Here is a 115,343-nt window from a genome sequence, read left to right on the forward strand (position 1 = left end):
TTTGCGGCAATTGAAGAGGCTGCGATTCGTACCGGAGCAAATATCGCGATCGGCCACTCGGGAGGAAAACTGCTCACGGAGCGCCACGATATCCCGCTCCTCCGCATAGGGTATCCCATCCACGACCGGATGGGCGGCCAGAGGATCCTGTCCGTGGGCTACCGGGGCACGCTCGCGTTCCTCGACAGTTTCACCAACACGCTTCTTGGCCACAAGTATGCCACGTACCGCCAGAAGATCAAACAACACCTCTGTTCACCGGAGGGGAGGTAAGACCATGCAAAAACCAAAACACCATATCTTTGTCTGTACAAGCTCCCGCGCAAACGGGCAGCAGAAAGGATTCTGTCACTCAAAAGAGGGCGTTGACATTATGTCGCGCTTCCTGGAAGAGATCGAAGAACGGGACTGCGGCGGCGACGTGTTCCTCTCAAACACCGGCTGCTTTGGGATCTGCGACAAGGGCCCCATCGTAGTCGTGTACCCGGACAATGTCTGGTACGGTGCCGTGACGCCGGACGATGTGACCGCGATCATGGACGAGCACATCGAAGGCGGCAAAATCGTCGAACGTCTGGCGATCTGACACCGGAAGCGCAACAATGGCAGAAGAGATCGCAGTCATCCTTGGAGATGACGGGACAACGGGAAGGCTGGGTGATCCGGGAACACTTGCGGTATTCAGCCGCAGCGCCGGCACCTGGTCCAGGGTACGCGGGATGCCCGTTGTTCTTGATCCATCGCAGGGCCTCAAAGGGATGCGCACGGCAGCGGCCGGTATTGCTGCATTCCTTGGCGACTGCCGGGTCCTGGTAACCCGGTCGGCAAGCGGGGCCCTGTACTTCGAACTGGAAAAAGCAGGATGCACGCTCTGGGAGATTCCCGGGAAACCTCAGGAGTTTCTCGATTCCGTCTGGGCCGATGAGGAAAAGGCAAAGGTCCCGGCCGGGAAACCCGCGGCAGCCGACATCCCGAAACCCACGGAAAAAACTCCGGGGAACTTCTTTATCTCGATAAAGGAAGTCCAGGGAAAGCGGCCGGATATGTCGAGCAAGCAGGTCCTCCAGCAGTTCATCCAGAGCGGCGGCTTTCTCGTCCTCGATATCGTATGCAGCCATGTCCCTCCCTGGATCGAGGTAGAGGCAGAACGCCGGGGGTATACGCTCGAAACCGAACAACTTGGAAAAGATTCCATCAAAGTCAGGCTAACCACAAACACCGGCCGGTAACCCGGACCCGGGTCATGCAAAAAGAGGGATAATGCATATGATTCAGGCAGGCAAATAGTATGGCACGCAGGGTATTCCCGGACGATCAGCGGGATTATTAAGAGAACGGGTATACCTGCACGAACGAGGTGATTTATCCAGAATCCTGTTAACCCCGCCCAGGTTATCCGGCCGGGCCACCACCGGCACGAATCGTGCCGGAGCACTCTCATCTCTCCCGGATATGATCGTATACTTTTTTTAGCCCGGGGGAAGTAACCACAAGTGGTTACTTCTCCCGATCAATAAAACATAATTTTTAATTACTTTTCGGTGGAAGTTACATACAATAAAGGAACTGTTTAACGGATTGTGAAAGTTATGCACGGAAAACTGACACCCTCAAAACTTGCGCTTATCAGCATGATCTTCGCGCTTCTGGTGGCTGCGGCACTCTTTGCCGGCTGCACCCAGAGCACAACCAGCACCACACCGGCCACCACGGCCGCAACAACCGCACCGGCCGCAGCATCAGCAACGCCGGTTGCAACCGCAGTTGCAACGGCAGTCCCGACAACGGTCGCGACAACCGCAACCCCGGCCCCGACCTACACTGCATCGGAGACAACCATCATTGCATTCACGGCAGCATCCCTCTCGGGAGCTTCCCCGGCACTCGGCTCGGGCTTCAACAGTGCCTACCCGCCCCACAAGGTTGCCTTTAACCTCGACGGAACCCAGGCCTTAAAGACCCAGGTCGAGAACGGCGCATATTCCGATGTGTTCATCTCGGCGAGCAACTCGTATACCAACACCTTGAAGAGCGAGGGCTACTTCGTCAACAGCTCGGTAAAGACGCTGTGTACGAACTACGTGATTGTGATTCTCCCGGCATCCAACCCGGCAAACATCCAGTCGCTCTCCGACCTTGCAAAGCCCGGCGTGAAGATCGCAATGGCGGCAAACACGGTCCCGGTTGGAACCGCAACGACCGCAGTTGTCAACAACCTTGCCAACTCGACCTACGGGCAGGCATGGAAGAACGCAACCCTTGCTAATGTTGTCACCTACGAAACTTCCGAGCCGGCAGTTGCCACCAAGGTCTCCCTTGGCGAAGTAGATGCAGGCTTTGTGTACCAGTCCACGGCAACCGCCGCTGCACCGGGCACCTACCAGTCGATTACTATCCCCAAGAAAGACAACTATCTCCAGACCTACACCATTGGTGTCTTACAGGAGAGCAAGAACAAGGCAGTTGCCGGAGAGTTCGAGAGTTACATGCTCTCAGCAGCTGGCCAGCAGCTCCTCAAGCAGTACGGGTTCACTCCCGCAGTGTAATTCTACAAACATTACCTTTTTTCCCCGGGCCGGCGGTTAATCCGGTAAAAGAAAGGATACGCCATGATCGCAGAACGGCTCCGTCACGATACAACCCGCCGAAAGCTGGCGTACCTTGCAGCAGGCATACTTATTGCCGCCGTCACGCTGTTTCTTGCCCTTCCGATCCTTGCGCTGTTCCTCCGGATCCCTCCCGCACAGTTCTTTGTCACCCTGGAGAATCCTCTGGTGATAAGTGCCCTCTGGCTCAGCCTGTTTACCACCTGCATCACCCTGGTGATCGTAATAGCGGTCGGGACCCCGTTTGCCTATTTCCATTCGCGCTATTCGTACCCGGGAAAAGTCCTTGTCGATACCTTCATCGACCTTCCGCTGGTCCTGCCCCCGGCTGTTGCCGGTGTCGCACTGCTCATGCTCTACGGCCGGGTCGGCCTCCTCGGCCAGTATTTCAACATGGCCGGGATCCAGATCGCATTTACCACGCTCGCGGTAATCCTGGCGCAGATCTTCGTTGCTTCACCGTTTTACCTGCGGCAGGCAAAATCGCTCTTCGAGCAGCTCGATCCTGCCTACGAACAGACAGCACGGACTCTCGGGGCATCGCCGTTCAGGACGCTCGTGTCCGTCACGTTCCCGATGACCGCAGGCGGCCTGGTCTCGGGCGCGGTCATGACATTCGGGAGGGCGCTTGGGGAATTCGGGGCAACGATCATGTTTGCCGGCAACCTGCCCGGGGTCACGCAGACCATGCCTCTGGCAGTGTACGTGGGAATGGAGAGCAATCTCTACGTGGGGCTTACGATCTCAATCCTGCTTGTGATCATCTCGTTTGCCATCATGCTCGCGGTGCGCCTGGTCCAGAAGAGGGAGGAGCTCCATGCTTGAAGCTCAGGTGACAAAAAAACTCCGGGATTACTCCCTCGACCTTTCGCTTGCCGTACGGCCGGGCGAAATATTTGTCCTGATGGGGACAAACGGCTCGGGAAAATCGACGACATTAAACATTCTCGCGGGACTGCTCGAACCGGATACCGCCGTGATCACCTTGAACGGGGAGCGCATCTGCCACTCAAAAGAGGGCATCAATATCCCGGCCGAGGACCGCCGGATCGGGTATGTCCTCCAGAACTCCGCAGTCTTCCCCCACATGACCGTGAGCGACAATGTTGCATTTGGCCTCCGGGGACGGGGCATTTCCCGTCAGGAGATCCTCGAACAGGCAGTGCTCTGGATGGACCGGATGCACATATCCGATCTTGCCGGGATCCGGGCGGGAAACCTCTCGGGAGGACAGAAACAGCGCGTTGCCCTTGCCCGGGCCCTTGCGATCGGGCCGCGCCTCTTAATGTTGGACGAGCCGTTCACCGCGCTCGATGCGGAGAGCACGCAGACCGTAAAGGACCTGACCCGGCGGTTCGTAAAAGAGATGCAGATCCCCTGCATCGTGGTCACCCACCGGCTCACGGACAGCACCGAGATCGGCGACCGGGCATGTGTGCTCTGCCACGGGAAAAAAGAGTGGGAAGGTCTCCCGGCGGAGATGCCCGACTTCTGTACTGTCTGCCACTGTAAGGACTGATACCGGAACCGCATAACTGTTTTTTTTCAGCGGGATTGAACGGTATTCCCCGTGCAGGAGTACGGGTTGCCAGGGCCCGGGGTTCCTGTTTTTAACAAACAGGCAAATATTCGTCATGCTTAAACCGCACCATCGCCCACATGTCTGTAGTGGACGGTGCCGGGATAAGACGGGGCGCCGGGACCCCTGCCGGGTGTGCACGTTATGAAGAAAACTACGAAAACCCCTAAAACAGGATCCGACTTCCGGCCCCTCGCGATCCTTGCCGGTGCCGTGATCCTTGCCCTCATCTTTGTCGCGGCCATCGTGCTCTCGGTCCCTGCCGGGACACCAACAGGGCAGTCCGATGCCATCCGCATCGGGGCGATCTACAACCTGAACGGATCGCAGTCGTCCCTTGACATTCCCTCTGCACGGGGAGCCCGCCTTGCCGCAGCACAGATCAACGAGCGCGGGGGGATCGGGGGACGGCAGGTCATCCTGACCGAATATGACGGAAAGACCAACACCACCGAGATCGCAGCGGATGCAGACCGCCTCATCGGTACCGACCACGTGCAGGTCATCATCGGTATGAGCGATTCCGACATGGTTCTCCCGGCAGCCCGCGTTGCAGCCGGCGCCCGCACGGTCTTTGTCACGTCCGGCGCAACCTCCCCGCTCCTTCCGGGGCAGGTGCCGGGCTACCTCTACCTTGCCTGCTATGGCGACAACACGCAGGCCGCAGCCGCAGCGGAATTCGCGCAGTCCGATCTTAACGCGACAACAGCCCTGGTGGTCATGGACAATTCCACGGAATACACGCGGCTCCTCCCGAAGTATTTCATGGAGAGGTTTGCCGAGGGCGGCGGAACCATTACCAAGGTCGTGCCTTACGAAGGAAGCCAGGATATCCCGTCAGTAGCCGGGAAGCTTTCCGGAACCGCGGTTCCTGCACCGGGTGTCGTGCTCGTTGCCTGCGGGCCGGAGGACTGCGGCGCTGCGATCCGGGCGGTACGGGCCGCGGGGATCACAGCACCGGTGATCGGAGGGGACTCGATGGATTCCCCGAAGCTTGCCGCAGCTGCCGGGCCGGATGCGGGCCGGATCGTGTACACAACGCATGGCGATATCAGCACGTCGTCCGCTGACCCGGACACGAGTGCGTTTATTAAACGGTATTACATCGAGTACGGCGAAAAGCCCAACGCCTTTGCTGCGCTCGGGTACGATACCGTAAACGTGGCGGCACAGGCCGCAGCGTTATCGCCGTCCGATATCCGGGCCGGCCTTGTCTCCCTCAAAACCTACGACGGGTTGACCGGGACCATCGCCTACCACAACAACGCGCAGATCCCGGAAAAGTCCGTGACCCTCATGGAGCTGAACGGCGGCACGGTGCGCTCCCTCGGAGAACGGGTACCCCGGATCGTGCCGGCACCCTGATGCCCGACACTTTTTTTTTAATTTTTTAGATCGCGCCGGTCTTTCTCAGCCACAGCCCGACTGCCACATATGCGAAGGTTGCAGCGATTATTCCCAGAATTATGCCGGAAGCGAGCGGGAGATCTCCGGAAAAGATCGCACGGGCGAGCCACAGTATCACAAGAAAGATTCCCTAGGCTGCTATCACAACCCCCAGAAAAATGACCGCAAGAGCCGCAATCCCGTACGTTACCGGTTCATCCATCAGGAAAACCCTATTTTAGGTACCCCGCCGGCAGTTCGTCGTACAGCCCCCCGGGCAATCTCCGGATCCTGCACTCATATATCGAGCAGGCGCTCGTTTTTGCGCAGCCATTCCCGGTGTTTCTGATACTCCGGCATTGCCTGCCCGACTTTTTCCCAGAACCGGGGGGAATGGTCCGGCTGGCGCATGTGGACGAGCTCGTGGACGATCACGTAGTCGACCACTTCCGGCGGCGCGAGGATCAGGCGCCAGCAGAACGAGAGCGTGCCGGACGTGCTGCACGAGGCCCAGCGGCGGCGGGTATCGGAGATCCGGATCTTCTTTGGCCGGTAATCGAGGATCGCGGCAAAGCCGGCAACCCGGGCCGGGACAAGCGCTTTTGCCTTCTCCACGTACCATGCCAAGAAGAGGTCGCGGGCCCCGGGCAGGCTGCGCTCCCCGATAAAAAAGGACGTTCCGAGGCTGACCGGGGCATCGCTCCCGGCAATGATTGCGAGCGGGTAATACCTTCCCAGAAAGAGGAACTCTTCGCCCTCGACAAACCGCTTCTTTCCCGCCACCGGCCGGTTCCTGATCTCGGCCATCTTCTTTTCGATCCAGTCCTGTTTCTCTGTTATGAGCCCGGCAAGGTAGGACTCGGGCGTCCGTTGCGGGGCCCGGACAACGAGCGTGGCTTCGGGGGTAATCTCAAGCGAGATCGTGCGGCGCCGGGAGCGGACGATCGTGGCTGAGTACGGGAGCGGCATGGGATATTCCGGAAAAACCATTTGGCGCTTCTGGTATTTTTGCCCGGCTGCTGCCGGTGCCGCCTCACATCACGACCCGGGTCACGACCCCGTGGATCTTCTCCGGCGGCAGCGTATAGAACTGGACAAACGGGGGCGTGACCTTTTTGATGATCGAATAGATCTTCCAGAAGAACCGGTCGCTCACGATGTTCTCGATGCCATAGAAGATCGTCTTCTCTTCAATTCCCTGTGCGCGGAGCAGCTGGATAAGATCGATGATCTCCATGTACCCGCACCGGACGGTAAATACCTGGAGGCCCGGGGCGAGATTGGTATCGAACTCGGTCGTGACCCCGAACGGCTTGTCATGGGTCACAATGGAGACAAAGATATTGTTCTCGTACAGGATCTCGTTCTGGAAAAAGATCTGCGGAACATACGAGGAGACTTTCGAAACCTCGCCGGTAAAGTAGAGGGCGGTGCCGTGGATTTTCGGGAGCGAGTTATAGGCCGCCGTGTATTTCGGGATAAAATCCTCTAAGGGCACGGGCCTGAGCATATCGTGGAGCCGGTCCTGGCCCCGGATATACGCGAGGATGATGACAAACGGGAGCGCGGCGATCAGTACCGACCAGTAGGCCCCGGTCGGGATCTTGACAAACGAGGAGAGCAAAAATAGCACGTCCACCTCGATCAAAAGCCCGCAGACCATGGCCTTGACCGCTTCAGCCCGCAGGATGAAGATCAGCAGCATCAGGATGGCGGAGATAAGCATGGTCCCGGCGACCGCGAGGCCGTACGCGGACGAGAGGCTTTCCGATGAGCCAAATCCGATCATCACCACGAGCACGGCTACCATGAGCAGCCAGTTGATGGTATCGATATAGATCTGGGAGCGCAGCTCGGCCGAAGTATAATCGATCTTCATCCGCGGGAGGAGCTTGGTGTTCATGGCCTGGTATACAATGGAGAACATGCCGCTGATCATTGCCTGCGACGCGATGACCGTTGCTGCGATACTCAGGATAAGGAACGGGACGTAGCCGATCGGGATGATCGCATGTACCATCGAGAAGAGCACGTTCTTTGTCGAGCCGCCGGCAATCACGTACGCGCCCTGCCCGAGATAGCTGAGCACGAGCGCGGGAAAGATGCAGTACCAGCCTTTTATGATCGGTTCGCGGCCCAGGTGGCCCATATCGGCATAGAGCGCTTCGCCCCCGGTCACGCAGAGGATCACGGCGGACATGACAAAGAACGAGGTGATGCCGTTTTCCATTACAAAGGCAAAGGCAAAGGTCGGGCTCAGCGCGAGGAGCACCTGCGGGGCGGCAATGATGGCAATCGCCCCGGTAACGCCGAGCGCGACAAACCAGACGAGCATGACCGGCCCGAACATCCACGCCACGTGCTCGGTGCCTTTTTTCTGGATGATAAAGAGGCCGATTGCAATGAGGGCTGCGATCAAAAGCACGTCGGTCCCGGCAAAACCGGAAAAGCCGGGCACGAGCGCGATACCTTCGACCGCGGAGAGGATACTGATCGCGGGCGTGATGACGCCGTCGCCGATGAAGAGCGCGATACCGGCAACGGTGAGGATGGTAACGGCCGAGAGGGTGATGCCCGGCTTCAAGAGAGTTGCGAGGATCCCGCGGAGCACGATCGTGCCGCCCTCGCCCTTGGTCCCCAGGGACATTGCGAGCCAGACGTACTGGACGGTGATGATCGTAAAGAGCGTCCAGATCACAAGCGAGATAATACCAAGGATATTCCCGGTTGTCGGGAGAAGAAAGAGGAGGATTGCGCCGACCGTGTAGATGGGACTGGTCCCGATATCGCCAAAGACCAGGCCCAGGGATTTGATGACCCGGGAATGGCCGTTTCCCAAAACCGGCATTGTACTAACCTTGAAAGGAAGAAAGTAAAGACTTTGTGTTCCCGGGCGGACGGGGTTACCTGGTACCTGTTTACCTCCCGGGGATTTTTACCGGGAGGGACGATGAGCGCTAAAAAAAATTGTCCCGGGATCACTCGTCGATAACGAACCGGTCGAACTCCTCGAAGTACCGGTACCCGAACGCACAGTTCCGGTTCCAGAGTATGTTGTCGAAGATCTGCCGGACCGTTAAGGGAGACCGGGTCGTGTTCTTTGCAATAACCGCGAGGATCTTCTCTGCGCACGGCAGAATTGTCCCGCCAAAATGCATAGAAAACCTGCGGGTATATTCCTCGACCTTGTCGGCATCGCAGGTCGATTCAAGCAACCGGCGTTTCTGGACATAAAGGCAGCTGTAATACAGGAGATTCCGGGGATCGTTTAATTCCGGGAGGAGCTTCTCTTTGTTTTCTATGAGTTTTGCCAGACCTTTCATGGCAGAGGGATAATTTTCAGCGCATAATTTTTTGAAATATTTTTTCATCTCCGATTCCACCATCGGCTCATAGATTGTTCCTTCAATAACCCGGGCCAGCACCTGGAGCCGCTGGCAGGTTTCGGCATCGACACAATCGCCCGCCATAATGTAGGGGTATTCATGGTTCCAGATCAGCAGGTGTTCGATCTCCCGGGCTACAATCCGTGCATCGTTGGGGGACTTGGGGAATTTTTTTAAGGTGATCGTATTTGTGACGGGCGAGGCTATCCCGTCGTATTTGCTCTTTGAATCGATCAGCCAGGTGATCGTTATTTTTTCGATATCGCCCTTTTTTGCAGCGTAAAAATCAGCAAAATCCGGGTGTTTTTTGCCGAGGGTGGCAAGCATTATCCCGGCCAGGTGCCCCTTGAGCCGGGTACTGGGGGCAGCACCTGATGCGGATTGAACATTATTCATGCTTGCATTTTGGCGGGCGATCTCATAGTGGTTCTGGTAGCCGGGAATAACCGGCCCTCACCCGGTGTCCCGGTCTTTTGGAAAGAAAGCCGGGCTCCGCTGCTCTCGTTCCTAGGACTGCGTGCCCGTTTTTTTGGGAATGAGAAGGTTAATTTCTGCCCGCACCAAAGAAATTTTGCCATGCCAAAGCCAGCTCAATCTGAAAATAAACCCGGATACGAACCCAGTTTCAGGTACAAGCAGTGCCTTGTCCTGCGAAACGATGTCAAGATGAGCTGCGGCAAGAAGTGCGCACAGGCAGCCCACGCGTCCATCGGGGCGTTTGAGAACGCAGACAAGACGCTGCGGAAGGCCTGGCAGGTTGAGGGCCAGAAAAAGGTGGTCTTAAAAGCAGATGGCGAGCGGGCTCTTTTCGAGCTCAAGGTGATAGCGGAACGGGCAGGTATATCCACCTCGCTCATCCAGGACGCCGGCATGACCGAGATCCCGCCGGGAACTATCACGGCGCTCGGTCTTGGCCCTGCAAAGTCCGAGGACCTCGACAAGATCACCGGGGCGCTCTCCCTCTTATGAAAGAAAGCCCGTATGCGCTCGAACGCGAGCTCGGTATGCAGTATTATGCCACCGATACCCCGGGGATCGGCGGCAGGCTCCGCACCACGCCCGAGGATTTTATCGTCAAAGAGATCCCCCGCGAGGGAAAGGGCGGGAACACCGGCCCGTACCTGATCTGCCGGCTCACCAAGAACAACTGGGAGCTCCAGCACGCAGTAAAAGAGATCGCAAAACGCCTGGGTATCAGTCACCGGCGGATCGGCTGGGCGGGGACCAAGGACAAGAATGCAAAGACCACCCAGCTCATCTCGATCTTTAAGGTTACGCCGGAAGAGATCGCGGCGTTCTCTCTTAAGGATATCACGCTCGAAGTTGTCGGGTCGGCTAACGAGCAGCTCTCGCTTGGCGATCTTTTGGGCAACCGGTTCGATCTTGCGATCCGCGAGGCCGAAGGGGAAGACCTTGCCGGCCGGGTTGCGGCCGTGACCGGGGCAGCGGGAGAGGCATTCCCGAACTATTTCGGGCTCCAGCGTTTCGGGGTCATCCGCCCGCTGACCCACCGGATCGGCGAGCTGATCCTCCGGGGCGAGTACGAAGAGGCCGTGGCAACCTATGTGGGCCTGGCGTTTCCCCACGAACAGGAACGGATCCAGGACGTGCGGCGCCACTTTTTTCTTAGCCGCGACCCGCTGCTTGCACTCAAGGAGATGCCCACCCAGATGTCCTTTGAGCGTTCCATGCTCTCGCACCTCCACACAAACCCGGGCGATTACGCCGGTGCGCTTCAGCAGCTGCCGCCAAAACTCCTCTCGATGTTTGTCTCCGCGTTCCAGTCGTACCTCTTCAACTGCGCCCTCTCCGACCGGTTGAAAAACGGCCATGGTCTTTCCGAGCCGGTGCCGGGCGACCGGCTGATCTTCTCGAACGGCCGGACCGACACCGTGACTGCGGCAAACATCCCGACAGTCACCATCCACCTCGCCCGGGGCCGGTGCGGCATAGCGCTCTTCATGCCGGGAAAGGACGAGCCCGCACCCGGGACCGAAAATGCTGCGGTCCGCGATCTGCTTGCCACCCACCGGATCACGCACGACAATTTCCGCACGGCCTCGGTCTTCGTGCATGCAAAGTTCGACGGGGCATGGCGGCCGATCGCCATGAAGACCGCGGTCGAATCCTCGGTCGAAGAGAACACTGTGTGCCTGAAATTTACCCTTCCCCCCGGGCACTACGCTACCACGGTCTGCCGGGAATACATGAAAGCCGACCCGCTCCGGATGGTGTGATGCGGAGAGAGTATCCGTCTTTTTTTCCAGATTTTTACCACAGAACAGATCCCGGCGGACACACAAAACCAGAAACCCTGTTATCCGGATTCATCGGTCATTTGTGCAGAGCATATCGGGAAAATCACTATATGATCAACTCCAAACGAGCTCTCGCCCCCGGCCCCCTCGCGCTCGACGGGTGGCACGGCTTCACCCGTCTCGCTAGGGGGCGGTACTGCCTATCGAAGACGGGGGCGCGAGATATGACCTGCGGGCGACCGTCTCCGGTTACCCGGTTTTGTAAGAGAAAGCCGCGAGCAAAATATTCTCTTCAGACTGCGGGAACCCTACTAAAAAAAGAACAAAAAGAAGAAAAAATTATTTCCGCCGCTGTTCGGCCAGTTCCTTTGCGCCCGCAATCGCATCGTTGAGATTGCCGAGCTTATCGATGAGGTTGATCTTTAAGGCATCATCGCCCGTGATGACCCGGCCGTCGTCGATATCGGAACGGGCGATCATCCGCTGCGTGGTCACGTCCGTGATGAACCGCTCGAAACTCTCGTTTACGATCTGCTGGGCGTACTCCCGTTCACCGGTACTCATCGGCCGGGAAGAGGAGCCCATGTCTTTCTTGTCCCCGGACTTCACGACCGTAACATTGTAGCCTTCCTGTTTCATCCAGGAACTGATATCCGAGAACGTCCAGATAACGCCGACCGCCCCGGTAAAGGTGTCGGGGCTCGCATAGATCCGGTCGGCATGAGCGCTCACGTAGTATGCCGCAGAAGTCGCCATGTCCCCCATCGAAACGACCACCGGCTTTTTCGTCTTTGCATACTCCATATCGCTGATGATCTCTTCAGCCGCCGCCGGGGTTCCGCCCGGGCTGTCGACACGGATGACGATTGCCTCGACCATCGGGTCATCGGCTGCTTCGCGGAGCTGGTCGCCCACGTACTCGCTGCCCACACCGGACGCATCGGAGAAATCGCCGGTTGAGAGCGCGCCTTCCATCCGGATGACCTTGACCCCCGGGTGGGAATTATCGTTTAAGTAAAACGAAGCGATCAGGACCCCGATCACCACAATGAGACCGAACGTGATAACAAGGAACCATTTCAGGCCGGCAGAACGCGGTGCCGGTCCGGGCGCCGCATACGCCGGGGAATTGTCAGGTGTTTGTGCCATAAGGGTGCTCTTAGGTGTACAGCACGTCGAACTCTGAAACGAGATTGGTGCCGCACATATAGTATTTCTTGAGGTTTAACCGGATCATCTCGTCTTCTGTGTTGATATGCATTCCCCCGACAAGGGACGGCGTGTCCGAACCGCCGACAATAAAGGGCAGGTGGATCAGCCGGATCTCATCGACAAGTTTGTCGTGGAGCATGTGCCAGTTCAGGGTCGGCCCGCCTTCGATCATCAGCTTTTTTACCCCGAACTGTTCGGCAAGGATCTGCATGAGGAGCGGCAGTTCCACGTGATCTTTTCCTGCCACCACCACCGACACCCCTTTTGCCCGGATCGCAGCCACCCGGTCCGCCGGCGCTCTCTCCGCTACCGCAATCACGGTGGGAGCATCCGGCCCGAGCACGTTTGCATCGAGCGGGATATCGGCCATGCTTGTCGGGATGACCCGGATCGGGCTCTTGCCGGGCACGAGACGCACGGTTAAAAAAGAGTTATCGATCCTGATGGTATTGGCACCGACCATGATCGCATCGTACGCAGCCCGGGTCTCGTGGAGCAGGATCTCGGTCTCGTGCGCCATGTACTTCATGAGGATCTTGCTGGACGCTCCTTTTTTTAAGGTAAGCTTGCCGTCCGCGGTGATCTCGGACATCATGAGGACGTGGGGGCGGGCCGTGGGTGCTGCCATGACATTCAACTCGTAACAGAATGTTTGGTGCAGGATGTAAAGAATTTGCTGATTTCTGCGGGTTCATATAATCCCCCGGGATTTAAGGTATTTCCCTGCCCGCGGCCGTCCCGTAACTATTAATTGTTCGCGTACCTATCATGGGAACATGAATATTACCGCCCTCCGGCCCCGGTTCAAGCAGTACCTTGAACCGGTTGCCCGGGGCTTTGTCCGGTGCGGTATCACCCCGAACCAGTGTTCGTTTCTGGCCCTTGTTGCCGGGATCGCTGCTGCTGCGCTTTTTGTGGAACGCCAGTTCGTTTTTGGGAGCATTCTTCTCGTGCTCTCCGCACTGTTCGACCTCATTGACGGAAGCATTGCCCGGCAGACCAACTCCCATACGAACTTCGGGGCGGTCTTTGACTGGATCGTGGACAAGTACGTGGACGCCCTTGTCATTCTCGGGATCGGCCTTTCCGGGATAACGATTGTCAGCGGGTTTTTGCCGGTTCCGCCGGTTGCGGATTTTGCCGTGGTCGGTCTTGCGATGACGGGTTCCCTGATGAACACCTTCATCAAGCCGGTCGTGTACGCGGAGATCGGGTACCGTGAGAAGGTGGAAGGAAAGATCGACGACCCGCTCGAAGGCGTCGGGTTCTTTGGCCGGCCGGAGACGTTCCTCTTTTTGATCCTCGGCGGCATCACCGGTTATATCTGGGTCTCGGTCATTATCATCGCGATCTGCACGAACCTCTCGGCCATCCAGCGGATCCTGTACCTGTACCGTGCGCTGAAATAATTCCCGGGCAGCTCCGGCCCGGCTCCTCTTTTTTGTGCCCGTTTCCTTTCGCGAACCTGTCGGCAGGAAGTGTTCGCCGTGAATTCCCGGCGGTCCCCGTACCCGTGCAGCCCTACCCGGGAAGGACTGGATACTCTCCCGCGGCAAATCCCCGCGGGTCGGGAGGCAGGCAGGCGGTCTCTCAGGAACGGTAAACGCGACGGGTCTCTGCAAAAAAAGTAAAAACAGCGACACGATCTTCTCGTGCCGGGCGTTCCCGGTTACGACCCGGATCCGGGATCTTTGCCGGGTTCGCCCGGGACTGCGGGCGCAGGCTCGCCGGTCTCCGGCACCGGGACCGGCCCGGGGCCGCGGCTGCCGCCTTTCCCGAACGCAGTGCAGAGCTCGCTATAGTACAGCTGGAAGAGTTCCTCGGCAAACGTGCCGAGCCGGGGGATGAGGGTAAAGAGCCCGTACGCGATCAGGATTAAGAGCACGAGCGCGAGCATCTCCGCTATCACGTTGTGGGCCCAGAAGAAACTCTCGTACCCGATCTCGCCGTTACCCGCAATATCCGGGTAATAGGGGAACCACTGGCTCGTGTAGGCCATGATCACAAAGACATTCCGGAACAGGTTGAGGATGTAGATGGTCGGGGCAACCAGAAGGAATGCCAGGACTTTTTGCCGGAGCGTGGTCGGGACCGCAGCAGCGACCCCGAGCATGATCGCAATGCTCTGGATGCCGGTGCAGGCAAGGATGATCTCCACCCGGAAGCCGTTTTGTGCAATGATGTTCCATGCTTCGAGGTTCACCGGGTAATTAAAGAGATGGAGCAGCCAGACAACCTGGCCCACGACTTCTCCAATCAGCCAGGTGCCAAGTCCGCTTATCTGGGTATAGTCGTCGATCGCAAACGGGAAATAGATCAGGAAGGCGATCGCCGCGGCCCGGGAGAGGTAATGGACGCGGATGTCCTCTGCCAGGAGGTGCTTTATGGTGATATACAAAAACGGCACCGAGAGGACCGCCATCACGGGGTACAGGAAGTTGTTCTCGGCAAAGTATTCGGGCAGCGTGGCAAAGAGGAAGAGGACGATAAAGACCCAGCCGACGATTGCTGCGTATTTCCGGTGGCGACCGGGTATCAGGAATGCCAGAAATCCAAGGCAGGAGATCAGGACGAGATACTCGATCATCATAGATGTATCTACGCTTAAGTAAAAAAAAGGATTCTTATGCCCAAAACCCGGCCGGGCCCCGGTTGGGTCCGGGCTGCGAAAACAAAAACCGGTGAGGAGAGTCCGGTTTTGCCAGATAATCAGGTTAATCTTGTAGCATGACCAATACTGTTATCCGATGTTTTGCCCGGAATGTAAGACTATGCTGATCTCGTCTGGCGGCCAGCTCAAGTGTCGCAAGTGCGGGTATATCAGGAAGATCGAGTCAAGTGAGCACATGACGCGCGAGAAGAAGCGCACGGAAAACGATATCACCATCGTGGACGATGAAGATACTAATATCAAAACAATGCCCACGATCCAGATCAAGTGCCCCAAGTGCGATAACAACCTCGCGTTCTGGTGGCTCCGCCAGCTCCGGGCTGCCGATGAGAGCGAAGTGCGGTTCTTCCGCTGCACCGAGTGCGGCCACACCTGGCGGCAGTACGATTAAGGGCCGGATATATTTTTCAAATACGATATCTGCTCTTTTTTTTAACTTTTACAACGAATCCAGAGAACTAAAAATCCGGCATGGTAAAAACCAGTTTTACCGGATCCTCTTACTTCCCTTTTCAGCAGGTATCGTTACAAAAAAAATACCGGATTTTGTACAATTAATCTACCCCGATCGTAAACCCAAAGCCACGGTAGCAGGATGGACACTTTTAAGTCCCGAACGAAGGGGACTCTCTCCCCATCACGTTGCGGAACTTGGAATGGAGAAAGTTTATTTTAAAGTGTTGATAAAACAGAAAGGTTAAAAATATGTAAAATAGAACCGGCCGTATCTTTGAATCGTGCTCATGGATCCTGATCAGAGCAGGCTGCCCCCGGATAAACGATCCTGGCTGGAGCGACCTAAAAATAAACCAACGGATACTGGTATAATCGCCTTTCTTGGAGGTGCCGCCCTCCTCATATTTATGATATATCTTGCGATGCATCCCCCGGTGTTGGATCTGGGTTTTGGGGAGCTGAAGGATTTCTCCGGGATTGTAACAACTGCCTCGCCGATAGACCCCACGCAAATACCGGTCGTGACGACAACACCCTGGAGTGTTAAAGAGATAACGATAACCCCGACAAGTACACCCATTAAGCCATCTTTGGTTCAGGAACTCGGCCCGATTGTGCTCCATCCCGGGGCGAGAGTTGTTGCGGTTACGGCAGACAAGCGGAAATACAACCAGGTGTTCTTCTATTACACCCGTAACGATAACCCCAATCTGGAGATCTCCTCATTCAAAGTTGAAATGCTGAACTCCGCAGGGCAGTATTCCTATCAGGTTATTTCACATCCCCAGAAATGGCAGGATACCTTCCTGGATCAGATCAAACCAACCGCGGGAAAAGATCTGGTTGTGGTTACGGCGAACTTCAATGACGGGGTCGTTCAAACGGTCTTGATGAATTATGTTTAAGCTTTTTTTCTTGTTCTCCCGTTTTTAAGGAACCGGGATTTTAAAAAAAGCAGAAAGGCTTCTGCCGGCGTTTGAACCGTATTTCATCCTGTACGTTATCGCATGTACCTCCGACATCAGGGAGCCGATCCCCGGCCATACCAGGATCCGGCCTGCCCTTATCCGGGCCCGTATTGAGCCCGGATTGCCTGTTTCGGGATCCAATCGGAGCCCGTATCGGGCTCCTTTTCAGGATAACCCGTTTAAAGGCGTATTTTGGCAATCGGACAAAATAAAACGTTCACGTAAACGCGATTCCCGGGCCGATCTCTGGGCCGGCAGGCATTCGGACAGATACCGGAAAAAGGGGCTGCCGGAATGCGTTTACGGGCCGATTACGGGCATTATATGGAGCTCGTTTTGGGCGTATTTTTGCAATCCGGGCAATATTTGCAGCCACGGCATATTCCGGGGAATCGGACGGCATTACGGGCGTATTTTCCGGTAGCAGCCCCCTTTGCAGGATCCGTTTTTACGGTCCGGGAGGCCGGTCCGCTGAAATATTTTTTAAAATTGCCGGGCCGCGGGCTGATACTTCCAGGAAAAAAATCCGGACGGGCTGCTGGTGATTTAAAAAAATGTCCGGCTCATGAGATGAGGATTCCGAAAAATCTTCGGATCGGTTGCTGAGGATTACAAAAAATGTCCGAGCCCGTTGGTGAGGATTACAAAAAATGGTTGAGTCGCGAGCTAAGGATTCCGGAAAATCTTCGGATCGGTTGGTGAAGATTACAAAAAATGTCCGATCCTGTTGCTGAGGTTTTAAAAAAAAAAGATCGGTCCCGCCCGGTCCTGCCATAGGCCCGACCCTCCCATAATCGACCGGTTCTCTGACGGAGCCCGGCTGGATCGAAAGCCCGTGCAGCAAAAAAGTTCGGAACGGTTGCTGATGATTATAAAAAATTGCCGGGTCGCGAGCTGAGGATTCCGGAAAATCTTCGGATCGGTTGGTGGAGATTACAAAAAATCTCTGGCTCGCGTGCTGAGGATTCCGGAAAATCTCCGGATCGGTTGGTGAAGATTACAAAAAATTGCCAGGCCGCGAGCTGAGGATTCCGGAAAATCTCCGGATCGGTTGGTGAGGATTACAAAAGATCTCCGGACCGGTTACTTGAGCATTATAAAAAAGATCGAAAAGAGAAAAGAAAATTTTAGAGCAGGCCGGGAGCCTTGACCCGGAACTTCTGCCAGAGCACGCGGCCCATGACACGGTAGGTGAAGTCCAACTCGTCGAAACTCGGGATATCGTGTTCCTTTAACATCTCCCGGCCAATATTGAGCGAATCGCCGCCGAGCATGGTGACGATCACCCGGTTCTGGGTCTTCTCGGAGAACTTGAGAATCTGGCGGGCCAGCTGTTCCGATGTCAGCACGAGGTTCGGGAAGTCCACGATAAAGGCCATGTCCCAGAGATCGCCGTGCCGGGTAAGGACATCGAAGGTTTTCTCAAAGCGCTTCTCGGTTGCATCGCCTAAAAGGTCGATGGGGTTACCCTTGTTCCAGAACTCGGGCAGGAACTCGTTGAGTTCCTCGACAACATCCTTCGGGAGATCGATAAGCTCGATACCGTACCGCTCTGCATAATCGGAGGAGAGCACGGCAAAACCGCCGGCATTCGTGATAACGACCGCACGCTTGCCGCGGGGGTACCTCTTCGGGTGGGCGAGCATCCGTGCCGCAAGGAACGCACCGGTCAGCGTGTGTACCGCAATGACCCCGGACTTCCTGAACGCTTCCATGTATACTTCGTACGAGCCCGAGAGCGAGCCGGTGTGCGAGGATGCTGCGGCCGAACCGCGGCGGGAAGAACCGGACTTGATCGCAATGACCGGCTTTGACTGCGCAACCTCGGATACTACCTCCATGAACTTCTTGCCATCGCTGATCTGCTCGATGTACATGATGATGGCTTTCGTCTTCGGGTCTTTCTCCACGTAGCGCAGGTAATCGATGAAGTCGAGGTCGCACTGGTTGCCTACCGAGATAACGTTCGAGAACCCGATGTTCTGCGCAAGACTCCAGTCAACGACCGTGTTGATGATGGCCCCGCTCTGGGAGAGGAACGCGATGTTGCCCGGCTTTGGCGACTGGTGCACATAGGTGGTATCGATGCCGCGGGGCGGGACGATCAGGCCGAGGCAGTTCGGGCCGATAATCCGGATCCCGTGGCCTCTTGCGATCTGCACCACGCGATCTTCGAGTGCCTTGCCCTCAGGGCCCATCTCCTTAAAGCCGGCCGTGATGATGACGACCATGGAGACGCCCTTTGCCCCGCATTCCTCAACAACGGACGGGACATTGACGGCCGGGACCGTGATGACGGCCATATCGACCGGCGCCGGGATTGCCGAGATGGTGGGGTAGGCCTTGAGCCCCTGGATCTCCGGGCGCTTGTTGTTGACCGGGTAGAGCTGCCCCGGGAAATGGAGCAGGTTGTGCATGACCGCGTACCCCATCTTCGAGGAGTCCTGCGATGCACCGATGACGGCAATCGAGCGGGGGGTGAAAAATTCGAGCGGTACCGGCGGGTGTTCCTTTCTCTCCGCCTTGTGTACATGATCGGCAACGATCACGCGGGCATCGACCGCACAGGCACCGGACTCGTACAGCCGTAACGGGTTGATATCGAACTCGATAACCCTCTCGTTCTCTTCGAAAAACCGGCAGACATTGGCGATAATTTTGACAAGGGCTTCTTCGTCCCGGGGCTTTGATCCGCGGTAGCCTGCGATGAGCGGGTAGGCATTGATCTCGTGGATCATCTGCCGGATCTCCTCGTCGCTGACCGGCAGGATGCGGAGCGTGATATCCTTCATGAGCTCCACCATGGTCCCGCCCATGCCAAAGGTGATGACCTTGCCAAATGCCGGGTCGGTCCTTCCGCCGATGATCAGCTCGAGGCCGGGTTCGGCCTGCTGCTCGACCATGATCCCTTCGATCTGCGCTTCGGCATTGTAGGCTTTGGCGTTATCGATAATTTTCGTGAATGCACCGAGGGCTGCCTTCTTGCTCCCGATACCGACCATCACGCCGCCCGCGTCGCTCTTGTGGACGATCTGGGGCGAGATGATCTTCATGACGACCGGGCATCCCATCTTCTCGGCTGCGGTTGCCGCGTCCTCGCCGTTTTTGACAATCTGGTACTCGGGGACCGGGATCTCGTATTTCCGTAATAAGTCATATCCTTCCGCTTCAGAGAGCATCTTCTGGGTCAAACTGTTCACCTCGTTTCATGGAATACCAAAAGGATTTGTCCGCCTTGTCTGCTCTAGACACAGATCGGGAGCGGGGCATGCAGGAAAAGCCAGCCCGTAAATGGTGTGGGACACTGGTGCATGCCGGGTTCATATGATATAATTAGAAATTTGGCGATGCCTCATTTAAATGTACTGAAATGAAAGCAATGCGCGACAAAGGGTAAACGGGGCTCTAATTGGCCGATTTTGGTTAATCTGACCACAAAGATTAACTTTAATTCATCATTATTGATAATGTAGATTAGGAGCACATTAGGAGCACATTATGGACAAGAGCGCAGATTCCGTGCAGCAGCCAAAATACTACACACCGGATCCCTCCTACCGTACGCACAGCTGGATGGGGGATTACACCTGGACGTACAACGAGTTTACCCGCGACCCGGAAAAATTCTGGGACAACATTGCGAAAAAACTCCACTGGTTTGCCCCCTACGACAAGGTCTGCGAGTGGAATTATCCCTACGCAAAATGGTTCATCAACGGCAAGACCAACATCACCTACAACTGCCTGGACCGGCACGTGCTCGGGGAACGGCGCAACAAGGTGGCGCTGATCTGGAAAGGCGAGCGGCCGGACGAGGAACGGGTCTTTACCTACCGCCAGCTCCTGCGCGAGGTGCAGCGGTTTGCTAACGGTTTGAAAAAACTCGGCGTGGGAAAAGGCGACCGGGTCTGCATCTACATGCCAGTGATCCCGGAACAGATCATTGCCATGCTTGCCTGTACCCGGATCGGCGCCATCCATTCCGTGGTCTTTGGCGGGTACGGGGCGGCTGCGCTCAACCAGCGGATTGTCGGGGCCGGCGCAAAGATCGTGATCACGGCGGATATGGCGATTCGCCGGGGCAAGGCCATTCCCTTAAAGCACGTAATAGAGGAAGCGATCATCAATGCCCCGGCTGTCGAGCACCTGATCATCCTGCGCCGGGAGCAGCGCATCCCGGTCGAGCTCCACAGCGAGATGGAGATCGACTTTTACGATGTAATGGACGATTCGGGCGCCGACTGCCCGGCCGAAGTCATGGATGCGGAAGACCCGCTTTTCATATTATATACAAGCGGTACGACCGGCGCACCCAAGGGAATTGTCCATACCTGCGGGGGCTACATGGTCGGCGCCTATTATACTACCAAGTATATCTTCGATATCAAGGAGCACGATGTGTACTGGTGTACCGCCGACCCCGGCTGGATCACCGGCCACACGTACGTGGTGTACGGCCCGCTCTCGGTCGGTGCCACGGTGTTTATCACGGAGAGCACGCCCGATTACCCTGACCCCGGGATCTGGTGGAAATATGTCGAGGAGTACGGCGTCAATATCCTGTACACCGCCCCGACCGCAATCCGGATGTTCATGAAACTCGGGGAGGAATGGCCCAATAAGTACAACCTCAGTTCGCTGCGGGTACTCGGGTCGGTCGGCGAGCCGCTCAACCCGGAGGCCTTTGAGTGGTTCTACCATGTGATCGGGAAGGACAAGTGCCCGATCGTGGATACCTGGTGGCAGACCGAGACCGGCATGCACATGGTAACAACCGTTCTTGGCGAACCGATGCGCCCGGGCTATGTGGGCAAGTCCGTGCCCGGCGTGATCGCCGATGTCGTGGACAAGGACGGGAAGAGCGTAGAGCCGGGCAAAAGCGGTTTTTTAGCGATCCGCCAGCCCTGGCCCTCCATGATGCGGACGATCTGGGAAAATGACGAGCGGTACCGGAAGTACTGGGAGACGATCCCCGGCTGCTACCAGGTGGGCGACCTTGCCATCAAAAGCGAGGACGGCTACATCATGGTGATCGGGAGATCGGACGACCTTATTATCGTCTCGGGCCATAACATTGGTACGGCCGAAGTCGAGAGCGCCCTGGTCTCGCACAAAGCGGTGGCAGAAGCGGCCGTGATCGGGAAGCCCGATCCCTTAAAAGGGAACACGATCAAGGCGTTTGTCACGCTCCGCGTCGGCCATACCCCGAGCGAGAAACTCAAAAACGAGCTGATCTACCATGTGCGGATCACGCTCGGGCCGATCGCCATGCCCTCCGAGATCGAATTTGCGGACAATCTTCCCAAGACCCGGAGCGGCAAGATCGTGCGCCGGATCCTCAAGGCAAAAGAGATGGGCATGGACCCGGGCGATATTTCCACGCTCGATGAATGAGCGGGCCGAAACTTTCCCGGTGTATCTTTTTTTATTGTCCCGGGTACAGGTCAAATCCCGGGAATTTTTACCGGAACGGCAACAAGCATATACCGGTAGTTTTGCCCGGGCGGACCTGACGGGGTAAAAGAGAGACCTTAACCCGGCCCCCAAAAACCCGATGGGTTTTTATATCGTGCTTCCCTTTCTTTATATGCTTTATATAATGGGATGAAGGGGGAGAGCACTTCCCAAAAAAGGCAATCAAGGTATCCTAACACGGGTGACAGCAACCATGAAAGTCAATCCAGAGGATTCACTCAAGATAGAAAATATCGTGGCTTCCGCGAAGGTAACCGACTACCTGGACCTCCCGGAGCTTGCCTCCAAGATCAAGGATGCGGAGTACAACAAGAAACGGTTCCCCGGCGTTGTGCTGAGAATGCAGAACCCGAAGATTGCGGCGCTTGTCTTTGGCTCGGGAAAAGTGGTACTTACCGGGGCAAAGAGTGTCGACAGCCTGTCTAAGGGCTTAAACATCCTTGGCAACCAGCTTCGGAGCTTTAACATCGATATCCCGAAGAAACTGACCTATAAGATCCAGAACATCGTAACCTCCGCAGACCTTGCGACCGCGATCAACCTCAACAAGATCGCGGTAGGGTTCAATCTCGAACGGATCGAGTACGAACCCGAGCAGTTCCCGGGCCTCGTATACCGCCTGGAGAACCCGAAGGTGGTCGTCCTGCTCTTTGGTTCGGGAAAACTGATCATTACCGGCGGCAAGGAGCCCGAGGATGCGAAAAAGGCAGTTATCAAGATCCTCTCGGATCTCCGCAGCCTCGGCCTGATGTAATCCTTTTTTTTATCGCAAAACGGTATCCGGTACGCCGGGTTTTTCTTTTTTAATTTACAACGATCTACAATGACAATTATATTTTCATGGGGACAATGAATCATAATATATAAAATAACCGGTCATTGCCCGTCAATAATCACCCATAAATATCGTGATAAAGATAATAGATTAAGAAAATCCTCTCAAAAATATTGTGGATGTGTTTGCATGAGAACGGAAAATGTGATGTATTTCACCGAAAAAGAGGAAGAATTTGCCAACCTCTTGATCGAGATCGGTACAAAGAAAAATGTGGCGAAGGTACTCGTTTTTTTGGCGAATATCCCTGAGGCCACCTCACGGGCCATCGAACGCGGCACCGACCTGCGCCAGCCCGAAGTCAGCATTGCAATGCGCTACCTGATGGACCAGGGCTGGATCTCGAGCCGCGAGAGCAAGGCCGAGAGCAAAGGCCGCCCGGTAAAGATCTACGAGCTGGCAAAACCCATCTCCGATATCATGGACAGCATTGAAAAGGAGAAGAAGAAAGAGGCGACCACCCAGCTCGCCATGATCCAGAAATTACGGGACTACATCAGCTGATGTCAGTACCGAACACTTTTTTTCCGCACCTACAATTATCGTAGCGTTTCCCGCGAACCGGGTAAAGAGCCCGCTTTCGATTACGCCGGGGATCTGCGCAATGGCCGTTTCCAGGGCCGCGGGATCGGGGATCTCCTCGAACTGGCAGTCTACGATAAAGTTCCCGTTATCGGTGATGACCGGGCCGTCCTTTTTTACCGCCTCGCGGATAAACGGCCGGCAGCCAAGCCCGCGGAGCTGTGCCATGGCGGTCTTTGTCGCAAACGGAAGGGTCTCGACCGGGACGACCCCGGCAAGGCGGGGGACGATCTTTGCCTCGTCTGTCACTACGATGAACCGGAAGGCTGCGGCGGCAACGCACTTTTCCCGGGTAAGCGCAGCGCCCCGGCCCTTGATCATCCGGTGCTGCGGGTCGATCTGGTCTGCGCCATCGATGGCAAGGTCGAGGACCGGGTTGTCATCGAGCGTTGTCAAGGGGACCCCGTACTCCCGGGCCCTCATCGCGGTCTGGTACGAAGTCGGGACACCGGTAACCGATATCCCGTCACGGATCATTCCCGAAAGCGCTTCAATTGCATAAAACACGGTCGAACCGGTGCCAAGGCCGATCACCATGCCGTCTTCCACCATCTCCGCCGCCCGGTAGCCTGCTGCCCGTTTTGCGGCGGCAACTGCATCGCTTGTGCCTGCCATACTTGATGAAAGGATTTGAGTGCCGGATAATTAAACGTGGTGTGGAACCGGGAACTATCCGGTAATTTTTTTTGGCATAATCTTCAGGTCCTGGCACAAGAAGGAGAACTGCGATGCCTCCGCACCTCATTTGGTTTCTTGCGGGGCACAGCAGCACAGATTACCGGACTCATGATACCTGCAAATGCGATTCTTCCCACCCCCTGCGGGGGTCGCTCGGGCGCCTCGTCGGGCCCTCGCTGGGCTGATTACCCTCATCTCTTTTTAGTAATTGAAGCCGCCGCGGGGCGCCCTTCGGGGCGGCGGCAGGCATCGCATTTTTTTCACAGATGGGATCGACCGCTAGAAAAAGCACGTATTTGATAGTCGGGAGACACGATGAAAAAAGAAAAGTTCCGCTTTATTCCCGGAAAATCTCCCGGGCCTCGTCCTCCGCAGCATATGCGGTACAGTCGAGGGTGATGGGAGTAACCGAGACATTTCCTTTCCGGACCGCATGCACATCGGTCCCGTCCTCTGCATCGTCAAGGAGCGGGCCGTTGATCCAGAAATACGGCCGGCCCCGGGGATCGAGCCGTTTTTCCACACCGGTCTTAAAGAGCTTGCGGGCGAGCTTTGTCACCTCGTACCCGCCCCGGACTTCGGATGGGATATTCACGTTGATCACATCCGCGTGCGGGCAAAAACCCTGCGCGAGCACCCGGCTTACCACGTCCCGCACCACTTTTTTTGCCTCAGTAAAACTCTGCGCAGACTGGCCCGGATCGTCGAACTTGTCCCCCTGGTCCTCCACCTGGAGCGAGAACGCGATGCCTTTTGTTCCCTGGTTGGACGCTTCGAGCGCCGCGCCCATCGTGCCCGAGGTCATGACCGATTCGTACGAGAGGTTCTCGCCGATGTTTATCCCGCTCACGACAAGCGCCGGCGCGAGTTTGAGCGCATAGAGGCCGATGATCACCGCATCGGTGGGTTTCCCCGCCACCGCCCATGCATGGACACCGTTGATTTTTATCCGGTTTGCCCGGATCGGTTCAAAGATCGAGATCGAGCGGCCGACCGCGCTCTGCTGGGTGGCGGGGGCGACAACCGTCACGTCCGCTATCGGGGTGAGGGCCTCGTAGGCCGCCCAGATACCGAGGGAATTTACGCCGTCATCGTTGGTGAGGAGGATCGCGGGCTTCATAGAACAGGTATACGTTTCGTGCAACCGGGCATTATACCTGACCGATCCGGACCGGCGCCAAAAGATAGGGTAATCTTATCGTGCGGAAAAACAGTTCCTGCAATGAAAGTCCTGCTAGCCGAGTACACTGCCTCGCGCGACCCGGCGCTCGCGCCCGAGGGCAAGGCAATGCTCGATGTTCTCAACAAAAGTTTTGCCGCGTGCGGGTACGAAGTCGTGCTCCCGGGGCCCGGTGATTTTTCTGCCGAGATCGCCCGGCTCGCCCCGGCCTGCGACATGGGCCTTGTGATCGCCCCCGACGCCATGCTCGCAAAGTTCTCTCTTCCCATAGAACAGCACAGCCACTCGCTCGGGTGCGGCAGCATGAATGCGGCGGTCTGCGCCAACAAACGGTCCACGGAAAAGATCCTGCGGGCCCACGGCATTCCCGTCCCGGGACCGGCTCCCGCAGAGGGGAAACATATCGTAAAACCGGTCACCGGCTGCGATGCTCTCGGCGTGCGGCTGACAACGGATGCCCCGGGAAAGGACGAGATCGCGCAGGAATATATTACCGGCGAGCTCTACTCGGTCAGCCTTGTGTTGAGCCGGGTAGTGGGCGAGGCCTGCCTGTACTTCTCCGGCAACCCGCCGCTGGTGCTCTCGGTCAACCGGCAGGACGTTGTGGCGAACAGTGACGGCACGTTTACGTACCGCGGCGGCGAGACCCCCGTCCACCCGGCCCGGGAGCAGGAGATCGTGGAAACCGCAAAGAAGGCAGCCACCGTGCTCGGCTGCCAGGGCTACTGCGGTGTCGATGTTATCGTTGCGGACAAAGTGTACGTGCTCGATGTCAATCCGCGGATCACGACAAGCATTGTCGGGATCGCGGCCTGCATGGGCGAGGAGATTGCCGCGCTGCTGGTGAGTGCATCGGAAGGAGCAACGCCGTCCGCGGTCCACTTCCACGGCAGGATCCGGTTCGACCGGTACGGGAAGGTCACACCGGCATGATCGGGATCGATGTCGGCGGTGCGAACCTCAAGGTCGTGGACGAGGCCGGCGTTCACATCCACTACTGCCCGCTCTGGACCGGGGCCCCGATACCGGACCTGCTCCGGCAGTATGCCGGGAAGGGAGACGGGACTGCTGCGGTCGTGATGAGCGGGGAGCTCGCCGACTGTTTTTCGGACAAAATGGAAGGCATCTCCTTTATTGCCGGTGCGGTCAGGGAAGTATTCCCCACGGCCCGGTTCTACGGTACCGATGCCCGGTTCCATGACGGCCCGGTGCCGGCGCTTGCCGCGGCAAACTGGCTTGCGTCCGCAGATTTCCTTCGGGAACAGTACCCGGATGCAGTCCTGCTCGATATCGGGAGCACGACCGCAGATATCATACCGCTCAACCGGTTCCCTGCGCTCTTGGGCCTGACCGATCTTCTCCGTCTCCAGAAAGGGTACCTGGTCTATACCGGCATGCTCCGGACACCGGTTGCAACCCTTGTCTCATCGGTGACCGTAAACGGCGTCCCGACACCGGTCAGCACCGAGTATTTCGCCGCGAGCGCCGATGCCCACCTTGTCCTTGGCCATATCTCTCCCGGCGAATACACCTGCGATGCACCGGATGGGAAAGAGAAGACCCGTGAGGCTTCGCTGCGCCGGCTTGCCCGGGTGGTCTGCGCCGACCTCTCCGAGATCGGGGAGGAGGGAGCGCTCGCGGTCGCCTCCGCGTTCTGGAACCGGCAGCGCACGATGATCCAAACGGCAGTTGCACGCGCACAGGAAGAGAGCGGTGCGTCCCGGGTCATCGTAGCCGGGATCGGGGCCGGGATCTTTGCAAAAGCGTGCAGCGGGACCGATCTGAACGCAGCGCTCGGGCCCTCAGCCGATGCGCTTCCCGCGTATGCAGTCCGCGAGGTGGCGGTACGGAACCCTGGAAACTAAGCATCTGCCTGCTTGCGGGATCCGTTGCCGTTACCGCCGCGCTCTGGCTGCTGCACGTGCCGTTCTTCTTTCTCTTTTTGTGCGTCCCGCTCGTCCCGTTCTTTTCGCGGCGCCCGGTGAAGCGCTGCCCGGTCTGCGGATGGGAAACCACAGGCAGCGAGAATTTCTGCCCCGCTGACGGGAGTGCCCTCGCCGGCCCGGGAAGCAAGGGTGGAGAGTGAGACAATTGACAGGGGCAGCCGGATCCCAAAGAGATCGCTGCTCATGACCGGCCGCGCCTGGTCCCGGACATAAAGCCGGCAGCTGGTCCGGTCCAGGAGAACGCCCATTGCATCGAGGTATGCCGCGGTCCGGTTTGCCGGCATGGTCTCTGCAAGCGTGAGGCAGAGGTCGATCACGGGCGAGCCGATCCTCGTCCCCGGGTAGAACGGCTCGTCCGCATTCACGATCCGGTTGCAGGCCCGGCAGTAAAACCTCCTGACCGTCACCGCGATCGTGCGCCTGCCGCTCTCGTCATGCACCAGAGCAAAGATCTTCTTTTTCGTATCGTAGCCCGAGACCGGGCCCCCGCAGGCCGGGCAGGCCCCAAGCTCGGTAAAGGCAGCGCCGTCAACGGATGCAAGACCGGCCTGGACGATCGATCCGAGCATCGGGAGAATGCGGGGAGATTTCATTACGGTCTAGTGCCCCCTGCAGCCGGACCGGGCCGGACGGTACACCCGCCACGGGCGCCGGCCCTGCCGGTGCGCGCCGGGGCGGGAAACCTCCGTCCTGCCTCTTGCCGGAGAAGGTGAGAACACCGACGGAGAATGCGGAAGCGGCCCGGACCGTCCCGCAATGGTTTTTCAGGCATCAACCCACTAATATTCATCATATTTTCCTTTCATTTGATTAGGGTTAAATATATGCTGGACAGACTTTTTCTGATCGAGGAAAGAACATGGAATTTACCTATGTACCAAGCACCTGTCCCTACTGCGGGACCGGCTGCGGCATCAACCTTGTCGTAAAAGAAGGCAAGGTTGTCGGGATCTCACCCTGGCACCGCAACCCGGTCAACGAGGGGAAGGTCTGTATCCGCGGGAACCGTTCCTATGAATTCGTCAACCACCCGGGCCGGCTCACCACCCCGCTCATCAAGAAAGACGGGAAGTTTGTCGAGGCCAGCTGGGAAGACGCGTATAAGGAGATCGCAGCGAAGTTAAAGGGCGTCAAGCCCGAAGAGATCGGCTGCGTTGCGTCCGCACGGACCTGCAACGAGGACAACTTTGTCTTCAAGAACTTTGCAGCAAACGTGCTCAAGACCGCAAACATCGACTACTGCGGCCGGCGCTGCAATGCCGACGCGGTCAAGGGCCTTGCCGATGCATTCGGCATCGGTGCAATGACCAACTCCATTGCCGACCTCACCCAGGCAAAGGTCGTCCTTGTCGTGGGCGCTAACCCGCTCGAAGAGAACCCGCTTTCCGGGCGCGCAATCATCCAGGCAAAGAAGAACGGTGCGAAGATCATCGTTGTCGATGCAAAGAAGAACGCGACCGCTCGGCTCGCCGACCTCTATGTCCAGGCAACCCCGGGCACCGAAGTCGCCTTCATGATGGGCCTTGCAAACGCAATCATCGCGGCCGGCAAAGAGAACAAGGATTTCATTGCAAAGAAGACCGCCGGCTTTGACAAGTGCAAGGCAGCGGTTGCAGCATGCAGCCCTGCCGCCACCGCAGCAGCCTGCGGTATTGACGAGGCAGTCGTCAAGCAGGCAGCCGAGCTCTACACGGCAGCCGCCCCGGCAGCAGTCGTCACCTCGGCAGGCGCCGTCTCCGGCGACCTGGTGCGTGCATGTGCAAACCTCCAGCTCCTCACCGGCAATGCCGGTGTTGCAGGCTCGGGTGTCGCATTCCTGCGCGGAAAGGCAAACGCCCAGGGAGCAATGGATGTCGGCTGCGTCCCGCAGGCAAACGGCCTTGCCGTCCCCGCCATGATCGAAGCAGCGGCAGCCGGTAAGCTCAAGGCAATGTACATCATGGGCGAGAATCTCGCCGCATACGGTGCATCGGTCTATGATGCCCTCGACAAACTTGACTTCCTTGTGGTCCAGGACCTTTTCATGACCGAGACCGCAGAGAAGGCATCGATCGTCCTCCCCTCGGCAGCATTTGCCGAGCGCGACGGCACCCAGACCAGCAGCGAACGCCGTGTCCAGAAAGTCAGAAAGGCAGTCGAACCGGCCGGGAGCAGCAAGGCAGACTGGCAGATCGTCTGCGACCTTGCAAAGGCCATGGGCCACGAGAAGGACTTCGCGTACAAGGACGCCGAAGCAATCTTTACCGAGATCGCAAAGGCAGTTCCCGCGTATGCAGGCATCACCTACGCAGCCCTCGAAAAGCCCGAGGCCATCCAGTGGCCGGCAGCCGGTGGAAAGTTCGGCACGGCATTCCTCTTTGCCGACAAGTTTGCCACAAAGGACGGCAAGGGTGTCTTTGCCGCAGTAGATTACAAGGCTCCCGAGGCAGCCGGCGGCGAATTCCCGTTCGCAGTCGAGGGCCAGTGGCCGATGGGCACGCTCTCCCTGCACACCGCAGAGATCCTCCGCGAGTTTGCCGAACCGACCGCCGTAATCAACAAGGCTGACGCTAAAGCCCTCGGCATCCTTGACGGCATGAGCGTGAAGGTCACCGCAAAGTCCGGTGCCTCCGTGCAGGTCAGGGCCCGCGTGATCCCCGACATGAAGAAGGGCGTTATCGCCGTTCCGGGCATGCACGGTGCGGCAACTGCCAAGATCGAGAAGATCGTAGGAGGGGTCTAACCATGACAAAGAAAGGCGATATGCTCTACGCGTGGACCAACGATGCAGAGATCCAGAAGAAAGCCGAGCTCGGTGGCGCGGTCACTACGCTCTGGAAATATGCCTTAGAGTCAAAGGCAGTCGACGGCGTCCTTGTCATCGCAAAGGGAAAAGACCTCTACGATGCAAAGCCGACGCTTGTCACCAAGCCCGAAGACCTTGCAAAGACTGCCGGGTCGCTCCACTGCGGTACCGTCCTCCTGCCCAAGCTCATCAAGAAGTATTTCAACGGCGCAAAGGACATGAAGATCGGTGTCACCGTCAAGGGCTGCGATGCCATGGCATTCTACGAACTTGCCAAGCGCAAGCAGATCAACCTCGACAACATCTACATGATCGGTGTCAACTGCGGTGGGTCGGTCAGCCCGGTCCTTGCCCGCAGGATGATTGCCGACAAGTACGGCGTTGACCCGGACAATGTCCACAAGGAAGAGATCGACAAGGGCCAGTTCATTATCGAGTACGAAGGCGGACACAAGGGAATCTCCGTGGACGAACTCGAAGAGCACGGCTACGGCCGCCGGCCCAACTGCCGCCGCTGCAAGATGAAGATCCCGCGCCAGGCAGATCTCGCCTGCGGTAACTGGGGTGTTATCGGCCCCCGCGCCGGAAAGGCAACCTTTGTCGAAGTCTGCTCCGAGAAGGGAGCGGCACTCGTTGACGGTGCAGTGAAAAAAGGCATCCTCGCCACGGAAGCTCCGAACCCGAAGGGTCTTGAGATCCGCGGAAAAGTCGAAGGCGCCATGTTCAAGCTCGGCGACAAGTGCCGGGCTGCGGACTTTGCAAGCCTCGGTGAGGGCAAGGACCGGTTAAAGAAGATCATGGAAGAGACGAGCCGCTGCATCAAGTGCTACTCGTGTATCTCTGCCTGCCCGATCTGCTACTGTGTCGACTGCACCACGAAAAACCCGGTCTATGTAAGATCCGGGGAAGTCCCGCCGGACTTCATGTTCCACCTCATCCGCTTTGCCCACATTGCGGACTCCTGTGTGAACTGCGGCCAGTGCCAGGAACTCTGCCCCGCGGAGATCCCCAACGCCCTCTTCATGCACGCACAGCAGGTCGAGATCGAGAAGATGTTCGGCCATGTGCCGGGCCGGGACATGGAACTGCCGATCCACGCGTTCGTGGAAGAGCGTGCAGAACGCGCCCGTCTCGCAAACACCGGCAGCGACATGATCTACGAGAACGTGTTCAACCCGGTCCCGAAGAAATAATCACAAATCTTTTTTTCTTTTTTCCCGCCCGTGTTTTTTCTCTGCCCGGTAAAAATTAAAAAACAGGTTAGATCTGACACGTTTTGGCGAAACGTTTCGCACCGGTGTTATGCAGGGATCAGGATGGCGCAGCCCCAGCCAAGGCCGCGGTAGGTTTCGTATCCCGGCGTGCACGCGTACGCAATGATTGTCTTTTTGCCGTGGTGGGATTCTATCGTGAAACCTTTTTCCCCGGCAAGCGCCCGTTTTATCCCGCCAATGAGCGAGACATCTTCGGAGAGCACGCCCCTCCCGTCGCTTGCAGCGATCACCCTGCCGCTCCCGTTAAAGAGGATAACCCTTGAGCCGGCCCGTTCGGCCTCGCTCAGCCGGACGTTCTTTACAATGTATTCTGCCTGGCTCCAGTCAAAGATCACCGCGAGCACGCCCGTGACCCGCCCGGTGGTCATGCCGCCTTCCCGGATCGCGGCCGCATAGATCACGGCATTATCCTTTGTCAGGGAGCAGGGGCCGATATCTGCTACAAAATATTCTAAGCCGTTCGCGGTTGCTGCAGCGCCCCGGAACCAGGGTTCGGCAGAGACATCCCGTCCTTGGAGAGGGAACTGTTCGGGCCGGCCGTTTGCAAGGATCCGTCCGTTGAGGTCCACCATCACGAGTTCCTTGTAGATCGTGTAATTCTTAAGGATGATGTCCATGCGTTTTACCGCAAGCCGGGCCTTTTCCTCGTTTTCGCTTTCGGCACAGGCATCGACAAATGCGGACTCGGTAGCCCACCAGCGGACATCGGCAGTGCGTTCGTACAGGTTGCGGTCGAGGATCTCGATCGCATTGAACGCCAGGTCGCTCAACCGGTTGCCCCGGGCGGAGGTTTCCGCTTCATTCATCTCCTGCTCGGTGCTGCTGATCTCGCCGTCCAGTTTTTCTGCGGTCAGCTGGATCCCGTCGCTTAAACGCTTCATCTCCTCGGAGACCACTGCAAAACCCCGGCCGGCATCCCCGGCCCGTGCTGCCTCGATCCGGGCATTTAAGGAGAGAAGTTTGACCGAGGAGTTGATCTCACGGATCGCGGATAACCCGATCCTCATCTTGTTGATGGCTTCGCGGGAAAAATTGTCCCGGGTTGTCTCCGACTGCGACATCTAAGAAGTACATTTCCTCCGCTCATTTATATTTATGATCGTCTCCATAGTTCTTCACGATCGACCATTATAATTGGTATTTTCAGCAATACAAGTGATTAACAGCTTTTTTTGCCCACAGAAATATTAATATACAGAACAATAATAATCGAACAAACAAAATATATCATAAAAAATTAATAAAATATAGAGTTTGTATTTCGGCCCGAACGGTTCCCGGGAGAAAACAGTGCTCCGGGCCCTTTACCCGTCCTGTGCAGTTACCGGAAAAGAGCGAGGGACGACTGCGGGAAGTGAGCGTGGATGTCCGTCACGGCCGGCTCGTCCGGGCCCGGGGGAGATCCTGCCGGGCATATCGCGGATCTGCGATCTCACGTGCAGTCCGGAACGCGGGGGATACCCTCCCAAACTTTCGCGTGTATGGCCTGGTACAGAGCGACCGATTTTTTTCAGACCTCAGCCTTCCGGTAGAGATATGCCATGATCAGGGGAGCAAGGAAATAGACCCCGGGGCTCCAGTTGAGACCAGCGAGTGCAATGGCGATCCCGAGAATGGAGAGCAGCGGGAAGACCCAGCTCCAGACGATCTCGCGTTCGATCCGGTCGGGTTCAAGGCCGGGTACCAGGACCGCACTGCGTTTCCGTAAGTAATACCACTGCACGAGCGTGACAAGACCGATCACGAAAATATCGAGCTCGAAGATGATTGCGCCGAGCACATCGTACGGGTAGTCCCCGGCAATATTGGTGGAGAACGGGAGCAGGCAGACAAAGGAAAGCGAGATCATCGTGGTGACAAGCAGGGTCCGGTTCAGGCCGGCAAGGTGCCGGAACTGCTGGTGATGGAAGTACCAGAGGATGGCAAGGATCGTAAATGCGATAAAATAATGGATAAGATCGGGGAGGATGCTGTTAATGATCGCCTGGACCGGGGCCGCTACCTTGACATGTTCGTACTTGCTTGGGACATCGATGGTGGTCACGAGCAGGGTCATGGAGAATGCGTAGATGGCATCTACGAGAGTGGTGACCCGGTCCTTGGGGATGAGCGAGCCGGTACAGGATGCAGGTTCTGGCATGATGGATTCGGGATCCTCCTTTTGAATAGAAACGGTATTCGCGATACTCGGGCATAAACCCGGCGGAATGCAGGTGCCGTCTGCCCGGATCCTGTACACGGGAAGGAAGGGGGTACGGGCCGATAAAACAAGGAGCGCCGTACTTAACCCTGCTGACGCATCCCGGCATTTAACGGATCTAAACTATTTTATCAATCCCCGGAATAATTATGGTGAAGATAAAAAAACCCGTGGAGCCATCATGAGCACCAGCAACAGAAGATATGTTTTTTCCTGGGATCTTCTTGGCGACCTTATAGAGGGACGGCCGAATCTGGGACCCACCACGCGCCTTGAAGCCTACCGTCTCATGCAGTATACGTTTCGCGACATCCTCGAACAGGAGTACGGTACCGCAAAGGCAGACGAGATATTTTACCGGGCCGGGCTGCTTGCCGGCCGGGAATTCTGCAAGCATGTCATTGGCAGGCAGGACGATTTTAACGGGTTTGTACGGAGACTCCAGGAAGCCCTCCATGAATTGAACATCGGCCTCTTACGGATCGAAAAGGCTGACCTGGAACATGGCTCGTTTGTCATGACCGTATCAGAGGACCTCGACTGCTCGGGCCTGCCGGAGACCGGGTATGGCGTCTGTACATACGACGAGGGATTCATTGCCGGGGTTATGGAGGAATATACCGGCAGGCCGTACGATGTGCACGAGACCGACTGCTGGTGCACCGGCGACCGCACCTGCAGGTTCAGCGTAAACCTGCGGTCCTGCTAGGAATGTGCATATGACCGGATACGAAGAAAATCCCGCCACACCCTCCGACCCCGGGATCCAGGCGGTTATCCGGGCAATAAACGAGACGTTCCGGACCGGCACGGTACCCGCAGACCTGCCGTTGCTGCCCGATGAAGAGACCCGAGAGGAGCTTGCCGTACTTCTTGCCGATCTTGCCGCAACCCAGGAGTTTGGCCAGTCCCTGGCCCGGGGCGACCTTTCCCGGGATCTTGCCGTAAAAGGCCGTACGGCCGGCTGCCTCAAGGCCCTGCAGTCCAACCTCCGGCACCTGACCTGGCAGGTCGGACAGGTAGCGGAAGGAGATCTTACCCAGCATGTCGATTTCATGGGTGAGTTCTCCGCGTCCTTTGCCGCGATGATGGAATCCCTTCAGAAAGCCCGGGCCGGCCGCGACCAGGAGGAAATGGCTCTCAAAGAGAGGGAGAAACGGTACCGCGACATGTTCGAGATCAACAATGCCGTGATGTTCCTGGTCGATCCGGAGACCCGGCAGATCGTTGATGCAAACGCAGCGGCCTGCAGGTATTATGGCTACACGCTCGAAGAGATGCAGCACCTGCTCATCACGCAGATCAATATCCAGGACCCAAAGAAAACATCCGAATCCATGCGCCAGGCAACAAAAAGCCCCGGGGCCGTGTTCCGGTTTCAGCACAGAAAAAAAGATGGTGAGATCCGGGACGTCCGTGTCTTCAGCGGCACCATCTTCTTTGGAGGCCGCAGATTGTTGCACTCTATTGTCCAGGATGTGACCGAAGAGATGCGGGCCGTATCGGCACTCGCCGAGAGCGAGAAGCGGTACCGCGACATGTTCGAGATCAACAATGCCGTGATGTTCCTGGTCGATCCGGAGACCCGGCAGATCGTTGATGCAAACGCAGCGGCCTGCAGGTATTATGGCTACACCCTCGAAGAGATGCAGCACCTGCTCATCACGCAGATCAATATCCAGGACCCGGAGAAAACGTCCGAATCCATGCGCCAGGCAACAAAAAGCCCCGGGGCCGTGTTCCAGTTTCAGCACAAGAAAAAGGATGGCGGGATCCGGGACGTCCGTGTCTTCAGCGGCACCATCTTCTTTGGAGGCCGCAGACTATTGCACTCTATTGTCCAGGATGTGACCGAAGAGATGCGGGCCGTATCGGCACTCGCCGAGAGCGAGAAGCGGTACCGCGATCTGGTAGAGAACCTAAGCGAGGTGATAGTCTCCCTTGACCTGTCGGGGAAATTTACCTATGTGAGCCCGGTCGGGTACCGGCTGTACGGGTATCCGGCAGAAACCCTGGTCGGGGAGCAGTTCCTGAAGTTCGTCCACCCGGAAGACCAGGCCCGCGTTGCCGGCATCTTCGGGCAAGAGTTATCCGGGAGTTACCTGGCTGACGAATTCAGGATCCTTGTCCCGGACGGCTCGACCCGGTGGATCAGCGTATCGCCGCGTCCCCTGGAACAGGGCGGCCGTATTACCAGTTTCAATTACGTGCTGGCCGACATCACGGACCGGAAAAAAATGGAAGATGCCCTGCAACAGACCAACCGGAAACTCAACCTCCTCTCCAGTATCACCCGGCACGATATCAAGAACCAGCTGCTCGGCTTAACAACCTATTTAGAGCTCTCAAAAAATTACCTCCACGATACAGCCAGGCTCGCGGATTATATTGCCCGGGAGGAAAAAGCGGCAAATGCAATCGGACGCCAGATCGAGTTTACCAAGGAATACGAGAACCTGGGAATCACGGCCCCGGTCTGGCAGAGCGCAGCTGCGAGCGTGAAGGATGCATTGCCCGATCTGCCGGTCGGGAAACTTACGATCCGCGTGGATCTCGGGAAGGTCGAGATCTATGCCGATCCGCTGCTTGGAAAAGTATTCTACAACCTGATCGATAACGCCCTCAGGTACGGCGGACAGACGATGACCGCGATCGATATCTCCGGTAAAGAAACCGGGACCGGTCTGGTGATCCGGGTCGAAGACGATGGGAACGGGATCTCTTCTGCGGACAAAAAACGCCTGTTCGAGCGGGGCTTTGGGCACAACACGGGCCTCGGGCTGTTCCTCTCCCGCGAGATCCTCTCGATTACGGGAATTTCGATCACGGAGACCGGGGAGCCGGGGAAGGGGGCCCGGTTCGAGATCGCGGTGCCGGAGGGCGGGTACCGGTATGGGGATGCACACTAAGACGGCCATTTTTAGTTTCACCCCGCAGTTAGGTATCTTAATATGATTTCATGGCGAGAGTTCATCATCGATTATTTCTGGCAATTCCCGGTGCATCTCTTATGGACACTCCCCCTTTCGAACATCTCGGAAAGTTTCTGGAACGGATAAAAAATATCGGATTTTTCGAACGGCTTTTTTCATGGAAAACTACCGTTTCGCTCGGATATGATGCATACGGGGACTACCAGCAGATCCAGAGTACCCTGCGGAAAAAGGATCAGGAGATCGCTGACCTGGCCGCACAGGTCCGGGATATCTCAAAGGATCTCGAACTCCAGAAACAGAGCTTCGCGCAGGCACAGAACGATCTGGTAAAAGAACAGAACCGGGCCCAGTTGTTCAACGAGAAAGCCGGGGAAAAAGAGAGCGAGCGGGCGAAACTGGAGGCAAAGCTCTCCGGAACGATTGCCAATACCGATGAGATAATTCTCGGGCTGAAAGGACAACTGATCGAGCTCCAGTCCAGAAACGAGGATCTCACCCGAACGATCGCGGAAAAAGGAAAGGAAGCCGGCGGGCTTGCCGAATCAGACCGGAAAAATCTGGAAACCATCGGCCGGTTACGGCAGGATCTTTTTGAAACCGATCAGAAATACCAGCTGCTCAACAAACAGTATATCGACGCCCAGAAAGCGCTTACGGAATTTGGCCAGAGAGAGGAAGCGCGTACCCATGAGCACGACCAGAGAATGACCGCGCTCCAGGAACTCAAAAAGCAACTGGACGACGACCGGCTCCGGGTGCAGCAGGAACGGGACACCGAACTCCAGAAGAAATTTTCCGATATGGAACAGACGTGGAAGCGGCACGAGGAAGTTGTCGAAGAGTCGCTCCGGTCCATCTGCCAGCGTCACACGCTGGAATACTGCGACAAGGAAAAGTTCCCGGTTGCCGGCAAGAAACCCGATAACGCGATTCTGATCTGTGACCAGTACGTGATCTTCGACGCAAAGAGCCCGAAGAACCCCGACGATCTCAATAACTTCCCGACATATATCAAAAACCAGGCCGAGGCAGCGAAAAAGTATGCAAAGGAAGAGAACGTCAAGAAAGATATTTTTCTCGTGGTCCCGTCAAATACGGTCGAATATCTTGACGAGTTCCACCTTGACATGGCCGATTACCAGGTGTACGTGGTCACGTACGACAGCCTCGAACCGATTGTCTTGGCGCTCCGTAAGATCGAGGATTACCAGTTTGTTGACCAGCTCAGTCCGGAAGACCGCGAGAATATCTGCCATGTGATCGGGAAGTTCGCGCATGCAACCAAACGGCGGATGCAGATCGACACGTACTTCTTCAATGAATTTTTAGGCCTGCTCCGGTCCTGCGAGTCGCTTCCTGATGACATCATGAAAAAAGTCGTGGAGTTTGAGAAAGCGGAGAAGATGAACCCCCCGATGGAGAAGCGCAAGAAACTGATCCCGACAAAAGATCTCGAACATGAGGTTAAAAGCATTACAAAGAAAGCGGAAGCCTATGAGATCGATGTGACGGCGGTCACCCGGGAAAAGATCGAGACAATCCCGCTGGACAAATATCTGGAATAATCTCCTTTTTCCCCAGAAGCGTTGATCAGATATCTATGGAACAGATCCCCGGCCCGCAGTCAGTTTCTCATGAGTACGGTCTGCCCGGGGAGCACCTTGATACGGTCATCGAACGGTACCTGTCGGCATCAAAAACCGATCCGTTCTCCACCTGGATCCTTGTCCCTACCCGGCGGCTGGCCGGGTGTATCGCGGACGAACTTGCCCGGCGCGCAAGCCCCATCATTCCTTCGCACATCTGCACCATCGAAGGTTTCTGCCATGCGCTCTTTATAGAAAACCGGACAACCGAACGGTTCCTGCAAAGAAGCGAGGCCCGGATGCTCCTCGCACAGATTGTTGAAGAGAAGAGGGCAGAGGTTCCCTTTTTTATTACCCGGGATCACCCGGCACCGGGTACGATCGATGACCTTATGACATTCATGAATGTCACGCTGAACCGGAACGTCCCGTTCCCGGAATGCCTCCTTGAACTCCAGGGAGAAAAGATCCGGCAGCTTGACACGATCATCACGGCATACCGGGACGCCCTTCATGAGCGGGACCTTGCTGATGACGATACGCTTCTTCCATGGACGATCGATTTCCTGTACCGGACAAAATCGTCCCCGCTCGGGACGGTCTTTGTATACGGGTTTTACGAGCCCCTCCCTCTTGAAGAAGAGCTCTTTGGGGCAATCCGGGAGCGGTCTTTTGCAGCACATTTTTTTATTCCCCATGGTCTTGACCGGAATATTTTCCGCAACGGTCCTGCCGTTTTACTTTCCGGGGAACCTGCACAACAAACACGGCAGATCACCGGTCTCTTCTCGGAAACGGGTTCTCTTGGGGCGCCCGGGTTTTTCCGGGTGCAGACGTTTCCCACCCGGTATGCCGAGATATATGCAGTCGCAGCGGAGATTGCCCGGCTGAACGAAGAGGGAACGCCCCTTTCGGATATCGCGGTGGTCTGCCCGGATCTCCGGGAAAACCTTGCGCTTGTCGAAGAGGTATTTGCCGAATCCGGGATCCCCTGGAATGCGGCAGTCAGCCACACGATGGCCCGATCGCCCGTGATCCGGTTCCTGACCGGCATTACCGGCCTTGCGGCTGGAGGGTATGCCCGCGAGGATATGGTCCGGCTGATTCAGAGCCCGTATTTCCGGAAAAAACGCGTGCCCGGCGGTTCTGTCAGTCTCAATGCATCGGAAGTGGACCTGGTCTCGCGGTACGCACGCATCGATGGTCCCCGCCCCGACTGGGAGAAAGCGCTTGGCCGGCTCCATGAGCAGGTTGCGGATCCAGAGCGGGCAACGAACTACCCTGGCATATCGCTGCCTGCTGTTGAACGCGTACAGGAAGGGATCCGGATCCTGATTGCCGGTCTCGAAACCCTTACCGGAAAGAAAAACCTGCGCGATCATATCCGCGCCTTCGATACGTTCCTTGATGCATGGGAGATTCCGTTTTTGTCCGGAGCACCCGATGAAGGCGCCGGAGAGAAGGAGAAAACGGCCTGCACACAATTCCGGTTGCGCGTGAATGCCCTTGCCACGGCTGCCTGGACAGATGCCGGCAGGATTGTCGGCCCGGACGAATTTTCGCGGCTTGTTGCGGCCATTGCCGAAGAGCCGGATGAGAGCGGTCTTCCTGATCTTCCGGGGGTTACCCTTCTTGGTCCCCGCGAATGCCCGCACATGAAATTTCCGGTTGTGTTTGTCTGCGGTCTTACCGAAGGCACGTTTCCCCGGCTCACCACCCGGCTTCCTTTCACCAACACGCTTGAGAACAAGCGGATGGGGACCCGCACGCTCTCGGAGATCCTCCGGGAGGAACAGTACTATTTCATCGCGGCCCTTCTTCTGGCAAAAAAGACCCTGTACCTCAGCGCCCCGCTTGCCGATGGCGAAAAACCGCTCCTGACCTCGGCATTTTTCGAACGGGTCCGGATGCGGACCGGGGAGTGCCCGTGGCCTGTACCGTCCGGCACGCTCTCTTTTGCATCCCGGCGTACAGCAGCCGTCCGGGCCGGCGCGGAGATCCGTACAGGAAGACTCACGGCTGCATGCAGACTTATCCCTGCACCGCTTGCTCCTGACGATCTTGTGGAACGCGTGAACATGGAAGGGTATCACCGGCAGGGCGGTTGCAGCACACCTTACGATGGCATCCTTTCCGGGTACGATCCAATCCTTGCGATCCTGTCAGGAAGGTACGGTGCGGATCATGTCTGGTCCCCGACAAACCTCGAACTGTACGCCGGCTGTCCCTTTGCCTATTTCTGCCGCCGGGTGATCGGACTTGAGGCGCTGCCCGATGTGGAGCCCGACCTCTCCGCAGCCGACCGGGGGAGCGCCATCCACGAGGTCCTGAGCACGTTTTACCGGCAGTGGCGGGGTCTCGGGCAGACAAAGGTCACCCCGGCAATGCTTGCAGATGCAACCGACCTGATCCTCCGCATTGCACAGGAATCGCTCGACCGGTATAATTTTAGTAGCCCCCTCTGGGATGCCACCCGGATCCTGATGCTTGGCGACAAAGGAAACGGTCCCGGGTATTTCGAACGGTTCCTTTCCTGCGAGACACAAGAGGCAGACTCCCCGCTTGTCCCGTCGTGTTTTGAATTTTCCTTTGGCATGGGACCTGGCGGGGAGGCCGAGCCGGGATCCCCGGCACCCGTGGAACTCACGTCTCCCGACGGGACGCACCGGATGCTTGTCCGCGGCCGGATCGATCGGATCGATCAGGCCCCTGACGGCAGTTTCCTGATCTATGATTACAAATCCGGCGCGCAGCATCCAAAGACAAAGGATATCGAAGAGGGAACGGCGCTCCAGCTGCCGCTGTACCTGCTCGCGTACGAAAAAATTACCGGCGGCCGTGGCATTGCCGGGGGATATTACACGATCCGGCGGGATATTGCCCGAAGCATCGTGCTTGCGGATGCCGCCGCAAAGGACATGATGATCTCCCGGCCCCGGGTCTCTGCGGATTTTTCCGGCCTGCTGCACCATTCGCTTGACTGCTCCTTTTCCTACCTTGACGGGATCCGGGGCGGGCGTTTCCCTCTCCCGGACCGGGAAGCGTGCCCGAACAGCTACTGCGAATTCCGGCGGATCTGCCGGTTCGATCCCTACCGCGTCCTTTCCTGCAACGGAGGAGTCCCGACATGACTGCAACAGGGCGCCAGAACGATGCCATCACGCACCATGACCGGAGCATGGTGGTCACGGCAGGCGCTGGCACCGGCAAGACCTACGTGCTGGTCCGGAAATACATTGACCTCCTTATGTCCCGCGGTATTGCCGTGCCGGAGATCCTAGCCCTGACCTTTACCGACAAGGCCGCAGCGGAGATGAAGGAACGGATACGAAAGGAGATCCTCATCCATGAAGGCCCGCAGTGGGAGAAAGCGGCCGAGGACTTCATGATTGCTCCGGTCCAGACCTTCCATTCGTTCTGCGCACAGGTGCTCCGGGAATTTCCCATCGAGGCGGGACTGGAGCCGGGCTTTGTGGTCCTTGACGAGCAGCAGGTCTCCCGGATCCACGCACAGGCCTGCGAGGACCTGTTTCATACCCGGCAGGAAGGCCCGGCACACGATGCGCTCGTCCGCGTGCTCTCCATCACCGACCAGTATACGCTGCGGTCGATACTTGCCTCGCTCTACGAGCGGCGCGAGCAGTACGCGCAGTTTTTTGCTGCGCTGGACGCTGATGAAACCGGCGTCATTACGGTGTGGAAAGAGGAGACAGGCCGGATCCGGGATGCGGAGATCGCGGCACTCCGGGGCGATCCCTCGTTCTCTGCCAGCCTGAAACAATTGCTCGGCCTTGCCCGGGAGTATACAGGTTCAGAGGACCGGGCCGCACAGTTCCTTGCGGAGATCCAGCCCCTGCTTGCCACGCTTGCAGAGACTTCCGATACCGCAGAGTTCTGTGCGGTCGCGCTTGAACTGGAGAGAAAGAGACCCGGTAATATCGGGAGCAAAAAGAACTGGAGGGGAAACGATCTCGATCTCTATAGGAAATCCCGTAAGGATCTCAACGGGATCCTTGAGCGGAAACTTTCGCTCTTCCGGCTGACCGTGGATCCCTCGGATCCGGTGATTGCCGGGTCGGTCCGGTTCCTGCACGATCTCTCGCGGGTTTTTTCCCGGTACTCGGCGCTGGTCGGGAACGGGAAGGCGGTTCTTGGCGGTCTTGATTTCTCGGACCTGATCCTCCGCGCCCGGCACCTCTTCCTCTCCAACGGTACGCTCGTCACCACTCATTTCCTGCGGCGGTACCGCTATATCCTCGTTGACGAGTTCCAGGACACGGACATCTCGCAGTTCGACATCATCCTTGCCGTGATCGGGACGCCAACGCCAGAAACCGACTGCCTCTTTATTGTCGGGGACCCCAAGCAGTCGATCTATCTCTTCCGCGACGCCGACGTAACGCGGTTCAAGGCGGCGCAGGAGCTGATCGAGACCGTGTGCAGGGGCAAGAAGATCGCGCTCGATACCAGTTTTAGGAGCACAAAGGAAGTGGTAGGTCTTGCAAACATCCTCTTTTCCCGGCTGCTTGCCTCTGCGGAGAAGGCATGGGAGTTCGGGTACGAGCCGGTGAAGATTTCAGCGGACCGGGCCGGTCACGACGGGTCCGTTGAGCTGCTCCTTTCGCCCGGAGGAGAGAATGCCGGTGAGACAAAGAGGATCGAGGCGGAGATGCTGGCAAAGAAGATCCACAGCATGGTCAATGCCCGTCCGCTTACCGTGTATGCGGAGCAGCCGGATCATACGTTTGTCCCGCGCCCGGCCCGGTACGGCGACATTGCGATCCTGTTAGAGCAGCGCACGAACCTTTCCGCGTATCTTACGGCGCTGGAGAACTACGGTATTCCGTTCTATGTACACGGGGGTACCGGGTTCTACCACCGGCAGGAGGTGTACGATCTTTTCGGCATCCTTTCCTTCCTCGAATGCCCGCACGACAACGTGAGCCTTGCCGGTGTCCTCCGCTCCCCGTACTGCGGGCTCTCCGATGCAGAGCTTTTCTTTGTTGCGCAGGAGCGCGGGAGAACGCTCTTTGAAAAACTTAAAGGATATGCGGAGCACGATTTCCGGGCGGCAGGGGTGCTCAAGCGGCTGACCTCATGGCAGCAGTACGCCGGCCGGACCGGCCTTGTGGCGCTGCTGCGCCGGATCCTCGCAGAGTCCGGGGTATACACGGTATACGCGGCGCTGCCGGAGGGCGAACAGATCCTTGCCAATATCGAGAAACTCGTTGCTATGGCCCGGGCCCGGGAGGAGAGCGGGAAGTATGCTCCCGGCGATTTTACCGCGGATCTCCGGACTGCAATGGACGACGATGAGCGCGAGGGCGAGGCGCCGCTCGATGCGCTTGCGGAAAATGCGGTCAACATCATGACCGTGCACGCGGCAAAGGGACTGGAGTTTCCGGTTGTCTGCGTGCCGGACATGGGCATGTCCTTTAAGGACCGCTATCCTCCGATCATGATCGGCGACAACCCGCTGATGGTGGGGGTAAAGGTTCCCGACCCGGCACACAATTTCGAGATGACGGGAAGCGCCGTGCTCCTTGCGCTCCGCGAGCTCCAGAAGCAGAAAGAGCGGGCGGAGAGAAAGCGGCTCCTGTATGTTGCGCTGACCCGGGCCCGGGACCACCTGGTGATGTGCGGGACTGTACCGGAGGAGCCCGGTCTCTCGTACGAGCTTGCCCGTTCGCGGATGGACTGGATCACGCTGGCGCTCGGGATTACGGGCGATGCGGTGCAGGCCGGCGGGCTCACGCTTGCGCTGCCGGACGGGACCGGCCGGATCCGGCTTACGATCACCACGGACCCGGCCACGATCCCGGCCGAGGCCGGGCGGGCGGAACCGGAGCTTGTGGTTGTGCCGGAGGAATGCCGGGGGAAGACGGGGACCTGGGAAGCGCCATGCTATGATCCCGGGCCGGACCGTTTGAAGGTTACCCCGGTTACGGATCTGGAGAAGGGGCAGGGGCCGGCACGGGCCCATGAATCCGGAGAGCACCGGTACCTGCCCGATATTTCCCGCGGCGAGGACCGGGGCACGATCATCCACGAAGTGCTGCGGGGCCGGGATGCGGCGACCGTGCTCAAAGAGTTCGGCGCTGATTCCGGGGAATCTGTCCGGCAGTGCGAAGAGATCCGGGAAAAATTCTTTTCATCCGGTCTGATGAAGCGGGCGAAGCGTTCGTTTGCCGAGCTGCCATTTGTGATCCCGTGGGAAGGGCAGCCCGTTACCGGCAAGATCGACCGGCTCGCAGAGCTCGATGACGGTTCCTGGGCCGTGATCGATTACAAGAGCATGGCTGTCGTGCCGGAAGATTATTCGGCGATCGCGGAAGAGTACCGGGTCTCGATGGCGGTGTACTGCGAAGCGGCACGAAGGCTGGTACCCGGGAAAACAGTAGCCGGGTTTTTGTATTTCACGGAGACCGGGGAATTTTGGCCGGTGAAGTCCTGAAATAATTTGGTTCTTGTCTCTAAACCCATCGAATTCGATGGGATTAACCTCCGGGTTGACAGGGATAACCCCCTCCGGGCCTGACCCCCAAAACAGCCCTTCTTTTCATTTTCCGCGTGCAATGGCCAGTTCGGGAAAAGATCGGGCAAATGAACGCTGCTATTAGCCGCGCTTTTTCTCCGACGTGAAAATGCCCTTTGGAGCGCGAATTCGTGCGTGTTTTGCAGGGATTAGTGCGTGTTTTGGCCCGGCCAAGCTATCTCCCCTCCCACTTCTCCGTCGGAGAATCGGGTTTTGGAGATCGTATCTCTCCCTACCTCCCCCCGGATCCGTGACTGCCAAAACAGGCCCTCATTTTTTTGGCATGTGCAGGAGCCCGATCCCCTTAGTTTCACTCTGCACAAACAAGCCTAAATACGCTTGGCCGGGCCGGATCGTTTCACCGACGTAAAACCTGCTGGTTTTGGCATGACCGGGCCGGAAACTGACATGGTTTTTTGCGAAACTGACTTGTTTTGGGGAGAAAACGGGGTGATCCGGGGCATTTTCGGGCCCGGATTTTCAGTACTCTTTTACGGGTGATCGCATGGTCCCGGATCCGGCCCAGGCCCGGGGACCCCTGCCGACCGTTATCCCGGACAAGCCCGATACGGCTGGCTCGTGGAGCTCGATGACGGTTCGTTGCTTAAAAAGAATTAAGCCATTGAACAGTATAGCCCTATTAATCGGATCAATAATTGGGGACTCGTATGATCACAAGGATAAAACACATAACGAATTATCGCATTTTTCAAGATTTTAGATGGGGAAGCGATTTAGATGATTTCAAAAAGTACAATTTAATATATGGATGGAATGGATCGGGAAAAACAACATTATCAAAATTTTTCCGCCAAATTGAATTAAGAGAAACATATCCAGATTGTGAAGATTTTGCAATCATTACAGAAAATGGTCCCATAACCGATGAAAATATAGCAAAATCCACATTGAGCATAAAAGTATTTAACCAGGATTTTATTAAGGAAAATATTTTCACAGAATCCGGGGAGATTACTCCGATTTTTTATTTGGGTCAAGAAGATATCGCAGTTAAGAAGAATATTGACGATTTAAAAAAACAACTTGCTGCAATATCTGATAATATAGAGAAAACCAGAACGAATGCTGAAAAACAAGAGAAGGTATTCGAACAATTTAGCTCTGAAAGAGCAAAAGAGATTAAAACATTTCTTCGTTCGTCTGGGGAACATAAATATAACACATATAACAAGAATGATTTTAAGAATCGATGCAATATTTTACAAAAATCCGGGTGTGCCGAAAAAAAATTATCTCCAGTGGAAATTGAGGAGTTACGATCCACACTCTCTTCGAAACCGAAAGAAGAGATAGTACCCATTCTATTTGATTTTCCCGAAATACAGGAACTTGAAGCAAAAGTTCAAAAAACTTTAACGACTACTGTAACAGCAAAAGTTATAGAGCGGCTTAATCTGGATAGTAATCTGAACAATTGGGTAAATCAAGGACGATCGATCCTAAAAGAAAAAAATTTGGATTTGTGTCCATTTTGTAATCAAAAATTGCCCCCTGATTTTTTAACACATCTGGAAGATCATTTTAATAAGGAATATGAATTAGCCATTCGGCAGATAGATAGTCAAATTTTGGAATTGGAATCAATAAAACAAAAGATAAACCTGGCGTTGCCGAGCAAATCCGATTTTTATGATGAGATCTCACGGGATTATGAAAAACAAAAACAATTACTTCTTTTAGAGATTTCAAAATATTCTTCGTTTGTCGATCTACTCATTGTAGATCTTAATAACAAACGCAAGAATCCCTATGTGAAAATTATAAGTAGATATGAGATTCCGCAATTAAAATTAAATGAATTAGCTAACGACATTAATTTATTGATTTCTGGGCACAATACAAAAACCCAAAATTTTACAAATGCTATACGTATTGCCCGAGTGAAATTTGAAGATCATTTCGTGGCCATTAATTTAGTAAAGTATGCGGGATTTGAATCGGCTCTTGATAAAATTACCCGGGAAAATAGTGACTTGGAATTAAAATATGGAGATATTAGTCAACAAATTATTAGCCTCGAAAAGAAAATTGTGGAACATCGAACTCCTGCTGAGGAAATTAATGCAGAGTTAAAGAGCTACCTTGGCCATGAAGATTTAAAATTTGATCTTAACGGTGAAGGCTACTGTATCTTACGTAATGGTACGCTCGCTGAAGCATTAAGCGAGGGTGAAAAAACTGCGATTTCATTTGTATATTTCTTAAAAACTCTTCATGATAAAGACTTTGACTTTAGTCATAGTGTGATAGTTGTTGATGATCCAATTTCAAGTTTAGATTCAAACTCCCTGTATAACGCATTTAGTTTCTTAAAAAATCGTACGGAAAATGCTCAACAATTATTTGTATTCACTCACAATTATTCGTTCTTTAAAGAGGTAAAAAATTGGCTAATTACTAACAAATCAAGATCCGAAAAATCAAGTATGTATATGATAAAAAATTATTATGTCGATAGCAGTAGAAAAGCAAAATTAGAACCCCTCGATAATCTCCTTAAGAAATACACCTCTGAATATCATTATCTTTTCAGTCTAGTCTATGCCCAAGCACATTCCAGCACCCATAATTTGAAAGAGTTTTATCTCCTTCCAAACATCTCAAGAAGACTATTAGAATCATTTTTCGCTTTTAGATATCCTTCACAAATTGGCAATCTCGGCAATCAATTTACCAAATCAAAAATTAGTGACGAACAAAAAACTCGGATATTAAGATACGCCGATTCAAATTCACATAGCGATCATATTCATATGGATAATGAAGGAGATTTATCATATCTTGAAGAAACCCCTCAAGTGATGCAAGATATATTAGATTTGATTAAAAAAGATGATGAAACGCATTTCAAAGAAATGGTTTCACTCATGAGTAATAATACTGCATCAAATCTTTGAAAATAAAAAAAAAACTTTGCTGTGTCTTGCCAATCAAACTGTTTTAACACCAATACCTTGCCACAAATATTATTGGTCAAATAGGTTTGTTTCAAATCTGACCCAAGCGTCCTGAACGGGCAAAGGTAATTTTTTAGATTTTTCCACTTTCAAATTATGACTGAAAAATATCTCTTTAAGTTGGTCTTTTGTGAGATTCAATTCATCAGATAATTGCTCAATGTAATCCAAAATACCGGGAGCGAGAAATGAGTCAACAGAATTATTCGGATCAAATGGCGGATACTCTTTTAATAGTTCCGGCTCATCTTTGCAACTCCCACAATTATTCGGGCCATTTAGGTCAATGTAACACACTTCAAGGTACATAATCAGAGCATTTCGTAAATCCCCGGACGATTTGAAAAGATCTCCTTTGGAGTGGATAGTATTTCTGAATAATCCCATGTCGAGATTTTTAAAATGGTGATAACCAACAGTATCAATAATTTTCAGCACTACCTCGTTATCCGTAAGTTCCCTCCCGGTTTTCAGTTTAAAATTTTCTTTGGTCTGGTTGAATTGAGTGGAATCCACGTTTAAATTCTTGAGAATTCGTTGGATAGCATTATGGTGTCGGATTTCTTGTAATTTCTTTTCAAATTCTTCGAGTTGATCGTCTCTCAAAAGGATCTTCTTTTTTTCAATGGGATCTGTTCGAACGATAATCTCTTTTTTACATGTGGGACATTTTTTCTTCGACTGAGGCATTTTATCCAACAAATTGTGGCAATAGGGACATTCGGGTCTTGGACCGGAGTTATCAATTTCAGCGGATTTTGGTTGAGGAGCCGATCCCGATTTTCGCATTTCTACCAAGGATTGCTTGACCTCATTATGCGTTGTTGTCAGGAGGGAATTAATTGATGAGGAAAATTCAGGACTATGCATCATATCAGGTAATAACGGTGAACGAATCTCCTGATCAAAAGAAATATTTGCAAATGACATGATATGTTGCGAAGGATATTGCATTTTCAATTGATAGATCGGGTATGAATTTTTTCCAAATTCCTTTATCAAGTTCGATTCAAGAGATTTCTTGAAAAGATCAGGGTAATCTTTGATATATTTTTTATTAGTAAAACCAACCGCCGAACTAATTGAAATGATTTCATCGGCGGTTAAGTCTAACTTCATCAGGTATTTACCAAGAAGGACTACACTACTGCAATAACTGGTATCGTCAATAAGATCCAGAACTTTAACGAGAGTCTCTTTATCCTTATGTATTATTGCAGACATTACGAGTGCATTTGCAGAATATGCATGGAATGACGGGTGCTTATGGTATTGACGAAGAGTTAAAATTGTATTTATTGCTTCTGAATATTTTCCTAATACCAACTGTCGCTCCAATCCATAATAAAAGATAAAAACATATCCGATATCCACCGGTTTCGTGATATCGCAGAGCCACTTCAAATAAACAAATCTTTGCTGGGGATTTAATTGCGCATATGAGGGGTAATATCCAAGTTTTTCGACAGTATCACAGTTTGATTTGAAATCAACCGGCATATTTGTATAAATCAGACTTGGCTCCGTTTGGAAAGAAAAAGTTATCTTGAACAATTCATTTTCAAAGAGCACTTTTTGGTCATCCTCTGGATTGTAATTTTGAAATTTGCCGTCGCCAAACCAGAGTAATTGACGAATATTTTCAGGGATTAGCAAATTTCCAAGAAAAGGAACCAGAGATTGAGACGAACTTGGTGCAAGGTGTATACTCTCATTGGGAACTAGTGGAATTTTCTCATCATGCACAGGATCTTTTTTCTTGAGAAAGTCGAATATCCCCATCAATTCTCCTCATTTCTCTTTTACAATATATGAAACGTTAAACTTATCCGGTTCAGATCGTGAGGAGTGCCCAGCAACCCCCCAACCCCAAATACCATCACCTCCAAAATTAACCCGGAATGTTCCTCGACACCGAGACCACCGGCCTCCCGAAATATTCCGCAACCGACCCTGTAGAGAAATGGCCCCGGGTCGTCCAGCTCGCATGGTCGCTGTACTCGGGCGACGGGGACTGTGAAAGCCGGAACAGTTTCATCATTTACCCGGGGACGGACTTTTCCATTCCCCTCACACCATTGGTGTGTCGGATAACCGATACGTCCGCTCCTTATCCCGGCCTCACAACAATAACCTCTCGCAAACCCGCTTCTTAACCGGCCCGATCGCGATCCAGCCTCCGCATGATCTCCCTCTCCCGCTCAATCTCTGCAACAAGTTCCTGCTCGCTCGGGAGATAAAGTGTATACCGGGATGCAAAGAGCTGGCGGTTGTCATTGAGAACTGAATACCGGACAACGGTCTCGTCTTTTTCCGTGCACAGGATGATGCCGATGGTCGGATTGTCTCCTTCTGTTGTAACCCGGTCTTCAAAAAGACGCACATACATATCCATCTGCCCGATGTCCTGGTGAGTCAGCTTCCCGGTCTTTAAATCGATGAGGACAAAACATTTCAGGATATAATGATAGAACACGAGGTCGATATAAAATTCCGAGGTTTCCGTACTGATCCGGTACTGTCGCCCGACAAACGAGAACCCTTTCCCCAGTTCCATGAGAAAGTCCCGGAGTTTATCGATAAGGGCCTGCTCAAGCTCATGCTCAAGGTACGAAGCAGAAGAAGGAATATGCAGGAACTCCAGGACATACGGGTCCCGGATGAATTCATCCGGGGATTGGGACCCCGCACTCCTATTTTTTAAAACTGCAGGTTTTTTGATCGCCCGGTCCTGGCTTTTCAACAACCGTTCATAAGAAAGTGAATCAATCTGCCGCTCAAGAGTCCGCACACTCCAGTTCTGTCCGATTGCATCGCGCATATAATGACGACGGGCCTCGGGACTCTCCACCCTCATCAGGAGCCGGTAATGCGACCAGCTTAATCCGCTACACACTGTGTAGCCAATCTCATCTTCCGGTACGTCTCCTTCACGATACCCTTTGGGAAAAACAAGATAGAACTGGCGGAAGTTCTTGAGATTTACCACAGAAAAACCACGACCGAATTCACCAGTCAGACGAAGCGCAAGATCTTCAAGAAGATGTGTCCCATACCCGGCCCGGCTTTTTCCGGCCTGTTCTTCTTCTACGATTAACCTCCCGATGTTCCAGTATGCTTCGACCATCGCGCGGTTTACGGACCGGTACGCCTGTGTCCGGGCATGGTGAATAATATCCCGGAGAGCATGATAGAGCGGGTCCGTGACTGCGGGGCTGGATACCATGAGATCAGATCCTTCGTATCCCCGGTGAACGAATTGTCCTCATATAATTCAGGGCGTGCGCCGGGAAAGTGAAGAAACCAAAGAAAAGGATCGGGTTTTACGAACGTTCTTACCGGGATCTGGCCGGAAAAAAATTTCCGGACTCTGATAAGAAAAAGTGTGCAGATAACGGTATTCACAAAAAAACAGTTGTAAGAAATATCGTATAATCCTCCAAACCCCCAACCCCAAATACCATCCCCTCCAAAATTAACCCGGAATGTTCCTCTTCCTCGACACCGAAACCACCGGCCTCCCGAAATATTCCGCAACCGATCCCGTAGAGAAATGGCCCCGGGTCGTCCAGCTCGCATGGTCGCTGTACTCGGGCGACGGGAACTGTGAAAGCCGGAACAGTTTCATCATTTACCCCACGGACTTTACCATCCCCATGGACTCTGCCCGGATTCACGGGATCACGACCGACCGGGCGAAAGCCGAGGGCGTGTCGCTCTATAAAGTGCTCCCGCAGTTCAATGCCGATGTGGAGAAAGCCCAGACGGTCGTTGCCCATAACCTTGATTTCGACCTGCCCATTGTCACCACGGAATTTGTGCGGTGCAGGCTTAAAACAAATCTCGCGAACAAACAAAACTTCTGCACCATGAAAACACCGCAGATTATCTCCTGGTGCAAACTTCCGGCAAAATCCGGCCGGGGATACAAGTGGCCCACCTTAAACGAGCTGCACCTCCGGTTGTTCGAGGAAGAATTCACCGGCAGCCATAATGCCGGCGCCGATGTGGAAGCCTGTGCCAGATGTTATTTTGAGTTACGAAAACGGGGGATTATCGGATAGGGAGATTAAAACAGTTCAATGGAGCAACAACCTTTTTTTATCACAACTGTTCGAAGTCCCCTCGGGTCGATCTTACTGCCTTCCAATTGCTGCCTCAATCTCCGATTTCAGTTTCCAATTAATGGAACTCTAAAAGATAAAATTAATAATATCACATTCTCGATACAAAAGGGGAAGTTGGATTAATATTATGAGCGGATTATCCCAGTTTAAAATTAAACTCTACGCAGACGGGGCAAATCTCCAAGACATGATTGAAGAATATGAGAACGGGATTGTAAGTGGTTTTACCACAAACCCTACCCTAATGAAAAAAGCCGGGGTTAAAAATTATGCAGAATTTGCGAAAGCCGCGATTAACGCGATTCCGGATCTTCCGATATCATTTGAGGTTTTTTCTGATGATTTGTTCGGCATGGAATGCGAGGCTAGAAAAATTGCTAACTGGGGAAAAAATATTTACATTAAAATTCCCGTAACGAACACAAAAGGGGAAAGCACCGTTCCACTAATAATGAAATTATCCCATGAGGGCCTGAAACTAAATGTAACCGCCATTTTGACTCTCGATCAGGTAAAGACGATTGCGGTGGCGATTTCCAAAGATACATCTAGCATCGTTTCAGTATTTGCTGGTCGCATCGCGGATACTGGTAGGGATCCGATGCCTATCATGAGAGAGTCCGCAAAGATTCTTAAATCAAATCCGAAAGTTGAGCTTCTCTGGGCAAGCACTCGCGAAATACTCAATATTTCCCAAGCCGAGTTGTGCGGTTGCCATATCATTACCATTCCAAATGATATATTAAAGAAAGTCCCGCAAGTAGGAAAAGATCTCGATCTAGTGTCAATTGAGACAGTGAAGGATTTTTATACCGATGCACAAAATGCGGGATATAGAATTTGACAATCCCTTAACTAGGAAAAATCTTTTAGACATACTACCATATATGCACTATTCTTGACCTTCGTTACTTCATCAGTAATCTGGGGATTCAAGATTACCCTCATCTTAAGTGGGGGTAACAATGGACGGAGTGGCAGTACATCATTGAAATAAGCGCCAAGATTGTTCCCAAAATCGCAAGACCGATGATGAAGAGTTTCAGATAATCCAATGCGGTTAATGATTGAGGCTTGTTCATAGGATTCTTCGCATCCCTTTTTTTTTGAGGAGGATTTGGATTTTTAAAGCTCCAAAGATTGGAAATTGGATATTCCGTATTACAGTACCATATTCGACGGAGGGGAAATTTATGACAAAAAGAACAGCCGATTATATCTAATTTTCCACATTTTTCTCCTGTCTTTTTTTGATCATCAAAATAACAATGATACTGATTATCATGATCTGTGATTATAACGCAATAAATGAAGATATTGATAAAAATTAAAATCAATATTGCTATCCAATCAAATAAGAATAAAAATGGACAAGAACTAGTTCCGATCCACCTTGAAATAATGTATGTAAAATAATATCCAATTGCCAAATTCGACAAAATACTTGCCGCAAAAAATATATAATACATATATTTAAACAAATAAATCCATCTAACGCAATACCCTGTTGATCCCCTCCCATAGAGACAGATTTCTTTTCGGTCTTCGTCAATCCACGAATCGTCATCACCGGGAGTTAATGGAATGGAAATTCCAGTGTCTTCCGTGTATTTTTTAATTTCGCGAAAGATCCATTGACGCTGATTTTCTTGACGGGACAAGTTTTTTACAATATCGTGTGCGATTATCATGCCCGAAAAGCATATCAGCAATATTATTGAAGATACGACAATATTGTATTGATGATCGAAATTATTTGTCGAAAAAGTTACAATGGCGACCGTTGCTGCCGCTAAAAAGCCGAGAAGAATGGTAATACCATCGCGAACAATTTCGCTTATAACCCCATCGATATGTTGAAGCCTGTCAATGGAATCTCTCCAAGTCCATGCATCTTCTGGTCTCGGACACATGTCTAAAATATTTCCAGTCTTTGTATAAAAACACCGGTTGTTTGATTTAACAAGAAAAGCAAGGTTTTTCAATTAAAAAAAATGATCTACTTTACCATTAAATTTATTTTTCCTGTTAAAATTTCATCTTTGGGATAGCATTTGTATCGTGTCTGCAATCCCTTTTGAGGATAATTCATATATCTCACGAGCCGTTTTTTGATTGGCTGAATGATATAAAAATTCATCCGGAATTCCAATTCTGACAAGTTGAGCTTTCAAAGGTCGATGTTGATCAACAAGCCATTCAGCAACTGCCGATCCCAATCCCCCGATCAGACTGTGCTCCTCCACAGTAATAACAAGGGGGAACATCGAGAAAATGTTTTCAAGGAGTCGGGTATCCAATGGTTTAATTGTGTGAAGACTGATAACCTGACATTTGAGATCCGATTTGCGAAGAATATGTGCTGCTTCGATAATATTATGAAGAATCGTTCCTGTTCCCAGAATACAGATATCGGTTCCTTCTTCCAGGGGGATCCCGCTTCCGATAATAAACTCCGGAACTTTAGTATGAATTATTGGTTCCTTCTCTCTTCCAATGCGGATATATGTCGGCCCTTCATTTTGAAGAGATGCTCGGATAGCAGCTCGTGTCTCGACCTGATCACAAGGACAGATAACCGTCATATTAGGAAGAACTCGAGTAATTGCGATATCTTCACAAATTGAATGGGTAGGTCCAAAATGTGAATAGGCAAGTCCCCCGCCAAGCCCTATTATTACTACGGGCAGATTTTGAAATGCCAAATCAATTCTTAATTGTTCGAATGGCCGCCCTATATCAAACGTAGAAAAGGAATAGATAAACGGGCGGAATCCATTCATGGCAAGTCCGGCAGCAACACTGATCATATTTGATTCTGCTATCCCACAATTAAAAAATCGGGAAGGGTATATCTCTTTGAATCGATCAAAAACATTGTGACTAGTATCCCCAACAAGAACAACAATACGGGGATCTGAACCGGCAAGCTCAGTTATTTCATCTGAAACCGCGGTTCTCATAGATCCACCAATTCTCGTCGAGCATTCCACACATCTTCTTTAGATGGAACACGATTGTGCCATTGATTATCGTTTTCCATGAAAGATACTCCCTTTCCCTTGATCGTGTTAGCAATAATCGCAATCGGTCGCTCTTGTGATGAGAACACTAAATAAAAAAGATCCGTCATGCCATTGATATCATGTCCATCAATTTCATATGCGTCCCACCCGAATTCCGATAACTTCTGTTTGAGTGAAGACAAGTTAAGGATCTCATCGCTCCGGCCAGATGCTTGCCATTTATTACTATCGATAATTACAACAAGATTATTCAAATGGTGTGCCGGCGCAAAAAGGGCCGCCTCCCATATCGAACCTTCCTCACATTCACCATCTCCCACAAGGACAAAAGTACGGTATTTTTGTCCGGATATCTTTGCAGCAAGAGCCATTCCACAACCAATTCCAAGACCATGCCCCAGTGATCCTGACGTGGCATCGATACCGGGAATATTTTTCCAAACCGGATGTGCAGTAAATCGGCTTTTATTTTGATTGAATGTATGTACTAGTTCGATGGGATAATAGCCCCGATGGGCAAGAACGGCATACAAAGCAAGGGCTGCATGTCCTTTACTTAAGATGAATCTGTCACGTAATGGCCAATTTGGCTCTTCTGGTCTGACGGAGAGAACCTGATAATACAATGCAATCAGGAGATCGACACAGGAAAGACAGCTTCCGACATGTATCGATTCGGTTTCATATGCAATCTCTAGAATATCTGTCCGAATCTGCCTGGATAACAGATCGATCGATTGTTTACTCAAAATCCTTCCTCGCACAGTCATAATGAAAACGTTTGAATTAACTGAGGGATCCCGTTTTTGTATGACGCAACGATTCCTTTTGCGTCCAAATTATCTCGATCCTGATATTGAGTTACATTATTTTTATCAACTTGTGTAAAATAGGTTTCCTCTATTATTCTCAGTAATTTATCCACAGTTGCATTACATCAGGTTCAACAACTATTCCAAACCCCCAACCCCAAATACCATCCCCTCCAAAATTAACCCGGAATGTTCCTCTTCCTCGACACCGAAACCACCGGCCTCCCGAAATATTCCGCAACCGACCCCGTAGAGAAATGGCCCCGGGTCGTCCAGCTCGCATGGTCGCTGTACTCGGGCGACGGGAACTGTGAAAGCCGGAACAGTTTCATCATTTACCCCACGGACTTTACCATCCCCATAGACTCTGCCCGGATTCACGGGATCACGACCGACCGGGCGAAAGCCGAGGGCGTGTCGCTCTACAAAGTGCTCCCGCAGTTCAATGCCGATGTGGAGAAAGCCCAGACGGTCGTTGCCCATAACCTTGATTTCGACCTGCCCATTGTCACCACGGAATTTGCGCGGTGCAGGCTTAAAACAAATCTCGCGAACAAACAAAACTTCTGCACCATGAAAACACCGCAGATTATCTCCTGGTGCAAACTTCCGGCAAAATCCGGCCGGGGATACAAGTGGCCGACCTTAAACGAGCTGCACCTCCAGTTGTTCCAGGAAGAATTCACCGGCAGCCATAACGCCGGTGCCGATGTGGAAGCCTGTGCCAGATGTTATTTTGAATTACGAAAACGGGGGATTATCGGGTAGGCGGAGGGTAACCGGAATATCCGGGACGGTTCAGCGTTCCGATACCCGGTCTGCACTCCTCAATCCGATTCGCAATCCGTCCAGGCCGTAAAAACCCGGCTCATCACAGCAGTGCATTCGCGGGCAGGCTCTTCATCGATCTCCGGTAAAACCGCCTCCGATAAGATCTCGCGATCTCTCTGGGGTATCGTCGTATGTTTTGAGATTTTTTTTATACGCATTCACGCTGAAATCCCGGCCTTTGTCTGCATCACCCGGCTTGCAATCCCATCGGCAAGTGCTCCATAGATGATACCGAAGATGAAGAGCATCGCCGCACCAAAATAATTGTGTGCAAACAAAGGAACAATACAGAGCAGGAGGCTGAAAACCGCCCCCAGTCCCGTACCCCGTATCCACGGGTTAAGGGGAATCCCTTCGGCAAACCCGATCACAAATCCCTGGAGGGTACGACCGTAGAGGATCATAACCAGGAACCAGGGTTCCGGTGTGATCCCCGGAGGAGCGGTCACGAGAAGGCTCCCGGCACAGTACAGGCCGGTGAGTATACCAATTCCCGTAGTAATCGCAATCCGTCTTTTCTGTATCATAATCTTACCTCCGGATAAAGACCGGGGGCGGGAAAAGTCTTGCCATTTTACCGGCAATACCGGCCGGTTGTCCCCATGGAATTTGCGCGGTGCAGGCCCGGGACCGGCCTTTCGGGGAAACAGTATTTCTGCACCATGAAAACCCCGCAGGTAGTCCCCTGGTGCAAACTCTCTTCAAAGTCCGGCCGGGGATACAAGTGGCCGACCTTAAACGAACTGCACCTCCGGTTGTTCCAGGAAGAATTCACGGACAGCCATAACGCCGGCGCCGATGTGGAAGCATGTGCGCGAGGGTATTTTGAATTAAAAAAAAAGAGGGGGATTATCCCCCAGGGATCTCCGGAATTCCGGCCCTTTTAGGAACTCTCACGTTGTGATTCTGTGCAGCCCTCCCATTATGCCAGCCCGGTAACCCCGGATACCGGGTTCAATCGCAATTATTATTGTATCAGGACTGCCAGTATGGTACAACGGGTTAGTGGAGTGCAATCGCGTATGACGGCAATAAAAACAAGCGCGGTGTATAAAAAAGGTACCCTGGTCCTTGACGATCCGGTGAACCTGCCGGAGCAGGCACGGGTTAAAGTAGTGATCCGGAAAAAATTTTCGGCATTTGTAAAAAAATTCGGGGAGCCTGAAGCAAAGGAAGATACAGAGCAGATCCTTCTCACCACCAGGAGAAGAACCCGGGATGCATAAGTTTACCTCTTGTGTGCTGGATACCTCTGTCATCATAAAAGCACTTTTCTCACCTTCACGCCGACAGGCAGGGGCTACCTATTCCCGGGAAGTAACCACTCACAAGACCTGCGCAGCGCTCCTTGACGCGCTTGACGAAAAAGGAATAGAGGGAATTATTCCACAATGCGGGATAGTTGAGATCGCCGCAGTTTCGAGCAGACTCGCAGATGCACACGCAGCAGAAGAAATCTGTAATGAAGTTGAAATGAGTTATCAGCTTGTTCCGGAAGAGCAGATCATCCAGACTGCAACAAAGATCGCACGTGAAGAAGGCTGTCCCGGATTCGATACCTATTTTCTTGCACTTGCAGAACAGAATGAAATCCCCCTTTTTACCGATGATGCCGGATTATTCCACATCTGCCAGAGGAGATCTGTAACCGCGAGTCTGATGCGCGATCTCGATCCGGGATCTGTGCTGCCATAAACCGGGGAAACATTTCACCGATCTCATCTTTTTGCCGTCTGAATTCTTTTTGCGGATCTTTGCGTTCTTTTGTGTAAGGGTATATCCTTACATAAAGGGGGTTCTGTGGAGGATTATAATCTGACATATTTTTGAGAAGATGAGGGGTCAGAACCGTACACGTCCGGCTTTTACCGGAACAGCCGACACGGTAATTAAGGGAAACTTTTCGTATGCCCGGATCTGCCGCCCCGCACCAGCAAAAAAAATTTCTTCTTTACCACTCCTCATCGTGATTAGTACTAATCCGGATTAGGAATGCACCGGCCGCGACGGGAGCAGGTGATTCCGGGTACACGATGATTTATCCGGTAATGCGGTCTCTTTTTAATTCCGCCTCCGGGCACACTTCCGCAAACTTACAGCTCAGACACTCCCTCTGCGCCGGCCGGGCCGGGAAATCCCCGTACTCATACGATGCATTCATCGCCGCGAATTCCCGGGCAATCTGTTCCCGCACCTCGCGCAACTGGTCTTCAAAGAAGGCAAAGGGTTTTGTTGCGCCGGTCTTTAAGAACACCAGCTCGGTCGCAATCTCGTCAGCACTTTTGTTATAGAACTCCTTTGCCCAGAGCACATAGGCCGCCATCTGGAACTCCGACTCGTACTCGTCGTCGTCTTTGCCGGTCTTCCAGTCCGAGAGGACGATCGTGCCGTCCGGCATCTTTGCCGCAAAATCCACCTTGACGGTCACGCCCGCTTCCCCGATGGTGAAATGATCGAACTGCTCGTGGCGCAGGCATTCGCGTTTCGCATACTCCGGCCATTTCGCAAAAAACGTGGCAAGGCAGGTCCTGCCGTTCGCGAGAATGTACGTAAAAAACGAGTCCGGGATCTTCTCGCCATTGTGCGACTCGGTGAATGTCTCGCCCCCGATGGCCCGGTAGCTCGCGACTTTTTTAGCAAAGACGCTCTCCGCCTCGAAATAGTTCATGGGCTTGTTGTCGCACGCGAGCTGGATCTGCTGGTCGATGAGATCGTGGATGAGCTGGCCCTGGACAACGTACTTGGACGTGAAGTTCTTGAGCCACCGGATCTTTTCCGGGGAAACGACCGGGCCGGATCTCACGTAGGGGGCGATGTATTCGTAATAGTACTGCCGGGGGCAGCGGGTCCAGACCCGGTGTTTGGTAAATGACCAGGTATTTATTTTGAAAAAGAAGGGATCCAGATCTGCCATGGATCTCCGGTGGAAGGGGATTTTTGAAATAGGTTTCTAACCGGGAATTACCCCCAAAAAAACCCCCCTATATATTAGTGCATTTTCCTTCTCGTTTTTTCCTCATCATACCTGTCACGGGTAACCAACCTGTCACAGGTCGCCGACCCGTCACGGGTATCTGACCTGTCACGGGTCAGGTGACCCGTATGAGGGAGCCCTAAAACTGATTCCCCAAACAAGCCTTCTTTTCGTTACCCCATGCAAGAGCCCATCCGGAACAGCATCGCCCCTCTAATTGGGCCCATTTGGTCCCTTTTTGGAGCGCGATTCATGCAGATTCCCGCCAGACCGGGTGCATTTTGAGGAGATCGTAAAAGAACAGGCCCCCGTTTTCGCGATTTCGGCCCCTTCATAATGAAACGGGGTACCTCCCGACAGGAAGCCTCCGTCTGAGAACACGAAGTCACGGTGGGTATGTCAGCCAGCCCGGATCACCTCCCATCCACCGCAACCAGCATCACGCTCCCCGCCCAACACTTCCCTCATCCCATGCGGATCACCACCCCCACGTCCACGCTCCGCGACTGGAGCACCGATGACGCAGCTGTAATCGTGAAGTACGCGAATAACCCAAAGATCGCCAGCCACCTCCGCGATGCATTCCCGTCCCCGTACACACAAGAGGACGCGGACCGGTTCATTGCGTTTGCCACCGGCCCGGGCCGGCACCTGTACCTCGCGATCGATATCGGCGGCGAAGCGATCGGGGGGATCGGCATCTCGCCGCTCGAAGACGTAAAGCACCGGACCGCGGAGATCGGCTACTGGCTCGCCGAACCGTTCTGGGGCCGGGGGATCGCAACCGGTGCCGTCCGGGCGCTCGTCCCGGTTGCATTTGAAACAACCGGCATCGTCCGGCTCGAAGCCGGGATCTTCTCGGACAACCCGGCCTCCATGCGGGTGCTGGAGAAGTGCGGGTTTCTCCGCGAGGCCGTCCACAAAAAGGCAATAACAAAGAACGGCCGGCTGCTCGACGAAGTCATGTACGTGCGGTTCAGGGACGGGGAATAATATTTAGCGCCCGGGTGCCACCAAAAATCCGGTCAACCCGGGATACTTTTTTTTGTACCGCCCGCGGGGGCTTGCGGCAGGGCCGCGGCCCGGGCGGGTAACCCGGTTCACCCGACTGTCCCCGCAAGGGTATATTCGATATGCAAAGGCCCGGTGATCCCGCACACCCTCCCCTCCCTTGTCACATCGACATGGTAGACCTCATCGGACGTGCCGTTGTGCACAATAACGGGTACTACCCAAACTTCCTTTGGGGCGATCTCCGCACTCCCCGCGGAAAAGGGCGCGTCCGTCACTGCTTCGCCGGCCGCAAAATAGTTGCTGCCGATCCGGTCCCGGACCCCGGGATCGTTTATGGCCGCCTGCACGGCACCTTCGGCCGATACGGACTGCTCCGCAAGTGCGGCAAGGAGGACAAGGCAGGTTATAATGCCCAGGCTGATGATGAACAGGTAAATATGGTGACGGGTCAGTGGCATACCTGCCGGTGGGAGTGCGGAGGTAATAATCACGGCGTTGAGTGAAAAATTTTTTTCACCGGGTTACCTGCCTCCCGCACCGCTGCCCGGCCGCCGCCACCCGCGAATTTCCGCTTCCCCCGTGCATAAAAACATCTATCATCCCTAAACCCAAACACCCGGTTATCATGACACTTTCAGACTCCCAGAAGGCCGAAGTACGGGCAACCATGGAAGCATACGCGTCCGCGTACAAAAACAAGGACATCAAGGGGCTCCTTACGGTCTTTTCCCCGGACATCTGCGGGTTTGGCAGCGGGCCGGACGAGATCGTGCTTGGGAGGGCTTCCTTTGTAAGGCAGATCAAACGGGACATCAGCCAGGCGACCGTCAACAGCGTGGTCTTCTCCGACACGCAGATCTTTGGCGAGGGCCGGGTTGCATGGCTCATGACAAAAACCGCGATCGGCTTCACGCTTGCCGGCGAAAAGATGCAGACCCTGAAAGGCCGGTCCACCATGGTGATGAGAAATACCGGGAGCCGGTGGCAGATCGAGCAGATCCATTTCTCCCTGCCCTATGGCGGGCAGAAAGAAGGCCAGTCGTTCCCGGGCGCATAACTTTAAAAAAAACCGGCCCGGATTTTGTCCCGCCCGGTCTTTGTGTGGGTAATCCACGGCTCTTTTTTTTTTCATTACCGTTTCCAAAAACGCTGTCTCGCACCAACCCCGGCAGGACTGCCCGGCTTTTTTCCCACGCCAACCTTTTTTTTAGCAAAAACAGCATACCAGATATAGTCAGGTGTCACGTGCAGCAGGCCGCCACGCTCTCTAGCAAACTCCGGAACGTCTTCACGTTCGAACGATCCTTTATCCTGATCCTGCTCCTTGCAGTATTCCTGCGGTTCTGGACGCTGGACCTCAAGCTCTTCCACCATGACGAGGCCATCCATTCCTGGTTCTCGTTTACCCTCATGAATACCGGGGCATGGGTGTACGACCCCAGCTACCACGGTCCGTTCCTCTATTATGTCACGGCCGGGATGTTCTCGGTCTTTGGCGCCTCGGACCTGGTTGCCCGGATCCTCCCGGCGGTATTTGGCACGCTGCTCATCCCGCTCGTGTACTGTATCTACCGGCTCGGGTACATCACAAAAGCCCAGACGCTCCTGGTTGCGCTCTTTTTAGCCATCTCCCCGGATATGGTCTTCTTCTCCCGGTTCCTCCGGCACGATATCTTCATGCTCTTTTTTTCGATGCTGCTCCTGGTTGCCATCCTCTATTACCTTGAACGCGGCCAGAGCCGGTACGTGATCGTTGCCGCAATAGCAATGGCAGGAGCCCTCTCCTGCAAGGAAGAGATGCCGGTCATCCTTGTGATCTTTGCGGCATTCCTTCTCTATGCCCTCTGGAAAAAACAGGTCGCGCTCCCTTACAAGTGGAAGTACGACCTGCTCATGGCATTTTTCCTGGTCACCGCCCTCATGGTCGCGCTCTACACGGCGTTTGGGATGCACCCGGAGACGCTTGTCGGCCAGAACTTCCAGGTAAATTCCACCGGCTGGTACCAGGCCGTGGACCACTGGGTTGCCATGCACGAGCAGCAGCGGCTCGGCGGGCCGTTCTATTTCTATATCCCGCTCTTCCTCCTGTACGAGCTGCCGATCTTCCTCCTTGCAATCGTGGGGGTCCTCCAGTTCCTGGTTAAAGACGCTAGTGTCGGCCCGGTAACGGCGCGGATCAAAAACTGGATCCGGACGCGCCGCGCCACGCTCCCGGTCGGCGACCTTGCCGCGATCAGCACGCACCAGATCGAGTCCTCGCGCTGCCCTCCCGATAAATCGGATCTGTTCTTCCAGTTCTGCATCTTCTGGATGATCCTTACCATGGCCTTCTATGCGTACGTGGGCGAGAAGGTCCCGTGGCTTTTGATCCACCAGCTCCTCCCCATGTGCTTTGTTGCCACGTACAAACTCAACTGGCAGAAGATCGCCTTTGCCCTTGTTGGCTGCATCTTTTTAGCCCTGATCACCTGGCATGTGGCATTTGTCCCGGCCGATATCAGCGAGCCCATCATCCAGGTCCAGAACTCCGAGGACCTGCGGCCGGTCATGGGTATCATCGACAATTCAAGCCGCGTGGTCCTGGCATCAAAGGATTTGAACTCCGGGTTCTGGCCGCTGCCCTGGTACTACCGGGGCGATCGGTGGAACAAGTTCACGTTCTATGGCGATAAACAGGACATCGAGACCTTAACACAAAAACAGCCGGATGCGATCGTACTCCACGATACGGAAAGCTACGATGCGATCCCCGGCTACGACAAGAACACGTACAAGCTCAATTACTGGTTCTCGTTCTATGACAACGACGACCGGCTCTTCGATTACTACATGCACCGGGACGGCACGCTCGGGAGCACGAATGTCGATGTGTTTACCCGGCAAAAAGGCACGGCCGGCTGAACCGCGATAAAAAAAAGGCCGGTGTGAAACGTACCGGAAAAAATAATTTTTATTTTGCCAGGGTTTTTCCCAGGTCTTCGGCCTTCTTGATAGTCTCCGGGAACTTTGCAAGGTCCCGGGGCTCGGCACACTGGTTCTGGCAGATATAGCCGCCATCGGTGCAGCCAAGGTACCCGAACGTGGCCTTCACGTACGCGTTGACGGGCGCGATTGCCTCGGGCGGCATGCCGCCGCAGGTAAGCGCGAGCACGATCTTCTTGCCCTTCGGGAGATCGGTCACAAAGCCCGGCTTCATGTGGGCATAGAAACGGTCGATGAACGGATAGGCCTGGGCATTAAGCCGGCCCCAGTATACGGGCGAGCCAAGGACAATCACGTCGGCCTTTGCCATCTTTGCCCAAAGTTCCTCCATATCGTCATCGATGATGCATTCGCCTTTCTCTTTGCAGGTGTTGCACCCCTTGCAGGGCGAGATGTCCATATCGCAGATCCGCACGAGTTCCGTCTTTGCCCCGGCCTTTTTTGCCCCGGCAAGAACGTGTTCCACGAGCGTCTGGCTGTTTGCCCCTTTGCGCGGGCTGGTTGCTATACCAAGGAGTTTCATGAAGTGAGAGATACTGCGAGTAAAAATAAATGCTTTCTCTTTGTTTTAACGCCGGGCCGGTCGCTTTATCGGTAAGGCTACAAAAGAAAAGTTCTGGCCGTTTACCCGGCCGGGCCCGTGGGCGTACGGGGGGAATGCCACAAGACAATAAAAAAAGCAAAATTGTCCGGACCCGGTAATCCTTACTTCTCCCGCTCGCAGAAGTGCCCGAGCGCCAGGCTGTTCTTTGCGAAGATCTCGCAGGCAAGGCAGAAACAGCGCTGCTCCCGTATCTGCGCAGCATTCGATCGCCCCTTGGCGCAAAACAGGCTGTCAGGCTGGTGCTGGCCCAGGCAGTTTTTCGTATAGTTCGGGCATATGCCGCAGTACTTCATGCAGATCGCCCGGTTCTCATCAGTATCCTCAATGGTAACCGCGCTGATTTTCATGGTTGTTGCATAGTGCGGCCGGGGATAATAGGTTTCTCTCAGGGCCGGTGGAAATCCACTGCCAAAAGAATCGGCCGGGTAGCGCGGGAGAGCCGTGATACGCCGGTGCGGGAATATGAGCATGTTCCCTTCCCACGCGTAGCCGTTATCACGACATCACGAACCCGTGGATCGCAAACGTTCGTATGCGAAAAGCCGGCACAGCCGACAGGTAAAATCCGTAAAAGAAAAAGTGCAGCAGCCGGTTAGGGCTGCTTTTTTGGATTATACCCGCACGCCGTTCCAGTAATTGGCGGTGGTGTTGATGGTGCCTGCGGCATCAGAGTCGTTAGCCCATGTGCCGGTAAACGACTTGCCGTCGGCAGAGAGGGTGAACGCGAGCGGGCCGCGGTAGGTAGTGTCGGGAGCGGTCTCTTTCCATGAGCCGGTAAGGACGCTGCCTGAAACCGTGCCGCTGACGGAGCCGGTGACATTGCCGTAGGTGTAGGTCCCGGCAACCGTGGCATTATCCTGCACAAGCGTCATTGCGGTGGCAAGGGGTGTCTCGTTCCCGGACTTCCAGGTCGTGTTCCAGGTTCCGGCAAAGTTCGGTACTGCGGTGGTAGCAGCTGCGGTCACGTTTGCCTGAACGGTGGTCTGTGCTGCTGCGGTGGTGGCCGCGGCGGCAGCTCCGGTTGTTGCTGCGGGCGTTGCGTTCGTTGCACTGCCGGTGGACGATGTGCATCCGGCAGCGATCATAAAGATGCAGGCGATGCCTGCAAGAAGAATGAGCACTGTCTGTTTCATAATCAGATCCCCGTCATATTTGTAACTGAAACTAATTAACCCTGCCGGGTTGGATCAGGAGGAAAAGAAAAAAAACAGACGAAAGGTACAGGGAATCCCGCGATCCGCGCTGTTTCCGGTATTTTTTATAAACCGGTTACCGGTCCTGCTCAGGGGCCTGACCGGTGGAGATAATATTTACCTCGCTTTTTGGGATCTTATCCTCAAGGGAGCGTTTCATGGTATTCATCGTTTCCTGCACCTCGCCCATCAAAAGGTCATTGCGGAATTCAAGAAAGATCTCTACGTAGATCATCCCTCCGCTCCGCCGCGACCTGACCCCATGGATCTGTTCGTAGTTATGGAAATTGTCGGCAAGTTCTCTGACCACCACGAGCTGGAGTTCTTCGTCAAGGGTTTTGTCGAGAAGATCGGGAAGTGAGGCCTGGATCATCCGGATCCCGGAGTAAAACAGGATGCCCATGACGGCAAACGAGGCGAGCGGGTCGATGTACACGGCCCACGGATATCCGGCACAGAGGATCGCAAGGACAAGCGTAGCAAGCACCACGATATTTGCAAAAGCCTTGAGCCGGAAGAGGCGCCACTGCGAATCCATGAGGGGTGAAGGCTCCTTTTTTGCGAGCCGGTAATTGCGCAGCGCGAGATACCCGTCGACCACGCTCATGACAAGGACGATATAGAGACCGATCTCGGCGCCCCCGCTTGAGAGGGCTGCAGGAAACAGGATCCGGTAGGATGCGGCAAAGACGAGGATGACAAACGAGAGGATCATCACGGTGCCGGTGATCGCCCGTGCAATGTTCTCGAACTTTCCCATACCGTAGTTGTAGATACCGCTATCGCCGCGTGCGATCTTTCGGGCAATGATCCACGAGATCAGGATCCCGATCGCCTCGGTGATGGTTTTTAAGGCTGATGAGTAGAGCGTAACCGATCCCGAGAGCACGGCTGCTGCAAGTTTCGGGACGGCAGGAACGATCCCGACAAGGAAGTTAACCCCGATTGCCGATGCCCGTTCCTGTTCCGCGGGTGTGCCCTTCCTTGCCGTAATCTGTTGCGATCCCGTGCCCATATTCGTCCATATGCGTAGGGTGTGTCCCTATAAAAGAACCGGGATTTGATCCGGGATGGGGGCATGGTCCGGAGTTACAGCACGTGAAGAAACTTCCGGCGGGCCAGCGCATCCGGGAGCCGATACGGATCCCGAAAAAAAAAGAATTTTTTTTACTTCTGCACGCAGAAGTAGCCGACCCGCTGGTGGTGCTTGAGGTACAGTTCGCACCCGGAGCAGAAGCAGGTGATCTCTTTCATATTCTGCGCCGATGACCGGCCCCGTGCGCAGAAGAGTTCGGTTGGCTGGAATTTCCCGAGCTGGTGGTGCTTGTAGTTGGGACAGATCGGGCAGTACTTCCGGCAGATCGCCCGGTTCTCTTCGGTGTCCTCGACCGTGGTGGTTTTACCTGAATCAAACATGAATGAAAGGTGGGCAGGACGGGATTATAGATCTTGTTGTTACTGGTGCTCTTTTCGCATACTCATGCAGGTTTTATCGGTGCAGGCGCGCCGGCCGGGTCGGTACGAGGGCACAGAACCACTCCACCACCGCGTCATTCCGTACTTCGGGATGGAACATGACGCCAAAGACCGGCCGGTCCGGATGCCGGAAGGCCTGCACGCACGTGTCCGAGACCGCGGTGGTGATCCAGCCGGCCGGCGGTTCGCAGGCAAACGTGTGGACTTCGTACGCAGGAAATGTCCGGATCCCGCCAAGGACCGGGTCGGCCTGCAGGACCCGGACGTCCGTCATCCCGATCCCGCAGGCGGGAACAATGCGGCCCCCGTGCGCAAGGCAGAGTGCCTCGGCCCCGGCGCAGATCCCGAGCACCGGCACCCGGGCATCCCGGAGCCATGCAAGGTCCGGCACGCGTTCAGCGAATGTATTGTCCTTAAGCGCCGTCCCGCAAAGGATGATCCCGTCCGCCCCTGCACTATCTTCCGGGGAAATGTGTGAGAAATGTCTTTCGCAGCATTCGTACCCGGCAGCCGCGACAATCCGGGCAACGGGGCCTACGTACTCGTCCCGTGAGAGCGAGCCGGGCTTTTTGGCAAGATCGACCAGCAGGATCATTTCGGCACCAGCTCCGCACGGGTGATCTTCAGGACGCCCCGGTAGTTTGCGTACTCTTTTTTTGTTTCACGGATCTCGATCCGCTGACGGAAGAAGGGAGCATCGAGCACCAGCGTCTCGTACTCGCCGCCCTCACCGGTCAGCGTGATCCGGTCGGCCGTTACGTACTTCCGGAGATCTGCAAGCGCCGCCTCATCGATTGCCCGGCCCAGCCAGTCCGCACCAAACGGGGCTGAAAAAACACCGGTCACGATCACCGAAAAACCCGATGCGATGAGACGCTCCATGTACGCTGCCGGGTCGGTGTACCAGAGCGGGTTAAAACACCAGAGTCCGAGCTGGTGGCAGATCCGCTGGACCCGGGCAGCCTGGTACACGGACATGAGAGCGCCGGTCACGATCCCCTCGATCCCATACTGTTCCCGTGCAAGGGAAATGGCACGCGAGAGATCGGCAAGCTCTGCTTCCTCGACCCCTTCAGTCTCTACGGTGACAAGCGGGATCCCGGCTGCCTCCGCCTGGAGCGGAACAAGGTGGACATCGGGCGTGTGGAACATGTAGCTCGCATCGTTTTTGGACCGGATCGAGATGAGGCAGGCTACCTCTTCCTTCTCCATTGCAAGAGAACACGCAAACCACGAGTCCTTGCCCCCGCTGCAGAGCACGCCCAGTTTCATTCCTGAAGTAATCGGCAGTCAAGCCACATGAATCTCTCCCCGGGTTATGACCCGGCGACCTGGTACCGGGATTATTCAGGCTCCCGGGGACAAACCGGCAACGGTTAAATAATGTCGGAGGTAATAATCGGATATTGCCCGACGCCCGGTTTCCGGCAGGTGCCGGATCGTGCCCGCGTATCGGGACCCGGCGCTCTTTATGGCGTTTGCAGTCGCGGGGATCAAAACGGTACGGATCGATCGTGTGCCTGTGGCCCCGGAAAAGAAAGAGAGATCACCATGAGATGGCCCCGCCTGAACCTGACAAGCTGGATACTGGCGGGATTCCTCCTCGGGATCCTTGCCGGCGTCTTCTTTGGCGACCTCGCCTCGGCCATGAAACCGGCCGGCGAAGCTTTCATCAAGATCTGGCAGATCACGATCCTGCCCTCTGTCGCCCTCTCCCTTATTGTCGGTATCGGGAGCCTGAAGCGGGACACGGCAAAACAGATCGCGGTCAAAGCCTGCCTGATCATCCTGCTCTTCTGGGTGATCTGTGTTGTGGGATATTTCTCGTTCCAGCTGGCATTCCCGCCCCGGATGGAGGCCTCGTTTTTCAGTACCCAGGACCTTGCCCCGAAAACCGATATCAACCTCATCGACCAGTTCATTCCTTCCAATCCCTTCCTGTCGCTGTCGGACGGGATCATCCCGGCAACCGTGCTCTTCTGCCTCTTTTTGGGGTTTGCCCTGCTGCTAGATGACGGGAACGGGCCGATCCTCACCATCCTCCGGTCCCTGCTGCGGGCACTCGACCGCATGACGCATATCATTGCAAAGACCTTTCCGCTCGGCATCTTTGTCATCACGGCCGTGATGGCCGGGACCCTGACGTTTGAAGGGTTCCTCGATCTCCAGGTATTCCTCATCACCCTTGCCTGCGCCGCCATTCTCCTCGGCCTCGTTGTCATGCCGCTCCTCGTCACCTGTTTTACCCGGTTTTCTTACCGGGAAGTCCTTACCTCCGCCTCGCGGGCCATGCTCCTTGCCTTCTCGACCGGTACAGAGTTTATCACGCTCCCGCTCATCACGGACGGGGTGGAGAAACTCTTCCAGGGCCGGGCCTGCATGCCCGATACCGACACCGGGAACGGGACCGTCCCTGCAGGCAACTCGGGATGCGGGACGAGCGGGCAGCAGGCAGGCCCGGCACACCTTCCCGGGCAGACCGGTGAAAAAGAAGAGGGCATGGCACGGGGAGATGTCCGGTCGTTAAGCGAGGTTTTAGTGCCTGTTGCCTATACCTTCCCGCTCCTTGGCGGGCTCGTCCCCTTCCTCTTTATCCTCTTTGTTGCATGGATGTACCAGGACCCGCTGAGCGCTATCGAACAGCTCAAACTCATCGTTGTCGGGATCCCCAGTTTCTTTGGCTCCTCAAAGATCACGGTGATATCGCTTCTTGCCTTAATGCATCTCCCGGCCGATGCATACAACCTGTATATCAGCTCGGGAATCCTCCGGCAGGCATTCGTTGCCCCCTTGAGTGTCATCTCGATCTTCTCGTTCTCCGCTATCACCATCGCCATTACCAGGAACCAGTTTCATTTCCGGTGGAAGCGTGCGGTTCTGTCGCTTGTCTGTGTTGTCGTGCTCGGGGCCCTTATGATTGCCGGACTGCACCTGGGCTTTACCCAGATGCTCGCCGGTACCTATCACGGAGGCGACCAGATCTCCCGGATCGAGCTGCCCCCGGATTCGGCCGGGAACCGTCTGGACCATGTCGTGAATACGACCGTGTACCTCCACAAGGAGGATGTCCCGCCCGTTACGCCCCCGGCCCCGGGCGAAAGAGATGAGATCCGTCAGATCCGGGAGCGGGGAGTACTCCGTGTCGGGTACAACAGCAACAATGTCCCGTTCGCCTTTTTTAACAGCAAAGGAGAACTGGTGGGCTACGATGTGGAGATGGCCTATGACCTGGCCCGGACCTTCAATGTCTCGCGGATCGAGTTTGTCCCCATCACGGGAACCACCCTTGCCCGGTCGCTCGACAGCGGGTACTGCGATATCGTGATGTCGGCGGTCGTGGTCAATTCAGACCGGCTCGATCAGATGAAATTTACCGACCCGACCGCCACCGTCCACCTGGCATTTGTTGTACCGGACGAGAAGAAGAATGCGTTTGTGCAGCTGGATTCCGTGAAAAAGATGGACGGGCTGCGGGTCGCCGTGTACAACAATACGGCGCTTGTTCCCGTTGCCCGCCAGCTGCTCCCGAACGCAACAATCGTCCCGATCGATACAAAGGAAGAGTATTTCGAAGGAAAGAAGGCGGATGCGTTCCTGATTCCTGCCGAGGAAGGATATACCCTGACCCTCCAGTACCCGTTCTACGATGTGGCCATCATCCAGCCTTACGATTCCTACCGGATGATGTATGCATACCCGGTGGCAAAGAACAGCAGCGAATCCTATCTCCTCGCCCTCAACTACTGGGTCCGGATGGAAAAAGACTACGGGATGCTCGATAAAAAATACGATTACTGGGTGCTTGGCGAAGTCCCGGGAGCAACGGAACCACGCTGGTCCGTTATCAGGAACGGGCTGCACTGGGTAGCGTAAATCGTGTCTGCTTTCCTGCAGATGATCCCGTGGATAAAATCACCGCTAATCCTGTTCCACGGTTACGGGAAATCGTGATGAGGGGGATGAATTTGCAGGGCATGCCTTCCGGTACAGGAAAACGGTTGTTTTTGGTGGGGCAGATCTCCCGGTATTTACTGCAATAAAAATTTCACTTACCGATGGTTCAATATTGGTTTTTGTGAGATTTTTAAAAGGGAATATTTTAACGGGGGTGATTGTGCATGGAAGAATGGATTTATTGGGCAATGATTGTTGCCGGAGTTGTGGTGGCAGGATTACTGATTGCCTGGTCATGTGGAGCATTTGCGCCCGCTGCGGTCGCTGTGCTGCCGGTTTTCACTCTTTGATACCTGTCGGGTATCACCGGTTGCCTGATGCCGGTATTCAGGTCCGGATTATTCCTTCCAGGGGAGGGAATTTTCCCGGATTACAGGATGTGAGGAATTTTTACCGGGGGATATATTAAAAAATTACCGGAACAAGTCGTGCAGCCTGATCCGGGTCTGCCCGAGTTTCCCGTCAAAGTTCGAGGCCCCGATGTACCGGACCTTCCCGGTCGCCGCCGCAGCCCCTATCCCTTCGCGCATTGCACCGGCAACGGATGCCTCGTCAAAGCCATTGATCACGATCTCGTATACCGCCTCCATGCCGTCCGGTACAAGCGAGTCGGGTATTTTTCCTTTCAGCGCCGGGCACCAGCGGTGGTTCGTGCTCGCCGGCATCGGGAACCGGTAATTTTTGCAGCCGACTTTCGAGCCGCTCCCGACAATGCCGCCGGCAAAACTCATGCACACGTTTTTTGTACCGGCAATTTTTTGTGCCGCGGCTTTTGCACCGGCAAGCGCATCTGCCCGGTCCGCTGACATGACAAGGAAGTTCCCGCCGGCAATTCCTTTCACGAGCCCGAAGCGCTCCTCGCCCGTATACCAGCCCTCCATCACCGGGATCTTCCAGCACGGCCGGCCGCCCACAACGCACCGCTCCTCGTAATGGTCGCCAAAATAGTGCATCCGGGTATAATACCGGTCCTTTGTTTCGGGCAGTCCGTCAAATGCAGAAGCCGTGGGAGCCGGGAGGATGCACTGGCTGATCCGGGCTGCGACCTCTGCCTTCATCGATTTTTTCTCGGTGCAGATCAGGATCGCGTACCCGGGCCGTCCGTCCGGGGTTTCCGCCGGGGAAAGCGGGCGCTCGATCCCGGCCTCGCAGGGACAATAGATCTTCGATGTTGCAAACCCCGTTGCCTCGGTTGCGGCAGCAAGGGCCCACTTCGGGGTGTCCGCGGTCACGAGCACCCGCGAAATCCAGACGGGGAACGCTTCGGCAAACGTGTCAAGGATAACGGCACCGTTAATCTCCATAGCGGAATTTACCTCCCGTCGTACACGATCCCGTCTTCGGTAACGATGAGATCCATCTTTATGTCGTTCTCGTCCACCGGGAGCGTCTCCATCTCCTGGCAGCCGAATGCAACGCCGATCTTCGTAAGGTCCGGGTTTTTCTCAAGGAACCGGTCGTAATACCCGGCCCCATACCCGATCCGGCCCCCGGCCCGGTCAAAGCCGAGCATCGGGAGGATGATCACGTCAACGTCCTGGGGCTTTGCCGGAATCTCGTTCCCGATGGGCTCCGGCACGCCAAACGTGCTCGGGACGAGCGCCCCCATTTCGCGGAGGTACGAAAGCCGGAGGCTCACGTCCTCTTTCTGGATGATAGGGACGACCACGGGATTTTTCTGTTCGAACAGGGCTTCGATCAGCGGCCGGGTATTGACTTCCTTTTCTTTTGAGGTAAAGACCATCACAGTCTCCCCCTCGGCGATCAAAAGCATGAGGTGCCGGGCAATGTACCCGCTTTTGATTGCCCGCTCCTCCGGTGCCATTGCATCTTTTCGTGCCCGCAGGATGTCACGCACCCGGGCTTTCTCTTCGCTCATGGGTAGACAGTTCACCACAGGCGTATTTATGATTTGGGTCTGTACCGGACAAAAGAGACGCGCGTCCGGTTTGCTGCACGGGACTTTTGCCACACTAAGGGAAGGGGCCATCTGAATCCTCATGATTACACCCGGTGAAGTGCCAGAAAAAGGATACGCCCGTTCAGGTCAAATGACGAGGAACAAAAAGACCAGTACGTACAGGGAGATGGAGATGACGGGAATGATACGGAGCGACCAGTAATTGACCCGCTCGATCATCGCAGTGTTGCCCGACTCCGTGTACTTCAGGATAAGAATCCCGGAGAGGAGGACCATCACGAGCGTTGCATACGTGATGATCATAAAAAGATCCAGGAATGTCGCATAGGTGACAAGCGGCGTGTTGTCCGCAATGCGCCAGTGGATCAGTACCGCCGCAAGGAACATCGATGCGTTGAGGCCCAGGCGCGTTGCGGTCTTCATCAAGAGGGACGAGAGGGAGACGATGATGATGAGCAGGAGCGGGAGGAAGAACTTCAGGAGCGTCGAGGTACTGTCGCGGTCGATCCCATAGTTAAAGACTGCCCGGGAGTACGGCACTTCCCCTGCAATATACGACATATTGGAGATGGCTGCTCCTGCACCGCGGATCGTCCAGCCCGGCAGGTCCGCTTCAGCATCAAGGCCAGTATTTGCCGGATCGATGACCAGTGCCATCTCGCGCTCGTTTTTCAGTTTCGGCTCGATCCTTACGGAAAGGGTGTGGTTGTCAAAGGGATAACGACCGAGATCGGGTTCTGTGGTTAAAACCGCAGTAATACGATATTCCTTTTCATGGGGGGTATCCTGGATCGGAGTAACCGATGAGATGACACCGTTCATCAGCTCGAAATCGTCAAGAGTGACCGGAGTGTCTGAAGAGAGCGTGAGGTAGAAGTCAGCACCGACCGTGCCGGCATCCACGTCCACCCGGTTAAAATCGATCATGTACACGCCGATTTTTACGGTCTCGTTTGCCGGGGCCGGCAGTGCCAGTGCTGCAGATGCCAACAGCAGGAGCACGAGGAGGGCAAGAATCCCCCGGGAAAACCGCAGGCCGGACCGGTCCATCAGGTACTGATGGTGCCGGCATTATATTAACCCACCCGGTTTTTCCCGGGGATGCTGCCAGGAACCGGGGAACGCGGGTTTAATCGTTCTTCCCGCCCAACCTGACCGGGCATGAAACTGGTCCTTGTCGCAGGTCTCCTCATCGCAGGAATCCTTATAGCTGGCTGCACGTCCGGCGTACCGCAGGCAGAACAAAATACGGCATCTACGATCCCGGATCTCACCGGGACATGGACGGGATCGATGGCCAGTTACAGCGAGGCGGAGGGATATGTGTCATATCCTGCGGGCAGCATGAAAATGACCGTGGTAAACCAGAGCGGCCGGATCTTTAACGGGACGATGATCTTTACGACCGGGAACCAGACCCCGGAGATCTGCGCCTTTGCCGGTGCGATCGGGCGCGACGGCAAAACGATCACGATCGTCAATAAAAACGGAGGTTACGATACCGGCACGGTCGTCTCCGCTACCGAGATCGAGCTCGATTACGTGAACGATGGGACCCAGTACATCCTCTCTGTGAATACGCTCAGGAGATCCTGAATATCCCGTTCTGCTTTTTTCCCGGGGTCTTCACGGGAGGCCTTATAAAAAAGAATGGTTCTGGCCTCTCCACAGAGCGCATCACGTACTCCACGGGAGAACCAGCACGGACAAAAAAATGCTGTACCGGATATGATAATCGCAAAAAACCGGTTACCGGGAGGGAGACCCCAAAATGTGCGATGATGTTATGCCCGGGAATAAAAAAACGGGACTCGAGCACCGGATCATTCCCGCGGGGGACAATCCGGCTGACAGATTACTTTCTCATGGCGCTTTCAATCTGGTCGCCGATAAACGTCCCTGCCATGAAGATGATAATATATATCAGGATTTCAAGAATAATGCCGAGCGGTCCAAAATCCCCAAACGCAGCCCCGGTAGTACCGGGCGAAAGGAGGTACATGACAAGAACAAAGACAACCCCGGCTGCGATCCCGGCAATCGCCCCGTTTCGGAGGATGCCCATATAATCCTCTTTTCCCCGGTGAAAAAAACCAAAGGCCATACCAATGATGAGATCCAGCAGTTCGAAAATCACACGTATTACCTTTACGGATAGTGTAATGTCCCGGGGACTTAAAAGGTTCCCTTCCAAAAAAACCGGTGTTCCGGATCGTCTATCGCTTCGGGATTCTTCCTGTGTCAAAGATCCGGGCATGGGCACTGCCCCGACCATATCTCCGAGAATTTGAAAAAAAAACTCCGTTGGGGGAGGACTTCATTCACGGGTTACAAAATATCCTTTGGTGTGCGGCATTTCCCTGAGACCCTTACACTTGTTAAAGTAGGTCTCGCCCCAGATCCAGGGCTGGTAATTCCAGCACATCTCGGGCTTTACCAAGTGGATCCCGCAGATATACCGGTCCTTTGCGATCCTTTTTAGAAACGGGCAGACCGTGACAAAATCCCCGGTCTCGGGGTGGCGCATCTCGAAAAAAACAACGCTCCCCAGGTCTTCGGCCAGGAGATCGGTACATTTTACCGGCGGCTGGTTCTCCCGGAATGCAACAAACCACGAGAGGATATCGGTCCGGCCGTCCCGGATCCATGCATAGACATTTTCCGGTGTCGGTGCTATACCGGGGCCCAGGATCCGGCAGCAGAGCCCGCACTGCCGGCAGGGCTCGTCATCGGGGAGGGAATCTGCCATAGGTACTCATCTGCCGGCATCCGGGATAATACCTGCCGGCACAGCAGGAATGGATCAGGATACCCATAAGGTGGCTCAGACCTCCCTCACAGGGGACATGACCCATATTCCTGATCCTGAAGAGAAACCCGGGATTTTCCCCACTTCACCATGAGAGAATACCCCCACAGGTTATGAAACGTGCCCGGTCACCAGAATAATCTTTCATTACAGGATCGATAAAAAAAGGCAAACGGGGAATGTTCCCTGTATCAGGTAACCGACAGCCCGTTGGTAAGTACGCCAAAGGAGCCATCGGGATTGGTCACTTTAACATCCCAGGAACCGGAATAAACTGGTTGAGACACTTGTGCAGTAATCGTTGTACCGGATGTGCTGACCGGGGGATTGTAGACATAGATCGTATTATACCCGCTTTTTGAAAGCGAGACCACCAGGCCGGTTCCCGGCTGAACGGCTTTACTGGTGACAATGGTCAGGATTCCCGTCCATCCGGTCGATCCACCCACGGCCGTAGGTGAAGTTGTGACGCTGGTAATGGTAAACGAAGATCCTGCAACGGTAGTTGTCGTGGAAGTTGTCGAAGCTGCGGATGTGGATCCATGGACCGTGAAATAGGTCGAGTAGGTGACGGACTGTCCGTCAGGGTTCGTGATGACGACATCCCAGGTCCCGCTGGGGGTATTGGACGGGATGGCAAATGCACAGGTCATGTGAGATGAGGAGACAAGCACAACGCTTGTGGCATTGATGCTCGTGCCGGACTTTACCAGCTGGACACTTGCCCCGCTCTGGAAACCGCTGCCGACAAGATCGGTGATCGCGACCGTGGTGCCGGCATTTCCCTGATCCGGAATCATGTCCTTAAACAAGGGCTTGGGGGCAACGGTTGTTGCAGTGGTTCCTGCCGTTGTAGTGGTCGCTGCTGTTACCGATGAGGCCGTGGTGGCTGAAGCTGCCGCTGCACTCTTTATTGGTACTGCGGAGACCGTGACCGAAGTCACCTTGACCGGGTACATCTTCTCGAGCGCTGCCCGTCCGGTGGTCTGGGTCTCCGAGTTCATGCGGTAGCCCCAGCTGCCATCCGTGTTCTGGTACACGAATGCTCGGGTATAGGTATCGGCATCCGGATCGTAACCGGTAATAAGCCACGCGGTGCCGGAAGAGGCCGAGGCGCTTTTTACAATGTCGCCGGCAGAATAGAGGGCCGCTGCTGTCGTGGTTGTTACCGCAGGGGTTGCGGTTGTCGGAGTGTCTGTGGTGCCGGACGAACTCGAACAGCCGGCGCACAATATGCATACAATAAGAAGTATTCCTGGGATCAGCAAAAACTTCGCAGCATTTTTCATATACAACCATTGCCCGGCAGGATTATTAAAAAAACTGTTTTGGCCGGGAAAATATGATTTTGGAGGGTAAACCGGCAAGGTTTTTGGTGTTACCGCATTGACCGTTTATTCGTCATCGGTCTCTTCGCGGACAGTGAATTCGTTCTGGTATGTGAGGGACTGTCCGTCAGGATTCGTGATCACGATAGTCCACGGTCCAACAGCGGCAGTACCGGGGATATCGAATGTGGCTTCGATCTGGGAGTCCGAGTCAAAGGTTACACTTGATGCGGTGATGGTCGTAGAACCGGACTTGGTAAGTTTCACCGTTGGGGTCGCGACAAAGTTATACCCGGTAATCGTAGAAGTCACCGTCTCGTTAATATACCCTTCATCGGGATCCATGTCCTTAAAGGAGGGTTTGGGAGCGGTTGTTGTCGTTGCCGTGGTTGTAACCGTTGCGGTAGTCACCGATGTCCTGATAGTTGTTGCCGCAGAGGTAGTTGTCGGAGCCGCTGTTGGTACGGATGCAACGGTTACACGGGCAAGCTTTACCGTATACACCTTTTCCATGACCGAACGTTTCGTTGTCTCGGTATCTGCGTTGATCCGATACCCCCAGGTGCTGTCACTGTTCTTATAAATGAATGCCCGGGTATAGGAATCGGACGATGTATCATATCCGGTAATCAGCCATGCCGACGATACCGATGCCGAGCTGCCCACCACATCACCGGCCGAATATTCCGGTGTCGCAGTTGCCGCAGTCGTTGTCACGGCAGATGTCGTTGCAGCAGTGTTTTCCGTAGTACTTCCGGTACAGCCCATCAGGACCGCGCTGATAATTACCAGTCCCGCAAAGAAAATTGCAATTCTTTGTGAAATTTTCATGCAGTCGGGAGGAACGTTCGCTCATAAAAAATTGTTCAACCCGGACCGGATAATAATCCCGTCCCGGTAATAGAGATCCACATGCAGGTTCGGGAAATACTACGAGAAAATAAACGAAAAAAGATGGGATATTGACTTATGCGTCCTTCTTCTCCGGCTTCTTGAAGGTCTCGACAAGGGTGATTTCGTCAATGCCGTTGACCAGTTCAAAGCCTTCGTGAAGGATCCGGCCGCGCCAGAGGAGCCAGCGGCGGTCGTAGTTGATGCCGGGCGGGAGAGTGACGGTTGCTTTGCCGCCATCGAGGGTAACGTCCATATCTTTCCCTGCATAGAGCCGGATGAGCCCTTTGAGCTCGTCGAGCGGATCCGTTACGATATCCTCGACTTTGTAGTGGTAGGAAAGCGTCTGGCCGGCAAGCGGGGAGTTGAAATCCACGATCACGCGGGAACCGATCACATCGACAACCGTGCCTTCGCCCTGCTCTTCCACATTAATCCGCTGGCCCCTGACCGGTTTTTCCGTGAACTTGTTCTTTGCATAGGACTGGATCTTTTTGGGGTCGCGCTCGCCAAAGGCTTTTTCCGGGGGAACGGTAACGTCAGCCTCGGTGCCTGCATCCTTTCCCACAAGCTCCTCGTCAAGGCCGGTGATTACGTGCTTCTGGCCGACACAGACAATGATCGGACCGTAGATAGCCGCAGGGCTGTGAAGGTTTGCCTTCTTTGCGGTCTCTTCGTCTGTTGTGTCAAAAACCATGCCGCTCGTGCTGCCGGTATAGCTGAGCTTTACAAAATCTCCTTCTTTTATTGCCATAATCGTACCTGTCTATATTAAGTCACAACAGGGACAGATAAAAGTGTGGCACGACTATGCTTGAAATAGAACTGAAAGTGGAGGTTCCCTCGCTTGGACCGGTACGGGAGCGCCTCACAGAGAATGGTGCAGAATTTACCGGCAAAGACCATGAGCACGATATCTACTATAATGCCCCGCACCGGGATTTCGGTACCACGGACGAGGCGCTCAGGGTCCGCTATTACAGCGACCACACGCTCCTCACGTACAAGGGGAAGAAACTCAAAGAGTTCGGCCTCAAGGCCCGCGAGGAGCTGAATACCACCATAGAATCCGGGGAAATTTTCGAACAGATCCTTGCCCGGCTGGGATTTACCAAAACCGCGGAAGTGAATAAGTGGCGGGAGAATTATACCCTGGGCGACGCCGCGTTTGCCCTTGACACGGTCGAACACCTCGGCACCTTTGTCGAGATCGAGATCATGGCCGAAGAGAACGGTGACGGTGCGGAAGCAAAAATTTCAGCACTTGCAAAAGAGATGGGAATTAGTGGCGAGCCTATCCTCGCCTCATACCTTGAACTCGTCCTATCTAGACCGTGAGGAGTTCGATTTTTATGTCCTTTGCCTCGGTACCGAAATGGAGCATGGCACAGTAGCCGTCCATTGCCGGGCCGGGGTTGACAATCTTTGTCCCGCCGACCTCTTTTACCCCGCGCTGTTCGTGAATGTGAGCGCAGCAGATGAGGTCGAAGTCGCTGATGTGGCGGGCAAGGCTCTGGCTGCCGACATGCTCGCCGTTTGCGACATCAAGTGTGTCGTACGGCGGGGCATGGCAGAGGAGAACGTTGTGCACGGTCTTTTCCATCTTGGCCATGGCACCGGTAAGCAGGTCATCGATCTGCTTGTCGGTCAGTTCAAACGGTGTATTGAACGGGGTCGGGTTTGAGCCACCGACACCGACAATGGTCATCTTCCCCAGGTTCATTGCAGAACCGTGGAGGTTGACCGCGTCTGAGTGTTCGAGCGTATCGAGGATCTCCTTTGGATCACAGTTGCCGGGTACCGCAAAACAGGGTACATCGATACGTGAAAACACGTCGTCAACAGTGTCCACAGGACCCATATTGGTGATATCGCCTGCAATAAATACAGCTTCCGGATTCAGTTCCAGAAATGAATCAATTTTGCCGAATTGACCATGGAGATCTGCTATCAAAAGCACATCTTTCATGGTATATTATTGCAGATGGCGGCTAAAAAAACCTTACCGAGGGATCGTTCCACGAACCTGTCAGTTTTCCTCCGAGGGCGAGTGCGCCGCAGGTTTTTTCGGTTGCAGCCATGAGCGAACGCGCATGCGTCCCGGCAAGCGGGGTGCCCGGGAGCGGGATGAACCGGTGGAGATGGACCGTCCCGGTCCGGGCAATGGTTTTCATGGCATCGACCGTCTGTTCCTGGTCTTCGTCCGTCTCGAACGGAAACCCGACGATAAAATCCACAACGGGCATGATCCCGGCATCGTGACAGCGTTCTGCAGCCTCTATCGCATCGGCAACCGTATGGCCCCGGTGCAGCCGTGAGAGGACGGCATCGCTCCCGGACTGGGCGCCGAAATGGAGTTTCGTGTTCGCGCAGTAGTCGGTGACGAGCGCAAGCGATTCGTCGCAGATAAACTCCGGGCGGACTTCGCTTGGGAATGTCCCGAAAAAGATCTCACGGTCGATGTGCATAAGGAGTTTTTTTACCTTGTCAAAGCGCGGGTGTATGCCATCGGAGCCATAGGCAAACGCATTGGGGGTGACAAAACGTGCCTGGGTATGCCGGTTTGCGTACCGGATAACGGCATCGATGGACCGGTGCCGCATGCAGCGGCCGAAAAGCTGCGGGGTCTGGCAGTACCCGCAGGCAAACGGGCAGCCCCGCGTAATCTCGATATAGCCTTTCATTTCGGCAAATGCAGGATAGGCGTCGAGCCGGACGCATGTCCGGGCCGGCTCGAACCAGTCACGGGTTGCAACTCCGGGGATATGCCCGGTATTGCCTGCGCTGATCTCGTCAAGCAGCCGGGGAAGCGTATACTCCCCCTCGCCCACAATAACGTAATCCGCGTATTCGGCAACCTCGCGGTAACAGGCCGATGCATGCGGACCGCCCACAACCGTAATTCCTTCCGCCTCTGTGATCTCGTCCCGGTAGCGGGATTCGTTTATTGAATTGAGGGAATAGCAGGTTACATCGCGGCCCGGGGATGATACCGGGCGCAGGCTCCAGCCGGCACGTTCGCATGCGGCTGAAAGCACGGCAAAGGAATTATGAGCTGCGGCAACCCTGCGCCAGTTCACCTGCATGGTAATTCTAAAAAAAGAGGAAGTTAGTGCTGGCGATAGGCACTGAGTTCATCTGCGACTTTGTAGGTCTGACCATTCATTTCAGTGACATATACAACTACCCGGTCGGGTTTGTTGGGGTCTTTTGTTCCCTGAAGCTTGACAGAGTCATCCTTGTTGGTTCCGATAGTTGCTTTCTCCACCTGGCCGTCAGAACGGTAGACCGTAACATCAATGGATTTTACTAGACCCTGCCCTCTTCCTCCGTTAAAGACTACGGGGATAGTCCCATCATATACCTTCTCCTGAACGGTTACGGTAACCGCATTATTGGCAGGTACTGCATCCGTTGGGCTCGTTGTAAGGGACGAGGATGACCCGGATGAAGATGTTGAATTTGTGCACCCGGCAACTGCAACAGCAAGGCAGACAAGAACAACTGCCATGAGAAAACCGATCGCTTTCATACCAGAAAATATGGGGTTGCCGTATTTGGCATTTGCGTTTTAAAAAAAAGATTAGAGAAATACTGCAACTGCAATAACCGTTGTCCACAGCCCGTTTTTGTCTCCCTGTGCGGACTGGCAGACATGTTTTGTCCGGATGATCTTGCCGCTTGCCTTATAGGTCTGCTCGCGTTCCTGCCATGCGGCATTTGCATCGAACTCGATACCGAGGGTTGTCGCAAGCATCGTTGCCGCGAGGTCTTCGGCATATTCCCCGGTCTTGTCCTGGGTTTCGCCGAACGCATGGTGTTCCGAGAGGTATCCGTACTCCTCCACATCTTTGGGGAGTGCGAGGCCCACTGCCGCAGAGACCAGGCGGTTTGGCTCGTTTGTCTCGTTTCTTGCCATCACACAGAACGTGATCCCGCCGGACTGGAGTTCGTTAAGGCCGCTCCGGGTCGGGATCTGTTTGCATTTCGGCGGGAAGATACTCGACACGTACACGAGGTTGCATTTTTCGATACCGGCCTTTCGTAACGCCAGTTCGAACGATGCAAGACGATCCTTATGGATACCCACCCCCTTGGTGAAAAAGAGCCTCGTTGGAACAAACATGATTTTTTTATGCAACCTGTTGCTTATTTTATTTTTTGGTAGAGACAGGTATCGTTTAGGCTCTTAAACCCAAGTCAGCCGGGAAAGACAACAATCCCCTGCCGCAGACTATAAAAAAATCCTCATTACCCGGAATTTTCACCATTCCGCGCACAAACAGTATAAAAAAAAGCGGAGTCCGGGGTTTTGGATCCGTTTTGTGGTTCCCGTTAAAACCAGATGCACGGCAATTATCCGTCATTCGTGACGGAGGGCATCGATCGGGTTGAGATTTGCTGCCTGCCATGCGGGGTACAGCCCGCAGAGGATACAGATAACGATCCCAAACCCGACGCCTTCGGCAACCGAGAGCATGCTCGCCACGGTAAACAGGTACTCGGTAGTTTTGAACATCAGGGAACTAATCGCGAATCCGGCAAGGAGACTGAGCAGCCCGCCAACGACACTCCCCACAACACCGATGATAGTTGCCTCATAGATGAACATGCTCATCACCTCTTTTTTCTGGGTGCCGATACTCCGCATGATCCCGATCTCTTTTATCCGCTCGTTAACAGACATCATCATGATATTGAAGATCGAGACCCCGGCAACAATCATCGAGATCCCGCCAATTGCGGTAACAAACGTTGTGACCATGCCAAACGTCTCGAATATGGATGCAAGGGTCGCCTTGCTGTCGATAACCGAGACGGTCTTGTCTTTTGTGTTCCGGTTAAGCTGCTTTTCGATCGTGGTCTTGACATCTGCCGTGTCGCCGTTTGTCACCTTGACAACGACCTCGTTTAACTCGTCGTCGGACCGGTCAAAGGCGTTCTCGAACCAGTCCTGGGTCACGACAAGGGCGCTGTCGGTACTGATATCGAAGCTCATGCCTCTTTCTTTGATGATCCCGGTGACCCGGAGCGTGCCATACTCGCCGTTCTGTCCGATCGAGATCCGGGAACCAACCTTGATGTTATGGTCTTTTGCAAAGGTCGTCCCGACCAGGCAGCCGGAGTTCCCGTTGCTGTAATCGCCGGCTTCGAGATCGGGGAGCAGCTTTTTCGTATCGTCCGTAGGCATTCCGTAAATCGGCGCAACGATGTCGTCGCTCCCCACGCCGACTTTCATGTGCGCGGATGTCGACATCACCGGGATAGCGGTATTCGGTGCCACGGACCGCTTTATCTGCTGGAAGTTCTGGTTGGTGAGGTACATGTTGTTTGAACTGCCGCCCCCGCCGAATCCGCCACCCCCGCCGGCGTACGGGGTCACGATCACGCTGTCCCCGACCGAGGAAAGGCTCGATGAAACCTCCTGCACGATCGTGTTACCCAGGATCCCCATCGAGGCAATGGCAACAACGCCGATGATGATCCCAAGCATTGCAAGGCTCGACCGGAGCATGTGGATCCGTATATTCCGCTTTGAGATCTCCCAGAATATCCCGGTCATTCTTCGATCCTCCCGTCAACGATCCGGATCGTCCGGTCGGTATATTCCGCAACGTGGGGATCGTGCGTGACAATGATGATAGTCGATCCCTTCCGGTTGAGTTCGGTCATGAGTTCCAGGATACTTGCCCCGGTTTTGGAGTCGAGGTTCCCGGTCGGCTCATCGCAGAGCAGGATATCGGGGTCGTTGATGAGCGCCCGGGCGATTGCCACACGCTGCTGCTGGCCGCCCGAGAGTTCGAGCGGCGTGTGGGTGTAGAGGTGCTCGTCCAGCTGGACGGCCCGGAGCACTTCGACTGCTTTTTTCTCATCGACCTGTTTCTGGCTTTTGAGCATCTGGGGGAAACTGACATTCTCGATGATGTTTAAGAGTGGGAAGAGGTTGAAGTACTGGAAGATGAACCCGATCCGGTCACGGCGCAGGTTGGTGAGCTCGGAGTCGCTCATGGAGCGAACGCCAATGCCGGAGATGAAAATATCCCCGTACGTGGGGGTGTCGAGGCAGCCCATGAGGTTCAAAAGCGTTGATTTGCCCGAGCCCGACGGCCCCATAATCGAGATGAACTCCCCGTGTTCCACTTCAAACGAGATGTGGTTTAAGGCCACAACATCGCCTGCCTTGAGCGGGTATATTTTTACTACATCGGAAAATTTGATGACCGGCTGCATGACCACAGATCTCTCACTGGTTTTTCCGCTTTCTTAGGTAGTAATATCCGCCGCATCCGAGTGCGATGAGGAGAACCACAATAATCACCGGGAGCAGATCCGACGAGTGGCCGGTATCCTTTGTCATTACCGCACCGGTAAGATCGACCGGCTGTTCGGAGACGATCACGTTCCCGTCCTTATCTTTATAGGAGACCTGGAGGGGCACGCTCTTTGTTCCATTGGGTGCCGCAAATGAAAGCTCGAAGCTGCCGAAGTCGTCCGGTTTTAATGCCCCGATTACATAAGTCCGGTAGGGATCGGTCGGTTCGGCAGGGGCACCCGAGGTTACCGTCACTCCGTTTGCTGCAAGGAGTCCGGCGTTCGTGATATCACCAGTGACATGATAGATCCCAAACGTATTCTTGACCTCCACATTGCTCATGATAGGATGTGCCTGCTGCTTGTCGGCAGTAAACAAAACAGGGATGGTCATACCAACGAAATGATGGTTGTCCCCGTTATCATAGTCCACCGTCACTTCTAGCGATGTCGGCGTGTCCGGGGTTACCGAGAAGTTTACCAGCCTGCTTGAAGCTGCCGTCAGGTTCCCGAGGTACATATCGGAGGGAGTGAGCGTCACATTCGCGCCCCTGACCGTAAAGAGTACGTTTTTCACATCGTTCTTGCGCGGATTTGCAATCTGGACGGAGACGGTATCTTTCTTTCCGAGACTGAATGCATCCGGCTTCTCCTGAACGGTGAGGATGAGCGGGGCATTGTCGATCTTGACCATACTCTGGTAATTCAGGTTGTCGGCGTCCCGGAAACTCAAGGAAAATGCCGGGTAGTAAGTACCGTCGTTTGCATTGGCCACCACAGAGAAGATATATTTCCGGCTCTGGAGTGGGCCGAGGGTTGAGGAGGATTCATAGGTCCCGCTTGCAAGCTTGAAATTGGAGTCTCCAAATGCCGCATGGTTAATCCCGACAGAGGTATTGGAATCCCCGTTGGTAACGGTGTAGATTACTGTCCCGGTATCCCCGGTAAAAAACGTGCCGGGATCATAGCTGACACCAGATATATAGACATTGCCGGCGGCCACGATAGATGCAGGACTCATCTCAGCATCGGCAGCACCGGCAAGAAGGGCAAGGCATACGAAAGCGATGCAAAAGACGGCCCGCCGGGGTAACACTCCGGTTAAGGAAGGTGATCGAAAAAACGAAGTATGGGGAGTCCCGCAGCCAGCCGGTCCGGCAGCACGGGCTCGTTTTATGGGGGAAATTTCGGGAAATTCCATGCGACATTCTCCGGGCATATCGATGTATACCCAATAATTGCTTCACCAGTTTTCAACAGATCCTGCATTAAACATTGTGGTCAAAAAAAATAACCGGGCCCTGCCGTTTCTTAAATATCCAAAAGGCAATACCTGTACAAGCCACCCATGAACGCATACGCCAATCCAGACAATTTCCCGCACAATGCAGCCTTTTCCGTGAAAGGACTGATCCGCCACTACCCGTTGCCACCCCGCATCCCGGAATCGCATACCCGCTGGGTCTATGTCTCCGGGAACAACGTGGCCGTCAGCGGCAACAAAAATCCCGGGATTTATTCATCATTAGCCCCTGCACCGGAGTTCCTGGCGGGCACTGCAACGGAGTACCTGGGGGAGAGGGGGGATATGGCGTATTATGCAGCAGAACTTCCCCTGGGCGTTCCCCTGCCGGACGATCGTACCCTTTCCGGGGTGCGCGAACTCTGGGGGTGTATCCCGGACGAGGATCTTGCGGTAGCGGCTTATGCCGTCAGAATGATCGATACCGCAAAAGCCAGCCGGTTCTGCGGCCGGTGCGGGACCCTGACTGAACCGGTACTTACCGAGCGGGCTTGGCAGTGCCCGGCCTGCAGGCGTATTTATTACCCGCGGATCTCTCCTGCTATTATCGTACTGATAAAAAACGGCGACAGGGTGCTGCTTGCCCGGTCCTCCCGGTTTCCGGAGGGGATGTACAGCGTTATTGCCGGGTTTGTCGAACCCGGCGAGACGCTCGAAGAGGCACTTTGCCGCGAAGTAAAGGAAGAAGTGGGAATTGCAGTCCGGAATATCCGGTACTTTGCCAGCGAACCCTGGCCATTTCCGGATTCTCTTATGATAGGGTTTACTGCGGATTATGCCGGCGGGGAGATCAGGATAGACAACAACGAGATCGCGGCTGCGGACTGGTTTAGCCGGGACAATCTCCCGCAATTGCCGGCAAAGATGAGTATTTCACGGGCCCTTATAGACCAGTGGATACACGGCAGATCCCCTTAATTGCATGCGATAGTTCTGCCAGAGTTCAGGTACGTGACGGATTTTTTTGGTAATTCACGTTTGCCGGGTAAAAATAAAAGAGAAACGATAAAATGGGGCCCCAAAAAATTATTTCTTCTTGGGGGCTACCTTCTTTACGGCGGGTTTCTTTGCTGGGGCCTTCTTTGCGGCCGGTTTCTTTGCTGCAACCATCTTCATCACACCTCCCACCGGAAAGGGTTATAATTTTGATTATTCTATCATTAGATAAATATTTTGGTCGAAATGGATATTTGGCGCATAGAATCGCTATAAACAGCAGGTTTGTCCAGCGGAAAACCAGAGGCTCCGGAATAGGGGGCTGTTTTGAGCCAATCTGGAGCGAAATGCGCAATCATGTAATTCTTGCCCGGATTTGGAAAAAACGTCATAATTATGCTGCATTATAGCTGTCGCCACCGGACAAAAAGGAGGTATACAAAATGCATCATGCAGAGGATCCTAAGCCCAGATGGGAGTCGCGCATACCGGTTTTTCGACGACAACAAGAATTTCTTTGGAATAATCTTGCGGGTTGTCACCCATGATATCCGGTTACCCGTTGAAGTTGTGATACCGGTAGCAGTTATCGATGAACTCCTGTTTCTTGTGTTCGCTCCCGTCCACCGGGGGATGCAGGTACCCGACCTCCGGAGTCTGGAGCGCCGGGCAGAACGGGCAGAGGGCGGCATCCACGTCCCCGGCCTTCTCCCGGACCGGGCAGTAATAAACGCCGTCAATCTCCTGGACCCGGTCGCCGCCGGGGAAGCGCATCCCGACCGGGTGGCCCGGCTCCTGCCGGACGATCATGGCAAAGCCCGCAAGTAAGAATTTCAGGAACCGGAGCCGGAGGTCGCCCGGGCCCGGCCGGCACTGCGCTGCCACCATCTCCCAGTAGGCCTGCTCGTGTTCCATCACCGGTGCTGTGAGCGTGCGGAAACTTCCCTGCTGCTCCATGAGCCGGATCGTCTGGTAGGTTCCGAGCAGATGGGCGGTGATCGCTTCTTCGAGCTCTTTACGATATTCCGGGGCAAGGTCCCGCACCGATCTCCCGAAGTTCTGCTCCATCTGTCGGATGTCACTGGGGGTGTACTGCAGTACGATTTTTGCAAGCGCAGCCCCCAGTTCGCCCCGGGTCTTCTGGGATTTCAGGGTCGAGCAGTCTGCCTGTATCACTGCCGCAATCTCGCCCGGCGTTCCCGGGTTTTTGGTAAAGATATTCCAGCCCATGTTTTGCCTGCACCGGCCCGCTTTTTTCTTTCCGGGAATATACCTGCTCGAAGATGTAAAATATTCCGGTACAGGACTTACCTTATCCTAACGTTTTTATATTCTCCATCCTTACTCATGTAGCATGGTGTCTACTACCATGAGTGAGTGTTTTATTAGCCAGCAAACTGCGCTTTTTTGATACCACGTTACGGGACGGGGAACAGACCCCGGGTGTATCGTTAAACCCGAATGAAAAGTTAGAGATTGCAACCAGGCTTGCAGCCATAGGTGTCGATGTTGTCGAAGCCGGCTCGGCTGCGGCATCGACCGGCGAACAGGACGCGATCCGGCTTATCTCAAATGCCGGCCTGCCGGTAGAGACCTGCACCTTTGTACGGGCGGTCAAGTCCGATATCGACTATGCGGCCGATAACGGTGCGGACTCCGTCCACCTCGTGATCCCGGTCAGCGACCTCCATATCGAAAAGAAGATGCGCAAGACCCGGGAGCAGGTCCAGGAGATGGCCTGGTCGTCGGTAGAGTATGCAAAGAGCCGGGGGCTCATTGTCGAGCTCTCGGGGGAAGACGCATCACGGGCCGACCAGGCCTTTCTTGCCGAAGTGTATGCCGGCGGGGTGGAACGCGGGGCCGACCGGCTCTGCTTCTGCGACACGGTAGGCGTGCTCACGCCCGAGAAGTGTGCGGCATATATCCCGCCGCTCGCGAAGATCGCCCCGCTCTCCATCCACTGCCACGACGATCTCGGCTTTGCGCTCGCAAACACGGTCGCGGCCATAAAGGCCGGTGCCTCCTGCGCCCATGTCACGGTGAACGGCCTTGGCGAGCGGGCGGGAAACACCCCGTTTGAGGAGCTTGTGATGGCGTTAGAAGTACTCTACGGGTACGACACGGGGATCAAAAAGGAGGGGATCTATTCCCTCTCGACCCTTGTCTCGCGCCTCACCGGCATCCCTTTACCGGTCAACAAGGCCGTTGTGGGGGAGATGGCATTCACCCACGAGAGCGGGATCCACGCCCACGGAGTGATCCGGGAACCGGCAACGTACGAGTCCATCCGGCCCGAGCAGATCGGGAGGAAACGGCGGATCGTGCTCGGGAAGCACTCCGGTTCTGCCTCGGTCGAGGCGGCGCTCCACGAGATGAAGTACGCCCCGAACGAGCAGCAGCTCAAGGCGATCGTATCAAGGATCAAGGATCTCGGGGACTCCGGGAAACGGGTGAGCGACGCCGACCTCATGGCAGTAGCCGATGCTGTCATGGCCATGGAGTGCAAGCCGGTGATCCGGCTCAAGCAGTTCACGGTCGTATCTGGGAACAGCATGATCCCGACCGCCTCGGTCACGCTCGAAGTCCGGGGTAAGGAAACAACCGGTGCAGCTACCGGGGACGGCCCGGTCGACGCCGCCATGCAGGTGCTTGCAAGATCGGTTGCCGATGCCGCAAACATACGGCTCGAAGAGTACCATGTCGATGCAATCAGCGGCGGCACGGACGCGCTTGTCGAAGTGACCGTAAGATTAAGTAAAGACGGGAAGATAATTACTTCACGCGGCGCCAGAACGGATATCATTATGGCGAGCGTTGAAGCCATGATAGCCGGTATGAACCGGCTTTTAGAGGACAGACCATGAAAACCGGGGCAAAACTCCTCATCGAATCACTGCAGCGCGAGGGTGTCGATACCATATTCGGCTACCCTGGCGGCTCGGTGCTGCCGATCTATGATGAACTCTACGATTCACCATTGCGGCATATCCTGGTACGGCACGAGCAGGCAGCTGCACATGCCGCAGACGGGTATGCCCGCGCGAGCGGCCGGGTAGGAGTATGCCTTGCGACCTCGGGGCCGGGTGCCTGTAACCTGGTCACCGGGATCGCCACGGCCTACATGGACTCGGTCCCGATCGTTGCCCTTACCGGGCAGGTCCCGACCACGATGCTCGGGAACGACGCCTTCCAGGAGTCGGATATCCAGGGCATCACGATGCCGGTAACAAAGCACAACTATCTCGTGAAGGATACAACAGATATCCCCCGCGTGGTAAAAGAGGCGTTCTATATCGCCGGCACGGGACGGCAGGGACCGGTGCTCATCGATCTTCCAAAGGATGTCAACACCCGTTCGGTCAAGGAACCGGTTGTGCCGGAAAAAGTGGTGCTCCGGGGCTACAACCCGACCTACAAGGGAAACAAGCGCCAGGTCGACAAGGCGCTTGCGCTGATCGCCGAGGCCGAACGCCCGCTCATCTACGCGGGCGGCGGGGTGATCTCGGCAAATGCATCGCCGGAGCTTATCGGGTTTGCCACGAAACTGGGCATCCCGGTCACGACCACCCTCATGGGTATCGGCTGCATTCCCTGCGACCACCCCCTAAATCTCGGGATGCTCGGCATGCACGGCACCGAGTACGCGAACTTCGCGGTCACCGAGTGCGATCTCTTGATCGCAATAGGGGCCCGGTTCGATGACCGGGTCACGGGGAACATCAGCACCTTTGCGCCGCATGCAAAGGTGATCCACATCGATATCGACCCGGCCGAGATCGGGAAGAACAAGCGCGTGGACGTTCCAATAGTCGGTGACGTAAAGTCCGTCCTCGCCGACATGCTTTCAAGCCTCAAAAAGGCCGGGGCCTGCGAGGCATGGAACAAGAAGATCAGGTACTGGAAACAGCACCATCCGCTCCGTGCAGCAAAGGAAGACGGGTGCCTCCACCCTCAGTATGTCCTCGCAAAGATGAGCGAGATCCTCAAAGGCGATGCGGTGATCGTCTCCGAAGTGGGCCAGAACCAGATGTGGACCGCCCAGCACTTCTGCTTCCGCCATCCCCGGACCTGGATCACCTCGGGCGGCCTTGGCACGATGGGCTATGGTTTCCCGGCAGCGATCGGGGCGCACTTTGCCCGGCCCGATCTCCCGGTCTTCGATGTGGCCGGCGACGGGAGCATCCAGATGAACATCCAGGAGATGGGCACCGTTGCGCAGTACAATATCCCGGTAAAGATCGCGATCTTAAACAACCAGTACCTCGGCATGGTGCGCCAGTGGCAGGAGCTCTTCTACGACCGGCGCTACTCCTACACCGAGCTCCCGCCGGTGGAGTTCGTGAAGATCGCGCAGGCGTACGGTATCGAAGGGATAAAAGTAGAGTCCTGCGAGGAGGTCGGGCCGGCAATCAAAGCCTCGCTCGAACACGACGGGCCGTTCGTGCTCGACTTCAGGATCGAGCGCGAGGAGAACGTGTTTCCCATGGTGCCGGCCGGGGCTGCCATCAGCGAGATGATCGGGGGGCATCCGCGATCATGAAGCCGCACACGCTTTCCGTGCTTGTAGAGAACAAGGCTGGTGTCCTCTCACGGGTCACCGGCCTCTTCTCCCGGCGCGGGTTTAACATCGACAGCCTTGCGGTCGGTCCCTGTGAGGAGCCGGACATGAGCCGGATCACGATCGTTGCCATTGGCGACGATGCACAGATCGAGCAGATCATGAAGCAGCTCAACAAGCTCATCGATGTGATCAAGGTCTCGGACATCACCGAGAACGAGCGGGTCGAGCGCGAACTCGTGATGTTCAAGGTGACCGCCGACCAGGGCGAGACCCGGGCGGAGATCATGCAGATAGCAACGATCTTCCGGGCCCAGATCGTGGACGTGGGTGCAAAGTCGGTCATCCTCCAGGTTGTCGGGGACTCGGACAAGATCGATGCCATGGAGAAGCTGCTCCGCCAGTTCGGAATAAAAGAGCTGATCCGGACCGGGAGGATCGCGATTCTCCGCGGCACAAAGACCGTGGCAAGCAGCAAGGAATAACTCTTTTTTACCTCGCTTTCATTTCAGATCCCGACGCGGATCTCCAGACCGTCAGCCAATCGTAAAATAAAAAAGAAAAGTTCTGCGGGTTTATGCAGCTGCAGGCTTTGCCTTCTGTGCCACAAACGACGTGATGATTGCAGCAAGCCCGAGAACGATAGCAAAGATACCGGCAACGAACGGAAGGAGGGCTGCCGAGATCAGGGGGAAGACCAGAAGCAGGATCCCGAAGATGAAACTGAGGATCCCAAGAACCCCGTTTGCTGCATCTTTTGCGGTAAATGCCTGGTACAGGTGTACTGCTCCCGTGACACAGGCCCAGAACCCTACAAAGATGACCAGGAACGAGAGCAAAAAGAACGTGCTGTAGAGCGGGTACGCGAGGATAACGATACCTGCAATTATGCTTAAGACTGCAAGCAGGATCTTCCAGCCCATGTTTGTTTTGTCTACCGCGAGACTCACCAAGGAAAAGATACCGCCGACCAGCCAGTACGCGCCAAGGAACGTGATGAATACCAGGGTGGTAATTCCCGGGGATACCAGGAACATGATCCCGATAAGCAGGGCAAGGAGCCCCCAGATGAGAATGACCCACCAGGGATAGAGCCCGGCCATGTTAAAGCCACATACACTTCCACACGGTTCAGAAGGAGCAGTTGTTTCAGCCATACCATACCTCTTGAAGTATATCTGAACTCTGATGCGGGGATATTTTAACGCTTGCTTTTTTGGTGAGGTCCCGGGTTACCTTTAAGCCCCGGGTATCGCGATCGATCAACTGACGGAAAGGCCCAGGACCGTCCTGATGGCTTTCTGGGTATCTTCGGGCGTTCCCGTGGTATTGACCAGATAACACGGGAGCCGGTCGAGCAGGTCGTGTATGTGCCGCTTCCTTATGGTCTCCTTTCGTGCATCTTTTACCAGGAGATGCGGGTTAAAGTAACCGTTTTGTGTAAACAGGGAGAAGGCCTCGTCTTTGTCCAGCGGCCGGACGATCCGGGTATCGGCAGGATCGCGCTTGAGGACAATAATTGCCGCAAGCGTAGTGAGCGGGAGCATCCGGCCCTTCCCGATTACCCACCGGATATCGGCAACAGCCCGCCCGTCGGCATCGTACTCTTCTGCGGCAACAAGTCCTGCGTATTCCTTCCAGACCGCCGAGAGATCCTGCCGAATATAGAAGTTCTTCTCCGAACCATAGGCAAGGATCTCGGGACCGAAGACCCGGGTAAAGAACCAGTCGTCCGAGATGATCCGTGCCCGGGGATCGCGGAGCATGCCGTAGGTCTGGGTTGTTTTTCCCGCACCCGATGTCCCTACCACGCAGATCCCCCTGCCGCCGATATCCACACAGGCGCCGTGGACCGAACCGATCCCGTGTTCGTCTTCGAGAATGTCGCCGCAGAGGCCAAGCGCAATCGATTTGACCCAGCCGTAATACGAGACATTGAAGAGGAAGACGGTCTTTGTGTACGGGTCGAAGAGCACGGTATTTTCCGGGAAGGTTTCATGTGAGAAGACATAGAGCCGGCCGTGCGACCGGATGTCCGGGGTTATGGCGGAAAAGTTCTCCTGCCAGGTCTCGCAAAGGGTATGATTGTCCGTGAGCAGTTTGATGCAGCAGCCGAAAATACCGGACTTAATTTCATAGCGGATCCGCGGTGCGCAGCCGGTGGCCAGTTCCTCTTTTTTCTCCGGTGAGATCAGGGTAACGGTATAGGGCATGGCAGCACTCTGGTAAATACTGGTATCAGATACACTTTTCCGGCCCGGGACAGGAAGGTTTCGGTTCTTTACTAAAAAGTAACCGGACGGACTATTAAAAAGCCCTTTTACGCGAAGAACGCCCACACGTATTTCCATGACTGGCAGATTTGGTTTGTTCATGGGAATTCTCCTCATCCTTTTCATCACCGCAGTACCGGTACTTGCTGCGGAACCTGCTGCGGGAAGTACGACAGTTCCGGACGAGATCGTTGCCCCGGGTTCACCGGTATCGTTTGTTGTCCCGGTACCCGGGAATGCAACGCAGGTGCAGGAATGGACGCTTACCTGTTACAAGGTCACCGGGGTCATGTCCGTGCCCGCAAGCTGCGGTGCCGAAGTTGTCGTAAAGAACATAACCGCGAATCCTCTGGTCCTGAATAATCTCCCCTCCGCAGAACAGGGAACCTATACCGTGATCGCCGCCTTCCCCGGCCCGGACGGGACATTCGGGATCGGGTACGACAGGCCCTCGCGTACGCTCTATTATGCAGCGAACCGTACCGTGATCGCGAACTGGAGCCAAAAGAACCCCTCCGATAAGGAAGAGGCAGCCGTGATTACAAAAGCGCTCGCGAGCCCCGGGATTGATAATCCTTCGGTGTCGAAAAGCTACACGGTCGCGGCTCAGGCAAACGCAGAAACCACCACTGCATCCGCTGCGATCTCTCATGCCCTGACGCAGGGGACCGGTGTTTCAGGGACAACCGCAGCACCGGCACAGACAACAACGGCGCCGGGATTCGAGGGGGCACTTGCCCTTGCCGGACTTGCCGCTGCCGCCCTTGTCCTGTGCGGGACACGGCGCTGATCCTTTTTTTCCCGGGCCGGATGGTCTCCGGTCAGGCGGTTTCCGGAGCAATCACGAACCGGCAGTGGTCGTCGCCCATGGCATAACAGGCGGTCTCGTCCACCCGCTGGGGGCGCCGGAAGTGGCGGGTAAAGACTGCGCCAAGGACGCCGCAGTCGAACGCGCAGGCAGGTCTCCCGAGCTGCGGCAGGCTGCCGCACTCGAAACAGTCGTATACCCTGATAACGAGAGGATCGGTACTCTCTATTTCAAGGGCGCCGAGGTTATTCTTCTTCCAGAACGATCGGGTATTTTTTAGGATTTTTTCGAGATCCGGGGCCGCAATCGCAGCATAGATCCGTTCTCCCACATGGTAGCCGGCGTTCTGCAATACCGGATCGATATTGATGCCCTCCTTTAAGAGCGACACCCGGATTGTCCGAAACATCAGCTGGTAGAACCGGAACGGGTCCGGGCCGTCCACGAGCCGGGCCACCTGGTCGGCGCTGTCCCGGATCACCGGTTTTTTTGTGGCAAGTCCCCCGAGATACGGCGACCGGAGGTAAAAGATCTTTTTCCGGGAATCATCCGGGTCGGGCCGCTCATCCACGATTCCCTCGCGCACGAGCCCCTGCAGGTGTACCGAGACCGTGGACTTGGCCTTGCCCGACTGTTTTACGATCTCATCGAACGGGAGCTCCCGTTCCGCAAGGACCGCGACAATCCCTGCCCGTGCCGGCGACTGGACGGCCCGCACACCCGAAGGTGTGGCAAAGAGCCCGATACCCGGCACCGCCTGCTTTAATCTTCTCTTTTGTTTTCCTGCCATCGCTGTTCCCGCTATCCTGTACAATAAACGTAAACTAGATATATAATCTGTTCGTAAACAATAGAATGTTCGTATAGTTCCGAACGAAAGGCGAACTACCATGAAGGCTACAAAACTTGCAGAAGGCGTCTACTGGGTTGGCGCCATTGACTGGAACCTGCGCGACTACCACGGCTACACGCTGCCGGGCACGACCTATAACGCGTACCTCGTGCTCGGGAAAAAGCACAACGTACTGATCGACAACACGTACCCCGGCCACGAGTTCCAGATGATGGAACGCATAAAAGATATCATCGACCCGAAAAAGATCGATATCATCGTGGCAAACCATGTGGAAAAGGACCACTCGGGCGCACTGCCGATGCTCACGAAAATGCTGCCCAATGTCCCGATCTATTGTACGGAAGCCGCAGTCACCGGTTTTGGCAAGCACTACGATACCAAAGGCTGGAACTTTAAGACCATAAAAAGCCTCGACAAGCTCGACATTGGCGGAAAGACGCTCGTCTTTGTCGAAGCCCCGATGCTCCACTGGCCCGACTCCATGTTCACCTACCTTGCCGAAGACAAGATCCTCTTCCCGAACGATGCGTTCGGCCAGCACATCGCGAGCTGCGAGCGCTTCGATGACGAACTGGGAAAGGAGGCCTCTCTCGCCCATGCCCAGAAGTTCTTTGCAAACCTGATCGTACCCCTCGCGCCCAAGGTGTTAAAGAAGCTCGACGAGGTCACGAAACTCGGGATCCCGATTGCGATGGTCGCCCCGAGCCACGGGGTCATCTGGCGATCGTACGCCGCTGACATCATCGGCGCGTACGTGAACTGGTCAAACGGCGTTGCAAAGAACAAGGTAACGATCGTCTACGACACCATGCACCACTCGACCGATCTCATGGCGCAGATGATTGCCGAAGGCGTCATGGCAGAAGGCGTTGCGGTGAAAGTCTGCATGTTAAAAGACGGCCGGTTTGAAGGGACGCACCGGAGCAATGTGGTCACCGAGATCCTCGATTCCAAGGCGGTTCTTGTCGGTACTCCCACACTCCAGGACGAGGTGTATCCGACCGTAGCCGATTTCCTCTCCTACCTGCACGGCATCCGGCCCGGCCGGCTGACCGCAAAGAAGATCGGGTGCGCCTTTGGCTCGCATGGCGGGCAGGGCGGCGCCATAAAGATCGTTACCGAGGGGCTCAAAAATGCGGGCATCGAGACGATCAACGAAGGCTACGAAGTGCTCTACAAGCCCGATGCTGCCGAGCTCAAAAAATGCTACGAGCTCGGGCAGGATGTTGCACGCCGCGTCAAGGCGATGTAATCATCCTTTTTCCTTCACTCTGAATGCACATGCCCCATCTCTCACGCCGGTTGTACTGAACCGGCAGCCTGATGCCAATGCCACGGCATCTTTTTTTTTTGGTTTTGCGTACGATCTTTTTGTTTTCAAGCCGGGAACGGCCTGCATCGTCCGGGTCCGGCAGACCGCGTACCGGATCGATCCGGATGCGATGTACGAAGATTTGATTCCGAGGATCTCCGCGATCTCCGGGCGCTGCCGTACCCGGCATGGTTCCCAAGAAAATTTTGGCTGCGAACCCGGCACGAGCGAGTGTGGCGGAGGCTCCGGGTTTACCCGACCGTTGTTTCTTGAGATCGATTGGTGGAAGCCGGACGATTACATAAACCCGCACTCCGGGCAGGCAACCTTACCTGGAGATTACCCCCCTTTATAAAGGAGGGGATGGCCGGACCTACCGTCTCCCATGATCGTTTCTCCGACGGAGAGGTTTTGGTGTCGGATCGCGACCGGAAAGTTCCAGTGGAAATAGTGCCAATCCACTCCATGATTTTTGTTTTAAATCGGTATTTTTTGAAACGGGACGTTTTAACGAAGAAAAAACCGTGCAATTTAGCGGGCTTCCTGTGATCGCGAAAAACCGGTTGATCTACAGCTTGTCCGTGAATCCGGGCAGGGCTAAAAAGGGCAATACGACCGAAAAATAAAGGGGGTTCCCGATCGGGAAAAACGCGATCCGGTTTTCTGCGAAAAAAAGGGGGATCTGCCATTATTGCGCATTTGGAACGACCGGAAAGGCATCCGGGAGGACAGATACGTTATTTTCCGGTAATTTGACGCACAAAATCCCTTAAACTCTTCAAAAGGATGTGCTTCTTTGGGGCTCGCTCCCCCGCCGCACGGGCATCCCCGGTTGCGATAGTGCCTCAAACTGTTGAACGAGATTTGTTGTGAAGCGATCTTTCCCCGGAATTTTTTTCTTGATCCGCCGCGGGGGCGCCCCGCCGGGGGCGGCGGAACTCATCGCAACCGGGGGCATGGGGGCATCAGCCCCCATCATGATCCCGCAGACAAAATCCGGATAATCCGGCCGGATATTTTTGGAAAATTCGTTCACGCAGCCAAAAAAATGTCTGGGTCGCGGGCAGAACAATTTTATTAAAAAGTTTGCAGCGGGCGGAGAGTTTCCGAAAAAATATCCGGCAACGCATCCGATTTTTTTTAACCGCATCACCAGCGCGGCCCCTTACGATATCACCACAGATGCCGATTCATCGAACGGATTGGTACGCAGGGCAAGCGAGAAGAGGTACGGGTACCTGCCGTGGATATATTCCATGTACCTGAGCCACTGGATAACAAGCGCCGCATAGACCCGGTTGATATCGCGTTCGAGATGGGCACGGTCTGCCGGGGGAAGTGCCGCAAGTCCCTGCCGCGCCTTGAACTCCTCGGTCACATGGCCGAGCGCGAGCAGGAGATCGGTAAACGACTCGTGCTCGAAGACCATGGGGTTTTCCACAACCCGGAGCACGAACTCTTCGCGGGAGAAGAGGTATTCTGCAAACCGGGCCGTATCGAGCCGGGCAATGTCAACCGCGGGAGGGTGCACTGCAAGCTCTTTGTGCAGCGCTGCAAACCGGGCGGGTGTCCAGCTTTCCTGCACAACCAGTTCCCGACGAAGATCGCCGGCCCGGGGATCGGCCCCGGCAAGCATGGCAAGGAGCGGCGTTCCTTCGGTCGAGAAGAACGTCCCGATGACAAGGTTGAGTTTCTCCATCCGCTGCTGCCGCTCGCGGGATTCGAGCATCTGGTCGATGATCAGGGTGACCACCAGCACCTCGATGGGCAGGAACGCGATGTCGCTGACAAGGAAGATCAGGATATGCTCCGGGTCCTGGAAGATGAAAAAATGGAGGGTATAGAGTGCGAGGGAAAGGGTGACCAGCCCCAGCGCCACGATAATTTTCCACCGGATCTCTTCTCTCATGGATACTACCTATTTTTTAACCGTACCATTAAGGTATGGATCGGAGACATCCCGAAAACAGCCGGGAACCCTCCGGCAGATTTCCGGGGAGCAGGGTTACCGGGCCATGGCGGTAAAAAAGGAAAAAAGGGAGGGGGCGATCAGGGGGACGGCCCGAGGTATCCTTCGAGCAGTGCCAGCGCAGCGAGTTCCTTCTTTCCGCCGCACTTCCGGACAATCCCGGCATGGTAGTCGATCAGTTCCTTGAGCTTTGGGTCGTGGTTTACCCGGTACCGGGTAGCGTGCACGGTCGCATCGACAATGCTGTTGAAGCCGCGGTTCACCGGCCAGACCGCAACCTCCTCTACGATCTCTTTTTCCTGCGTGAGTGCAACCACAATTGCTTCTGCGGTCTTTTTCTCGACCGTTGCCGAGAACGCAATCCAGGCATCCGCACGAGCGAGCCGGGTCATCACCCGGTTCCCGACCGGCTCCTCCGCAAATGCCTCGTCCGGCAGATCCCCAAATGCCGTTGTTACGTACAGCACCGGGTCGTGGATGATATTTGCCACCACCCAGCCGTCCCGCTCGATGTTTGCCGCGGTATGGGTTCCGGCAAAAAGGATCATGGTCGCTTTCCCCTCGCGGTAATGGATCCCGATCGGGGCAGCGTTTTTTGCAGTCGTGGCTATGATCTCGTTGATCCCGCCTTTTAAGAGTCCCATTCCCAGCCCTCCGAGAGTGCAACATAGATAGCTGCGATCGTGATATCCGCTAATGACCCCGGGTTAATCCCGGCCGCGATGAACTCGGCATCGAGCGTTTCAAGCACCTTTTTCCCGTCCAGCACCTCGCGGGCCTTATGGAGCACCTCTTCTGCCACGGCGCGGCCGTGCTTCTTTATGACAAACGTGTCCGGTTCGGTAGCAAGCAGGGTCAAAAACATCTCGACGATCGCTTCGCGGCCCGGGCCTATCTGGTGCAGGAGATCGGCCCCTCGCCGGGTCAGGATAAACCCGTTTACCCACTCCCGGGCAACCATGTCGTTGGGCGCCGAGTGCTGCATCACGTCATAGAGCGTCATGTTCCGGTCGCGGAGCATGTCCAGGGCTTTGGGGTCGTTTACATCGATCTCGTCGGTCTTGTTCATCCGGACATTTGTCAGTGCAAACGCCTTGTAGAACGCGACCGCGTCCGAGACATCGGTCTTTGCAACTGCCTGGACGGCCCCGTTAATCCCGCCGCCGTACACGAGCGGGATAAGCAGGATGAATGCACCGAAGTGGGTGTTACCCCCCTTGTGCACGTTCGTCTGCTTTACCGCGTGGCCGATGATCTCGCCGATCCTGCCTTTCCCGGCCGCAGCTTCTTCAAGCGCCGGCCGGGCAAGGATCGCAGACGCTAAGAAGTGTTCGAGTGTCGTGTCGGAATAATCGTGGCAGCGGTCTACGTTTCCCGGCTTCGGGAACGCACAGACCTCCAGCATCATGGCGAGCTGTGCCCGTTCAGCTGCTCCGGTCAGAGGGGACATCATGGAAGATCCGGCCCATAATCGTTTCAGAAAGCTCGCGTTTCAGCCGCATATACTCTTTCTTTGGGAGCCCTTCCTGGGCAAGCGTCATGTCCCGGAACATGCAGGGCGAGGATGTCTTGCAGCACCAGGCAAGGCTCCCGAAACAGGTGTGGGGGCCGCCGGCAAGGGGCGTGCCCTCGACCGCGTTTAACTTGAGCTTCGCATACTCCTCGTTGGTCATCCCGACTTTTGCGAGCGTCGGGATGAGCGGGCATTCCTTGACCGGCATGCAGCAAAAAGTGAGCGCCCGGATATCCCCGCCCCGGCAGAGTTGTTTTGGCGAGTTGTACCAGCCGTCGGTGTCCGCGTACTTCACGATCTCAGTATCGAGCAGGGCAAGCGTTTCGTTATCGGACTTTCGGGCCAGCGAGACGAGATCGGCCCCGTGGGAGAGCATATCCCGCATCTTATCGAACGTGGTGATCGAGTTATTGGCGATGATGATGAGCGGGCAGGAGTTCCGGATCTGGCGGAGCTTTGCAGTTCCCGCATCCATGAGGTCAACGTGGATGATGTCCGCTCCTGCTGCCCAGATTGTCCGGGCAAGCGCCCGGTCGTCGGCCGCAATACCGACACGGATCTTCACAGAGACTGTAACGCCCTCTGCCTTGAGGGCCTGTATTACGGGAACGAGCTTGTCGGGGTTTTTCAGGTAATACTCCCCGGCCCCGGCCGCCACCATGGGCGCCTGCCGGCAGTGGGCATCGATCTCGTACACTGCTTTTGTCCCTAACGCCCGGGCAATGGCGGCAAAGGATTCAGGAGAAGCGCCGCGGAGGCTGATGCCGCAGACAACATCCGAGGAGGCAAGGGCGGCAAGTTCCTTTTCAAGGACCGGGACCGGGTCATTGTACAAAAATTCCTTCCGGTCCCCGCTGCTTGCGATCTCCTGTGCCGCTGCCATCGTCGGGGCATCGATTGCATACCCGCCGATGAACGCAAGGCCCGCATGTGCCTGTCTCGCGAGCACATACGCCGCATCCACAATCCCGGCCATGGACGCAATCACTACCGGGGTCTTTACCACCCGGTCATTGATGATGATACCGAAACGCTCTCCTGCATCCGTCATTGGTCTTATCCATTGCGGTTATCAGCTCAAATCTGTTTGGATCAGGAATACCCGATCATGGCACAGCCGCCCGCCGTCCGGATCGATTGGTAATAATTTTTAACGATAAAGGTAATACTATGTGCTATATGATTAAGAAGGGAATGTTACTTGTAGGCCACGGCAGCACGATGCCCTACAACCAGGAACTCATCGAAGCAACCGGAAAGATGATCGCCGCACAGAACACCGGTTTTGTGGTGAAGTGCGGGTTCATGAATATCAATAAGCCCTCGATTAAGGAGTCCCTCGAAGCATTCAAAAAAGAAGAGATCGATGCGCTCGTGGTTGTCCCGCTGTTCCTTGCAAAAGGCGTCCACATTGAAAAAGACATTCCCGGAGAGATCGGCCTTCCCGAGGGCTCGAAAAAAGGCAGCTTTGCCTTGAACGGGAAGAGCGTCCCGCTCGTATACGCAGACCCGATCGGTATCGACCCGCTCCTTGCCGAACTGATGGTAAAGAACGCGAAAAAAGCACTCACGCTGATTTAAAAAACCGGATATGCAGGTGCTGGTACTCGATACGATCCACGGGGGCAGTGCGATCGCTGCCGCATATGCGGCGGCAGGTATCACTGCCGATGCCGTTGACGTGTACCGCGGCACAACGCCCGATGCAGAAGCACGGGCAAAAACCGGGCAGTACGATCTTGTGACTGCCCCGGTCCACCTCGACCCGGACCATCCCCTCCTTCTTTTAGAAAAAGCGCCGGTGATCACCCACCACGAAGCAGTTCGCCGGCTTTTAGGCTCTGCACTCCCTCACCCGATGATCGAGATCACCGGGGCGCAGGGAAAGACCACCACGGCCCATGCACTTGCCTCGATCCTGCCCGGCCCGGGCGTCCTGCATACCTCGGCCGGCACGTACCGTTTCCCGGAGCAGCAGTTTCTGGAAAAGACGAGCATTACGCCGGCTTCCGTCCTCTCTGCGGCTGCACGTGCACGCGAAGCAGGAGGCTGGCTCGTGGCCGAGGAATCCCTCGGGGTGACCGGGGCCGGCGACCTTGCGATCGTCACGTCGGGCAAAGACTACCGCTGCGCAAACGGGAAAAAAAGCGCCCTTGCGGTAAAACTTGCATCGGTGCGGGAAAGCCCCCGGGTCCTTCTTGCCCCCGGCATTGCTGCGCCGGGTGCGGGAACTGCCGTCCACCTGGAGGATTGTGCAGAAGTATCCGGAACCGCCTGCACGATCCGGCTCGGCGGCCGGACATTCCGGTTCGAAAACCCGCTCCTCCTGCTGGACGGGTACCGCACCCCGCTCGCCCTTGCCGGTGCAGCTGCCGCCCTGCTCGGGTACGATCCGGCCCCGCTCGCAAACTTCCCCGGCATCACGGGGCGCATGTCGCGCCGGGTGATGGGGAATATTACCGTCATCGACAATGCAAACAGCGGGACAAACGCCGATACCACGATCGAGGCAGCCCGCTATGCCCGGGCCTGCACCGGCAAAACGGAGCTGACGCTTGTCATCGGGCAGGCAGAGAGCGACGGGAAGGTCTGCGAAGGATTCCCCGACAGCGAAATTGCCCGGGCCGTTACTGCGATCGGTCCCGACACTGTGATCCGGGTCGGAGGCAGCCCGGCGCCGGGCAGCACCGTTTGCACAAGCCTTTTTGAGGCAGAAAAAAAAGCACTTGAGACAACCACGTCCGGAGCCATCGTGCTTGCGGTCAAGACCTGGAGATAACGATAGATATGCCACCAGCACGGTTCATGCATCCCCGCCCGAGTTCGATTGTTGCCGCCCTGTATACTGCCCGCGACCTGGAAGTGGATGTCGCAGTCCTGCACGGCCCCTCGGGCTGCTCGTTCAAGCACGCCCGACTCCTCGAAGAGGACGGGATGCGGGTGCTTACTACGGCCCTGGCGGACAACGAGTTCATCTTCGGCGGCCAGAAACCGCTCGAAGAGGTGCTGCGGTACGCGGAGGAGCATTTCTCCCCCAAAAAGATCGCCGTGATCGGGACCTGCGTCTCGATGATCATCGGGGAAGACCTTGCATCGGCCATAGACAGCTCGGGGATCACGACTCCCGCCATTGCCGTCGATATCCATGCCGGTTTCCCGGAAAATATTGCCGGCGTGCTCGCAACGCTCGATGCAGCGGCAGAGGCCGGCTGGATCAGCGCAGACGAGCTTGCCCGCCAGCACCGGCTCATGGAGAAGGCAAACGAGGTAGAGAAGGTCCGGGGCGCTGCCTCGCAGGCATATATCGAACCCTCGCGGGGCGACCTCAAGCACGTGGCGGCTGAACGGCTCGTTGCCTGCGCAAAGAGCGGGGCAAAGGGTGTGGCGATCCTGAACGCGAAGAAGGAGACCGCGTACATGTTCGCCGACGAACTCCTGGCGCTGCACGATGCCTGCCCGGATGCGGATATCACCTATATCGCCAACCTCGACAACCGGGGCCTGCCCAAGGTCCGGGCGGATGCGGAACGGATCCGGGAACAGATGGCCGGACGCGGGGTTACCCCGGAGCTTGCCGGGGCCCTTGACGAATACGGGGCAAACGGCGATGCGCTGGGCGAACGGATCCAGGCGATAAAGCCGTCGTTTGCCCTGATCGCGGGCGTGCCGCACGCAATCCCGCCGGAATACACCACGGGCATCGAGTGCTTCTCGGTGACCAACGGCCCCCGGCAGGTAGCTCCCCTCCATGCCATCGGCCACGAACACGTGCTCGTAGAGATCGATCTCCACCCGCGGACGCTCGGGGTCCGCGAGATCGTGGAGAGCGAGTTCGGAGCAGTCCTGCGGAGCATGGCCCGATGAAGTCCATCCTTGTCACCGGCGACCGCTCGGGCAGCGGGAAGACGAGCATCACGCTCGCCCTTGCCGCACTTCTTGGGAAGAAATACACGGTCCAGACCTACAAGGCCGGGATGGACTACATCGATCCCTCCTATCTCTCCGCAGTCTCGCACCGGCCCTGCCGGAACCTCGACACCTTCGCGCTCAGCGAGGGGCAGATCCGGGACATCTATGCGTTCGGGTGCCGGGGGGCCGATGTCGCTCTTGTCGAAGGCGTGCGGGGACTCTATGAAGGAGCCGAGGCACTCGACGATATCGGCAGCACGGCAGCGATTGCAAAGGTGCTCGACCTCCCGGTCGTGCTCGTGGTCTCGGCCCAGAGCATCACCCGGAGCGCAGCGGCAATCGTCAAAGGCTTCCAGAGCTTCGATCCCGGGGTCCGGATCGCGGGCGTGATCCTCAACCAGGTAAAGGGCGGGTCGCACAAGGAAAAGGCGACCCGGGCCATCGAGCATTACTGCGGCGTGCCCGTGATCGGCGCCATCCCCCGGATGGAGGAGATGCAGCTTGCCATGCGCCATCTCGGCCTTGTTCCCTATCGCGAAGGGAGCGGGCAGGGCGATTTTGACAAACGGATAGAAACGATCACCGAGATCATCGGGAAGTACGTTGACCTCGACCGGTTTTTGGCGCTCGCAAAGGACACTCCAGCGCCGGCAGTACGATATACCGATCTCGACCCGGCACCGGAGCAGCACGTCCGTATCGGGGTCGCGCTCGACGAGGCGTTCAACTTCTATTACGCAGACCTCTTCGATGTGCTCGGATCGCTCGGGGCAACGACCATCCATTTCAGCCCGCTCCACGACCGGCTGCCCGAAGCGGACGGCTACATCATTGGCGGGGGCTACCCGGAACTCTTTGTTCCGGGCCTTGAAGCCAACGACAAAATGCGCGAGGCGATCCGCGAGTCGGCCACGAACGGCGTGCCCATCTACGCGGAGTGCGGCGGGCTCATGTACCTCACCGAACGGATGAACCTTGCCGCCGGCTGGCAGGGCCATGAAAAGGAGATCTCCGGGGAGATGTGCGGGGTCTTTAAAGGAGAGACCCGGATGCCTGCCCGGCGCGTGGTCAGTTACGTGGAAGGGAAAAGCCGGGCTGCGTGCCCGCTCGGACGCTCGTGCTTCCGGGGCCACGAGTTCCACTATTCCGAAGTCCGCCTTGCAAATGAGACCACGTATGCCTACCAGCTCACCCGGGGTACGGGGATCAAAGACAACCTTGACGGAGCGGTGACGAAGAACACTCTCGGGAGCTATACCCACCTCCACCCGGTGGCGAGCCGGGACATGTTCCACAACTTCATCGACACCTGCATGAACCGGCACTAACGTGCCGGGCTTTCTTTTTTAATTCCGGCAGCGTTTACCGGTGAAATTCCGGATCAAAGAAAAAACTACAATACTACAGAGCCCCCACAACATTTTATGATCATTTACCTTGATGGAAAGTACCTGCCGGAGGGCATGGCCAAGGTCTCGGTCTTTGACCACGGCCTTCTTTACGGGGACGGCGTCTTTGAAGGGATCCGTGCCTACAATGGCCGGGTCTTCCGCCTAAAAGAGCACATCGACCGGATGTACGATTCGGCAAAGACGCTCGACATCAAGCCGCCGATCTCAAAGGAGGAGATGGCCGAGGCGATCTGCGAGGTGCTCCGGAGAAACAAGCTCCGGGACGCCTATATCCGCCCGATCATCACCCGGGGTGTCGGCGATCTCGGCCTCGACCCGCGCAAGTGCAAGAAAGCATCGGCAATCGTGATTGCGGTCACCTGGGGTGCAATGTACGGCGACCTGTACGAGAAGGGCCTCAGGGCGATCACGGTCTCGGTCCGCAGGAACCCGCCGGAGTGCCTGCCGCCGAACGTGAAGAGCCTCAACTACCTCAACAATATCCTCGCAAAGATCGAGGCGAACTACAAGGGCGGCGACGAGGCGATCTTCTTTGATACGAACGGGTACGTGGCCGAAGGGTCCGGGGACAACCTGTACGTGATCAAGAACGGCGAGATCCTCACCCCCCACACGCTCAACAATCTCCGGGGCGTTACCCGGATGGTGGTGCTCGAGATCGCACAGTCGCTCGGCATCACGGTCAAAGAGCAGAACCTCGGGTACTTCGATCTCTATACCGCGGACGAGCTGATCTGCTCGGGTACGGCAGCGGAGATCGCCCCGATCACCTGGGTTGACGGCAGGGTCGTCGGCTCCGGCAAGCCCGGCCCGGTCACCCGCCAGCTGATGGAAGCGTTCCACGCGGTGACCAAGAGCGAGGGATACCCGGTCTTTACCGCAAAGGCAGGCTCAAAGGCCAAGGCAGCCACCGGCACGAAGGCTGCGGCAAAGGCCGGCGCAAAGACAACCGGTAAGGTAATGGCAAAGGCAGCGAAAAAAGCCCCGGCGAAAAAGACCGTTGCGGTGGCAAAGGCAAAGCCCAAGCCCACGGCAAAGAAGGCTGCGGTAAAGAAGCCGGTCATCCGCCGGGCCCCGGCAAAGAGGACCGCAGCAAAGCGGCGATAAGCTAAAAACCCGGTACCGATACCAGACCCGGTACGCGAGGGCCGGGCCTCATCCTTTTTTTTGGCGGGCAATCGCAGGCAGCGGGTATGCAGGAGAATTTCCCGGTGCCATCCGGCCTCCCGCCCGTTCCATAACCTATTTATCAGGCGGCGTGAAACTAGATAGAGCAACATTACCTGCTGCTATAGTGTAGGGGCCAATCATGCGGGCCTTTCACGCCCGCGACAGGGGTTCAAATCCCCTTAGCAGCATTCCTTTTCTGATGGTGTGAAGCTCTGTTTTTTGATTCTGACGTGACAGATTTCTCTCAATAAATTTACCGGGATCCCGTCACAAATGACAGGGGAATACACTGTTATTCCCTCCACCCGGCAAAAAGGACGAGATAGTGTATCCTTGAACCCGGTATTGATCATAATCGGCGGGATCATTGCAGACTGCCCAACCAGTATACTCCACATTGTTTAGTTATCTTGCAAACTTTCCTTAAGTAAATAAAGAAATTCCAAGCTTTTTTGTTGATTTATGTTATGATCTCCATAATTTTTATCCAAAAGCACCTTTATGTGACTCTTCATGACTTTTTCTCCATCACGGTATTTTTTCTGTGCAAATAATATCGCCATGAGCGTGATAACTGCATTTGAAGTCATCGGATGTTCCGGACCTAATGTTTCAATTAAGAGATCAAGTGCTTGTTCTTGAAGTTCCTGAGCTTTAGTGAAATTTTCAAGAGTCGCGAAGGTACCTGCAAGAGATATCATTGATCTAATAGTATGGGGATGTTTCGAACCCCAGATTTTGGTTGAGAATATCAGCACTTTTTCTTGGAGTTCTTGAGCTTTTGTGAAGTCATTCAACTCAAATAATATCCTACCCAACCCATTCATTGCAATGATAGTATCGGGATGATCTGGCCCGAGATTTTTTTTTGAAATAATGAATACTTGTTCTTGAAGAATTCGGGCCTGATCTGTTTTGTTCAGATGACTAAGTGTATCACTCAAATTATTCATAGCCGTGAGTGTGTTCGGATGTTCAGTCCCTAACACCTCTCTAGAAAGATCAAGCACTTGCAATTCCAGTTCTTGGGCCTTAACATAATCCCCAGTATTATGAAATGTATACGCAAGATTGCCCATAGAAATGAGAGTGTCGGGGTGTTTCGGCCCAAGAATTTCTTTAGATAGTGCTAATGATTGTTCATGGAGTTCTTGAGATTTTGTGTATTCTCCAAGATCATCAAGCGTTGAAGCGAGACTTCCCATAATAACGAGAGTGTCGGGGTGTTTCGGCCCCAAATATTTCTTTGAGAGATCAAGCGCTTCTTCTTGGAGTTCTCGGGATTCAGTAACTTTTCCAAGGACCCCTAGAGTCATAGATAGATTGCTCATGGCAACAATGGTCTCTCGCGTATTCTTTCCATAAATTTTTAATCGTCGTGCAAGTACGTATTCCTGAAGTTTTCGGGCTTTGGCAAGTTGTCCCGCCTCCCTGAAAGTTATTGCCAGGTTACCCATAGTGACGAGGATTTTTGAAGTCTCATCATCCCCGGTGTGTCTTTGAATAACTAACACACGATTGTAAAGATTTATTGCAGAAGCATATGATCCACGCCAACGTTCAAACTCCGCAAGCCATCCCATCAATTTAGCCGTCTTGAGGTCTTTCTTAAAATTGATTAATTCTCGGGCATGGGGGAAAATTAGTTCCAGTTCCGGGTGGATGCATCCATCTTGAATAATTGAAAATATTTCAATCGCTGCATCCAGCGCTGCTACTTGCATCTTTGAGAATCTTTTCTTTTGTCGGAACCTAATCAGAACTGTACGGGAGATAAGAGTATGTACTCCCCACGAAGGTATATCGCCCCTTTCATATTTGGCGAGAGAATGATGTTCTACCAGTGCAATCGCATTTTCGGCCCTCTTTTTCCCGACTTTTTCCTCTACTGCATCTATTTTTGAGAATATTTTTGAAACAAGTACCCCGGGAATTGGTGCAGTTGCAAGCATTGATGCAAGGATCAGAAAATCCCGCCCTTCTTTGTCCAGTTGATCAATACTAAAGAGAAATGTTTTCGCAATACTCTTTTCGTGACCTGTGGGAAGTAATCCGGCAAATTCTCTTGCCAATTCCTCCAATGTATCACTTGATCGGTCTGCAAGTTCGCGATTAAAATCCGAAAATGGACATTTACTTAACGAGCGTTTCAGTTGTGCTCCCGCAATATCTAGAGCTAGAGGATGGTACCCAAGTGATTTCGCGAGCTCCCGAGCCGCATTCTCGTCATCCCGGGGGTTTTTCCATTTTGAGAGAAGCTCGAAAGCTTCTTCGGGCTCCAGAGGATCAACATTAAGCGTTTTTCCAAAAGCATCATAAGAAGAGATTCTTGAGGTAATCAATGTCCGTCCCTGTGAACCCGTAGGAGCAAACCAAGACTTCACCTCGGCTTCGTTCATTCCTGCAGGTAAATCATCAACGATCCAAAGAAACGGCAGATCGCACTGAATGAGTTTTCGATTAAGTTCTGCAATAATTTCATTCGGCTTTTTGCCATCTGTACTAACCCCATATATGCAGGCAATATCTAAAAGCTGGCGGACCCTCTCGGCTTCCCTCTCTTCATGTTTTAATGACGCTTTGGCGTCATAATTGCCAAATGCGTTTAACCAGAATACTCCCCCAGGGAACGCTGAGGCAAACCAGAGGGCGTATTCTTCCGCGAGAAGGGATTTTCCGATTCCCCCCATACCTATTAGCTGAACAAGAGCCGGAGCGTGCGATTTTGAGATCATATAAAAATCATTTTCATGGAGGGCGGAATGAAGTTCCCACATTGCGGGAAATCTCCCCACGAACCGACGGGATCCGATACCCGTTTTGCCGTACCACACGGTATTTTCCCGACGGACAATTCCCTCAAAAACCGTGCTAATTTTCTGGACATGATCATTAATAGTATCTGCAATTTGGGCATAGTCGCCAGAAATAAGATACCGGTTCGGCTGCAACTCGTCTCGGATCACCAATGGATGAATATGATCGTATCCTTTTTCGGGGTTGACTGCCAGAACCCGGGTGGGGAAATTCCCTATCTTATGCGCTGTGATGATGGCGGAGGTCAGCTCATACTGACAGGAACGGGACTTGGGGTAATTGTGAGAATAATATGCAAGCAAGATTTTAGAATGGGCCAAGCCTTGTTCAACAGATTTGGTAATTCCCACGTAGTCCTGAATGTCTTTATCATCATACCAGACTTTCAATCCTTTATCTGTTAGGGCTTTAAGCAGTTTGTCCGTTTCCAAATGATCCCGGCTTGAATGACTGAAAAAAACATCATAATCCGTATTACCAGGCATCCGAAAGCACCTGCGGTTAATAATATCAGATAATAGATATGAGGTGCAAAATATTAAAGGGATATGTTTAGTGGGGCGATGCCAAAAATGCGGCCGATGGGAGCAAGCAATTATCCCAGATGTTCCAAAAACCTCTCTAAAAATACGGTCTGAATTTTATTGTGAGTTGGGGAAAGAATAATATCTCACCGTTATGCAATGGTCTCAGATTTTGAAGGGTTATTTTCAGACGCTTGTTTAATTAAAGTGGATGAACTTTGTTTAGGCCATAATTCGAATGCTTCATCAAAATTACGAGCCTGCAAAAATTTATTGACAAGTCCTCTGTATGGAGGGAAGGCGCCCCCAAAACCAATTACTCGTCGGGCATCCGCAACACTTTCCAACTGTGTTTGCGTCCAATTGGGAGATACATAGGAATTCTTTTTTAAGGATCTTATTGGCTCATACCTCATGGGATATGAAACGCAGCCCCATTCCGCCAGATCATTAATAATCTCAAAGAATGATTCCGGGGTATCCCCACATTTCCGTTTCTCATTAAAAAAATTATATAGTACATAAAAAAAGATTTTTTTCTTCCTGAATCCTTGTTGTTCGAGTAAATCTATCGCCTTTTGTACACTCTTTTTTTGAGCGCGAGAATCATACGCCATACGTATTGTAGTAATTTTTAATTCACCTAACGCGGAGACCTTTTCTTCGTCAATTAATCTTGCATCGAGACCTTGATTAAAATCTATATTCAATCCCGTTTCTTTTAGGTTTTTTATTGTCTTTTTCCAATCAGGAGATGCAAAAAAATTGTTATCCCATAAAATAATCTGCTTGTGGCCCTGGAAAATATAATCTCGAACGTTAGATGCAACAGATTTAATTCCACCTTCCAATTGTGGAACAAGACAAAACGGGCATTTGCGTATACAACCTCTCGAAGTAAATACTATTGAGCTGTTCCAGTCTCTCCACTTCTCCACGGACTGCAAAATATCATATGAGGGAAGAAAAGATTCGGATTTTTCAAAAAGACCTCTATGTACCTCAATATAGGAGTGATTTTTTTTGATATGCTCTGGCATTATTGATGCATAAATACCGCCAACTCGAATTGAAGCTGATGGAAATTTTTTGTGATAATATTCTATTGCTTTATGGACAGGTTGCCATGCATATGTAAACAGTGACGTAACTTCGATTTTATCCGGGTTATAGGAATCGCATTCGACAAGCCCCCGAACAAGCTTGATTTCATCTCCCCACGACCTATAAAATGAGGCTAATTTCATTAGCCCCAATGGAGGATATTTGGTATAGTATTCGGGTTCAACGAGTAAAATTCTCATATCGATTATATTACTCCCCCATGTACAAAAAGATTGGGATCCTTTCTAGGATCGGTCACTGGCATTATGGCTGATATGGCTCTGACAGCTTGATGAGTCTGAGAATAAAATTTAATGTAGCATAGATTTCCAAAAGCATTTTATATTTTTCGGCATCCGACGCAGTCTCAAACCATTCTAACGTGGGATAGCCTTGTTTATGCTTTTTTACATTTACCAATAAATCATGAATTGCATAAACCATAACCCCAAATTCACGATTCCTGTTCTGAGCCTTATTTAGTTCATATGAGTTAAGCGATCTGTCATTCAGGAGAGGGTCAACTGTCAATATTGGATCTTTTATTGATGCGTTAATTGCAGTCCATCCATAGGCTGCGTTTGAAAGATCTTTGAGTTCATTTGTGGATAATCCAGTTCTTTGTTGGAGTAAGTCTATTAACGGTCTTGTTATACTGATATCAAAATCCAATTTACCATGTGAAGAAAATTTCCTTTCATAGTTTTGCAGGTCAATATCCATTCCTCTTTTATAGGAATTAAACAAGTTTTTCGCACCGGCCAATTCATCTGTTGTATCTGCTCGTGCATCTTTTTCAGATTTTATCTGTTTTTTAAGGGAGTCTAATACCTTTTTATCAGATTTTGATTGCTCATCAATGGGTTTTTTCATTATTGCCAGAGAGGGTTCATCTGGGAAACTCCGTTTTCTCTTGAGTCTATCGTTCGCTTTTTTTATTTCTTGTTCGGCATCATCGAGTTTTCCTTGTTCGGCTAATTTTTGGGCCTTTTCCACATATTTTGTGACCACTGTTTCGGATTGGTATCTGTTTTGCGCACCTAATTTTCCAATATATGCCCCGACTTCCCTTAAAAAATCCTCAAGGTTATCTGCAGATTCAAAATTATTGCGTGGGGCATTTTCACGGAAGTTTTTAGAGACAATATGAATTTCCCCAACTTGCCATTTATTATAGGACGTTTTACATTGTTTTACCACAAATGATGTATTCCCAATAGTGAAACCTTTCTTTTTAAAGATGACCCCCCCAATCTCATCAGAAATTAATTGATTATTTTTAGTCGTAACAAACCATGCAACAGCAATTTCTTCCCCATTTAGGACAAATTTGTGTTTAATGATTTCATCGAATGATGATATCGCCTTACGTGGAGGTCTAAAAATTTTCTCATTTTGAAACATTATCTCTGTTTTTTGGAGCTCAACTCCATTTTTCTTCAGATAATTATTAATTTCCTTCCCCTCCATGAAATTAGGATTAAAGGGTGCAGGAATATTATCCTCTAGATATCTTTGAATATCGTCTTTGGTGAAAACAGTTCTTAATTGGGGCAATATTCTCTCTAAGCGAATTATCGTATAGTGATCATTTGCTAATGATTCTTCGCGTCCCAACATCAATGTTTTAATTTCGCCGGTAACAGCGGATAACACTTCAAAAACATCTTTGTTTTTATCCATCTCTTCAAGAAGTTTATCACAATTAATTTCAATAAGGTACTTTTCACTGCCCTTAGCTTTTGTGATAATTGCCATCCGTTTACAAACAGATATACCACTCCATATTCCTATACCTCTCCACCCAACATCATCCTCCGTTTTTGATGACCAACCTAGGCGTAATGCATCCCTTAACTCCTCTTTTGTCATCCCTTTTGCGTCATCTTTAATGACGAGATTTTCAATCCCGTTTTCCAAATAAATCTCAATTTTGTCTGCTTTACAATCAATGCCATTCTGCACATATTCTCTGATACAATTAAGATTGCCATCGTAAAGTCCGCGAGTTATCGATTCCAACAAACGAACGCCAATGTCACCAGGTTCGAATTTCAAAAGGTCCCACTCCACTAATTATACTGAGTTAACAATCTTTGTTACAATAATGCTTGTGTTTTATTACTTACGTATAATCTGACAGGTATAATTTTTTTTATTCATAAATCACCATTTTTCTCGTATCCGGACATTTTGAAGTTATAATTTGGGATTTATGCGGTACAAATCTTTTCAAAAGAATTTATGACGCCACTCCACATAACCAAAGCGTCTAGATACGGGCCTCTGTTAAGGTTCGGTAAATGCATTTCTGTCATCAGCGATACCTCCCCCTCCTCGCTTCGGCTCGGAGTCGCTCGGGCGCCTCGTCGGGCCCTCGCTGGGCAAGTGAGAGGAAAGGGGTTTTAGGATCAAGGTAAGTGCGTAGCGCAAAACCCGACGAGGCGTTTTGCGCGTAGGGCATCGTTTATTTTCCGGATCAAACGGCCAGCCACACTTTTCTTTGAAAGTCCCGGTTGCGAGCTGGCAATTTCAAAAAAAGATCGATCGCGGTGCTGAGGTTTCCGGAAAATCTTCAGATCAGTTGCTGAGCTTTCCGGAAAAAGTCCGGGCCCGGACCTGAGCTTTCTAAAAAATCTTCAGATCGGTTGGTGCGGTTTTCAAAAAAAGTGCGGGGCGGGAGGTGGCGATTACAAAAAAAGAGCGGATCGGTTGCTGAGAATTATAAAAAAAGAACGGCACCACCCCCTCTTTTGCCCAACCCACGAATAATCATCAAATTCTTCGACGGAGACATATCGGAACAGGCATCTGTACATAAAAAAAGTCCGGCCATGGTGCTGAGCTTTACAAAAAAAGGTCAGGTCCCGGGTTGAGGTTTTCAAAAAAACAGCGGATCGGTTGCTGAGGATTTTAAAAAAAGTTCAGGTCCCGGGCTGAGCTTTTAAAAAAAAGAGCAGATCGGTTGCTGAGGATTCTAAAAAAAGGTCAGGTCCGGTGCTGAGCTTTGCAAAAAAAGAGCGGATCCGTTGCTGATGTTTTCAAAAAAATGTCCGGACCGCAACCCGGCACCTTCCAAAAATTCCCGGCCCTGACCCCCCATCCCCCACCAACGTTCCCAGATCCTCAAGCCCCCACCCCCTCCACCCTCAGCGAGAGGGGGGACTACCCCCCCACACTTCCACTAATCGGGGCACAGTTTCCCGTGGAACTCCGACGTGAACCCGTACGCAGGGAAAAACCGGGAAGGGGGGGTAGTCCCCCCACCCGGACAGTTCGGGACCCCCCCTCCCCCCGCCAATGTTCCCTGAGCCTCACGACCCCTCCCCCCTCCTCCCTCAGCATGAGGGGGGACTACCCCCCGGTTCCGGCACCGGAATGTGTGCTTCTGTGGGAGCCTTTCGTCGGACGAGGGGGGTGCCCCCTCCGTACCCTGATGGAGGTGGGGGTGGCCGATCGTACGAGTGGGAGGGGGTCACCCCTCTCCCATGTGCCCGGCCGGGCGGGGTGTCCCCTCCAAAATTATTGCCCACCCCCACCCTCCGGTTTTCTTTTTCCTCAAAACCGGCCCCATCCCTCAGGGTTTGTTCCGAAGAGGGGACTACCTCCCACTAAAAAAAAGATCCGTGTTGCATCACGGCAGCGTCATTCCGGTACGGCAAGGGCACCGGGTTTTATCGCGATCCGGCCCTTCCGGGTCCCGGGCAGACCTTCCCGGCCTCAGGAGCACGCTTCATCGATCTTCCGCAGCGGATCCATCTGGACCTCGTGCGGCAGCCGGGCCAGGGAAATCGCGCCCAGCGCCCCGATAACGCCCCGGCCCCCGTACAGGACAATGCCCGCCTTCCCCGCCATTGCTTCGGCAAAGCTCCGGTCCACCACCGTTTCACGCACACGCTGCCCGAACTCCCGGAGCAGGGGAGGGATTGTCATCCCCCGGTACAGGGCAATCCCCCATTCCGGGGAGAGAGCCTCGTTCTCCACAAACTCCCGGGCCTTTGCCATCACGTGATCGATCCGGGACGGCGGCACGGCAAGCTCGATGTAGCTCGCGGAATTCCCGGCGGTCTTCTCGGGGATGTTCTCAAAGAGCATCACGACATGGTGGCTGATGGGCAGCACCCCTTTCTCCGCAACCAGCCGGGTCAGGAGGGCAAGAGCAAGGGCAAACGTGGCGCCCCCTTCCTCAGTATCCGTATCGTCGACACCGATCGTCAGGTGCGCAAGGGCCCGGGTGCAGACGAGCCCTTCCACAATACCTTCGCGGACACCGGGCCGGACATTGAGAACGCCGTCCGCCCGGGACATCATGTCGGTCAGCGAGTACGCCGGTCCCCCGATACAGCGGATCCGCTGGACAATGCGGTCGCCCTCAAGGGAAATACCGGCGACCCCCACCGCCGCCCGGGGAGACAACCCGATCTCGATCTCGGCGTTCCCGGTCCGGGCGCACTCGCGCAACAGCGTCCCGTCGCGGTGGACGCTCGTAAGCACCCCGCCGGCCCGGGCATGGTGGAACCCGCAGAACGATGCGCAGGCCCCGCTCAGGCACTCGTGGAAGATCTCGACCCGCTCCCCGTCGGTTGTCGTAAAGATCCGCCGGCAGGTACTCTGCGGCACGGCAGAGATTGCGGCATACCGTGCAGCAGCCCGCCCGGACTTCTCCCTGCGGACAATAACGCAGCCCTCCCGGACCAGGCGGCTAATCCAGTCCTGCGCCGTGCTCCGCGGGATGCCGGCGGCTTTCTGGATATCGGTAACGGTAAAAAAGCCGGCGTCCTGCGTGAACTGGCGCATCAGGCGCAGGTATTCACGCCGGTGTTCAAGCACGCCTGCCATAATGGTCGCGGATGTAGAGGATGTCCCCGATAATTGCGCTTGCAGTCTCGACCGATCCGGCCCCTTTCCCGATCAGCGTGATCTCCTTTGCCATATCGGTTTCGAGCGTAAGGGCATTTAAGGAGCCTTCGACAACGAGCGGATGATCCTTTCCAATCATCCGGGGAGAGACCCGGAAGATCTTTTTACCCGGGATCGCCTCGGCAATCAGCCGGATCGTGCAGTCCCCGTCCTCGGCAAGCCGCAGGGCATCCGGCGTGAGCAGGTCGATTCC

The 115,343-nt window shown here is 54.4% G+C and carries 106 protein-coding genes, 1 tRNA gene and 1 pseudogene (2 of these 108 only partly in view); 50 read left to right on the plus strand and 58 right to left on the minus strand.

Annotated features, from left to right (window positions below; translation table 11 throughout):
- The 7 genes from BP758_RS02750 to BP758_RS02780 form a co-directional block, all read left to right on the plus strand.
- A protein-coding gene (locus tag BP758_RS02750) for a nitrogenase component 1 (RefSeq protein ID WP_292368471.1) crosses the window boundary here: on the plus strand, window positions 1-273 show its 3' end. Its footprint begins 1,125 nt before the window's first position; the window shows 273 of its 1,398 coding nt (coding positions 1,126-1,398); its start codon lies off the left edge, out of view; the stop codon is at window positions 271-273.
- 4 nt (window positions 274-277) lie between these two features.
- On the plus strand, window positions 278-586 hold the full coding sequence (locus BP758_RS02755) for a 2Fe-2S ferredoxin (RefSeq protein WP_292368473.1): 309 nt from the start codon (window positions 278-280) through the stop codon (window positions 584-586).
- 16 nt (window positions 587-602) lie between these two features.
- Window positions 603-1,229, plus strand: a complete 627-nt coding sequence (locus BP758_RS02760; protein WP_292368475.1) for a Fe-only nitrogenase accessory AnfO family protein — start codon at window positions 603-605, stop codon at window positions 1,227-1,229.
- 360 nt (window positions 1,230-1,589) lie between these two features.
- A complete protein-coding gene (gene modA, locus BP758_RS02765) occupies window positions 1,590-2,546 on the plus strand; it encodes a molybdate ABC transporter substrate-binding protein (RefSeq protein WP_292368477.1) in 957 nt (318 codons plus the stop codon).
- A gap of 63 nt (window positions 2,547-2,609) precedes the next feature.
- Window positions 2,610-3,431 carry an ABC transporter permease gene (locus BP758_RS02770; RefSeq protein ID WP_292368479.1) on the plus strand — a complete coding sequence of 274 codons (822 nt, stop codon included), beginning with the start codon at window positions 2,610-2,612 and terminating at the stop codon, window positions 3,429-3,431.
- On the plus strand, window positions 3,424-4,125 hold the full coding sequence (locus BP758_RS02775) for a sulfate/molybdate ABC transporter ATP-binding protein (protein ID WP_292368481.1): 702 nt from the start codon (window positions 3,424-3,426) through the stop codon (window positions 4,123-4,125). Before BP758_RS02770 ends, BP758_RS02775 begins: the two co-directional genes overlap by 8 nt.
- A gap of 204 nt (window positions 4,126-4,329) precedes the next feature.
- A complete protein-coding gene (locus BP758_RS02780) occupies window positions 4,330-5,550 on the plus strand; it encodes an ABC transporter substrate-binding protein (protein ID WP_292368482.1) in 1,221 nt (406 codons plus the stop codon).
- A 25-nt stretch (window positions 5,551-5,575) separates the two neighbouring features.
- On the opposite strand, the gene BP758_RS02785 is transcribed toward BP758_RS02780, so the two are convergent.
- From BP758_RS02785 to BP758_RS02800, 4 genes are all read right to left on the minus strand, one after another.
- Window positions 5,576-5,710: a hypothetical protein gene (locus BP758_RS02785; RefSeq protein WP_292368484.1), complete on the minus strand. Its 135-nt coding sequence runs from the start codon at window positions 5,708-5,710 to the stop codon at window positions 5,576-5,578.
- Window positions 5,711-5,868: 158 nt separating this feature from the next.
- Window positions 5,869-6,540, minus strand: coding sequence for a M48 family metallopeptidase (locus BP758_RS02790; RefSeq protein WP_292368486.1), 672 nt, complete (start codon window positions 6,538-6,540; stop codon window positions 5,869-5,871).
- A 64-nt stretch (window positions 6,541-6,604) separates the two neighbouring features.
- Window positions 6,605-8,419 carry a KUP/HAK/KT family potassium transporter gene (locus tag BP758_RS02795; protein ID WP_292368488.1) on the minus strand — a complete coding sequence of 605 codons (1,815 nt, stop codon included), beginning with the start codon at window positions 8,417-8,419 and terminating at the stop codon, window positions 6,605-6,607.
- Between the two features lie 130 nt (window positions 8,420-8,549).
- The gene (locus BP758_RS02800; protein ID WP_292368490.1) at window positions 8,550-9,353 is read right to left on the minus strand and encodes a hypothetical protein; all 804 of its coding nucleotides are present in this window, start codon (window positions 9,351-9,353) and stop codon (window positions 8,550-8,552) included.
- 180 nt (window positions 9,354-9,533) lie between these two features.
- On the opposite strand from BP758_RS02800, the gene pth2 reads away from it, so the two are divergent.
- On the plus strand, window positions 9,534-9,926 hold the full coding sequence (gene pth2, locus BP758_RS02805) for a peptidyl-tRNA hydrolase Pth2 (RefSeq protein WP_292368492.1): 393 nt from the start codon (window positions 9,534-9,536) through the stop codon (window positions 9,924-9,926).
- Window positions 9,923-11,194 (plus strand): tRNA pseudouridine(13) synthase TruD, encoded by a 1,272-nt coding sequence (truD, locus tag BP758_RS02810; protein ID WP_292368494.1) that lies wholly within the window; start codon window positions 9,923-9,925, stop codon window positions 11,192-11,194. The genes pth2 and truD overlap by 4 nt, the downstream gene beginning before the upstream one ends.
- 360 nt (window positions 11,195-11,554) lie before the next feature.
- On the opposite strand, the gene sppA is transcribed toward truD, so the two are convergent.
- Entirely contained in the window at window positions 11,555-12,364 is an 810-nt protein-coding gene (gene sppA / locus BP758_RS02815; RefSeq protein ID WP_292368496.1) for a signal peptide peptidase SppA, read from the minus strand.
- 10 nt (window positions 12,365-12,374) lie between these two features.
- The gene (locus tag BP758_RS02820; protein ID WP_292368498.1) at window positions 12,375-13,055 is read right to left on the minus strand and encodes a dihydrofolate reductase family protein; all 681 of its coding nucleotides are present in this window, start codon (window positions 13,053-13,055) and stop codon (window positions 12,375-12,377) included.
- Between the two features lie 148 nt (window positions 13,056-13,203).
- Here BP758_RS02820 and BP758_RS02825 point away from each other — a divergent pair, with 148 nt between their 5' ends.
- Window positions 13,204-13,836, plus strand: a complete 633-nt coding sequence (locus BP758_RS02825) for a CDP-alcohol phosphatidyltransferase family protein (RefSeq protein ID WP_292368499.1) — start codon at window positions 13,204-13,206, stop codon at window positions 13,834-13,836.
- 260 nt (window positions 13,837-14,096) lie between these two features.
- On the opposite strand, the gene artA is transcribed toward BP758_RS02825, so the two are convergent.
- Window positions 14,097-15,014 (minus strand): archaeosortase A, encoded by a 918-nt coding sequence (gene artA / locus BP758_RS02830; RefSeq protein WP_292369950.1) that lies wholly within the window; start codon window positions 15,012-15,014, stop codon window positions 14,097-14,099.
- A gap of 160 nt (window positions 15,015-15,174) precedes the next feature.
- Between artA and BP758_RS02835 the strand changes: the two genes are divergently transcribed.
- Both BP758_RS02835 and BP758_RS02840 read left to right on the plus strand, forming a co-directional pair.
- Window positions 15,175-15,489 carry a transcription factor S gene (locus BP758_RS02835; protein ID WP_292368500.1) on the plus strand — a complete coding sequence of 105 codons (315 nt, stop codon included), beginning with the start codon at window positions 15,175-15,177 and terminating at the stop codon, window positions 15,487-15,489.
- A 352-nt stretch (window positions 15,490-15,841) separates the two neighbouring features.
- Complete coding sequence (locus BP758_RS02840; protein ID WP_292368501.1) at window positions 15,842-16,459, plus strand: hypothetical protein; 618 nt, start codon at window positions 15,842-15,844, stop codon at window positions 16,457-16,459.
- Between the two features lie 1,190 nt (window positions 16,460-17,649).
- On the opposite strand, the gene BP758_RS02845 is transcribed toward BP758_RS02840, so the two are convergent.
- Window positions 17,650-19,713, minus strand: coding sequence for an acetate--CoA ligase family protein (locus tag BP758_RS02845; protein ID WP_292368503.1), 2,064 nt, complete (start codon window positions 19,711-19,713; stop codon window positions 17,650-17,652).
- 307 nt (window positions 19,714-20,020) lie between these two features.
- Between BP758_RS02845 and acs the strand changes: the two genes are divergently transcribed.
- The 3 genes from acs to BP758_RS02860 all read left to right on the plus strand — a co-directional run bounded on the left by acs (window position 20,021) and on the right by BP758_RS02860 (window position 23,336).
- Complete coding sequence (acs, locus tag BP758_RS02850) at window positions 20,021-21,916, plus strand: acetate--CoA ligase (protein WP_292368505.1); 1,896 nt, start codon at window positions 20,021-20,023, stop codon at window positions 21,914-21,916.
- A gap of 274 nt (window positions 21,917-22,190) precedes the next feature.
- Complete coding sequence (locus BP758_RS02855; RefSeq protein WP_292368507.1) at window positions 22,191-22,751, plus strand: TATA-box-binding protein; 561 nt, start codon at window positions 22,191-22,193, stop codon at window positions 22,749-22,751.
- A 210-nt stretch (window positions 22,752-22,961) separates the two neighbouring features.
- The gene (locus tag BP758_RS02860; protein WP_292368509.1) at window positions 22,962-23,336 is read left to right on the plus strand and encodes an ArsR family transcriptional regulator; all 375 of its coding nucleotides are present in this window, start codon (window positions 22,962-22,964) and stop codon (window positions 23,334-23,336) included.
- On the opposite strand, the gene rpiA is transcribed toward BP758_RS02860, so the two are convergent.
- Together rpiA and surE are read right to left on the minus strand one after the other, a co-directional pair.
- Entirely contained in the window at window positions 23,316-24,029 is a 714-nt protein-coding gene (rpiA, locus tag BP758_RS02865; RefSeq protein ID WP_292368511.1) for a ribose-5-phosphate isomerase RpiA, read from the minus strand. The genes BP758_RS02860 and rpiA overlap by 21 nt on opposite strands.
- Window positions 24,030-24,429: 400 nt before the next feature.
- Complete coding sequence (gene surE / locus BP758_RS02870) at window positions 24,430-25,212, minus strand: 5'/3'-nucleotidase SurE (protein WP_292368512.1); 783 nt, start codon at window positions 25,210-25,212, stop codon at window positions 24,430-24,432.
- A 102-nt stretch (window positions 25,213-25,314) separates the two neighbouring features.
- On the opposite strand from surE, the gene BP758_RS02875 reads away from it, so the two are divergent.
- Together BP758_RS02875 and BP758_RS02880 are read left to right on the plus strand one after the other, a co-directional pair.
- Entirely contained in the window at window positions 25,315-26,205 is an 891-nt protein-coding gene (locus BP758_RS02875; protein WP_292368514.1) for an ATP-grasp domain-containing protein, read from the plus strand.
- The gene (locus BP758_RS02880; protein ID WP_292368517.1) at window positions 26,202-27,137 is read left to right on the plus strand and encodes a hydantoinase/oxoprolinase family protein; all 936 of its coding nucleotides are present in this window, start codon (window positions 26,202-26,204) and stop codon (window positions 27,135-27,137) included. The genes BP758_RS02875 and BP758_RS02880 overlap by 4 nt, the downstream gene beginning before the upstream one ends.
- On the opposite strand, the gene BP758_RS02885 is transcribed toward BP758_RS02880, so the two are convergent.
- Window positions 27,134-27,811, minus strand: coding sequence for a hypothetical protein (locus BP758_RS02885; RefSeq protein WP_292368519.1), 678 nt, complete (start codon window positions 27,809-27,811; stop codon window positions 27,134-27,136). The genes BP758_RS02880 and BP758_RS02885 overlap by 4 nt on opposite strands.
- Before the next feature lie 266 nt (window positions 27,812-28,077).
- Between BP758_RS02885 and BP758_RS02890 the strand changes: the two genes are divergently transcribed.
- Together BP758_RS02890 and BP758_RS02895 are read left to right on the plus strand one after the other, a co-directional pair.
- The gene (locus tag BP758_RS02890) at window positions 28,078-29,940 is read left to right on the plus strand and encodes a molybdopterin oxidoreductase family protein (RefSeq protein WP_292368521.1); all 1,863 of its coding nucleotides are present in this window, start codon (window positions 28,078-28,080) and stop codon (window positions 29,938-29,940) included.
- Between the two features lie 2 nt (window positions 29,941-29,942).
- On the plus strand, window positions 29,943-31,196 hold the full coding sequence (locus tag BP758_RS02895; protein WP_292368523.1) for a Coenzyme F420 hydrogenase/dehydrogenase, beta subunit C-terminal domain: 1,254 nt from the start codon (window positions 29,943-29,945) through the stop codon (window positions 31,194-31,196).
- Between the two features lie 107 nt (window positions 31,197-31,303).
- Here the strand turns inward: BP758_RS02895 and BP758_RS02900 are convergent, their stop codons facing one another.
- Together BP758_RS02900 and BP758_RS02905 are read right to left on the minus strand one after the other, a co-directional pair.
- Window positions 31,304-32,338, minus strand: a complete 1,035-nt coding sequence (locus BP758_RS02900; RefSeq protein WP_292368525.1) for a methyl-accepting chemotaxis protein — start codon at window positions 32,336-32,338, stop codon at window positions 31,304-31,306.
- Window positions 32,339-32,787: 449 nt separating this feature from the next.
- The gene (locus BP758_RS02905) at window positions 32,788-33,417 is read right to left on the minus strand and encodes a TMEM175 family protein (RefSeq protein WP_292368527.1); all 630 of its coding nucleotides are present in this window, start codon (window positions 33,415-33,417) and stop codon (window positions 32,788-32,790) included.
- 241 nt (window positions 33,418-33,658) lie between these two features.
- On the opposite strand from BP758_RS02905, the gene BP758_RS02910 reads away from it, so the two are divergent.
- From BP758_RS02910 to BP758_RS02935, 6 genes are all read left to right on the plus strand, one after another.
- Window positions 33,659-34,186: a V4R domain-containing protein gene (locus BP758_RS02910; protein ID WP_292368529.1), complete on the plus strand. Its 528-nt coding sequence runs from the start codon at window positions 33,659-33,661 to the stop codon at window positions 34,184-34,186.
- A gap of 10 nt (window positions 34,187-34,196) precedes the next feature.
- Window positions 34,197-36,386 carry a PAS domain-containing protein gene (locus BP758_RS02915; RefSeq protein WP_292368531.1) on the plus strand — a complete coding sequence of 730 codons (2,190 nt, stop codon included), beginning with the start codon at window positions 34,197-34,199 and terminating at the stop codon, window positions 36,384-36,386.
- A 101-nt stretch (window positions 36,387-36,487) separates the two neighbouring features.
- Window positions 36,488-37,978 (plus strand): hypothetical protein, encoded by a 1,491-nt coding sequence (locus tag BP758_RS02920; RefSeq protein WP_292368533.1) that lies wholly within the window; start codon window positions 36,488-36,490, stop codon window positions 37,976-37,978.
- A gap of 35 nt (window positions 37,979-38,013) precedes the next feature.
- On the plus strand, window positions 38,014-41,130 hold the full coding sequence (locus BP758_RS02925) for a PD-(D/E)XK nuclease family protein (protein WP_292368535.1): 3,117 nt from the start codon (window positions 38,014-38,016) through the stop codon (window positions 41,128-41,130).
- Entirely contained in the window at window positions 41,127-44,453 is a 3,327-nt protein-coding gene (locus BP758_RS02930) for a UvrD-helicase domain-containing protein (protein ID WP_292368537.1), read from the plus strand. Before BP758_RS02925 ends, BP758_RS02930 begins: the two co-directional genes overlap by 4 nt.
- Window positions 44,454-45,202: 749 nt before the next feature.
- Entirely contained in the window at window positions 45,203-47,452 is a 2,250-nt protein-coding gene (locus BP758_RS02935; protein ID WP_292368539.1) for an AAA family ATPase, read from the plus strand.
- Between the two features lie 69 nt (window positions 47,453-47,521).
- Here the strand turns inward: BP758_RS02935 and BP758_RS02940 are convergent, their stop codons facing one another.
- The 3 genes from BP758_RS02940 to BP758_RS02950 all read right to left on the minus strand — a co-directional run bounded on the left by BP758_RS02940 (window position 47,522) and on the right by BP758_RS02950 (window position 50,738).
- Window positions 47,522-49,294 carry a TerB N-terminal domain-containing protein gene (locus tag BP758_RS02940; protein ID WP_292368540.1) on the minus strand — a complete coding sequence of 591 codons (1,773 nt, stop codon included), beginning with the start codon at window positions 49,292-49,294 and terminating at the stop codon, window positions 47,522-47,524.
- A 109-nt stretch (window positions 49,295-49,403) separates the two neighbouring features.
- On the minus strand, window positions 49,404-49,553 hold the full coding sequence (locus BP758_RS02945; RefSeq protein ID WP_292368542.1) for a hypothetical protein: 150 nt from the start codon (window positions 49,551-49,553) through the stop codon (window positions 49,404-49,406).
- Between the two features lie 111 nt (window positions 49,554-49,664).
- Window positions 49,665-50,738 (minus strand): PDDEXK nuclease domain-containing protein, encoded by a 1,074-nt coding sequence (locus BP758_RS02950; RefSeq protein WP_292368544.1) that lies wholly within the window; start codon window positions 50,736-50,738, stop codon window positions 49,665-49,667.
- Window positions 50,739-50,997: 259 nt separating this feature from the next.
- Here BP758_RS02950 and BP758_RS02955 point away from each other — a divergent pair, with 259 nt between their 5' ends.
- Together BP758_RS02955 and BP758_RS02960 are read left to right on the plus strand one after the other, a co-directional pair.
- Window positions 50,998-51,576 (plus strand): 3'-5' exonuclease, encoded by a 579-nt coding sequence (locus tag BP758_RS02955; RefSeq protein WP_292368547.1) that lies wholly within the window; start codon window positions 50,998-51,000, stop codon window positions 51,574-51,576.
- Between the two features lie 190 nt (window positions 51,577-51,766).
- Window positions 51,767-52,483: a transaldolase gene (locus BP758_RS02960; RefSeq protein WP_292368549.1), complete on the plus strand. Its 717-nt coding sequence runs from the start codon at window positions 51,767-51,769 to the stop codon at window positions 52,481-52,483.
- 100 nt (window positions 52,484-52,583) lie between these two features.
- On the opposite strand, the gene BP758_RS02965 is transcribed toward BP758_RS02960, so the two are convergent.
- From BP758_RS02965 to BP758_RS02975, 3 genes are read right to left on the minus strand one after another with little or no spacing between them, the layout of a single operon-like run.
- On the minus strand, window positions 52,584-53,624 hold the full coding sequence (locus tag BP758_RS02965) for a hypothetical protein (protein ID WP_292368551.1): 1,041 nt from the start codon (window positions 53,622-53,624) through the stop codon (window positions 52,584-52,586).
- 51 nt (window positions 53,625-53,675) lie between these two features.
- Window positions 53,676-54,602: a transketolase family protein gene (locus tag BP758_RS02970; RefSeq protein WP_292368553.1), complete on the minus strand. Its 927-nt coding sequence runs from the start codon at window positions 54,600-54,602 to the stop codon at window positions 53,676-53,678.
- Entirely contained in the window at window positions 54,599-55,414 is an 816-nt protein-coding gene (locus BP758_RS02975; RefSeq protein WP_292368555.1) for a transketolase, read from the minus strand. The genes BP758_RS02970 and BP758_RS02975 overlap by 4 nt, the downstream gene beginning before the upstream one ends.
- Window positions 55,415-55,666: 252 nt before the next feature.
- Between BP758_RS02975 and BP758_RS02980 the strand changes: the two genes are divergently transcribed.
- A complete protein-coding gene (locus BP758_RS02980; protein ID WP_292368557.1) occupies window positions 55,667-56,245 on the plus strand; it encodes a 3'-5' exonuclease in 579 nt (192 codons plus the stop codon).
- A gap of 221 nt (window positions 56,246-56,466) precedes the next feature.
- On the opposite strand, the gene BP758_RS02985 is transcribed toward BP758_RS02980, so the two are convergent.
- Window positions 56,467-56,835 (minus strand): hypothetical protein, encoded by a 369-nt coding sequence (locus BP758_RS02985; RefSeq protein ID WP_292368559.1) that lies wholly within the window; start codon window positions 56,833-56,835, stop codon window positions 56,467-56,469.
- A 75-nt stretch (window positions 56,836-56,910) separates the two neighbouring features.
- Here BP758_RS02985 and BP758_RS02990 point away from each other — a divergent pair, with 75 nt between their 5' ends.
- The 3 genes from BP758_RS02990 to BP758_RS03000 all read left to right on the plus strand — a co-directional run bounded on the left by BP758_RS02990 (window position 56,911) and on the right by BP758_RS03000 (window position 58,003).
- Window positions 56,911-57,195, plus strand: coding sequence for a hypothetical protein (locus tag BP758_RS02990; RefSeq protein WP_292368560.1), 285 nt, complete (start codon window positions 56,911-56,913; stop codon window positions 57,193-57,195).
- 135 nt (window positions 57,196-57,330) lie between these two features.
- Complete coding sequence (locus BP758_RS02995) at window positions 57,331-57,534, plus strand: antitoxin family protein (RefSeq protein ID WP_292368562.1); 204 nt, start codon at window positions 57,331-57,333, stop codon at window positions 57,532-57,534.
- Window positions 57,527-58,003 carry a type II toxin-antitoxin system VapC family toxin gene (locus BP758_RS03000; protein ID WP_292368564.1) on the plus strand — a complete coding sequence of 159 codons (477 nt, stop codon included), beginning with the start codon at window positions 57,527-57,529 and terminating at the stop codon, window positions 58,001-58,003. The genes BP758_RS02995 and BP758_RS03000 overlap by 8 nt, the downstream gene beginning before the upstream one ends.
- Window positions 58,004-58,346: 343 nt before the next feature.
- Here BP758_RS03000 and BP758_RS03005 read toward each other — a convergent pair whose 3' ends face one another.
- Window positions 58,347-59,222: a RecB family exonuclease gene (locus tag BP758_RS03005; RefSeq protein WP_292368566.1), complete on the minus strand. Its 876-nt coding sequence runs from the start codon at window positions 59,220-59,222 to the stop codon at window positions 58,347-58,349.
- Between the two features lie 456 nt (window positions 59,223-59,678).
- Here BP758_RS03005 and BP758_RS03010 point away from each other — a divergent pair, with 456 nt between their 5' ends.
- Complete coding sequence (locus tag BP758_RS03010; protein ID WP_292368568.1) at window positions 59,679-60,275, plus strand: GNAT family N-acetyltransferase; 597 nt, start codon at window positions 59,679-59,681, stop codon at window positions 60,273-60,275.
- A 107-nt stretch (window positions 60,276-60,382) separates the two neighbouring features.
- Here the strand turns inward: BP758_RS03010 and BP758_RS03015 are convergent, their stop codons facing one another.
- Window positions 60,383-60,754, minus strand: a complete 372-nt coding sequence (locus BP758_RS03015; protein WP_292368570.1) for a hypothetical protein — start codon at window positions 60,752-60,754, stop codon at window positions 60,383-60,385.
- A gap of 167 nt (window positions 60,755-60,921) precedes the next feature.
- Here BP758_RS03015 and BP758_RS03020 point away from each other — a divergent pair, with 167 nt between their 5' ends.
- Both BP758_RS03020 and BP758_RS03025 read left to right on the plus strand, forming a co-directional pair.
- Window positions 60,922-61,353, plus strand: a complete 432-nt coding sequence (locus BP758_RS03020) for a nuclear transport factor 2 family protein (protein ID WP_292368572.1) — start codon at window positions 60,922-60,924, stop codon at window positions 61,351-61,353.
- Window positions 61,354-61,541: 188 nt separating this feature from the next.
- Window positions 61,542-63,197: a flippase activity-associated protein Agl23 gene (locus tag BP758_RS03025; protein WP_292368574.1), complete on the plus strand. Its 1,656-nt coding sequence runs from the start codon at window positions 61,542-61,544 to the stop codon at window positions 63,195-63,197.
- A gap of 49 nt (window positions 63,198-63,246) precedes the next feature.
- Here BP758_RS03025 and BP758_RS03030 read toward each other — a convergent pair whose 3' ends face one another.
- From BP758_RS03030 to BP758_RS03060, 7 genes are all read right to left on the minus strand, one after another.
- The gene (locus tag BP758_RS03030) at window positions 63,247-63,801 is read right to left on the minus strand and encodes a flavodoxin family protein (RefSeq protein WP_292368576.1); all 555 of its coding nucleotides are present in this window, start codon (window positions 63,799-63,801) and stop codon (window positions 63,247-63,249) included.
- Window positions 63,802-63,983: 182 nt separating this feature from the next.
- Complete coding sequence (locus BP758_RS03035) at window positions 63,984-64,229, minus strand: DUF2769 domain-containing protein (protein WP_292368578.1); 246 nt, start codon at window positions 64,227-64,229, stop codon at window positions 63,984-63,986.
- A gap of 264 nt (window positions 64,230-64,493) precedes the next feature.
- Window positions 64,494-65,015, minus strand: coding sequence for a hypothetical protein (locus BP758_RS03040; protein WP_292368580.1), 522 nt, complete (start codon window positions 65,013-65,015; stop codon window positions 64,494-64,496).
- A gap of 136 nt (window positions 65,016-65,151) precedes the next feature.
- Entirely contained in the window at window positions 65,152-66,090 is a 939-nt protein-coding gene (locus BP758_RS03045; RefSeq protein ID WP_292368582.1) for a cation diffusion facilitator family transporter, read from the minus strand.
- A 152-nt stretch (window positions 66,091-66,242) separates the two neighbouring features.
- Complete coding sequence (locus BP758_RS03050; protein ID WP_292368584.1) at window positions 66,243-66,491, minus strand: DUF2769 domain-containing protein; 249 nt, start codon at window positions 66,489-66,491, stop codon at window positions 66,243-66,245.
- Window positions 66,492-66,564: 73 nt separating this feature from the next.
- The gene (locus BP758_RS03055) at window positions 66,565-67,146 is read right to left on the minus strand and encodes a type 1 glutamine amidotransferase (protein WP_292368587.1); all 582 of its coding nucleotides are present in this window, start codon (window positions 67,144-67,146) and stop codon (window positions 66,565-66,567) included.
- Complete coding sequence (locus BP758_RS03060; protein ID WP_292368589.1) at window positions 67,143-67,823, minus strand: diphthine--ammonia ligase; 681 nt, start codon at window positions 67,821-67,823, stop codon at window positions 67,143-67,145. The genes BP758_RS03055 and BP758_RS03060 overlap by 4 nt, the downstream gene beginning before the upstream one ends.
- A gap of 279 nt (window positions 67,824-68,102) precedes the next feature.
- On the opposite strand from BP758_RS03060, the gene BP758_RS03065 reads away from it, so the two are divergent.
- Together BP758_RS03065 and BP758_RS03070 are read left to right on the plus strand one after the other, a co-directional pair.
- Window positions 68,103-70,424, plus strand: coding sequence for a cation:dicarboxylate symporter family transporter (locus BP758_RS03065; protein ID WP_292368591.1), 2,322 nt, complete (start codon window positions 68,103-68,105; stop codon window positions 70,422-70,424).
- A 245-nt stretch (window positions 70,425-70,669) separates the two neighbouring features.
- Window positions 70,670-70,795 (plus strand): hypothetical protein, encoded by a 126-nt coding sequence (locus tag BP758_RS03070; RefSeq protein WP_292368593.1) that lies wholly within the window; start codon window positions 70,670-70,672, stop codon window positions 70,793-70,795.
- A gap of 123 nt (window positions 70,796-70,918) precedes the next feature.
- On the opposite strand, the gene fhcD is transcribed toward BP758_RS03070, so the two are convergent.
- The 3 genes from fhcD to BP758_RS03085 all read right to left on the minus strand — a co-directional run bounded on the left by fhcD (window position 70,919) and on the right by BP758_RS03085 (window position 73,476).
- On the minus strand, window positions 70,919-71,809 hold the full coding sequence (fhcD, locus tag BP758_RS03075; protein WP_292368595.1) for a formylmethanofuran--tetrahydromethanopterin N-formyltransferase: 891 nt from the start codon (window positions 71,807-71,809) through the stop codon (window positions 70,919-70,921).
- Between the two features lie 8 nt (window positions 71,810-71,817).
- Window positions 71,818-72,384 (minus strand): 5-formyltetrahydrofolate cyclo-ligase, encoded by a 567-nt coding sequence (locus BP758_RS03080; protein WP_292368597.1) that lies wholly within the window; start codon window positions 72,382-72,384, stop codon window positions 71,818-71,820.
- A gap of 168 nt (window positions 72,385-72,552) precedes the next feature.
- A complete protein-coding gene (locus tag BP758_RS03085; protein WP_292368599.1) occupies window positions 72,553-73,476 on the minus strand; it encodes a hypothetical protein in 924 nt (307 codons plus the stop codon).
- A 111-nt stretch (window positions 73,477-73,587) separates the two neighbouring features.
- Between BP758_RS03085 and BP758_RS03090 the strand changes: the two genes are divergently transcribed.
- The gene (locus BP758_RS03090) at window positions 73,588-74,022 is read left to right on the plus strand and encodes a hypothetical protein (protein ID WP_292368601.1); all 435 of its coding nucleotides are present in this window, start codon (window positions 73,588-73,590) and stop codon (window positions 74,020-74,022) included.
- 259 nt (window positions 74,023-74,281) lie between these two features.
- Here BP758_RS03090 and BP758_RS03095 read toward each other — a convergent pair whose 3' ends face one another.
- From BP758_RS03095 to BP758_RS03115, 5 genes are all read right to left on the minus strand, one after another.
- Window positions 74,282-74,491, minus strand: a complete 210-nt coding sequence (locus BP758_RS03095; RefSeq protein ID WP_292368603.1) for a hypothetical protein — start codon at window positions 74,489-74,491, stop codon at window positions 74,282-74,284.
- Window positions 74,492-74,743: 252 nt separating this feature from the next.
- A complete protein-coding gene (locus BP758_RS03100) occupies window positions 74,744-75,175 on the minus strand; it encodes a YkgJ family cysteine cluster protein (RefSeq protein ID WP_292368604.1) in 432 nt (143 codons plus the stop codon).
- A 251-nt stretch (window positions 75,176-75,426) separates the two neighbouring features.
- A complete protein-coding gene (locus BP758_RS03105; protein WP_292368606.1) occupies window positions 75,427-76,524 on the minus strand; it encodes a hypothetical protein in 1,098 nt (365 codons plus the stop codon).
- A gap of 105 nt (window positions 76,525-76,629) precedes the next feature.
- A complete protein-coding gene (locus BP758_RS03110) occupies window positions 76,630-77,394 on the minus strand; it encodes a hypothetical protein (protein WP_292368608.1) in 765 nt (254 codons plus the stop codon).
- 136 nt (window positions 77,395-77,530) lie between these two features.
- On the minus strand, window positions 77,531-78,208 hold the full coding sequence (locus BP758_RS03115; protein ID WP_292368610.1) for an FKBP-type peptidyl-prolyl cis-trans isomerase: 678 nt from the start codon (window positions 78,206-78,208) through the stop codon (window positions 77,531-77,533).
- Window positions 78,209-78,264: 56 nt separating this feature from the next.
- Between BP758_RS03115 and cyaB the strand changes: the two genes are divergently transcribed.
- Complete coding sequence (cyaB, locus tag BP758_RS03120; RefSeq protein ID WP_292368612.1) at window positions 78,265-78,792, plus strand: class IV adenylate cyclase; 528 nt, start codon at window positions 78,265-78,267, stop codon at window positions 78,790-78,792.
- Here cyaB and BP758_RS03125 read toward each other — a convergent pair.
- The 7 genes from BP758_RS03125 to BP758_RS03155 form a co-directional block, all read right to left on the minus strand.
- Window positions 78,782-79,423: a metallophosphoesterase family protein gene (locus BP758_RS03125; RefSeq protein ID WP_292368614.1), complete on the minus strand. Its 642-nt coding sequence runs from the start codon at window positions 79,421-79,423 to the stop codon at window positions 78,782-78,784. The genes cyaB and BP758_RS03125 overlap by 11 nt on opposite strands.
- A 22-nt stretch (window positions 79,424-79,445) precedes the next feature.
- A complete protein-coding gene (locus tag BP758_RS03130; RefSeq protein WP_292368616.1) occupies window positions 79,446-80,540 on the minus strand; it encodes a TIGR04013 family B12-binding domain/radical SAM domain-containing protein in 1,095 nt (364 codons plus the stop codon).
- Window positions 80,541-80,563: 23 nt separating this feature from the next.
- Window positions 80,564-80,965 (minus strand): hypothetical protein, encoded by a 402-nt coding sequence (locus BP758_RS03135; RefSeq protein ID WP_292368618.1) that lies wholly within the window; start codon window positions 80,963-80,965, stop codon window positions 80,564-80,566.
- Window positions 80,966-81,037: 72 nt separating this feature from the next.
- On the minus strand, window positions 81,038-81,580 hold the full coding sequence (locus BP758_RS03140; protein WP_292368620.1) for a pyruvoyl-dependent arginine decarboxylase: 543 nt from the start codon (window positions 81,578-81,580) through the stop codon (window positions 81,038-81,040).
- Between the two features lie 237 nt (window positions 81,581-81,817).
- Window positions 81,818-83,017: an ABC transporter permease gene (locus tag BP758_RS03145; RefSeq protein ID WP_292368622.1), complete on the minus strand. Its 1,200-nt coding sequence runs from the start codon at window positions 83,015-83,017 to the stop codon at window positions 81,818-81,820.
- Entirely contained in the window at window positions 83,014-83,685 is a 672-nt protein-coding gene (locus tag BP758_RS03150) for an ABC transporter ATP-binding protein (protein ID WP_292368624.1), read from the minus strand. Before BP758_RS03150 ends, BP758_RS03145 begins: the two co-directional genes overlap by 4 nt.
- 13 nt (window positions 83,686-83,698) lie before the next feature.
- Window positions 83,699-84,787, minus strand: a complete 1,089-nt coding sequence (locus tag BP758_RS03155) for a COG1361 S-layer family protein (protein ID WP_292368626.1) — start codon at window positions 84,785-84,787, stop codon at window positions 83,699-83,701.
- Between the two features lie 327 nt (window positions 84,788-85,114).
- On the opposite strand from BP758_RS03155, the gene nudC reads away from it, so the two are divergent.
- Entirely contained in the window at window positions 85,115-85,987 is an 873-nt protein-coding gene (gene nudC / locus BP758_RS03160; protein WP_292368628.1) for an NAD(+) diphosphatase, read from the plus strand.
- Between the two features lie 242 nt (window positions 85,988-86,229).
- Here nudC and BP758_RS03165 read toward each other — a convergent pair whose 3' ends face one another.
- Both BP758_RS03165 and BP758_RS03170 read right to left on the minus strand, forming a co-directional pair.
- Window positions 86,230-86,397, minus strand: coding sequence for a hypothetical protein (locus BP758_RS03165; protein ID WP_292368629.1), 168 nt, complete (start codon window positions 86,395-86,397; stop codon window positions 86,230-86,232).
- Between the two features lie 163 nt (window positions 86,398-86,560).
- A complete protein-coding gene (locus tag BP758_RS03170) occupies window positions 86,561-87,235 on the minus strand; it encodes a DUF2115 domain-containing protein (RefSeq protein WP_292368631.1) in 675 nt (224 codons plus the stop codon).
- A 143-nt stretch (window positions 87,236-87,378) separates the two neighbouring features.
- On the opposite strand from BP758_RS03170, the gene BP758_RS03175 reads away from it, so the two are divergent.
- Genes BP758_RS03175 through ilvN form a run of 3 tightly spaced genes read left to right on the plus strand, consistent with a single transcriptional unit; the run spans window position 87,379 to window position 91,048 of the window.
- The gene (locus BP758_RS03175; protein ID WP_292368633.1) at window positions 87,379-88,869 is read left to right on the plus strand and encodes a 2-isopropylmalate synthase; all 1,491 of its coding nucleotides are present in this window, start codon (window positions 87,379-87,381) and stop codon (window positions 88,867-88,869) included.
- Window positions 88,866-90,545: a biosynthetic-type acetolactate synthase large subunit gene (gene ilvB, locus BP758_RS03180; protein WP_292368635.1), complete on the plus strand. Its 1,680-nt coding sequence runs from the start codon at window positions 88,866-88,868 to the stop codon at window positions 90,543-90,545. The genes BP758_RS03175 and ilvB overlap by 4 nt, the downstream gene beginning before the upstream one ends.
- Window positions 90,542-91,048 (plus strand): acetolactate synthase small subunit, encoded by a 507-nt coding sequence (gene ilvN, locus BP758_RS03185; protein WP_292368637.1) that lies wholly within the window; start codon window positions 90,542-90,544, stop codon window positions 91,046-91,048. Before ilvB ends, ilvN begins: the two co-directional genes overlap by 4 nt.
- Before the next feature lie 90 nt (window positions 91,049-91,138).
- Here ilvN and BP758_RS03190 read toward each other — a convergent pair whose 3' ends face one another.
- Both BP758_RS03190 and BP758_RS03195 read right to left on the minus strand, forming a co-directional pair.
- Window positions 91,139-91,720 (minus strand): HdeD family acid-resistance protein, encoded by a 582-nt coding sequence (locus tag BP758_RS03190; RefSeq protein ID WP_292368639.1) that lies wholly within the window; start codon window positions 91,718-91,720, stop codon window positions 91,139-91,141.
- A 105-nt stretch (window positions 91,721-91,825) separates the two neighbouring features.
- A complete protein-coding gene (locus BP758_RS03195) occupies window positions 91,826-92,776 on the minus strand; it encodes an aldolase (protein ID WP_292368641.1) in 951 nt (316 codons plus the stop codon).
- Window positions 92,777-92,912: 136 nt separating this feature from the next.
- Here BP758_RS03195 and BP758_RS03200 point away from each other — a divergent pair, with 136 nt between their 5' ends.
- Window positions 92,913-93,626, plus strand: a complete 714-nt coding sequence (locus BP758_RS03200; RefSeq protein ID WP_292368643.1) for a hypothetical protein — start codon at window positions 92,913-92,915, stop codon at window positions 93,624-93,626.
- A 31-nt stretch (window positions 93,627-93,657) separates the two neighbouring features.
- On the opposite strand, the gene BP758_RS03205 is transcribed toward BP758_RS03200, so the two are convergent.
- The gene (locus BP758_RS03205; RefSeq protein WP_292368645.1) at window positions 93,658-94,434 is read right to left on the minus strand and encodes a V4R domain-containing protein; all 777 of its coding nucleotides are present in this window, start codon (window positions 94,432-94,434) and stop codon (window positions 93,658-93,660) included.
- 100 nt (window positions 94,435-94,534) lie between these two features.
- Here BP758_RS03205 and BP758_RS03210 point away from each other — a divergent pair, with 100 nt between their 5' ends.
- Complete coding sequence (locus BP758_RS03210; RefSeq protein WP_292368647.1) at window positions 94,535-95,752, plus strand: FprA family A-type flavoprotein; 1,218 nt, start codon at window positions 94,535-94,537, stop codon at window positions 95,750-95,752.
- A 1,225-nt stretch (window positions 95,753-96,977) separates the two neighbouring features.
- Here BP758_RS03210 and BP758_RS03215 read toward each other — a convergent pair.
- The 4 genes from BP758_RS03215 to BP758_RS03230 form a co-directional block, all read right to left on the minus strand.
- Window positions 96,978-97,721 carry a hypothetical protein gene (locus BP758_RS03215; RefSeq protein WP_292368649.1) on the minus strand — a complete coding sequence of 248 codons (744 nt, stop codon included), beginning with the start codon at window positions 97,719-97,721 and terminating at the stop codon, window positions 96,978-96,980.
- Window positions 97,722-97,861: 140 nt separating this feature from the next.
- The gene (locus BP758_RS03220; RefSeq protein ID WP_292368651.1) at window positions 97,862-98,425 is read right to left on the minus strand and encodes a DUF447 domain-containing protein; all 564 of its coding nucleotides are present in this window, start codon (window positions 98,423-98,425) and stop codon (window positions 97,862-97,864) included.
- On the minus strand, window positions 98,413-99,234 hold the full coding sequence (locus tag BP758_RS03225; protein ID WP_394339191.1) for a triphosphoribosyl-dephospho-CoA synthase: 822 nt from the start codon (window positions 99,232-99,234) through the stop codon (window positions 98,413-98,415). Before BP758_RS03225 ends, BP758_RS03220 begins: the two co-directional genes overlap by 13 nt.
- Window positions 99,206-100,345: a methanogenesis marker 9 domain-containing protein gene (locus tag BP758_RS03230; protein WP_292368653.1), complete on the minus strand. Its 1,140-nt coding sequence runs from the start codon at window positions 100,343-100,345 to the stop codon at window positions 99,206-99,208. The genes BP758_RS03225 and BP758_RS03230 overlap by 29 nt, the downstream gene beginning before the upstream one ends.
- 128 nt (window positions 100,346-100,473) lie before the next feature.
- On the opposite strand from BP758_RS03230, the gene cfbA reads away from it, so the two are divergent.
- The 6 genes and pseudogenes from cfbA (at window position 100,474) to BP758_RS03260 (ending at window position 105,973) form a co-directional block, all read left to right on the plus strand.
- A complete protein-coding gene (gene cfbA, locus BP758_RS03235) occupies window positions 100,474-100,875 on the plus strand; it encodes a sirohydrochlorin nickelochelatase (protein WP_292368655.1) in 402 nt (133 codons plus the stop codon).
- A gap of 10 nt (window positions 100,876-100,885) precedes the next feature.
- Window positions 100,886-102,073 carry a coenzyme F430 synthase gene (cfbE, locus tag BP758_RS03240; protein WP_292368657.1) on the plus strand — a complete coding sequence of 396 codons (1,188 nt, stop codon included), beginning with the start codon at window positions 100,886-100,888 and terminating at the stop codon, window positions 102,071-102,073.
- Window positions 102,074-102,081: 8 nt separating this feature from the next.
- Window positions 102,082-103,158, plus strand: coding sequence for a Ni-sirohydrochlorin a,c-diamide reductive cyclase catalytic subunit (cfbD, locus tag BP758_RS03245; protein WP_292368659.1), 1,077 nt, complete (start codon window positions 102,082-102,084; stop codon window positions 103,156-103,158).
- Complete coding sequence (cfbB, locus tag BP758_RS03250) at window positions 103,155-104,531, plus strand: Ni-sirohydrochlorin a,c-diamide synthase (protein ID WP_292368661.1); 1,377 nt, start codon at window positions 103,155-103,157, stop codon at window positions 104,529-104,531. Before cfbD ends, cfbB begins: the two co-directional genes overlap by 4 nt.
- Window positions 104,532-104,627: 96 nt before the next feature.
- Window positions 104,628-105,491 (plus strand): annotated as a pseudogene (ilvE, locus tag BP758_RS03255) (branched-chain-amino-acid transaminase); the annotation flags it as partial.
- Between the two features lie 409 nt (window positions 105,492-105,900).
- Window positions 105,901-105,973, plus strand: a tRNA-Glu gene (locus tag BP758_RS03260).
- A gap of 213 nt (window positions 105,974-106,186) precedes the next feature.
- Here BP758_RS03260 and BP758_RS03265 read toward each other — a convergent pair.
- The 5 genes from BP758_RS03265 to BP758_RS03285 form a co-directional block, all read right to left on the minus strand.
- A complete protein-coding gene (locus tag BP758_RS03265) occupies window positions 106,187-109,087 on the minus strand; it encodes a tetratricopeptide repeat protein (RefSeq protein ID WP_292368662.1) in 2,901 nt (966 codons plus the stop codon).
- 191 nt (window positions 109,088-109,278) lie between these two features.
- Window positions 109,279-110,430 (minus strand): hypothetical protein, encoded by a 1,152-nt coding sequence (locus BP758_RS03270; RefSeq protein WP_292368664.1) that lies wholly within the window; start codon window positions 110,428-110,430, stop codon window positions 109,279-109,281.
- A 64-nt stretch (window positions 110,431-110,494) separates the two neighbouring features.
- Window positions 110,495-112,288: an ATP-binding protein gene (locus tag BP758_RS03275; protein ID WP_292368666.1), complete on the minus strand. Its 1,794-nt coding sequence runs from the start codon at window positions 112,286-112,288 to the stop codon at window positions 110,495-110,497.
- Between the two features lie 1,662 nt (window positions 112,289-113,950).
- Window positions 113,951-115,069 carry a helix-turn-helix domain-containing protein gene (locus tag BP758_RS03280; protein WP_292368668.1) on the minus strand — a complete coding sequence of 373 codons (1,119 nt, stop codon included), beginning with the start codon at window positions 115,067-115,069 and terminating at the stop codon, window positions 113,951-113,953.
- On the minus strand, window positions 115,053-115,343 hold the 3' end of the coding sequence (locus tag BP758_RS03285; RefSeq protein ID WP_292368670.1) for a homoserine dehydrogenase. 696 nt of this gene lie beyond the right edge of the window; the window shows 291 of its 987 coding nt (coding positions 697-987); its start codon lies beyond the right edge, outside the window; the stop codon is at window positions 115,053-115,055. Before BP758_RS03285 ends, BP758_RS03280 begins: the two co-directional genes overlap by 17 nt.

The sequence above is a fragment of the Methanoregula sp. UBA64 genome (assembly GCF_002502735.1).
Classification (GTDB): domain Archaea; phylum Halobacteriota; class Methanomicrobia; order Methanomicrobiales; family Methanospirillaceae; genus Methanoregula.

Excerpts from the sequence above, each read along its gene's own strand:
- cfbB (WP_292368661.1), top strand. The coding sequence starts at position 103,155 with ATGAAGTCCATCCTTGTCACCGGCGACCGCTCGGGCAGCGGGAAGACG.
- BP758_RS03200 (WP_292368643.1), top strand. The coding sequence starts at position 92,913 with ATGACTGGCAGATTTGGTTTGTTCATGGGAATTCTCCTCATCCTTTTC.
- BP758_RS02800 (WP_292368490.1), bottom strand. The coding sequence starts at position 9,353 with ATGAATAATGTTCAATCCGCATCAGGTGCTGCCCCCAGTACCCGGCTC.
- BP758_RS02925 (WP_292368535.1), top strand. The coding sequence starts at position 38,014 with ATGGAACAGATCCCCGGCCCGCAGTCAGTTTCTCATGAGTACGGTCTG.
- BP758_RS02890 (WP_292368521.1), top strand. The coding sequence starts at position 28,078 with ATGGAATTTACCTATGTACCAAGCACCTGTCCCTACTGCGGGACCGGC.
- pth2 (WP_292368492.1), top strand. The coding sequence starts at position 9,534 with ATGCCAAAGCCAGCTCAATCTGAAAATAAACCCGGATACGAACCCAGT.
- BP758_RS02770 (WP_292368479.1), top strand. The coding sequence starts at position 2,610 with ATGATCGCAGAACGGCTCCGTCACGATACAACCCGCCGAAAGCTGGCG.
- BP758_RS03265 (WP_292368662.1), bottom strand. The coding sequence starts at position 109,087 with ATGCCTGGTAATACGGATTATGATGTTTTTTTCAGTCATTCAAGCCGG.
- BP758_RS02985 (WP_292368559.1), bottom strand. The coding sequence starts at position 56,835 with ATGATACAGAAAAGACGGATTGCGATTACTACGGGAATTGGTATACTC.
- BP758_RS03055 (WP_292368587.1), bottom strand. The coding sequence starts at position 67,146 with ATGATCCTGCTGGTCGATCTTGCCAAAAAGCCCGGCTCGCTCTCACGG.
- BP758_RS02895 (WP_292368523.1), top strand. The coding sequence starts at position 29,943 with ATGACAAAGAAAGGCGATATGCTCTACGCGTGGACCAACGATGCAGAG.
- BP758_RS02915 (WP_292368531.1), top strand. The coding sequence starts at position 34,197 with ATGACCGGATACGAAGAAAATCCCGCCACACCCTCCGACCCCGGGATC.
- BP758_RS02780 (WP_292368482.1), top strand. The coding sequence starts at position 4,330 with ATGAAGAAAACTACGAAAACCCCTAAAACAGGATCCGACTTCCGGCCC.
- BP758_RS02920 (WP_292368533.1), top strand. The coding sequence starts at position 36,488 with ATGGACACTCCCCCTTTCGAACATCTCGGAAAGTTTCTGGAACGGATA.
- ilvN (WP_292368637.1), top strand. The coding sequence starts at position 90,542 with ATGAAGCCGCACACGCTTTCCGTGCTTGTAGAGAACAAGGCTGGTGTC.
- BP758_RS03070 (WP_292368593.1), top strand. The coding sequence starts at position 70,670 with ATGGAAGAATGGATTTATTGGGCAATGATTGTTGCCGGAGTTGTGGTG.
- BP758_RS03125 (WP_292368614.1), bottom strand. The coding sequence starts at position 79,423 with ATGAAAGATGTGCTTTTGATAGCAGATCTCCATGGTCAATTCGGCAAA.
- BP758_RS02970 (WP_292368553.1), bottom strand. The coding sequence starts at position 54,602 with ATGAGAACCGCGGTTTCAGATGAAATAACTGAGCTTGCCGGTTCAGAT.
- BP758_RS02835 (WP_292368500.1), top strand. The coding sequence starts at position 15,175 with ATGTTTTGCCCGGAATGTAAGACTATGCTGATCTCGTCTGGCGGCCAG.
- BP758_RS03095 (WP_292368603.1), bottom strand. The coding sequence starts at position 74,491 with ATGGGCATCCTCCGAAACGGGGCGATTGCCGGGATCGCAGCCGGGGTT.
- BP758_RS03030 (WP_292368576.1), bottom strand. The coding sequence starts at position 63,801 with ATGAAACTCCTTGGTATAGCAACCAGCCCGCGCAAAGGGGCAAACAGC.
- BP758_RS03220 (WP_292368651.1), bottom strand. The coding sequence starts at position 98,425 with ATGGGACTCTTAAAAGGCGGGATCAACGAGATCATAGCCACGACTGCA.
- BP758_RS03015 (WP_292368570.1), bottom strand. The coding sequence starts at position 60,754 with ATGCCACTGACCCGTCACCATATTTACCTGTTCATCATCAGCCTGGGC.
- BP758_RS03020 (WP_292368572.1), top strand. The coding sequence starts at position 60,922 with ATGACACTTTCAGACTCCCAGAAGGCCGAAGTACGGGCAACCATGGAA.
- sppA (WP_292368496.1), bottom strand. The coding sequence starts at position 12,364 with ATGGCACAAACACCTGACAATTCCCCGGCGTATGCGGCGCCCGGACCG.
- BP758_RS03270 (WP_292368664.1), bottom strand. The coding sequence starts at position 110,430 with ATGAGAATTTTACTCGTTGAACCCGAATACTATACCAAATATCCTCCA.
- BP758_RS03040 (WP_292368580.1), bottom strand. The coding sequence starts at position 65,015 with ATGAAACAGACAGTGCTCATTCTTCTTGCAGGCATCGCCTGCATCTTT.
- BP758_RS03210 (WP_292368647.1), top strand. The coding sequence starts at position 94,535 with ATGAAGGCTACAAAACTTGCAGAAGGCGTCTACTGGGTTGGCGCCATT.
- BP758_RS03105 (WP_292368606.1), bottom strand. The coding sequence starts at position 76,524 with ATGAAAAATGCTGCGAAGTTTTTGCTGATCCCAGGAATACTTCTTATT.
- BP758_RS02945 (WP_292368542.1), bottom strand. The coding sequence starts at position 49,553 with ATGATGAAACTGTTCCGGCTTTCACAGTCCCCGTCGCCCGAGTACAGC.
- BP758_RS03010 (WP_292368568.1), top strand. The coding sequence starts at position 59,679 with ATGTCAGCCAGCCCGGATCACCTCCCATCCACCGCAACCAGCATCACG.
- BP758_RS02755 (WP_292368473.1), top strand. The coding sequence starts at position 278 with ATGCAAAAACCAAAACACCATATCTTTGTCTGTACAAGCTCCCGCGCA.
- BP758_RS03155 (WP_292368626.1), bottom strand. The coding sequence starts at position 84,787 with ATGAGTCCTGCATCTATCGTGGCCGCCGGCAATGTCTATATATCTGGT.
- BP758_RS03050 (WP_292368584.1), bottom strand. The coding sequence starts at position 66,491 with ATGTTTGATTCAGGTAAAACCACCACGGTCGAGGACACCGAAGAGAAC.
- BP758_RS02795 (WP_292368488.1), bottom strand. The coding sequence starts at position 8,419 with ATGCCGGTTTTGGGAAACGGCCATTCCCGGGTCATCAAATCCCTGGGC.
- BP758_RS03170 (WP_292368631.1), bottom strand. The coding sequence starts at position 87,235 with ATGGGCTGGAATATCTTTACCAAAAACCCGGGAACGCCGGGCGAGATT.
- BP758_RS02930 (WP_292368537.1), top strand. The coding sequence starts at position 41,127 with ATGACTGCAACAGGGCGCCAGAACGATGCCATCACGCACCATGACCGG.
- BP758_RS03100 (WP_292368604.1), bottom strand. The coding sequence starts at position 75,175 with ATGGCAGATTCCCTCCCCGATGACGAGCCCTGCCGGCAGTGCGGGCTC.
- BP758_RS02935 (WP_292368539.1), top strand. The coding sequence starts at position 45,203 with ATGATCACAAGGATAAAACACATAACGAATTATCGCATTTTTCAAGAT.
- BP758_RS03110 (WP_292368608.1), bottom strand. The coding sequence starts at position 77,394 with ATGAAAATTTCACAAAGAATTGCAATTTTCTTTGCGGGACTGGTAATT.
- BP758_RS03195 (WP_292368641.1), bottom strand. The coding sequence starts at position 92,776 with ATGCCCTATACCGTTACCCTGATCTCACCGGAGAAAAAAGAGGAACTG.
- BP758_RS03280 (WP_292368668.1), bottom strand. The coding sequence starts at position 115,069 with ATGGCAGGCGTGCTTGAACACCGGCGTGAATACCTGCGCCTGATGCGC.
- BP758_RS03150 (WP_292368624.1), bottom strand. The coding sequence starts at position 83,685 with ATGCAGCCGGTCATCAAATTTTCCGATGTAGTAAAAATATACCCGCTC.
- BP758_RS02820 (WP_292368498.1), bottom strand. The coding sequence starts at position 13,055 with ATGGCAGCACCCACGGCCCGCCCCCACGTCCTCATGATGTCCGAGATC.
- BP758_RS02905 (WP_292368527.1), bottom strand. The coding sequence starts at position 33,417 with ATGCCAGAACCTGCATCCTGTACCGGCTCGCTCATCCCCAAGGACCGG.
- cfbE (WP_292368657.1), top strand. The coding sequence starts at position 100,886 with ATGCAGGTGCTGGTACTCGATACGATCCACGGGGGCAGTGCGATCGCT.
- fhcD (WP_292368595.1), bottom strand. The coding sequence starts at position 71,809 with ATGGAGATTAACGGTGCCGTTATCCTTGACACGTTTGCCGAAGCGTTC.
- BP758_RS02885 (WP_292368519.1), bottom strand. The coding sequence starts at position 27,811 with ATGAAATCTCCCCGCATTCTCCCGATGCTCGGATCGATCGTCCAGGCC.
- BP758_RS03205 (WP_292368645.1), bottom strand. The coding sequence starts at position 94,434 with ATGGCAGGAAAACAAAAGAGAAGATTAAAGCAGGCGGTGCCGGGTATC.
- BP758_RS02940 (WP_292368540.1), bottom strand. The coding sequence starts at position 49,294 with ATGGGGATATTCGACTTTCTCAAGAAAAAAGATCCTGTGCATGATGAG.
- surE (WP_292368512.1), bottom strand. The coding sequence starts at position 25,212 with ATGAAGCCCGCGATCCTCCTCACCAACGATGACGGCGTAAATTCCCTC.
- BP758_RS02855 (WP_292368507.1), top strand. The coding sequence starts at position 22,191 with ATGAAAGTCAATCCAGAGGATTCACTCAAGATAGAAAATATCGTGGCT.
- nudC (WP_292368628.1), top strand. The coding sequence starts at position 85,115 with ATGAACGCATACGCCAATCCAGACAATTTCCCGCACAATGCAGCCTTT.
- BP758_RS02980 (WP_292368557.1), top strand. The coding sequence starts at position 55,667 with ATGTTCCTCTTCCTCGACACCGAAACCACCGGCCTCCCGAAATATTCC.
- rpiA (WP_292368511.1), bottom strand. The coding sequence starts at position 24,029 with ATGGCAGGCACAAGCGATGCAGTTGCCGCCGCAAAACGGGCAGCAGGC.
- BP758_RS03140 (WP_292368620.1), bottom strand. The coding sequence starts at position 81,580 with ATGTTTGTTCCAACGAGGCTCTTTTTCACCAAGGGGGTGGGTATCCAT.
- BP758_RS03065 (WP_292368591.1), top strand. The coding sequence starts at position 68,103 with ATGAGATGGCCCCGCCTGAACCTGACAAGCTGGATACTGGCGGGATTC.
- BP758_RS02790 (WP_292368486.1), bottom strand. The coding sequence starts at position 6,540 with ATGCCGCTCCCGTACTCAGCCACGATCGTCCGCTCCCGGCGCCGCACG.
- BP758_RS03230 (WP_292368653.1), bottom strand. The coding sequence starts at position 100,345 with ATGACGGATGCAGGAGAGCGTTTCGGTATCATCATCAATGACCGGGTG.
- BP758_RS03035 (WP_292368578.1), bottom strand. The coding sequence starts at position 64,229 with ATGAAAATCAGCGCGGTTACCATTGAGGATACTGATGAGAACCGGGCG.
- ilvB (WP_292368635.1), top strand. The coding sequence starts at position 88,866 with ATGAAAACCGGGGCAAAACTCCTCATCGAATCACTGCAGCGCGAGGGT.
- BP758_RS02760 (WP_292368475.1), top strand. The coding sequence starts at position 603 with ATGGCAGAAGAGATCGCAGTCATCCTTGGAGATGACGGGACAACGGGA.
- BP758_RS03165 (WP_292368629.1), bottom strand. The coding sequence starts at position 86,397 with ATGACGTTTTTTCCAAATCCGGGCAAGAATTACATGATTGCGCATTTC.
- BP758_RS02775 (WP_292368481.1), top strand. The coding sequence starts at position 3,424 with ATGCTTGAAGCTCAGGTGACAAAAAAACTCCGGGATTACTCCCTCGAC.
- BP758_RS03080 (WP_292368597.1), bottom strand. The coding sequence starts at position 72,384 with ATGAGCGAAGAGAAAGCCCGGGTGCGTGACATCCTGCGGGCACGAAAA.
- BP758_RS03215 (WP_292368649.1), bottom strand. The coding sequence starts at position 97,721 with ATGAGAGAAGAGATCCGGTGGAAAATTATCGTGGCGCTGGGGCTGGTC.
- BP758_RS02950 (WP_292368544.1), bottom strand. The coding sequence starts at position 50,738 with ATGGTATCCAGCCCCGCAGTCACGGACCCGCTCTATCATGCTCTCCGG.
- BP758_RS03000 (WP_292368564.1), top strand. The coding sequence starts at position 57,527 with ATGCATAAGTTTACCTCTTGTGTGCTGGATACCTCTGTCATCATAAAA.
- cfbA (WP_292368655.1), top strand. The coding sequence starts at position 100,474 with ATGATTAAGAAGGGAATGTTACTTGTAGGCCACGGCAGCACGATGCCC.
- BP758_RS03090 (WP_292368601.1), top strand. The coding sequence starts at position 73,588 with ATGAAACTGGTCCTTGTCGCAGGTCTCCTCATCGCAGGAATCCTTATA.
- BP758_RS03045 (WP_292368582.1), bottom strand. The coding sequence starts at position 66,090 with ATGGGCACGGGATCGCAACAGATTACGGCAAGGAAGGGCACACCCGCG.
- BP758_RS03190 (WP_292368639.1), bottom strand. The coding sequence starts at position 91,720 with ATGGCTGAAACAACTGCTCCTTCTGAACCGTGTGGAAGTGTATGTGGC.
- BP758_RS03130 (WP_292368616.1), bottom strand. The coding sequence starts at position 80,540 with ATGCAGGTGAACTGGCGCAGGGTTGCCGCAGCTCATAATTCCTTTGCC.
- BP758_RS02910 (WP_292368529.1), top strand. The coding sequence starts at position 33,659 with ATGAGCACCAGCAACAGAAGATATGTTTTTTCCTGGGATCTTCTTGGC.
- BP758_RS03060 (WP_292368589.1), bottom strand. The coding sequence starts at position 67,823 with ATGAAACTGGGCGTGCTCTGCAGCGGGGGCAAGGACTCGTGGTTTGCG.
- BP758_RS03145 (WP_292368622.1), bottom strand. The coding sequence starts at position 83,017 with ATGACCGGGATATTCTGGGAGATCTCAAAGCGGAATATACGGATCCAC.
- BP758_RS03225 (WP_394339191.1), bottom strand. The coding sequence starts at position 99,234 with ATGATGTCCCCTCTGACCGGAGCAGCTGAACGGGCACAGCTCGCCATG.
- artA (WP_292369950.1), bottom strand. The coding sequence starts at position 15,014 with ATGATCGAGTATCTCGTCCTGATCTCCTGCCTTGGATTTCTGGCATTC.
- truD (WP_292368494.1), top strand. The coding sequence starts at position 9,923 with ATGAAAGAAAGCCCGTATGCGCTCGAACGCGAGCTCGGTATGCAGTAT.
- BP758_RS02880 (WP_292368517.1), top strand. The coding sequence starts at position 26,202 with ATGATCGGGATCGATGTCGGCGGTGCGAACCTCAAGGTCGTGGACGAG.
- BP758_RS02990 (WP_292368560.1), top strand. The coding sequence starts at position 56,911 with ATGGAATTTGCGCGGTGCAGGCCCGGGACCGGCCTTTCGGGGAAACAG.
- BP758_RS03085 (WP_292368599.1), bottom strand. The coding sequence starts at position 73,476 with ATGGACCGGTCCGGCCTGCGGTTTTCCCGGGGGATTCTTGCCCTCCTC.
- BP758_RS02960 (WP_292368549.1), top strand. The coding sequence starts at position 51,767 with ATGAGCGGATTATCCCAGTTTAAAATTAAACTCTACGCAGACGGGGCA.
- BP758_RS02955 (WP_292368547.1), top strand. The coding sequence starts at position 50,998 with ATGTTCCTCTTCCTCGACACCGAAACCACCGGCCTCCCGAAATATTCC.
- BP758_RS02825 (WP_292368499.1), top strand. The coding sequence starts at position 13,204 with ATGAATATTACCGCCCTCCGGCCCCGGTTCAAGCAGTACCTTGAACCG.
- BP758_RS02840 (WP_292368501.1), top strand. The coding sequence starts at position 15,842 with ATGGATCCTGATCAGAGCAGGCTGCCCCCGGATAAACGATCCTGGCTG.
- BP758_RS03005 (WP_292368566.1), bottom strand. The coding sequence starts at position 59,222 with ATGGCAGATCTGGATCCCTTCTTTTTCAAAATAAATACCTGGTCATTT.
- BP758_RS02860 (WP_292368509.1), top strand. The coding sequence starts at position 22,962 with ATGAGAACGGAAAATGTGATGTATTTCACCGAAAAAGAGGAAGAATTT.
- BP758_RS02875 (WP_292368514.1), top strand. The coding sequence starts at position 25,315 with ATGAAAGTCCTGCTAGCCGAGTACACTGCCTCGCGCGACCCGGCGCTC.
- cfbD (WP_292368659.1), top strand. The coding sequence starts at position 102,082 with ATGCCACCAGCACGGTTCATGCATCCCCGCCCGAGTTCGATTGTTGCC.
- cyaB (WP_292368612.1), top strand. The coding sequence starts at position 78,265 with ATGCTTGAAATAGAACTGAAAGTGGAGGTTCCCTCGCTTGGACCGGTA.
- acs (WP_292368505.1), top strand. The coding sequence starts at position 20,021 with ATGGACAAGAGCGCAGATTCCGTGCAGCAGCCAAAATACTACACACCG.
- modA (WP_292368477.1), top strand. The coding sequence starts at position 1,590 with ATGCACGGAAAACTGACACCCTCAAAACTTGCGCTTATCAGCATGATC.
- BP758_RS02995 (WP_292368562.1), top strand. The coding sequence starts at position 57,331 with ATGACGGCAATAAAAACAAGCGCGGTGTATAAAAAAGGTACCCTGGTC.
- BP758_RS03115 (WP_292368610.1), bottom strand. The coding sequence starts at position 78,208 with ATGGCAATAAAAGAAGGAGATTTTGTAAAGCTCAGCTATACCGGCAGC.
- BP758_RS02900 (WP_292368525.1), bottom strand. The coding sequence starts at position 32,338 with ATGTCGCAGTCGGAGACAACCCGGGACAATTTTTCCCGCGAAGCCATC.
- BP758_RS03135 (WP_292368618.1), bottom strand. The coding sequence starts at position 80,965 with ATGGCAGTTGTTCTTGTCTGCCTTGCTGTTGCAGTTGCCGGGTGCACA.